This window comes from Arthrobacter sp. UYCu511 (genome assembly GCF_040547105.1).
In the GTDB taxonomy this organism is placed as follows: domain Bacteria; phylum Actinomycetota; class Actinomycetes; order Actinomycetales; family Micrococcaceae; genus Specibacter; species Specibacter psychrochitiniphilus.
This window is the reverse complement of sequence record NZ_JBEPPB010000016.1, coordinates 1-90,236: the sequence shown is the minus strand read 5'-3', so window position 1 is coordinate 90,236 and position 90,236 is coordinate 1. Positions and strand designations below refer to the sequence as shown.

General features: G+C 58.9%; 76 protein-coding genes, 2 tRNA genes and 2 pseudogenes. 45 read left to right on the top strand and 35 right to left on the bottom strand.

Annotated elements, in window-relative coordinates; translation table 11 throughout:
* Positions 1–183 precede the first annotated feature (183 nt).
* From ABIB48_RS17235 to ABIB48_RS17215, 5 genes are all read right to left on the bottom strand, one after another.
* Positions 184–257 (bottom strand) — tRNA-Gly (locus ABIB48_RS17235).
* A 117-nt stretch (positions 258–374) separates the two neighbouring features.
* Complete coding sequence (locus tag ABIB48_RS17230; RefSeq protein WP_354213737.1) at positions 375–1,325, bottom strand: Fpg/Nei family DNA glycosylase; 951 nt, start codon at positions 1,323–1,325, stop codon at positions 375–377.
* Positions 1,326–1,799 carry a ribose-5-phosphate isomerase gene (locus tag ABIB48_RS17225; RefSeq protein WP_315913624.1) on the bottom strand — a complete coding sequence of 158 codons (474 nt, stop codon included), beginning with the start codon at positions 1,797–1,799 and terminating at the stop codon, positions 1,326–1,328.
* 96 nt (positions 1,800–1,895) lie between these two features.
* Positions 1,896–2,891, bottom strand: a complete 996-nt coding sequence (locus ABIB48_RS17220; protein WP_354213736.1) for a hypothetical protein — start codon at positions 2,889–2,891, stop codon at positions 1,896–1,898.
* Between the two features lie 4 nt (positions 2,892–2,895).
* On the bottom strand, positions 2,896–3,936 hold the full coding sequence (locus ABIB48_RS17215) for a DUF1648 domain-containing protein (protein ID WP_354213735.1): 1,041 nt from the start codon (positions 3,934–3,936) through the stop codon (positions 2,896–2,898).
* A gap of 276 nt (positions 3,937–4,212) precedes the next feature.
* Between ABIB48_RS17215 and pepN the strand changes: the two genes are divergently transcribed.
* The 5 genes from pepN to ABIB48_RS17190 all read left to right on the top strand — a co-directional run bounded on the left by pepN (position 4,213) and on the right by ABIB48_RS17190 (position 9,762).
* Positions 4,213–6,762 carry an aminopeptidase N gene (pepN, locus tag ABIB48_RS17210; RefSeq protein WP_354213734.1) on the top strand — a complete coding sequence of 850 codons (2,550 nt, stop codon included), beginning with the start codon at positions 4,213–4,215 and terminating at the stop codon, positions 6,760–6,762.
* Positions 6,763–6,919: 157 nt separating this feature from the next.
* The gene (locus ABIB48_RS17205) at positions 6,920–7,756 is read left to right on the top strand and encodes an SGNH/GDSL hydrolase family protein (RefSeq protein WP_354213733.1); all 837 of its coding nucleotides are present in this window, start codon (positions 6,920–6,922) and stop codon (positions 7,754–7,756) included.
* Between the two features lie 79 nt (positions 7,757–7,835).
* Positions 7,836–8,318, top strand: a complete 483-nt coding sequence (locus tag ABIB48_RS17200) for an OsmC family protein (protein WP_110106501.1) — start codon at positions 7,836–7,838, stop codon at positions 8,316–8,318.
* A gap of 89 nt (positions 8,319–8,407) precedes the next feature.
* Positions 8,408–9,145: a mechanosensitive ion channel family protein gene (locus tag ABIB48_RS17195; RefSeq protein ID WP_354213732.1), complete on the top strand. Its 738-nt coding sequence runs from the start codon at positions 8,408–8,410 to the stop codon at positions 9,143–9,145.
* A 41-nt stretch (positions 9,146–9,186) separates the two neighbouring features.
* Entirely contained in the window at positions 9,187–9,762 is a 576-nt protein-coding gene (locus ABIB48_RS17190) for a globin (RefSeq protein WP_315913618.1), read from the top strand.
* Positions 9,763–9,843: 81 nt separating this feature from the next.
* On the opposite strand, the gene ABIB48_RS17185 is transcribed toward ABIB48_RS17190, so the two are convergent.
* Complete coding sequence (locus ABIB48_RS17185) at positions 9,844–10,512, bottom strand: DUF8185 domain-containing protein (RefSeq protein ID WP_354213731.1); 669 nt, start codon at positions 10,510–10,512, stop codon at positions 9,844–9,846.
* The gene (locus tag ABIB48_RS17180) at positions 10,512–11,000 is read right to left on the bottom strand and encodes an acyl-CoA thioesterase (protein ID WP_354213730.1); all 489 of its coding nucleotides are present in this window, start codon (positions 10,998–11,000) and stop codon (positions 10,512–10,514) included. Before ABIB48_RS17180 ends, ABIB48_RS17185 begins: the two co-directional genes overlap by 1 nt.
* A gap of 136 nt (positions 11,001–11,136) precedes the next feature.
* On the opposite strand from ABIB48_RS17180, the gene ABIB48_RS17175 reads away from it, so the two are divergent.
* Positions 11,137–12,042, top strand: coding sequence for an acyl-CoA thioesterase (locus ABIB48_RS17175; RefSeq protein WP_315913615.1), 906 nt, complete (start codon positions 11,137–11,139; stop codon positions 12,040–12,042).
* A 36-nt stretch (positions 12,043–12,078) separates the two neighbouring features.
* On the opposite strand, the gene ABIB48_RS17170 is transcribed toward ABIB48_RS17175, so the two are convergent.
* The 4 genes from ABIB48_RS17170 to ABIB48_RS17155 all read right to left on the bottom strand — a co-directional run bounded on the left by ABIB48_RS17170 (position 12,079) and on the right by ABIB48_RS17155 (position 17,062).
* Complete coding sequence (locus ABIB48_RS17170) at positions 12,079–13,881, bottom strand: BCCT family transporter (protein ID WP_354213729.1); 1,803 nt, start codon at positions 13,879–13,881, stop codon at positions 12,079–12,081.
* A 155-nt stretch (positions 13,882–14,036) separates the two neighbouring features.
* The gene (ettA, locus tag ABIB48_RS17165; protein ID WP_110106311.1) at positions 14,037–15,719 is read right to left on the bottom strand and encodes an energy-dependent translational throttle protein EttA; all 1,683 of its coding nucleotides are present in this window, start codon (positions 15,717–15,719) and stop codon (positions 14,037–14,039) included.
* A 95-nt stretch (positions 15,720–15,814) separates the two neighbouring features.
* Positions 15,815–16,348: a DUF6993 domain-containing protein gene (locus ABIB48_RS17160; protein ID WP_245932185.1), complete on the bottom strand. Its 534-nt coding sequence runs from the start codon at positions 16,346–16,348 to the stop codon at positions 15,815–15,817.
* 69 nt (positions 16,349–16,417) lie between these two features.
* A complete protein-coding gene (locus ABIB48_RS17155; RefSeq protein WP_110106310.1) occupies positions 16,418–17,062 on the bottom strand; it encodes a single-stranded DNA-binding protein in 645 nt (214 codons plus the stop codon).
* Positions 17,063–17,247: 185 nt separating this feature from the next.
* Here ABIB48_RS17155 and ABIB48_RS17150 point away from each other — a divergent pair.
* The 4 genes from ABIB48_RS17150 (at position 17,248) to ABIB48_RS17135 (ending at position 21,265) form a co-directional block, all read left to right on the top strand.
* Positions 17,248–17,323, top strand: a tRNA-Arg gene (locus ABIB48_RS17150).
* A 368-nt stretch (positions 17,324–17,691) separates the two neighbouring features.
* Positions 17,692–19,188, top strand: coding sequence for a type I restriction-modification system subunit M (locus ABIB48_RS17145; RefSeq protein ID WP_354213728.1), 1,497 nt, complete (start codon positions 17,692–17,694; stop codon positions 19,186–19,188).
* Positions 19,185–20,327 carry a restriction endonuclease subunit S gene (locus ABIB48_RS17140; RefSeq protein WP_354213727.1) on the top strand — a complete coding sequence of 381 codons (1,143 nt, stop codon included), beginning with the start codon at positions 19,185–19,187 and terminating at the stop codon, positions 20,325–20,327. Before ABIB48_RS17145 ends, ABIB48_RS17140 begins: the two co-directional genes overlap by 4 nt.
* 53 nt (positions 20,328–20,380) lie before the next feature.
* Entirely contained in the window at positions 20,381–21,265 is an 885-nt protein-coding gene (locus ABIB48_RS17135; RefSeq protein WP_354213739.1) for a restriction endonuclease, read from the top strand.
* Positions 21,266–21,348: 83 nt separating this feature from the next.
* Here ABIB48_RS17135 and ABIB48_RS17130 read toward each other — a convergent pair whose 3' ends face one another.
* Positions 21,349–22,071 (bottom strand): 8-oxoguanine DNA glycosylase OGG fold protein, encoded by a 723-nt coding sequence (locus ABIB48_RS17130; RefSeq protein WP_354213726.1) that lies wholly within the window; start codon positions 22,069–22,071, stop codon positions 21,349–21,351.
* A 534-nt stretch (positions 22,072–22,605) separates the two neighbouring features.
* Between ABIB48_RS17130 and ABIB48_RS17125 the strand changes: the two genes are divergently transcribed.
* Positions 22,606–26,013, top strand: coding sequence for a DEAD/DEAH box helicase family protein (locus ABIB48_RS17125; protein WP_354213725.1), 3,408 nt, complete (start codon positions 22,606–22,608; stop codon positions 26,011–26,013).
* Between the two features lie 595 nt (positions 26,014–26,608).
* Here ABIB48_RS17125 and ABIB48_RS17120 read toward each other — a convergent pair.
* Positions 26,609–27,388: a DUF6338 family protein gene (locus ABIB48_RS17120; RefSeq protein WP_354213724.1), complete on the bottom strand. Its 780-nt coding sequence runs from the start codon at positions 27,386–27,388 to the stop codon at positions 26,609–26,611.
* Positions 27,389–28,267: 879 nt separating this feature from the next.
* Here ABIB48_RS17120 and ABIB48_RS17115 point away from each other — a divergent pair.
* The 12 genes from ABIB48_RS17115 (at position 28,268) to ABIB48_RS17060 (ending at position 43,372) form a co-directional block, all read left to right on the top strand.
* A complete protein-coding gene (locus ABIB48_RS17115; RefSeq protein ID WP_354213723.1) occupies positions 28,268–28,690 on the top strand; it encodes a DUF4192 family protein in 423 nt (140 codons plus the stop codon).
* Between the two features lie 7 nt (positions 28,691–28,697).
* Positions 28,698–29,291 carry a DUF4192 family protein gene (locus ABIB48_RS17110; protein WP_354213722.1) on the top strand — a complete coding sequence of 198 codons (594 nt, stop codon included), beginning with the start codon at positions 28,698–28,700 and terminating at the stop codon, positions 29,289–29,291.
* 47 nt (positions 29,292–29,338) lie between these two features.
* Positions 29,339–29,575, top strand: a complete 237-nt coding sequence (locus tag ABIB48_RS17105) for a glutaredoxin family protein (protein ID WP_354213721.1) — start codon at positions 29,339–29,341, stop codon at positions 29,573–29,575.
* 264 nt (positions 29,576–29,839) lie between these two features.
* Positions 29,840–30,388 carry a hypothetical protein gene (locus tag ABIB48_RS17100; RefSeq protein WP_354213720.1) on the top strand — a complete coding sequence of 183 codons (549 nt, stop codon included), beginning with the start codon at positions 29,840–29,842 and terminating at the stop codon, positions 30,386–30,388.
* On the top strand, positions 30,385–33,963 hold the full coding sequence (gene mobF, locus ABIB48_RS17095) for a MobF family relaxase (protein ID WP_354213719.1): 3,579 nt from the start codon (positions 30,385–30,387) through the stop codon (positions 33,961–33,963). Before ABIB48_RS17100 ends, mobF begins: the two co-directional genes overlap by 4 nt.
* Positions 33,964–33,990: 27 nt before the next feature.
* Positions 33,991–34,575 (top strand): hypothetical protein, encoded by a 585-nt coding sequence (locus ABIB48_RS17090; RefSeq protein WP_354213718.1) that lies wholly within the window; start codon positions 33,991–33,993, stop codon positions 34,573–34,575.
* 1,196 nt (positions 34,576–35,771) lie between these two features.
* Positions 35,772–38,150, top strand: a complete 2,379-nt coding sequence (locus ABIB48_RS17085; RefSeq protein WP_354213717.1) for a DUF4062 domain-containing protein — start codon at positions 35,772–35,774, stop codon at positions 38,148–38,150.
* A 300-nt stretch (positions 38,151–38,450) separates the two neighbouring features.
* Entirely contained in the window at positions 38,451–39,056 is a 606-nt protein-coding gene (locus ABIB48_RS17080; protein WP_110106294.1) for a recombinase family protein, read from the top strand.
* A 511-nt stretch (positions 39,057–39,567) separates the two neighbouring features.
* The gene (locus ABIB48_RS17075) at positions 39,568–40,791 is read left to right on the top strand and encodes an IS110 family RNA-guided transposase (protein WP_354213716.1); all 1,224 of its coding nucleotides are present in this window, start codon (positions 39,568–39,570) and stop codon (positions 40,789–40,791) included.
* A 271-nt stretch (positions 40,792–41,062) separates the two neighbouring features.
* Positions 41,063–41,650 (top strand): RNA polymerase sigma factor, encoded by a 588-nt coding sequence (locus tag ABIB48_RS17070; protein WP_354213715.1) that lies wholly within the window; start codon positions 41,063–41,065, stop codon positions 41,648–41,650.
* Positions 41,625–42,659 carry a CU044_5270 family protein gene (locus tag ABIB48_RS17065; RefSeq protein ID WP_354213714.1) on the top strand — a complete coding sequence of 345 codons (1,035 nt, stop codon included), beginning with the start codon at positions 41,625–41,627 and terminating at the stop codon, positions 42,657–42,659. Before ABIB48_RS17070 ends, ABIB48_RS17065 begins: the two co-directional genes overlap by 26 nt.
* 377 nt (positions 42,660–43,036) lie before the next feature.
* Entirely contained in the window at positions 43,037–43,372 is a 336-nt protein-coding gene (locus ABIB48_RS17060) for a hypothetical protein (protein ID WP_354213713.1), read from the top strand.
* Positions 43,373–43,439: 67 nt separating this feature from the next.
* On the opposite strand, the gene ABIB48_RS17055 is transcribed toward ABIB48_RS17060, so the two are convergent.
* Positions 43,440–44,507: an ABC transporter permease gene (locus ABIB48_RS17055; protein ID WP_354213740.1), complete on the bottom strand. Its 1,068-nt coding sequence runs from the start codon at positions 44,505–44,507 to the stop codon at positions 43,440–43,442.
* Here ABIB48_RS17055 and ABIB48_RS17050 point away from each other — a divergent pair.
* Both ABIB48_RS17050 and ABIB48_RS17045 read left to right on the top strand, forming a co-directional pair.
* The gene (locus ABIB48_RS17050; protein WP_354213712.1) at positions 44,431–45,192 is read left to right on the top strand and encodes a TetR/AcrR family transcriptional regulator; all 762 of its coding nucleotides are present in this window, start codon (positions 44,431–44,433) and stop codon (positions 45,190–45,192) included. The two genes, ABIB48_RS17055 and ABIB48_RS17050, sit on opposite strands and share 77 nt — an antisense overlap.
* Before the next feature lie 436 nt (positions 45,193–45,628).
* Entirely contained in the window at positions 45,629–46,114 is a 486-nt protein-coding gene (locus tag ABIB48_RS17045; protein ID WP_354213711.1) for a hypothetical protein, read from the top strand.
* Between the two features lie 80 nt (positions 46,115–46,194).
* Here the strand turns inward: ABIB48_RS17045 and ABIB48_RS17040 are convergent, their stop codons facing one another.
* Positions 46,195–46,752, bottom strand: a complete 558-nt coding sequence (locus ABIB48_RS17040) for a hypothetical protein (RefSeq protein WP_110106292.1) — start codon at positions 46,750–46,752, stop codon at positions 46,195–46,197.
* A gap of 199 nt (positions 46,753–46,951) precedes the next feature.
* Here ABIB48_RS17040 and ABIB48_RS17035 point away from each other — a divergent pair, with 199 nt between their 5' ends.
* The 8 genes and pseudogenes from ABIB48_RS17035 (at position 46,952) to ABIB48_RS17000 (ending at position 52,449) form a co-directional block, all read left to right on the top strand.
* Complete coding sequence (locus ABIB48_RS17035) at positions 46,952–47,392, top strand: cytidine/deoxycytidylate deaminase family protein (protein WP_110106291.1); 441 nt, start codon at positions 46,952–46,954, stop codon at positions 47,390–47,392.
* 99 nt (positions 47,393–47,491) lie between these two features.
* On the top strand, positions 47,492–48,103 hold the full coding sequence (locus ABIB48_RS17030) for a GrpB family protein (RefSeq protein ID WP_354213710.1): 612 nt from the start codon (positions 47,492–47,494) through the stop codon (positions 48,101–48,103).
* A gap of 206 nt (positions 48,104–48,309) precedes the next feature.
* Entirely contained in the window at positions 48,310–48,537 is a 228-nt protein-coding gene (locus tag ABIB48_RS17025) for a hypothetical protein (RefSeq protein ID WP_110106290.1), read from the top strand.
* Between the two features lie 217 nt (positions 48,538–48,754).
* Positions 48,755–49,185 (top strand): annotated as a pseudogene (locus ABIB48_RS17020) (GNAT family N-acetyltransferase).
* 217 nt (positions 49,186–49,402) lie between these two features.
* On the top strand, positions 49,403–50,107 hold the full coding sequence (locus ABIB48_RS17015; protein WP_354213709.1) for a hypothetical protein: 705 nt from the start codon (positions 49,403–49,405) through the stop codon (positions 50,105–50,107).
* 64 nt (positions 50,108–50,171) lie between these two features.
* Positions 50,172–50,855 (top strand): hypothetical protein, encoded by a 684-nt coding sequence (locus ABIB48_RS17010; RefSeq protein WP_354213708.1) that lies wholly within the window; start codon positions 50,172–50,174, stop codon positions 50,853–50,855.
* 722 nt (positions 50,856–51,577) lie between these two features.
* Complete coding sequence (locus ABIB48_RS17005; protein WP_170120953.1) at positions 51,578–51,886, top strand: type II toxin-antitoxin system Phd/YefM family antitoxin; 309 nt, start codon at positions 51,578–51,580, stop codon at positions 51,884–51,886.
* Positions 51,883–52,449: a type II toxin-antitoxin system RelE family toxin gene (locus tag ABIB48_RS17000; RefSeq protein WP_110106287.1), complete on the top strand. Its 567-nt coding sequence runs from the start codon at positions 51,883–51,885 to the stop codon at positions 52,447–52,449. Before ABIB48_RS17005 ends, ABIB48_RS17000 begins: the two co-directional genes overlap by 4 nt.
* 974 nt (positions 52,450–53,423) lie before the next feature.
* On the opposite strand, the gene ABIB48_RS16995 is transcribed toward ABIB48_RS17000, so the two are convergent.
* Both ABIB48_RS16995 and ABIB48_RS16990 read right to left on the bottom strand, forming a co-directional pair.
* Positions 53,424–54,797: an aspartate aminotransferase family protein gene (locus ABIB48_RS16995; protein ID WP_354213707.1), complete on the bottom strand. Its 1,374-nt coding sequence runs from the start codon at positions 54,795–54,797 to the stop codon at positions 53,424–53,426.
* A 45-nt stretch (positions 54,798–54,842) separates the two neighbouring features.
* Positions 54,843–56,330: a CoA-acylating methylmalonate-semialdehyde dehydrogenase gene (locus ABIB48_RS16990; protein ID WP_354213706.1), complete on the bottom strand. Its 1,488-nt coding sequence runs from the start codon at positions 56,328–56,330 to the stop codon at positions 54,843–54,845.
* Between the two features lie 128 nt (positions 56,331–56,458).
* On the opposite strand from ABIB48_RS16990, the gene ABIB48_RS16985 reads away from it, so the two are divergent.
* On the top strand, positions 56,459–58,144 hold the full coding sequence (locus ABIB48_RS16985; RefSeq protein WP_354213705.1) for a PucR family transcriptional regulator: 1,686 nt from the start codon (positions 56,459–56,461) through the stop codon (positions 58,142–58,144).
* A 71-nt stretch (positions 58,145–58,215) separates the two neighbouring features.
* On the opposite strand, the gene ABIB48_RS16980 is transcribed toward ABIB48_RS16985, so the two are convergent.
* The 7 genes from ABIB48_RS16980 to ABIB48_RS16950 all read right to left on the bottom strand — a co-directional run bounded on the left by ABIB48_RS16980 (position 58,216) and on the right by ABIB48_RS16950 (position 66,963).
* Positions 58,216–58,563, bottom strand: coding sequence for a cupin domain-containing protein (locus ABIB48_RS16980; protein WP_315913508.1), 348 nt, complete (start codon positions 58,561–58,563; stop codon positions 58,216–58,218).
* A gap of 64 nt (positions 58,564–58,627) precedes the next feature.
* The gene (locus ABIB48_RS16975) at positions 58,628–60,055 is read right to left on the bottom strand and encodes an NAD(P)/FAD-dependent oxidoreductase (protein ID WP_354213704.1); all 1,428 of its coding nucleotides are present in this window, start codon (positions 60,053–60,055) and stop codon (positions 58,628–58,630) included.
* A 73-nt stretch (positions 60,056–60,128) separates the two neighbouring features.
* On the bottom strand, positions 60,129–61,733 hold the full coding sequence (locus ABIB48_RS16970) for a dipeptide ABC transporter ATP-binding protein (RefSeq protein WP_354213703.1): 1,605 nt from the start codon (positions 61,731–61,733) through the stop codon (positions 60,129–60,131).
* Entirely contained in the window at positions 61,730–62,590 is an 861-nt protein-coding gene (locus ABIB48_RS16965) for an ABC transporter permease (RefSeq protein ID WP_110106280.1), read from the bottom strand. The genes ABIB48_RS16970 and ABIB48_RS16965 overlap by 4 nt, the downstream gene beginning before the upstream one ends.
* Positions 62,587–63,606 (bottom strand): ABC transporter permease, encoded by a 1,020-nt coding sequence (locus ABIB48_RS16960; RefSeq protein ID WP_354213702.1) that lies wholly within the window; start codon positions 63,604–63,606, stop codon positions 62,587–62,589. Before ABIB48_RS16960 ends, ABIB48_RS16965 begins: the two co-directional genes overlap by 4 nt.
* Before the next feature lie 2 nt (positions 63,607–63,608).
* Positions 63,609–65,258: an ABC transporter substrate-binding protein gene (locus ABIB48_RS16955; RefSeq protein WP_354213701.1), complete on the bottom strand. Its 1,650-nt coding sequence runs from the start codon at positions 65,256–65,258 to the stop codon at positions 63,609–63,611.
* Between the two features lie 37 nt (positions 65,259–65,295).
* A complete protein-coding gene (locus tag ABIB48_RS16950) occupies positions 65,296–66,963 on the bottom strand; it encodes an amidohydrolase (protein ID WP_354213700.1) in 1,668 nt (555 codons plus the stop codon).
* 171 nt (positions 66,964–67,134) lie between these two features.
* On the opposite strand from ABIB48_RS16950, the gene ABIB48_RS16945 reads away from it, so the two are divergent.
* The 4 genes from ABIB48_RS16945 to ABIB48_RS16930 all read left to right on the top strand — a co-directional run bounded on the left by ABIB48_RS16945 (position 67,135) and on the right by ABIB48_RS16930 (position 71,718).
* The gene (locus tag ABIB48_RS16945; RefSeq protein ID WP_354213699.1) at positions 67,135–67,827 is read left to right on the top strand and encodes a TetR/AcrR family transcriptional regulator; all 693 of its coding nucleotides are present in this window, start codon (positions 67,135–67,137) and stop codon (positions 67,825–67,827) included.
* A gap of 61 nt (positions 67,828–67,888) precedes the next feature.
* A complete protein-coding gene (locus tag ABIB48_RS16940) occupies positions 67,889–69,367 on the top strand; it encodes a gamma-aminobutyraldehyde dehydrogenase (protein ID WP_354213738.1) in 1,479 nt (492 codons plus the stop codon).
* 625 nt (positions 69,368–69,992) lie between these two features.
* Positions 69,993–70,154, top strand: coding sequence for a hypothetical protein (locus tag ABIB48_RS16935; protein WP_170120955.1), 162 nt, complete (start codon positions 69,993–69,995; stop codon positions 70,152–70,154).
* Positions 70,155–70,254: 100 nt separating this feature from the next.
* The gene (locus tag ABIB48_RS16930; protein ID WP_110106494.1) at positions 70,255–71,718 is read left to right on the top strand and encodes an MGDG synthase family glycosyltransferase; all 1,464 of its coding nucleotides are present in this window, start codon (positions 70,255–70,257) and stop codon (positions 71,716–71,718) included.
* A 22-nt stretch (positions 71,719–71,740) separates the two neighbouring features.
* Here the strand turns inward: ABIB48_RS16930 and ABIB48_RS16925 are convergent, their stop codons facing one another.
* The 3 genes from ABIB48_RS16925 to ABIB48_RS16915 form a co-directional block, all read right to left on the bottom strand.
* Positions 71,741–73,936, bottom strand: a complete 2,196-nt coding sequence (locus tag ABIB48_RS16925; protein WP_257032513.1) for a beta-glucosidase family protein — start codon at positions 73,934–73,936, stop codon at positions 71,741–71,743.
* A gap of 572 nt (positions 73,937–74,508) precedes the next feature.
* Positions 74,509–75,495 (bottom strand): ornithine cyclodeaminase family protein, encoded by a 987-nt coding sequence (locus tag ABIB48_RS16920; RefSeq protein WP_110106493.1) that lies wholly within the window; start codon positions 75,493–75,495, stop codon positions 74,509–74,511.
* 211 nt (positions 75,496–75,706) lie between these two features.
* Entirely contained in the window at positions 75,707–76,375 is a 669-nt protein-coding gene (locus tag ABIB48_RS16915) for an aspartate/glutamate racemase family protein (protein WP_281268045.1), read from the bottom strand.
* Between the two features lie 374 nt (positions 76,376–76,749).
* Between ABIB48_RS16915 and ABIB48_RS16910 the strand changes: the two genes are divergently transcribed.
* The 4 genes and pseudogenes from ABIB48_RS16910 to ABIB48_RS16895 all read left to right on the top strand — a co-directional run.
* Entirely contained in the window at positions 76,750–77,280 is a 531-nt protein-coding gene (locus tag ABIB48_RS16910) for an NmrA family NAD(P)-binding protein (protein ID WP_110106272.1), read from the top strand.
* 113 nt (positions 77,281–77,393) lie between these two features.
* The gene (locus ABIB48_RS16905) at positions 77,394–78,173 is read left to right on the top strand and encodes a type 1 glutamine amidotransferase domain-containing protein (RefSeq protein WP_110106271.1); all 780 of its coding nucleotides are present in this window, start codon (positions 77,394–77,396) and stop codon (positions 78,171–78,173) included.
* Positions 78,174–78,443: 270 nt separating this feature from the next.
* Positions 78,444–79,277 carry a DUF1206 domain-containing protein gene (locus ABIB48_RS16900; RefSeq protein WP_110106270.1) on the top strand — a complete coding sequence of 278 codons (834 nt, stop codon included), beginning with the start codon at positions 78,444–78,446 and terminating at the stop codon, positions 79,275–79,277.
* A gap of 68 nt (positions 79,278–79,345) precedes the next feature.
* A pseudogene (locus ABIB48_RS16895) lies at positions 79,346–79,849 on the top strand (DUF488 domain-containing protein); the annotation flags it as partial.
* 226 nt (positions 79,850–80,075) lie between these two features.
* Here the strand turns inward: ABIB48_RS16895 and ABIB48_RS16890 are convergent.
* Positions 80,076–80,744: a response regulator transcription factor gene (locus tag ABIB48_RS16890; RefSeq protein ID WP_110106269.1), complete on the bottom strand. Its 669-nt coding sequence runs from the start codon at positions 80,742–80,744 to the stop codon at positions 80,076–80,078.
* 85 nt (positions 80,745–80,829) lie between these two features.
* Here ABIB48_RS16890 and ABIB48_RS16885 point away from each other — a divergent pair, with 85 nt between their 5' ends.
* Together ABIB48_RS16885 and ABIB48_RS16880 are read left to right on the top strand one after the other, a co-directional pair.
* On the top strand, positions 80,830–81,099 hold the full coding sequence (locus ABIB48_RS16885; protein ID WP_110106268.1) for a hypothetical protein: 270 nt from the start codon (positions 80,830–80,832) through the stop codon (positions 81,097–81,099).
* A gap of 325 nt (positions 81,100–81,424) precedes the next feature.
* A complete protein-coding gene (locus ABIB48_RS16880; protein WP_110106267.1) occupies positions 81,425–82,333 on the top strand; it encodes a sigma-70 family RNA polymerase sigma factor in 909 nt (302 codons plus the stop codon).
* Between the two features lie 78 nt (positions 82,334–82,411).
* Here ABIB48_RS16880 and ABIB48_RS16875 read toward each other — a convergent pair whose 3' ends face one another.
* From ABIB48_RS16875 to ABIB48_RS16850, 6 genes are all read right to left on the bottom strand, one after another.
* On the bottom strand, positions 82,412–82,672 hold the full coding sequence (locus ABIB48_RS16875) for a GlsB/YeaQ/YmgE family stress response membrane protein (protein ID WP_110106266.1): 261 nt from the start codon (positions 82,670–82,672) through the stop codon (positions 82,412–82,414).
* A gap of 78 nt (positions 82,673–82,750) precedes the next feature.
* Positions 82,751–82,936: a CsbD family protein gene (locus ABIB48_RS16870; protein WP_110106265.1), complete on the bottom strand. Its 186-nt coding sequence runs from the start codon at positions 82,934–82,936 to the stop codon at positions 82,751–82,753.
* Between the two features lie 194 nt (positions 82,937–83,130).
* Positions 83,131–84,435, bottom strand: coding sequence for a glycosyltransferase (locus tag ABIB48_RS16865; protein WP_110106264.1), 1,305 nt, complete (start codon positions 84,433–84,435; stop codon positions 83,131–83,133).
* Positions 84,432–86,642 (bottom strand): glycosyltransferase, encoded by a 2,211-nt coding sequence (locus tag ABIB48_RS16860; protein ID WP_354213698.1) that lies wholly within the window; start codon positions 86,640–86,642, stop codon positions 84,432–84,434. Before ABIB48_RS16860 ends, ABIB48_RS16865 begins: the two co-directional genes overlap by 4 nt.
* A 214-nt stretch (positions 86,643–86,856) precedes the next feature.
* Entirely contained in the window at positions 86,857–87,249 is a 393-nt protein-coding gene (locus tag ABIB48_RS16855) for a VOC family protein (RefSeq protein ID WP_110106262.1), read from the bottom strand.
* A 115-nt stretch (positions 87,250–87,364) separates the two neighbouring features.
* Positions 87,365–88,216 (bottom strand): SDR family oxidoreductase, encoded by an 852-nt coding sequence (locus ABIB48_RS16850; RefSeq protein WP_354213697.1) that lies wholly within the window; start codon positions 88,214–88,216, stop codon positions 87,365–87,367.
* Between the two features lie 207 nt (positions 88,217–88,423).
* Here ABIB48_RS16850 and ABIB48_RS16845 point away from each other — a divergent pair, with 207 nt between their 5' ends.
* Positions 88,424–89,080 (top strand): pyridoxine/pyridoxamine 5'-phosphate oxidase, encoded by a 657-nt coding sequence (locus ABIB48_RS16845; protein WP_110106260.1) that lies wholly within the window; start codon positions 88,424–88,426, stop codon positions 89,078–89,080.
* A 775-nt stretch (positions 89,081–89,855) separates the two neighbouring features.
* Here ABIB48_RS16845 and ABIB48_RS16840 read toward each other — a convergent pair.
* Positions 89,856–90,236, bottom strand: a 381-nt coding sequence (locus ABIB48_RS16840) for a 3-isopropylmalate dehydratase small subunit (RefSeq protein ID WP_502914149.1), incomplete at its 5' end; no start/stop codon positions are given.

The following is a 90,236-nucleotide window of genomic DNA, read 5'->3' as shown; positions in this document are numbered from 1 at the left end:
GCCCTTCGACTGAGCAACTACAAAACCAGCTCTGCCCGCCGCGTACCCCACAACAACGATCCCCGCCCCACCAAAGGAAAAAGCAACAAGCTCTCCACAGGCCTCCAAACATAACAACTACCTCCTCGGAGCAGCCGGGAACGCAAAAGTCCCCGGCCAGATGGCCAGGGACCCGTTACTGCATGGAGGGGGCGACGGGAATCGAACCCGCGTCATCAGTTTGGAAAACTGAGGCTTTACCATTAAGCTACGCCCCCGTATTTCGGGGCTGTTGTGGGCTTTCGCCGGAACAACTCCGTAACACTATCAACCACTTTGCCAGTCTCGCAAATCGGCGCTCGAAGGAACTCAAAAGTGCGTTGATTCTCCGGCATTTAGGCCTTTCCGCTCTGGCAGTGCGGGCACCAATAGAGCTTTCGGCCACCGAGCTCAGCCATGGCGATCACGGTCCCGCAATGCCGGCAGGGCTGACCAACACGTTTGTACACATAATGCGCGTCTTGCACCGGGACATCCTTATTGGGGCGGCTTCCGAGCAGAGCAGGATCAAGCCCGTGGCCCACAGCTGCGCCCAGCCCTGAAGGTCGGTCCCCCAATTCAGTGGTGATGATGCGCCCGTCACGGACGCCGTCGGCCATAATCTTGGCAATGTCCTCCCAGAGCGCCCGGGCCTCTTCCACTTGCAGACTCTTGCCTGGCCGCATCGGATCCAAGCCCAGACGGAACAGCACCTCCGCGCGGTATACATTTCCGACCCCGGCCAGCACCTCTTGCTTCATCAGTTGCAAGGCGATGGAAGTGAGGCTTTTGCGGATCCGCCGGCCAAATTCTTCACCGTCCCCGGGCAGGTTGTTCAGCGGATCCGGGCCCAGCTTTCGCCGCACCACAGCGGCCTCGGCAGGCGTGAGAACCTCGCAGGCGGTTGGCCCGCGAAGATCGGCCCAGCCGTGGGCGGAGACCAGCCGAACCCGCACGGCACCCTTGGGCTCCGGCGGTCCACCGTGGCCCCACCCGCCGGAGTCCCCAGCGACTTCCTGTTCTCCGATCCGCCGGGGCGCACCAATACTGGAGGCTCCCGTAAAGGTGGAGTCTCCGCCAAAGTCCCAGGCACCGTAGAGCCCAAGATGGACCCGCAGGATCAGCTCATGCGAGAAGGTGAGGAACATTTGTTTGCCGTGGGCCTCTGCGCGCTCCAGCGCCTGCCCGTCAATCAGCCGCGCGCCAGCCGCAAACTTGCCCTGCGGGCTGGATACGGCCAGCACTGAGCCAGCAAACACGTCGTTGAACTGCCGCGCCAGGCGGTGCACCGAATGTCCCTCAGGCATTTACTCGACAACGTCTCCGGTGGTCTCGTACGTGGCGATCTTGCCGATGCGGCGCACGTGGCGTTCGGCATCGCTGAAGGGCTCGGCTAGGAAGGCCTCAATGATTTCGGTGGCCTCCTCAACGCTGTGCTGGCGTCCGCCCACAGCCACAACATTGGCGTTGTTGTGCTCGCGGGCCAGCTGGGCGGTGGAGAGGTTCCAGGCCAGTGCTGCACGGACGCCCTTGACTTTGTTTGCCGCGATCTGCTCGCCATTGCCGGAGCCTCCCAGCACAATCCCCAGCGCGTCTACGCCTGCGGACTGGTCCGCCACCACGGCGAGGGCTGCGTTGATGCAGAAGGAGGGGTAGTCGTCCTCGGCGTCGTATGCCTGCGGGCCGTGGTCAACCATCTCGTAGCCCTTGGCTGCCAGAGCGGTGATGAGGTGGGCGCTGAGCTCCATGCCGGCGTGGTCGGTTGCGATGTGAACGCGCATGAGGATTCCTTCGTTTTGGGATTGAGTACCGCCACAAGCCTACCTATGGCCGGGGCATGCTTTGGCCGCTGCCACTTGCTACCCGCCCGGCCCTGCTCAGCGCTGTGTTGGCGGTTTTCCGGCCCGGCGGTTGAGGATTTCGGAGAGTTCATCGGCCGTGTCGAGGTTGGGGGCACTGACGGCAACCTTTGCGCCGTCGTTCATTCGAAGGACCACGGCGGCACCCGAGTAGCTCAAAAAGGTTGCGTTGCCGCTGTGCTTGCGCAGGCCCCAACCCCCGTAGTCTTTGGCAACAATGTCTAAAGAAACTGCTGCGGCAATCTCTTCGCAAGGTGCCACCAGAGCGGGGATGAAACCCAGAATCTTGACGGTGAGCCCCTGGCGGTCCACGTGAACGGTGGCACACAGCATGGCCACGAGCAGCAGGGCCGCCGCCAGCAGTCCTAGCAGTATCCACGGGGAAATCAGTGCCAGCAAAGAGCCGGGGAGCACCGCCAACAACAGGATCATCATGGTCACGGATCCGCGCGGATGGAGGAAGTAGGCCAGCTGATCGTGCGCCGCCGCGGGATCGTGGGCACTGTCAAGGATCCCTGCCAAGGCGGCATCATCGGCTCGGGTCCACTGCTCATCGGGTTTGAACGTCAAGGCCAGGACCACGCCCATGGCGGCTGCCAATCCGGAGCCCATGAGCATCACGTAGCCATCCACTCGCACCGCAGGCAGCGGGCCTTGACTGGATTGGCCCAACAGTGCCGCGGCAAACAAGGTGCAACTGGCCAGTTGAAGGGCCATGGCTGTGCCTAAGAGAACTCGGCGGCTGGTGCCTGGCAAGGTGGTGCGCGCTCCCCACCCGCCAATTCCGGCGCCCAGCACCAGTATTGTCCCCACTCCCACGCTCAGGAATACAGGCAGAGAAACCGCGCCCCCGCCCCACGGCAGTTCCACGCCGTCAGGAAGATCGCCACCCACCAGCAGCCCGCCAATCACCAGCCCTATAGCCAGTAATCCGGGAAAGATCAGGGCGAACCGCAGCGCCCGGGCGTCAAGGTGCCGGGCGCTGGGTACGTCATGGCTGCCGTCAAAGGTCATGATGCTAGTTTTTCACTTTCGTGTTGCGGACGTAAGCGTTAATGAGCGCGGCCGCCTCGGCAGCCTTGAGCGTGCTGGGCATGGAGATGAGAAACCTCTGGTGGAAGCCCGCCTCAATGACCACGGCGGGCCCGTTGGCCATTATGAAGCCCACAGCTCCGCCGCTCATCCGGTATCCCCAGCCACCGTAGTCCATGGCTTTGATGTCCTCCACTGTGGCGTTGTGGATTTCTTCCCATTTCAACGGCATGATCTTAAAGAATCCGGAGGCCAGGACCTTCACGCCCTCGGCGCTGATCACCGCGGTGCCGCGGGTGAACACCCAAATTAGGCCTCCCACCACAACGCCGAGCAGGGCCAAGACAGGGAAAATGAAATAGGTGCTCACTGCCACAACACCGCCAACGCCTGCGCTCAACAGCCACGCCCAGGGGCCCATGGAGACCTTGATAGCCATGGTTTCGCCTCTGGCCGCACGTTCCTTCGCCGCCGCAGCAAGGCTTGAGTCCCCTGCGGTGGCCTCCTTGTTGGCAACCAGCACCTCGGGGCTGGGGCTCCTGTCCATCTCACCGGGCTTGTACAGCCACATCACCAAGGCACCTCCTGCAGCTGCCAGCGCCAAGCCCGCGCCCATAACGGGATTCGAAATTTCAGCCTGCGAAGATTCCGAGAGCCCTATCTGGCCTGCCACCACGGCAACCATCAGTGCCCCCACACCCATCCCCAACCCCACAGCCACACCGGCACCAATCCGGGCAAGCAAGCCGTTCTGTCCGCGAGCGAGCACGGCAAGGGCTGCAATGATGCCACCCACTCCAGGCATGGTCAGGACCGTGGTGAGCGCCACGCCCCACAACGAGGACCACCCATCCACCTCGTTCTTGGAGTTCCAATGGATGGCCAGTTCCTGGGGCAGCCGTGCGGAAATGGTAAACATCCAGACCGCGGCCAGGATCCCCAGGAGCAGCATCCCACCGAGCAGTCCAATCAACCACCGCTTGTTGTACTGGCGTTCCGCCGCTGCACCGCGCACTTGCTCACCCACTTAAAACCCCGCTGCTCGTCCTTGTCAACTATTCTCCTCCAACCCTGCCCCACGCCACACTCCCGGGCAAACCGCTGCCGCGGGCCCCATTTGCGCCCTAGCGCGTCTCGGCTGGAACGTCCACTGCCAGCTGGGTGGCAACATGGCTATGAAAAATTCGTTCGGATGAAATCGGTGCGGGGTTAGGGTGGAAGAATCATTTCAATCGCTGGCGCTCCTCTGCGCTGGCAGCAATGTTCCATCCGCACCCGAACGGAAGGCATCACTTTGCCTGGCATGAACCTCACCCGCGCCGAAGCCATTGAGCGCACAGCCACTTTGACCGTCACAAGTTATGACGTGAGCCTTGACTTGACCACCTCGGAACGCACCTTCGCCTCCACCACCACGGTGAAATTCAATGCCACAGAGGGAGCGTCCTCGTTCATTGACGCGGTAACGGAAAGCGTCAGCCGTGTCACTTTGAACGGGCAGGACCTTGATCCGGCGCAGGTTTCCGACGGCGTCCGCATCCAGCTGCCACACCTCGCCGCCGAGAACGTGCTGAGAGTGGAGGCGCAGGCGTTCTTTATGAATACCGGTGAGGGCCTACACCGGTTCGTGGACCCCGTGGATGGCGAGGTGTACCTGTACAGCCAGTTCGAGGTGCCGGATTCGCGCCGCATGTTCGCCGTGTTTGAGCAGCCGGACCAGAAAGCCACCTTCACCTTCCACATCACGGCACCGGATCACTGGGACGTCATCTCCAACTCCCCCACCCCCGTGCCGGAAGCCGCTGGCGAGGGCAAATCCACCTGGCATTTTGAGCCAACCCTGACAATATCCAGCTACATTACGGCCCTGATTGCCGGGCCTTACGAGTGTGTGCGCAGCGAATTGACCAGCTCCAACGGCCGCATTGTGCCCCTGGGTGTGTTTGCCAGGAAATCCCTGATGGAGTACCTGGATGCGGAGAACGTTTTTGAGCTGACCCGCCAGGGCTTTGAATTCTTCGAGGCGCAGTTCGGCGTCCCCTACCCCTTCCCCAAGTATGATCAACTGTTCGTCCCCGAATTCAATGCCGGAGCCATGGAAAACGCTGGCGCCGTGACGTTCTTAGAGAGCTACGTATTCCGCTCCAAAGTGGCGGATGCCACTGTGGAACGCCGCGCCATCACCATTTTGCACGAGCTCGCCCACATGTGGTTCGGCGATCTGGTCACCATGCGCTGGTGGAATGACCTGTGGTTGAACGAATCCTTCGCGGAGTTCATGTCCACCCTGGCCGCCGCCGAAAACACCAAGTATGTGGATTCATGGACCACGTTCTCCTCGCTGGAAAAAAGCTGGGCGTACCGCCAGGACCAGTTGCCCTCCACCCACCCCATCAAGGCCGAGATCAACGATCTCGAAGACGTGCTGGTCAACTTTGACGGCATCACCTACGCCAAGGGCGCCTCCGTTTTGCGCCAACTCGTGGCCTGGGTGGGGCAGGAGGAGTTCATGGCCGGCGTGCGCGCCTACTTCGCCAAGCACGCCTGGGGGAACACGGAACTGGCGGACCTCATGGTGGAGTTGGAAGCTGCCAGCGGCCGGGACCTCTCGCTCTGGACACAAAAGTGGCTAGAGACGGCAGGGGTGAATACCTTCAAGCCAGCCCTGGAAGTGACAGACGGCGGCGTCATCACCTCATTCGCGATCCTCCAGTCCGCTGTGGCAGAGCACCCAACCCTGCGCCCGCACCGCGCGGCCATTGGCTTCTACAACCTGGCCGCCACCGGTGAGGACGCCGGCAAACTGGTCCGCACCCACCGGGTGGAACTAGACGTTGACGGTGCCGTGACGGAGGTTCCCGAGCTGGTGGGCCTGGAGCGCCCGGCACTGATCCTGCTCAATGACGACGACTTGGCATACGCCAAGATCCGCCTCGATCCGCACTCGCTGCAGACAGCCAAGGAGCACCTAAAGGACTTCCGGGATTCGCTGCCGCGCACCCTGGTGTCAGCCTCGGCCTGGGATGCCACGCGCGACGGCGAAACCCCCGCCCGCGAGTACGTTGACTTTGTGCTGGCCACCATTGGCTACGAAAGCGATTCAACAGTCATCATGGTGCTACTGCGCCAGCTAAGCACCGCCTTGAGCTTCTATGTTGCCCCCGAACACCAGCAGGCCACGGCCATTGCCGCCGCCGATTCTCTGTGGGAGCTGACACGCAATGCCGCAGCAGGAACTGATGCGCAATTGCAGTTTGTCAAAGCGTTCGCCGCCCTGGCCCAGTCCCCTGCCCAGCTGGATCGTGTGCAAGCACTCCTTGACGGTGAGAAGATGCTGAACAAGCTGGTCCTGGACACCGATATGAAGTGGGAGTTCCTGATTGCCCTCGCCGCCGGTGGCCGGGCGGATGCCGCTGCCATTGAGGCGGCCCTGGCGTTGGACAACACACAAAACGGTCAACTTGCGGCAGCCACCGCCCACGCAGCCATTCCCACAGCCGAGAACAAGGCTGAGACGTGGGAGTCCGTCGTCGTCCGCGGGGACGGGGCCAATGCAATCCAGCGCGCGGCGATTGACGGGTTTACGAAGGGTTGGGACACGGCACTGCTGGAGCCCTTTGTGGCCAAGTACTTCGGTGCGCTCCGGGAGGTGTGGGAGAGCAAGTCCTATGAGACGGCGTCCACCATCATCACCGGCTTGTACCCGGTCAAGCTGGTTTCACAGGCCACCCTTGATGCTACGGATGCGTTCCTGGCCACCTTGGGCACCGAGGTGCCGGCCTTGCGCCGCCTGCTCGTGGAAAGCCGCGATACCGTGGTGCGAGCACTGCGCGCCCAGGCCGCGGACCGCTAGGCACCCCGGCTGTGACATTGCCCGGGCTGCAGCATATTTTGTTGCAGCTCGGGCAATTTTCACTGTGTTTATCTACCCGCCGCGGGTGTGGCGGACTTTCCCTGAAGTATTGCTAAAAAGTCTAGTCCTCCCCGGCTTTTCGGAGTAGCTTCAGGGCATGTTCACACATCATTTGAAGTCAGTTGCTGCCCGCGTAGGAGCTGTTACGCTCCTTTCCGCCGGGATGATTGTGGGCTTCGCCGGAACACCGGCCCTGGCCCAGACACAAACCACCCACACCACTGGAACAAGCAGTATCTATACGGTTCTGGGAGACTCCTATTCGGCAGGCTCCGGTGGTGGCGGCGAGGTTGGCGCCTGTGGCCAGAGCCCCAACGGCTATGGCCCCTGGGTGGCCGCTAAACTTGGCACCCACCTGGAGAATCTGGCCTGCGCCGGTTTTACCACCGATCAAGTGCGCACCCTGGAAGTGCCGTATCTGCAATCGGGCACAAAGGTCATCACGTTGACGGCCGGTGGTAACGATGTTGCCTGGACCGCCGCCATCACGGCCTGCCTTGCGCCAACATCAACTGCCACCATGTGCCAAGGTGCCGTGGCGAACTCCATCCATCTCATGAGCAAGTTGCCAAAATCTGTAACCTCCATGCTCAAGGCAGTCAAGGCCAAGGCTCCGGGCGCAAAGGTTTTGTACCTGGGCTATCCGCGGCTCTTTGAACCGCAGAACATGGCCGCTCTGGGATACACCCCAACTCAGATCTCCGGAACCCGGGCCTTGAACGCCGCCGCTGATCTGCTCAATGGCACGCTCGCTTATAGCGCCCTGTCCAACCGGGTGGCATTTGTCCCGGTGGCTTATCTCTTTAGCGGACACGCCGTCCCCTCAGCCAACCCTTGGCTGAACTACCCGGGCGGGCCTAACCCGTACGCGTTCCATCCAAATGCTGCCGGCTACCAGTACGGGTACGCAGCAGCCCTGAAGTACTTCCTCTAAAGCACCTCCCACAAAGTGATTCTCACACCCCGGGGCAGGCAATATCCCAGGGGTGTGAGAATCCCCTATGCTTGGCTGCATGAGCCTGACTAAGCACTCTTATGAGATCAACGTCCACTGGACAGGTAACCGAGGGCCCGGCACATCCAGCTATAAATCGTATGGCCGCGATCATGCCATCACGGCGCAGGGCCTGCCGGCACTCCTGGGCTCAGCGGATAAGACCTTCCATGGGGACCGGGACCGGTGGAATCCGGAGCAGTTACTGTTGACAGCCCTGGCCCAGTGCCACATGCTTTCTTATCTGCATGTAGCCGTAAAACACGGGGTGGTAATCACCAAATATGAGGACACCGCCACGGCCACGCTGGTGCTTAACCCTGATGGCAGCGGACAATTTGAGTCAGCCACCCTGCACCCCAAAATTTATGTGGCAGATCCAGCCACCGAATCACTCGCCCTCTCCCTACATGCCGAAGCAGCGGCTGCGTGCTTCATTGCCCGCAGTGTGAACTTTCCCGTGCACCACCAGCCGGGTCTATTGGCTGCCACGCAGGACTGAGCACCCAGGACTAAACCGTGTCCACTGCGCGTTAGGGTTGTTAATGATCATCCCTGCCCCACTGGAACGGACTTTAAGGTAAATCGCGCGTGCAGCTAACCAACTTATTGGGTGAACCCACTGAAGGCTTCTTCGAGAACCTTGCCCAGGCCGGCATCACTGTGGCAGTGGGTCTGGTGGTGTGGCTGGTGCTGCACTACTTCATCCGCATAGTGGTCAAGCGCGCTAAGGCCGAGACTACGTTACTGGAGCACCGGAGCATGCGTTGGGCCGCGCCCATGCTGCGCACCATTGACCCTGTGGCGCGTGCTCTGGATAATGAACGCCGAGTCCAGCGGGCCCGTACCATCGGCACCTTATTGAACTCCGTCGTGACAATAGTGGTGGCTGTGGTGAGCGGGTTCTACGTTCTCATTGCCTTCAAGATAGACATTGCTCCGCTGCTGGCAAGCGTGGGCGTACTCGGTATTGCCATTGGTTTTGGCTGCCAACAACTGATCCGTGACTTTTTGGCCGGCATTTTTATTGCCATTGAGGACCAGTTCGGCATTGGTGACGTCATCCAAACCAGCGAGGTGATTGGCACGGTTGAATACGTCAGCTTGCGGATCACCCGGGTCCTTGGCGAAGACGGCACGCTCTGGTACCTGCGCAATGGCGAGATCCTGCGCCTGGGCAACCGTTCCAAGGGCAGCTACCATCCCCCAGCTGAAGCAGGCTCACCCACCTCAACTCAAACGCCGGTCACCTCAAGCACCCCGGCACCAGCCCCCGCACCGGCACCCGGGCAAGTCCCGGCGTCGGAGTTGAACGAGACCTCTGAGTAAAGAACATCAGAGTAAGAACACCAGAAAGCACTGAACAGACTATGAGTTCCCAGCACAATCCCACATCTCCCTTTGCGAACGGCCCCGCCGCTAACGATGCCGCGGAGGGGACCCCTATCCCGTCCCGCTTTGGCGAACCGCTGGCCACGCTCCTGCCAATTCCCACCGTGGGCAAACCGTTGCCGTCCACATCGGGGCTTACCCCGGATGAAGCAGAGGATTACTCGGACACGTTTTACGGCCAGGTGGGCGGGCATGAAACCTTCAAGAAAATGATTCATGTGTTCTACCAGGGCATCGCTGCTGATCCAGTGCTGCGCGCCATGTACGCCGAGGAAGATCTGGGCCCGGCTGAACACCGCATGCTGATGTTCATTGAGCAGTACTGGGGCGGGCCGCGCACCTATCTTGAAGAGCGCGGACACCCGCGGCTGCGCATGCGTCATATGCCATTCGCCGTGACCCCCGAGGCCCGTGACCGCTGGCTGGTGGCCATGCGCAAGGGAGTCGATTCCGTGGAGCTCTCCCCCATGCACGAGGCCACCCTGTGGGACTACATGGAACGGGCCGCGGCGTCGTTAGTGAACGCAGCGTCGGTTCCATCACAGGCACTCTAAAAGGCCAGCTGGGTGGGGTGGGCTCGGGCCGGTTTGCCCAGGCTGGGTATGCCCGGGCTGGGTTTGCCCGGGCGGCTCACGTTAAAGCAGCGACGCCGGCTTCACCAGAATGTGGCCCCGATTGGTGCTGATCCGCAGCCACCGGTGCGAAAGAAAAATAGTGGCAGTCTCGGTGGGTGCCACAAAGCCCAGCGCGTACGCTGCGAAGGCGGCACCGCCGGGGATCTGGCCCGGCACATCCGCCATGGTGCGCCCCCAGACGGAAGCCCTAACGTTATTGACTAAAAGAGCGCCGGGATTGACGGGGATAATCTGGCCAATTTCCTGCACGCCGGTTTTCGCCACCTCGATCAAAGTCTCCGCAGGAACCGTAGCAATTTCCTGCCATGCCGCGCGCGGGGCACCGATCCCGGCCCACGATTCGTGGACACTCATGGGAGGCACGGGCAGGCGGAGCTCGCCCTCACTCATACGGGCCAGACGGTCCGCCACCGCGGACAGGGACACCGTGACATCAAGATCAGCGGGTGCCGCCAGGGCCATGGTTCGTAGTCCCAGAATCGTGGGGGTACCTTCCCCCAGAAGCTTCCCGCGCATGACGCACACATATGCCGCGAGAACGTGACCGGCCCCCTGAAGCCGGATGGCGCCGTCGTCCGCGGTACGGGCACGGCTAACAAAGGTGCGCAGATCCGCAAGGGTTCCGGCATCCTCAAGTACCAATTCGTTGGTGTGGGTGGTGGTGTCCATCAGTGTGCTCCTTGTGCTGGGCTCAGAACGGGACGGGCGGGTGCGCGCCGGAAGGGCACCGGGTCGCCGTGCCATGGCTTCAAGGCGCTTTTCTGGGTCTCCGTGAGGCGGACAGGGCGCCCCGTGTCGCGTGAGACCACCACCATGGAGGTTGCCGCCTGGGCGTAAATAATGGAGGTGTCGGCTTCCGTGACGGTGTAGCCGAGTTCAAAGCTGGAACCGCCCACATGGGTGACCCAAGTATTCACATAGATGGGATCGGTCCGGAAGCTGATGGGGGCTAGATACTCAATCTCATGACGTCCCACAAGAGTGAAGAGTTCCGGGCCAAGCAGGCCGCGGAAAGTGCTGCCACCGGGCAGTTCGGCATAGAACAATTGGACTCGCGCGTCCTCAAGATACTGCAAATAAGCCACATTGTTGACGTGATTGTACGCATTAATGTCGCCGAAACGGATTTGTTGGGTGAGCTGAAAGCCAGGTGCCATGCCTTCATCATGTCAAAGCGGCGTTGGTGCCACCAATCAAAGTCCCCAACGTCACAGCAAAAGCCAGGCGTAGGGCCGGATTCATACCGGACTCCCCATTTGTCGCAGCCTCCTCTGGACACATAGAGTCACGTTTATGAATGTCACACCAACGGACTTTGACCCTATGGAATCCCTCCTACGCATCTTGGAGCTCTCCGATGCAGGAGGTGCTCAAACTGACGAGGATATTTTTGTAGGTCTCGGTGATGCAAAAGCGCCCCGAGCCCGGCTTTTTGGTGGCCAGGTTCTGGCACAGTCGCTGGTGGCGGCTGCTCGCACCGTGGGAGGGGACCATCTGGTGCACTCCATGCACGGCTATTTCCTGCGCCCAGGCGAGGCGGCCTCCTCCCTGACGTTTGGCGTGCAGCGCCTGCGCGATGGGCGTTCCTTCTCAGCGCGACGCACCCATGCCTACCAGGGCGGTGTACCCATCCTGTCCATGATTTCCTCATTCCAGAAACCTGACAGTGGGATTGAGCATCAAGAGCCCATGCCGCAGGGCATTCCTGCGCCAGAGACACTTCCCACGTCGGCCCAACTCCTGGGTGGGATCGATCACCCTGTGGCCCGGGCGTGGGCTTACGAACGCCCCTTTGACATTCGGCATGTAGAGAATGACATCTATTTTGATGTCAAGGGTGAGCATGTGGCGCACACGGCTGTGTGGCTGAAAACTTTGGGCCCCATGCCTGAGGACCAGAACTTGCACCGCGCGGCTCTGGCCTACGCCAGTGATTACACGTTGCTGGAGCCTTCACTGCGACGCCACGGCATCAGCTGGGCAACCCCCGGCATCAGTGTGGCCAGCCTTGACCATGCCATGTGGTGGCACCGGCCCCTGGCGGTGGATGATTGGCTACTGTACGTTGCCGAATCGCCCAGTGCTTCAGAGGCCCGCGGCCTGAACCTGGGCCGCTTCTACAACCGCGACGGCGTGCTGGTGGCCTCTGTGGCGCAAGAGGGCATGATGCGTATTCCAGACGGTACTGCTGCGGACTAAGCCTGCGGGCTAAGGCTGGGGCGTGACACGGCGCGGCTACGGTTCCGGTTTGTCGGTGGGCGCCTCAACCGGGGCGGAGGTGGCAGTCTCCGTAGTGCCGCCGGATTCGGGACCCGCGTTCGCGCCTTCAAGGAATCCTGATCCGGGGCGGGTGTGGCCGAATGGATCAATGCGTGGGCGCCGTGCTGGCGGAACTTGCCCCCGCAATCTAGCTGTGAGGAGCTTCAGGGTCACCAACGGAGAGATCTGCTGCGGACCATCCACCTCCAACCCGTAAAAGTCCCCAATATGGCCAACAAAGGCCTGACGTTTGGCCTTCTCATACGCACGAGTCTCACGGGCAAAAGCCTGGTACGTGGAAAAACAGATCAGGATCAACACCAGGCTAAAAGGCAGTGCGATGATGATGGCTGCCGTTTTCAGTGCTTCCAACCCGCCGGATAGCAACAGCGCGCTGGCCAACAATGATGTGGCTAGGGCGAAGAAGATACGGATCCAGTTTCGGGGTTCCACATCTCCCCCACTGGCAATCATTCCCATGACCAGCGCACCTGAATCTGCCGAGGTGACAAAGAAAATGACGATCATGATGATCGCTCCGATGGTCAGCACCCCGCCTGCGGGAATCTGAGCGAGTGTGGCAAAGAGTGCTCCGGCGGAATCCACTGTTCCATCCGTACCAACCAGCCCGCCCGGGCCGTAAAGCTCGGAATACAGTGCGGTACCACCGAGCACGCTGAACCACAGTATGGTGACCACGGTGGGGACTAGGATTACCCCTGCCACAAATTGGCGCACGGTGCGTCCTTTGGAAATCCGGGCAATGAAGATACCCACAAAGGGTGCCCAGGAGATCCACCAGCCCCAGTAGAAGGTGGTCCACGTTGACTGCCATACTTCGCCCTCCGCACCGGAGAAGGCACTGACGTTGAAAGCCATACCCACAAAACTCTGCAGATAGTTGCCGGTTGACTGCACAAAGTTACGCAGCAGGAACTGGGTGGGACCCACCACCAGCAAGAAGAGTACAAAAATGCCGGCCAGAATCAGGTTGGTGTTGGAGAGCCATTTCATGCCCTTGCCCACTCCAGAGAGCACGGAGAGCAACACCAGGCAGGTGACCACCACAATGATGACAAGATCTATGAACATTGAGGAGGTGATCAGCCCGGCGTGTTCCAGACCTGCACTGATCTGCAAAACACCTAGTCCCAGTGATGTGGCAACACCGAAAATGGTGCCAACTAAGGCCACCACGTCAATGAGGTTTCCCAGACCACCGCTCACCCTCTTCTTCCCCAGTAAGGGTTCCAGCGTCCACCGGATGGAAACAGGACGCCCGCGACGATGGATGGCGTAGGCCAGGGCCAATCCAATCACCACATAGATTGACCAGGCATGTACACCCCAGTGCAGGAATGTCTGAGAGAGCGCATGCTGGGCAAGTTCACCGGGATTACCAGTGGTGCCAGGCTTCGGGGACGCAAAGTGACTCAGTGGTTCGCTGACACCGTAGAACACCAAGCCAATGCCCATACCTGCGGCAAACAGTAGGGAAAACCATGAGCCCAGCGAGAATTCAGGCTCGTCGTCATCTTTGCCCAACTTGATATCGCCGAATTTACTGAACCCTACCCACAAGCTGAAGATCACCAAAGCGGTGGCCAGCAGCACGTAATACCAGTTGAAGTAGCCCACAATGGCGCCTTGAATACTGGAAAAGAGCGCCTCGGCAGTTTGCGGCGCAATCATGGCGAACGCTGCAAATACCAAAACTATGGAGGCCGCTGGCCAAAAAACCCAACGATGGACTGGAGGCTTGGATTGAGTCACTGACATGGCCCCAGCCTAGATCCATGAAGGGAGGAAAACGCGTGTTACGGGCATAAAAGTGACCGGTCCCTCAAAAGGAACCGGCCACTTTATGGGCCCACGTACCCGAAGGACCCAACAATCAAACGCGCCAGCGGTTGATTATTGGGAGGGCGTGGGGACTAGTCGCGGGTGAGGCGGCGGTGAGTCACGCGGTGCGGACGTGCTGCGTCTGCACCAAGGCGCTCAACCTTGTTTTCCTCGTAGGCGTCAAAGTTACCTTCAAACCAGTGCCAGTTGGCCGGGTTCTCATCGGTGCCTTCGTAGGCGAGGATGTGGGTGGCGATGCGGTCAAGGAACCAGCGATCGTGAGAGACCACAACGGCGCAGCCGGGGAATTCCAGCAAAGCGTTCTCGAGGCTACTGAGAGTTTCCACGTCAAGATCGTTAGTGGGCTCATCCAAGAGCAACAAGTTTCCACCCTGCTTAAGGGTCAAAGCCAGGTTCAGACGGTTGCGCTCACCACCGGAGAGCACACCTGCCTTCTTTTGCTGGTCCGGACCCTTGAAACCAAAGGCTGCCACATAGGCACGGGAAGGCATTTCAACCTGGCCCACCTGGATGAAGTCGAGTCCGTCGGAGACAACCTGCCAGAGGGTCTTATCGGGATCAATGCCACCGCGGCTCTGGTCGGCGTAGGAGATCTTGACCGAGTCACCTACCTTGAGCTGGCCGCCGTCGAGCTCTTCAAGACCAACAATGGTCTTGAAGAGGGTTGACTTACCAACACCGTTGGGCCCAATGACGCCAACAATGCCGTTGCGGGGCAGGGTGAAGGAGAGTCCGTCGATCAGGACACGGTCCCCATAGCCCTTCTTCAGCTTGTCGGCCTCGAGCACGATCCCACCAAGGCGCGGGCCTGGGGGAATCTGAATCTCTTCGAAGTCAAGCTTGCGCGTGCGGTCAGCCTCGGCAGCCATTTCCTCGTAGCGGGCCAAACGGGCCTTGGACTTGGTCTGGCGCCCTTTGGCATTGGAGCGAACCCATTCGAGTTCCTCGGTGAGGCGCTTGGCCTGCTTGGCGTCCTTCTTGCCCTGAACTTCCAGACGGGCGCGCTTCTTCTCTAGGTAAGTGGAGTAGTTACCTTCGTAGGGGTACAGGTGACCGCGGTCTACTTCTGCAATCCACTCGGCAACATGGTCAAGGAAGTACCTATCGTGGGTGACGGCCAGGACGGCGCCGGCGTAGCTCTTGAGATGCTGTTCCAACCAGTTTACGGACTCAGCGTCCAAGTGGTTAGTGGGCTCATCCAGGAGCAACAGGTCAGGCTTCTGCAGAAGGAGTTTGCACAAGGCAACACGGCGGCGTTCACCACCGGAGAGAAGCGTGACATCGGAATCTCCCGGGGGACACTGCAGTGCGTCCATTGCCTGCTCCAGCTGAGAGTCAATATCCCAAGCATCGGCAGTGTCAATAGCTTCCTGCAACTTGCCCATCTCTTCGAGAAGGGTGTCGAAGTCAGCGTCGGGGCTAGCCATTTCCTCGGAGATCTCGTTGTAGCGGGTGATCTTTGCGTAGATCTCCCCCACGCCTTCCTGGACGTTGCCCAGAACGGTTTTTTCCTCGTTCAGCGGCGGCTCCTGGAGCAAAATGCCCACAGTGTAGCCGGGGCTCAAACGAGCCTCACCGTTGGAGGGAGTGTCCAAGCCAGCCATGATCTTCAAAATGGTGGACTTACCGGCACCGTTAGGACCCACAACGCCAATTTTGGCGCCGGGGTAGAAAGACATACTTACGTTGTCAAGAATGAGTTTTTCTCCAACAGCCTTGCGGGCATTGGACATTGTATAAATAAATTCCGCCATACCCTCAAGGTTAGTGGGTGCAGGCATATATCTCACATTCGCGACGGTGTAAGTGAGCAACACGGCAGACTGTGGCCGGTCAGGGGCGCTGGCGCCTAGTGAACGTCTCCGACGAAGCAGCGCCCTGATGCCAAGACCGGAAGGGTGGTCACGGCAACGTTTCCGCCACGTACCTGACCGATGACGCATTCTTTTCCAACCAGCGTGGCAGATTCAATGGCATCCACGGCAAGTCCAGTAGGTGTGATGTCAATGGACACCTCCACCTTTTCCTTGACGGCGCCAGCTTCAAGCATGGCTGCCATCATTTGCTCCCTGTTGGGCGCCTTAGTGGTGGAGGCCAGTGTGGTGAGTGTGGCTTTCAGTTTCCCGGACATCTCTTCAGCAGCCGAAACCTTTTCAGCCTGCTTCTCTTCGGGGGCCTTTGATTCGGGGGTATTGGCACCATCCTTGACCGGGGCTTTCGAAGTAGCGGCCGGTGCAGCATCGGTAGCTGGCGCCTCGCCTGGTAGCAGCGAGCAACCGCTCAATGCCATGGAAGCCACTAACAGAACAGATACTCCAACAGCCCTGAGACTGAGCTTGCGCGGAGTGGGCTGGTGGCGAGATGTCATCTTTTCCAAAGTCACCCCGCCATTGTGCCATGCGTACCCGGTAATTGAGCTCCACCACGGCGAACCAAGAGCTTGGCCAACACCTCAGAAGGGGGCTGCCTCTGCCAGGATCTCCCCCGTCTCATGATCAGCGTGCTCATGCGGCTGGATCCCTTCAGCCTTTGCGGGGTCATACGCTGCTGCGGCCGCATCTAGGTCCTCATCGCCCTCGCTGCCATCAACATCGCCCCCGCCTTCGGTCCCTTCGTGTGGCTGATCTGCATTAGTTGGCTCATCATCGGGGATCTCTCCTTCCTCGACGTCTTGAGGCCCGCCCCAACCACCGGGATCATGACCAATTTCGCCGTCTCCGGGGCCGGCAAGGCGCGCGCTGGTCTTGCGGCGGTAGTTTGCCGTTCCAAACTGGAGGTCAGGACCAATGCTGTCTGCATCGATCTCAACGCCGGTTGCGTGACTTCCGTCCTTACGGAGGTAGGAGGTCACCTTCAGCTTGCCCACAATCAAGATCCGGTCCCCTTTGTGGATGCTGACCATGGTGTTGGAGGCAAGTGCCTTGAAAACATTGACCCGAAACCAGTTGGTGGGACCGTCCACCCACTTGTTAGTGATGGGATCGAGTCTGCGCATGTTGGAACCCATGCGGAACTTTCCGATGACCAAGCCACTGTCCGTGGTGTTCATGACGATCTCAGAACTGACAAATCCCCGGAGACTGATGTGATTTCCCATTGCCCTACCTTTCGATGGGCCGCAGCTGCGGCAGTGTTTGCTTGAGTTCCAGCCAACGCCTTTCCCGGGTCATCAACCAGTGGAAGAAGCCCAAATGTGAACCAAATCAAGCCCTAGTGGGCCTGTGGAGGAAGAGAAACATGAATAAACCTGATAATTTAGATGCGGCCCATGATTGGGTCAACGCCTCGGTAGCTCAGCGGATAGAGCAGGAGCCTTCTAATCTCTTGGTCGTGGGTTCAATTCCCGCCCGGGGCACCAAAAAGCGCCTCTGACCTGCGGTTATGTTCCGCAGGTCAGAGCCGTTTAAGGCCAAAAATGGCCCAACTCCCCCTTTACTCCCCCAATTCAGCAAAATTTTTTTCAAGAATCACTCCCCCTTTTCAGCACCTCAGTAGACTGTTTACCTCTCGGCCACGTCGTCTGGTGTCGGTCCCCGGATACCGTGGGGATGCTACGGAGCTAGGCATAGCGAGAGCACCGGATGCTGACTGCCGGACGTCGACGAGCACTCGTGTCATTCCGGCCCAGTTGGGCTCCAGCGATTTTCGACAACAGGAGTAGCTCACCAAACACGCGGCAGAATCGACCGGCCCAGCATGTAAGGTTTCCGGCGCTAAACTCGACTGGTGATCAAAGGTGAAATTAAGTCTCAGGTAGACAAGGTTTGGAACACGTTCTGGACCGGCGGAATCTCCAACCCCATCGAGATTATTGAACAGGTCACGTATCTACTCTTCTTGAAACGGCTGGACGAGGCACAGACCCGAGCCGAGAAGCAGGCGCTACGTACGGGGAAACAAGCCCACAACCTGCCGTTCCCGTTGGGCAATGACCATTTGGGCCGTCCGTGGAGTGATCTGCGCTGGAAAAATTTCCAGGACCTGTCCAAGGACCAGATGTTCAAACTGTTCACTGACCGCATGTTCACGTTCCTGCGCGAGGACCTGCACACGCAGTCCAACGGCGAGGCCTCCAGCTATGCCAAGCATCTTGAAGGCGCCCGCTTCACCATCCCCACCGCGAATGTACTCGGCACCGTGGTTGACGTCATTTCCGCCATGGACATGTCGGGCAAGGACACCAAGGGCGACCTCTACGAGTACATGCTCTCCAAGCTCTCCACGGCAGGCACCAATGGACAGTTCCGCACGCCTCGCCACATCATCGACCTAATGGTCCGCATGCAGGCGCCACAGCCGCTCGAGGTAATCTGTGACCCTGCATCCGGCACGTGCGGCTTCCTGGTCCAGGCCTCCGAGTACCTGCGCGATAACAACGAAACGCTGCTGACCAACTCGGAGACGGCAAAGTTCTACCACAACGAACAGTTTCACGCCTTCGACTTCGACAACACCATGCTCCGCATTGGCGCCATGAACCTTCTCCAGCACGGCGTGGAGAATCCCGAGGTCACCTATCGGGATTCCCTGGCCAACCTCCACGAAACAGAGGAAGAGAAATACGATCTCATCCTCGCCAATCCCCCGTTCGCTGGCAGCCTCGATTACGACAACGTCGCCAAAGACCTCCTCAGCATCGTCAAGACCAAGAAGACGGAGCTGCTGTTCCTGGCTCTGTTCTTGCGCCTGCTCAAGCCCGGCGGCCGCGCGGCGGTGATCGTCCCGGACGGCGTACTGTTCGGCTCCACCAACGCGCACAAGGAACTGCGCAAGCTGATCGTCGACGGCCACCGCCTCGATGCCGTCGTGAAGCTCCCCTCCGGCGTCTTCAAGCCCTATGCCGGAGTCTCAACCGCCATCCTGTTCTTCACCAAGACCAACGCCGGTGGCACGGAGAATGTCTGGTTCTACGACGTCAAGAGCGACGGTTTCTCCCTCGACGACAAGCGCACACCCCTCGCAACTTCCGACCTTGAGGATGTCTTCTCCCGTTGGATGACACGTTCGACGACGGAACTCACCCGGGCTCGAACCGACCAGTCCTTCTGCATCCCCCGCTCCGAGATCGAAGCCAACGACTACGACCTTTCCCTCAACCGCTACAAGGAAATCGAGTACGACGAGGTCGACCACAAGTCCCCCAAAGCAATCCTCGGCGCCCTCGACGAACTTGAGTCTGACATCATCGCGGGTATGTCGGAGTTGCGCGAGCTGCTGAAATGATGCTGGTTGATTCGTCAAAGACCACCGCACTGATCAAGCCTGTCGAGACCAAGCCTTTCCTCGAAGTATTCGCCGACAAGACTGGCGGCAACCCAAAGGTCCAGACGTCCGAGTATCTAGAATCCGGAAAGTTCCCTATCGTTGACCAAGGCCAAAAAGCCGTTGCTGGCTACTCCAACGACGAATCCTTACTCGCCGCAAATCATGGCCCAGTGATTATTTTTGGCGACCACACCCGTATCCTAAAATATGTTGAAGGCCCGTTCATTCTTGGAGCAGATGGAACGAAGGTTCTCGTTCCAAGGATTAGCGCCGACGTCCGATTCCTGTTTCACTACTTGCGATTCGTGGACATTCCGTCAGCCGGCTACAGCCGGCACTTCAAGTTCCTCAAAGAGATTCAGGTTCCCCTCCCACCCCTCCCTGAGCAGCGCCAGATCGCGGCAATCTTGGACAAGGCCGACCACCTCCGCACCCAGCGCCGCGAAGCCCTCGCCCACCTCGACGGGCTGACACAGTCCATCTTCAGCTCGATGTTTCACTCCCCGGGCCAGCGTCGAACCAGTCTAGGTGAGCTGCTCAACTTCGTTACAAGCGGCGGACGAGGATGGGCAAAGTACTACTCCGAATCCGGCAGCCGGTTCATCCGATCACTAGATGTTCAACGAAATGTCGTTAATGAAGACACTGCGATCTTCGTAGATGCCCCTGACAACGCTGAAGCTAGGAGAACCAAAGTACGGACCAACGACGTACTACTGACTATCACCGGGTCGTTAATTGGCCGTGCCGCTCCGGTCCTCTCGTCTTCGGCCGGCGCGTTCATTAGCCAGCACGTTGCTATACTTCGTCCCGTAACAGAAGAAATTCTTCCCGTGTATTTGTCATATTTTCTCAATCAAGAAAATGGCGGGCAAAGAATTATCAAAAACATGCAATACGGTCAGACCAAACCTGGACTCAACTTCGAGCAGATCCGAAAATTTGAGCTTCCGCTTCCCCCGCTCGAACTGCAGCAGACGTTCGCAAGGCGAGTAGCGGGTGTCGAACGTTTAAAGGAAAAACACCGCACACAGCTGGCGGAACTGGACGTTCTCTTCGCATCGCTACAGCACCGCGCTTTTAGAGGAGAATTGTGACTGCGACACCTTCAACTCCAATACCCGATGGCATTCCGCGGTGGCAGGACTTCATGGTTCCTATCCTGCGGGTGCTATGTGACGGAAAGCAGCATGCCAGGCGTGAGCTCGTGTCCGAAGTCTTGGACTTCGTGGGTTTGTCCGAGGGGCAGCGTTCGGTTCTCCTGAAGTCGGGCCAGCCGAAGGCAGAGAACAGGATTGGCTGGGCAATCTCTGACCTGACAATTGCAGAGGCTGCCGTCCGGCCGGCGAGGGCAATGTTTGAGATTACGGCGCTTGGGCACGCATTGCTGGAAAAGCATCCCCAGGGGCTCGATCAGAAAATTATGAACACGATTGATGCTTATGCCGCCCATTTTGCTAGTAAGGACGGCCCCGCAGAGGCCCAGAGTCAGGATGCGGTGATCGAGCCGGACTCCGAATTGTCTCCCCAGGAACAGATTGAAGCTGGAATCGCGCTGATCCATACTGACGTCAGCTCCCTCCTCATCGCACGGCTCCGAGCCAGCGATCCGGCGTTCTTTGAGCAGGCCGTTGTAGACCTGCTTTTGAAAATGGGTTACGGCGGCGCTGAACAGCGGGGAAAGCGAATCGGCGGCACCGGGGACGGCGGCGTCGACGGAGTCATAGATCAAGACCCACTGGGGTTGGACAAGGTCTACATCCAGGCCAAGCGCTACGCCGAAGGTAGCAATATCAGCCGAGAGACAGTGCAGGCATTTGTTGGCGCCCTTCAGGGGGTTGGGGCATCCAAGGGTGTGTTCATCACAACGAGTGCGTTCACGGTTCACGCCCTCTCCTACGCTGCGAATGTACCGTCACGCGTCATCTTAATTGACGGTGACCGCTTGGCCAGCCTGATGATCAAATACCGAGTGGGCGTCCAGGTGAAGGAGAGCTACGACGTGGTCGAACTCGACGAGGACTTCTTCGAGTAAGCCGAGGTCCGGAGAACCCGACGGGACTGGAATTTGCGAGCCGGTAGCCGCTTCATCTAGAGGTGGGGATTCAATCCACCGAATTACTTCGGAGCCCCACCTTGATCGAATGCCCAGCGCTCAACAAGTTCGGGTGTGCATAGATCAAGATCTGCGTTGCCGGTAGCGCAGGCAGCATCCGATATGTGTTCCATGGCTGCCGTCGCCTTGGTGTAGGTGTTGACACCATAGTTGTGACCAACATAGATGCCGTTGCCTGCCTCGGTGCGAGACAAGGTTCGAAGCACACGCAGGTCCACAATGAGGGGCTTGTGCTCTGGGGATCCGGCGCCGTAGAAGTACATTAGCTTGGTGAAGAACGCCGGCCCAAGATATTGGAAACGGTTTCTGCCCTTCGGCTTAAACGCGTTGAACGAGGCCAACGGATCGGATCTGGATATATCCAGGGCCCGTTTCAGGTCGGTTCCCGCATTACTAGCCACGATGGATTGGATCCGGGCGCGGTTGTTGCGGCGCGACTCACCGGACCCCCACAACAGCACGTTGAAGGCGAAATCCTCTACAAGCACCTCTCCATTATGGACACCGGCAGCCATACCAAACAGGTCACCACGGGAAATCTCAACACTGAGCGGGGCATCCACTGCCAACTTGCCCTGGGATTCCCAGTTGACGGAAGCAAGCTGTTCCTTCCACCACTTTGTCTTAAGCGTGAATCCGTGCGCCAGGATGGACTCCTCTCGCGAGTAACCTTTCAAGCCCTCCAACACATCTGACTCCGAAACGACTTGAGCACGGTTTTCCATGTCTTACCTTCCCTCGTTGGACTATCTGTTTATGACGTTCAAAGCGGCGTTGGCCGTTACCGGGATTCCCCAAACAATTGATGGACGATTATTGATTTCTCCATGAAGCTGCACAGGATCAAAGCAGTCGTCATCTTCGGCGGGGCTGGCAACCTGAGTGATCGTTGTTGGCCGGCGCTCATCGCCTGCTGAAAGATTTCTTCGAATGCTGAAACCGTAGCATCACGTTCGGACAACCGAACGTCAGCCTGTGATCCTTGACCGTGTTCATGGATGGACTGGCCCTCATGTCCACGAGTATGAAGTGGGAGCAACAAACAATTTTGGCGCAGGGACTGGCTACTAATTCCAACATTGTGTCGCTGCCCGCAGACGTGAGAATCCAGCGGCCGGCGCGGCATCCACGCTGGCCGGCCACCGTCATACGTCAACTTGGCAGACTAACTGGCGTCGAACATCCGCCAGCGAATCTCTTATGTCAGCCGTCCGTGGTTCAATGAATCAGAGAATTCTTGCCGCATCGAGGCGGTCGTCATGAACGGAGCAGTCTTGGGGGAAGTGCAAAGTAATTTCGTTTTCATGCGGGAGCAGTGGCCTGATCTGGCGCAGCGGGCTCGCAAAGCTGAGCAGTTTGCCTGGATAGATCCACGCGTGTCCATGATGTATGCCCGCCACACGGCCGAGCACATTGTGGACTGGATTTATGAGCATGAAACCGCCATCCCGTACCCGTATCAGCGGGACTTCAATGGCCTGCTGAACCAGCCCGAGTTCAAGGCTCTGGTGGGTGGCACCATCACCAGCAAACTCAACGCGATCCGCAAGGCCGGCAACAACGCCGTCCACGGCAAGTCTGATCCTTCGCCCCAAAACTCGCAGTTCGCCGTGGCTGAGCTCTTCCATGTTTGCTATTGGCTTGCCCGCACCTACACGATCGACGCCGCGAACCTGCCGGCAACCGGCATGGCGCTGGATCTCGAACTGCTCAAGCCGAAGCTGAAGACTCCGGCACCTGCTCGCTCGTCCATGGAAGCCGTGGCAAAGCTCGCTGATGAGCTGGCCGCCAAGGACAAGGAACTCGCTGAAGCCCGTGCCGCGTCCACGTCACTGGAACACCAGCTCGCGGAGGCCCTGGCCCAGATTGCGGCAGCCAAGCAGCGCAACCAGGCCACTCCGGACGTGCACAACTATGACGAGGCACTGACCCGCGCCTACCTCATTGACCAAGACCTGCACGACGCCGGATGGCCGCTGACGCAGGATGAGGACCGTGAGTATCCGGTCACCGGGATGCCCAGCGCCAGCGGGGTCGGCTACGTCGATTATGTGCTGTGGGGTGCCGACGGGCTGCCGCTGGCCCTGGTTGAGGCCAAGCGTTCCACCAAAGATCCGCTGGTGGGCAAGCAGCAGGCCAAGCTGTACGCCGACTGCCTCGAACAAAAATTCGGGCGCCGCCCCGTCATCTACTACAGCAACGGCTACAAGACATGGATCTGGGACGACGCCCTGTACGGCGACCGCCCCGTCCAGGGGTTCCACACCCGTGACCAGCTGGAACTGATGATCGCCCGGCGGACCACGCGCCGGCATCTGGCTGGCGAACCGATCGACAATTCGATTGTGGAACGCGGCTACCAGCACGGCGCCATCCGCGCCGTGTCGGAAAGCTTCGAAGCCTCGTCCCGAAAGGCACTTGTCGTGATGGCGACGGGAACCGGGAAGACGAGGACCGCCGTCGCACTTTCCAAGTTGCTCATGGATGCAAATTGGGCCAAGCGCATCCTGTTCCTTGCCGACCGGGTATCCCTGGTCCAGCAGGCGGCGAGGGCCTTCAAAACCCACCTTCCCGGCAGCGCACCGGCCATCCTGGGGCGCGACAACGACACCGACAGCCGCATCAACCTGGCCACATACCCGACCATCATGAACATGATTTCCGGCAGTGCGCGGGGCGCAGATGGTCAGCCGTCGTTCGGGATTGGACACTACGACCTGATCATTGTCGATGAGGCGCACCGCTCGATCTACCAAAAGTACCGGGCTATTTTCGACTACTTTGACTCGCTGCTGCTGGGCCTGACCGCCACGCCGCAGGCCGACGTGGACCGCAACACCTACTCAATGTTCGACATCGAGGACAACGTCCCCACCTACGCGTACGAGCTGGACGAGGCAATCGAGGCCGGCTATCTCGTGCCACCCCGTGTTGTGCCGGTGCCACTGAAGTTCCCCTACGAGGGCATCCGCTACGACGATCTGAGCGAAGCAGAGAAGGAGCAGTGGGACGAGCTGGAATGGGATGAGGAAGGTGAGATCCCCGATGCTGTGGACCCCGCCGTCGTTAACAGCTGGCTATTCAACACCGACACCGTGAACAAGGCGCTTGAAGTGCTGATGACGCGCGGGCACAAGGTTGCTGGCGGCGACAGGCTGGGCAAGACGATCATCTTCGCCAAGAATAACGATCACGCGAACTTCATTGCCCGGCAGTTCGACAAGAACTACCCGCACCTAAAGGGTCACTTTGCCCGCGTCATCACGTACCAGGAAACGTATGCGCAGAGTCTGATCGATTACTTTAGCCGCCCGGACGACAACCCGCACATTGCCGTCTCTGTAGACATGCTGGACACCGGCATTGACGTGCCGGAAGTTCTCAACCTGGTGTTCTTCAAGATGGTGCGCTCGAAGACGAAGTTCTGGCAGATGCTGGGGCGCGGCACGCGGTTGCGCCCTGACCTGTTCGGGCCCGGCCAGGACAAACAGGACTTCTTTATCTTTGACCTATGCCGCAATGCCGAGTACTTCAACGCGGGGCTTCCCGGGAACGAAGGTTCGGTAGGCAAGTCCCTGTCCGAGACGACGTTTGCCACGCGGGCCAAGCTGCTGGTTGCCTCCCGAGCGGCCGGATTGGGCTCCCTGTCGCTGGTGACGGACCTGGTGCATGGGCTGTCCGGCCAAGTTTCCGTACTGCCTTCCGGAAACTTTTTGGTGAAACCGCACCGACAGGCTGTCGAAAAATACTCGACGCCGGAGGGCTGGGCTGGCTTGTCCGATGAGGACGTGGCCGGACTGGAAACCGGTTTGGCCAAGGTTGCCGGACAGGGCGCCCCTGCCGAGAAGGAAGAAGCGAAACGCTTTGACCTGATCGTGCTCAATGCCCAGCTGGCATCCCTGGTGGATCCCGGCGCCGTGGACAGATACCGCAAGAAGATCCAAGACATCGCCGCTGCTCTGGCCGACCAGCCCAACAACCCAGCCATTTCACCGGTGCTGGTCCTGCTGGAACAAATAGCCGACGACAACGAGTGGCAGTCCGTCTCCCTGGAGTGGCTCGAATCGATCCGGCGAAAGTTGCGCGGGCTGGTCCACTTGATCGAGAAGAAGCGCCGCAACGTGGTCTACACCAACTTTGAAGACGAGCTGGGCGAACTGGTGGAGATCCAGCTCGATGGCGTCCACTCAGGCGTGAACAACTTTGACCGCTATCGCCAGAAAGCGCAGATGTACCTGCGCTCCCACCTGGACTTAGCCACACTGCAGCGCCTGCGCCGCAACAAACCACTGACTCCGCTGGACCTTTCCGAACTGGAACGCATCCTCGAGGAAAGCGGCGCCGGCACGCAGGAGGACCTCGCACGGGCCCGCACCGAGGGCCTGGCCCACTTCGTACGTTCCCTGGTGGGACTGGACCGCTCAGCCGTGGAGGAAGCCCTATCCGAGTTCATTGCAGGCGCCACCTTCAACGCTGCACAGCTGGACTTCTTAGCTGTGCTGACCACACAGTTGTCGGAGAACGGCTCTGTGGACATCGGCGCGCTCTATGACTCCCCTTACAGCGAGCTGGCACCCACAGGACCGGACGAGCTGTTTGGCGAGGAAAATTTCGACCGACTTGAGTTGGTGCTCCAGTCCTTCGACGAAGGGCTGAAAGTCGGCTAATCACGACACTTGCTGCTTGTGGGAAGCAACATTTGATGCGACGAGTCGCAAAACGAGAACGATAGAAGAATTGATCAAGAAACCATGGCTGTGCTGATGAAGGCCTGTTCAACAAAGTCCTGCGACAATATTGCCGCCTATCGGACGACGACGGAGCAGGCGTGGTGCATGGATTGTTTAGAGTCAATCCTTGATGACACGCGGATGGAATCTGTCACTCTGTTTCCCGGAACCAAGCATCGGTGGAGACCGTGGTGTCCCGACTGTGACACCGCCGTGATTATGTCTTGAATTAATTGCAGGAGCGTCCCTCACGTGGCGAGGCTGCTTGTCGCCGCTTCTGGAGGCGCTGGGTCAATAGGACATCAATCTCTGAAGACCAGTTCAGTCCCTTGGGTTCGCTAGATTTTTAGCGTGACGGGGCTCCCCTCCCGTGAATACGGTAATAGCCCTACCCACCGTTGCAGAGTTAAAGTCCATGGCCTTGACGAGCACGACTGGCGCCACACCCGCCATGGCGACGAATACGTCACTGCCATCATACGTATGTAGACGCCCCAGAAAATACGAATCAGATGAAGCGTCTAGATCCTCTTCATTTGTTGATCCGACGGCTAGCCCATGCGGCAAGTCTAGGGCCGACAGTTTTTACGTCTCCCAAAATCGAGCGGAATTCCGGTTCCGACGCCCCAAAATCCTCTGACGGAGATCTTGGTGGCAGATAGCCGACCTGGATCGATTTGATCTGGCTCTCAGGAAGAAGCACCGATTCCATCTTTTCTGTGATTCGTACAAACGCTGAATCATCTTTCCGTTTCCGGCTCATCGGGTGAGTCAGACTCAGCCATCGGTGGCTGTCGTCGGGATCAGAGTCGAAACCATTTACTGGACCCTTCCAAACTGTCCCGTCAACGAGTTCAACAATGATGATTGGATCGCTCCCCTTGCAGACAACATTGCCCGGTCCAGCCAAACTTGTTGGCCGTCGAGTTACGAAATGTCGGTGCCACAGCCGTATCCCTAGGATGGACCGTTTGGCAGGCCATCTATAGAGCGACACAAAGTAGACCAGTAGACAAGCTATGACAGAGGTAACAACAGCAGCAGCAACGTAAGGAACTGAAGAGACTGACGAGCTCAGGGGATCAACCCCGGAAGCTTCAGCTGCACGGTAGAGCGGCCACCAAAATCCCCAAAAAGTAAGTATTACAGCAATACCTGTCGCACACAGAGAGACCAGAGCAATCCTAGCAAGCTCTATGAGCGCTGACTCCTTCACACCAGGAACGAACTTTGACCGTTCCAGCTCCCAAATCGACCCCGGCGCTACCAACAACAGAAATGCCACAATTGCGCCAAGGCTATTTAGTATCAATCGTCTGCCGAGTCCACGATTTCTTCTGTGGATGAAATACTTACCCGCGCAGCACTTGGGTCAGAAGTCCACGACGATCCGACAAGCGATTCACGAATCTCCACTGGACGCTGGCTACGGTCTGGACCGTTACTTTGGTTATTTTTGTCGCTCATAGCTAGATCCTAACCTCAATTTTTCGTTGGGTGGAGTCGCTGGTAGATCAGGCCAGACCATCTGCCCAATTGCTCCAGTTTTAACCTATAGGTGTGACATCTCGGCGTGGGCCACAGCAGTGAGAAAATTGGTGCTGATATTTTTCACTGACAAAGGCCAGCGTCACCCGTTTCCCTACACCTACCTTTCAGACAATCCAACTAAGTATGTTCATAAATTCGCCTGAAGCGTTACCCCTTTGAGCCACCACCGGACAAAACACCAGCCCTCGGAGCAGCAGCACCCGTCCTTCTTCCACGGCTCGGCTCTCCTACACGTTTTGATCAATTGGGCACGGAATAGAAGATGGCTTGCTACATGGAAAAGGCGACAGCAAACTAACTGCCACAAAATCAACAGAATTCCATCGGTCAGCACAAACAGGCACCCCGGTCGATGGACTTCTATGAACACATGCCAAACGACGTTGCGCCTTCTGGTACCCCATCATCGCTGGGCGGGCCCTCCACGCAACCAGGGCGCTGCGCGCCGTCCACTCCCCCAAAAATTCTTCCTCGGCGCTCCTGCGTCGCTTATTTCCTCGAAAGAGTTTTTGCCCCGTGGCCGGTACCCCAAGTTGCCCTCCGGCCCTAAAACCCAGCGGTGATTCCTCTTACCAGAAGGCACCAACAGAGCAGGCGGCCGCGAACACCCAGCCGCCGTTCACACAGGAGGAGCAGGACAATGGAACCGATCAGAATCAGCAGCCCGGCCGACGCCATCAGCTACATGGGCCACAGCCTCGGCTACTGGCCGAAGGAAAGCCTCGTCTGCGTCGCCCTCGAAGGCAAGGCCCTCGGCCCCACCCTCTGTGTCAACCTGCCCAGCACCGACGACGTCGGCCACAGTTACACCGAGCGCGTCGCCCACGCCGTCGGCATCGACCACGACGCCACCGCCGTCCTCATCGCCCTGTTCACCCACCAGCCATGGGGCAAGGGACACCAAAAGCCATTCGCCAGCACGATCCAAGGGCTCAAGCGACGGCTCCTGGCTGCCGGGCTGCTCGTCCACGACGTGTGGATCGTCGGCCCCGAATCCTTCGCCACGTACGACGGCGCCAACCCCACCACGTGCGGCAAAGAGACCCCCCCTGACTGCCATTGAGTCCAGCATGCTCAATGCCGAACTCGTCTACCAAGGCAGCGCCGTCGCACAAAGCGACGCACCCGCCATCCCCGAATTATTCGCCGCCGTAGACCACGACGCCGTCGAGGCAGCGTTGCAGGACTTGACTACCAACCCCGACCAAGGCCTCCACGCGGCCTACCAGTTGTGGACGGAACTCATCGACCACGGTGGCGATCCCACCCACGGCCAACTGGCTGAAGTCCTGGCCGGGCTGCAGCACGTCGGGCTCAGGGACCAGATCCTGGCCGACATGCCCGGCATCAACCAGCCCATGGCAGCCACTCTCTTTGGAGCCACGAACGAAGCCCCGCAGTGGGACCGGATCGACAGCGCCGAAAAGCTGCTGCGCCAGCTGCTCACCATCGCAGCCCCGGGACATGTGGCAGCGCCGTTGACGATGCTCGGGCACATCTGCTGGTGGAAGGGCAAGGGAACGGCCGCCGGGAACTACATGCACGTCGCCCTCACGTTCGACCCCGACTACCACCTGGCCAGGCTGCTGGACCAGATGCTCGGCGCCGGCGTCGTGTCCGGCTGGGCGCAACACAAGACCACCGCGTACCGGAACCACCACTAGCAATCCCACAAGATTCAACGCCAGAAGCGGAGAGTGAGGCGAGAATAATGATCGTCACGGTCTACAGCAAGCCAGGCTGCCAGCAATGCAAATTCACTTGCCGCAGTCTGGACCATGCCGGCATCCCCTACGACGTCGTCGACCTGACCACCAACGCCGCTGCCCTCGAGTACGTTCAAGACCTCGGCTACTCCCAAGCCCCCGTCGTCGTCGTCAGCGACCACCACCACTGGTCAGGATTCAACCCCACCGAAATCGAAAAGCTGCGTCTCGCGATCCAATAATCACCCACCAGCTGGAGCCCCAGTGCCGTATGAAAACCTCATGTGGCACTCCCCTGCGTCGTCACCATCCCACGAATATTTCTCCCAACCCGCCACCGTCCACGTCCCTTCGTCTAGCCAGCTCGCACATCAATATCGCCCCTAAATTCCCGGCTGCTGCCACTACCAAAAAATCCTTCACACTGTTGGCACCGAGGTGGGCTGGCGTCACGTTCGGGTGACGGCTGGTCATGGTGAAATCGGGCCCGACTGCCATGGAGGAGTATGACTACGCGAATCTGCCCCGAATGCAACACCACTTTCACACCCTCGAGCACACGACAGCTCTTCTGCCGCCCCGCGTGCGCGCACCGCCAACGGCAACGAAACTACCGGCACACCACGCCAGCCGGATCACCAGCGGCAAGCAATCGAAATGATCAGTCCGCCGCCGACAACCGGGAGGCAATGGCGGCCCTCACCGCCCTCTACGAGGCTACGATCCGGAATCTGCGATCTACCCATCAACGCCAGCTGACCAGGATCACTCAGTCGTTTGAGAGCCAGCTGGCTGCGGCTCATGAAAAGCTCAATGTAAGTGCCCAAGCCGTGTCACGAACGCAGTCAAAGGCCGACGAGCTGCAGCGCTCGATGCAGCACCTGCACCTTGAGAATGAGCAGCGGCGCCTCAGCCAAATTCAGGCCGTGAAAGACATGCGACACCTCGCCGCCCAGGTCCTCGTGTTGCATTCGGACGCGAACACACGCCTCGACCAGTCGACGGCAGTACTCTTCGAACGCCGAGGCTGGAACACAGAAATGGGCAGGTCATGACCGTCTCCATAGCCCGCCTCTCCACCGACGCCGGCGTCTCCTACCTCCTCAAGACCACCAGCCATGCCGACATCGAAACCCGGGACCTCACCGGCTACTACACCACCGCCAGCAACCCGCCCGGGCAATGGCTCGGCAAAGGACTTCCCGGCATCGGCATGGAACCGCACTCCACGGTCACCGACGCTGCGGCGAAGGCCCTCTTTGAACGAGGCGAACACCCCACCACGGGTGCAGCCCTGGGCAGGACGCCTAACCAGGCGTCCACCGTCACCGGAAGGAACGGGCATCCCGTGCGCCGTGCGGCGGTGGCCGGCTTCGACATGACGTTCAGTGTGCCAAAGTCCATATCCGTGCTGTGGGCCCTGGGTGGTGACGAGTACAAAGACAAGGTCATGGCCGCCCACCATGCCGCCCTCGAAGCCACGTTGGCTTGGCTGGAGACGTCCGCCATCCACACCCGTGCCGGCCACGGCTGTGTCGCCCACGTAGGCGTCCACGGCGCCATCGCGGCCGCCTTCGACCATTGGGAGTCCCGCTCCGGGGACCCCCAGCTGCACACCCACGTCGTCATCGCCAACAGAGCCCAACGCGTCAGCGACGGCGCCTGGACCACCCTTGACTCCCGCACCCTCTACAAGGCCACCGTTGCCGCCAGCCAACACTACAACGGGCTCCTTTTCGATCAGCTTGGCCTGGATCTGGGAACCGAGGCTGAGGTTCGCACACCCACCAGCCCCATCCACAATTACAGTTTCGAACTGTCCGGCGTGGACGATGAACTCATCCGCGAGTTCTCCAGCCGGTCCCGGCTAATCGATATTGAAGCGGCCCGCCTCATCCACGACTGGTCTGAAACCCACGGGCGGGAACCCAGCAACGCCGTCAAACTCAAACTCCGGCAGCAAGCAACACTGTCCACACGCACCGCCAAGAACCACGACGTCGTCCCCCTCAACACCCGCACCCGCCAATGGCGCGAACGAGCCCAAGCCAGGGGCTTCGATCCCGAGGCCGTGCTGTCAGCAACCATCAACCGCTCCCACACCCGCCCACTTACTTCCTCCGACACCGACGCTGCCTGGATCACCAGCACCGCCGGACTGGTGAAGGACTTGGTCGCCCGGCGCCGAGCCACCTGGAACCGTTGGAATCTGATCGCCGAAGCGGAACGGGTGTGCCTGGAAATCCGCTGCGCCACACCCGCCGACCGTCTTAGCCTCATGGAGGCCATCGCCACCGCCGCCGAGGAACAATCCATCGCGCTCAACGAATTCCGCTACAGCATCCCCACCACTACCGCACCCGACCTGACCTTCAACGGCCGCAGCGTCTTTGATTTGGCCAGCGCCCACCTCTTCACTGATGTCTCCACACTGACGAATGAGGAAGCCATCATGAAAGCCCACACGAACGACGCCGGCCCACTCCTCGACCAAACAACGGTCCAGGAAGCCCTCCAACAGTTCATCAGCCGCCGTGGAGAAGCCTTGCAAGGCGAACAGCGAAGGACCGCCGAGGCGGTCCTGGCCAGCGGGCGGCGGCTGGACGCCGTCGTCGGTCCCGCCGGGACGGGCAAGACCACTACTATGAGCGCCGTCAAAGCCCTCTGGGAAGCCCACTTCGGGACAGGGACAGTCGTGGGGCTCGCCCCCGCTGCAGCGTCTGCCGACGTCCTCGGTCGCGAGCTCGAGCTGGCCACGGACAACGTGAGCAAATGGCTCTACGAATCCACAGGCCCGGGCGCCGCCATCCGGGCCGGACACTACGTAGAAGCCGCGGAAAGGTACCAGGCAGCCTGTCAATCCCCACGACGAGACAATCAGGCCCGAAAGGCCATGGAGCGCCTTGCGCAGCACCTGAGTGCCCTTACAGCGACCCAATCGAAGTGGCAGTTCCGGCCCAACCAGCTGGTCATCATCGATGAAGCATCCATGGTCTCCACCTACCAGCTCGCCGCCCTGCTCGATCAAGCCTCATCCGCCGGGGCCAAAGTCTTGCTCGTCGGTGATCCGGCTCAGCTAGACGCCATCGATGCCGGCGGAGTTCTTGGGTGGCTGGACAGGACGGGATGCGCACAACGGCTCACCACCGTTTGGCGCTTCACGAACGACTGGGAACGCACCGCCTCCCTGAAACTCCGCAAGGGCGACTTCGACGTCATCGCCGCCTACGAAGCCCACGAGCGCATCAGCAGCGGCACCTACGACACGATGGTCGATGACGCCTACAACCGCTGGGACGCCGACGTCCGCACCGGCAGGACCTCGATCCTGATCGCCCCCGACAACGACACCGTCGCCATGCTCAACGAACGAGCCCAGGCAGACCGTGTCGGCACCGGCGCCGTCGACGCGGAAGCCACCGTCGGTCTCAGTGACGGCCTCCACGCCGGCCAAGGTGACACGATCTTGGCTCGGCGCAACGACCGCCACATCATCGACGACACGGGAGACTTCATCCGCAACGGCACCCTCATCACCGTCTCCGGCTCGCCCAACCCCGATGGGTCCATCGATGGGATCCGACAGGATAACGGTGCAAGGATCCTCCTCAACGCCGGGTACCTTGCCGAGTCCGTGGAGCTCGGCTACGCCACCACCGCCCACCGCTCCCAAGGAATCACCGTGGACACCGGCCACACCCTCGTCAGCGAAGGCAGGCTCACCCGAGAACTCTTCTACGTCTCCATGACACGAGGAAAGGCCGGCAACCACGCCTACATCAGCGAACCCGACCCGCGCGACCATCATGGCGTGGACCCATCGGCCCTGCCTGACTGGCGGGAAATCCTGGGAGGCGTGCTCTCCGTCGAAGGCGCCGAACACGCCGCCCACGAAGTTCGCGAAGAACAACACAACCAGACCAACTCCCTGTCCCGCCTGCTCGCCGAGCACGACTACCTTGCACAAATTGCGGCATCCGACGACATCACCCACCTCATCAGCACCCACTCCCCCGAGCTCGTAACAGTGATGCGTGAATCGCCGTCCTGGAGCGCCATGGTCGCATCATGGGGCCGTGCCGCCGTCACTGACCGTGGACTTGCCGAACAAGCCCTGGCCGGCGGTCTCCGACCAGCAGACAGCACTCGTAACGTCGCCGCCGACGTGCAGTCCCGCCTGCAAGCACTCCAACGCCGGCGACCCTCCGAGGAAACACTGGGGACCGTGCCAGCATCGGTGCCCACAAACCGGGACGATCTCCAAGAACTGCTCAGCAATGTTCAACAGCGGATCACAAAAAGAGTGGCCGAGGTGGCCGTCCACGCCCTCGCCAACGAAGAACCATGGATGGGCGTGCTGCGCTCACAAACCGGCCTGCAGGCCAATGACGGAGCGTGGAAGCCGCTGGTGCGTGACGTCGCAGGGTTCCGAGACCGTTGGGATATTGACAACCCGGAGTTGCCCCTCGGATCAATGCCCGCCTCCGCTGACTGGAACCACTCCGACCAGCGGGCCAGGCTCGAGGCTCGCATCACCGCGGCCCACGACAGCACCCCCACGACGACGGCGTCACCCGAGCCGACAGCCCGACGGCAATCACCAGTGCCCGTTGTCGGACCCTCGCTGTAAAATCAGTACAAAGGCAGAGGTCGAGTCATGCGAACGAACCCGATGGTCAAACCCCAGGCCTCATCTGGCTGGGCAGTCACACTCGCCGTGATCGGCTGCGTGTGCCTCACCACCGCCTTTCGGCTGTTCTTAGCCCAGACGGCGGCCGCAGTGGTCGGTTTGGCCTTCGTGGCTGCGGCCGTAGTCTTGGCCGGCATTGCAGCAACCATCTGGGTCGTAAAAGTCCGCCGTTCGCGGGCGTGGATTACCCATGCCGTCCAACAATGGGACCACTTTTCCGCCGTCAAGAACCAGCTCGGAGTCACCACTGAAGTGAGCGTTCTGGATATTCATTCCACCGACCCAGTCGGAGCCTGGGTAACCATTCGGTGGGATCATTTTGGTCATATCCAGCGTGCCTGGATTGAAGCCCTTCCCGATGAAATATGGCGAAGTTCAGTGCTCCTCATCTCACCAGACCCCGCCCAGATTCAGGTTCATGGACCTTGGCCAGAGATCTACTATCTAATGGCTGCTGACTACCACACCTACGCATCCACGGCAGCCATCCCCTTCGTTACAGATCCAAAATACCGATCACGCGTCCAAGTCAACTCTTCCAAGGCCAGATAGGTTGCAGCCGACCAAGTAGCGCCGGACATTCAACAACTATGCCCAGCCGACGCGCGCCTGTATCTGTCAATTTGCACCGCCAGGTTTCAAACCCGGACCTACGCCGCCGTCAAGGACGGCAGACATCGCCTAGAGCGATTCCAGCGGCTCTCCCAACCGTTGTCCTGTCTCGTATCCCATGGGTATCGAGACATTGAGGTTGCGAGACAACTCACATCTGAATTGGATGGCAGTGTACGGGAGGTTTGGCGCGCAGCTCGCTATTTCATTTTAGGAAGAATCTCTACCTGTCACCCCCTGTCATATTCCCTCGAAGTAGCCTCTCGGTCTCAGTCGCCAGAGGAACTGCGCACGGGCGACCACTTCATACCAAATCTGAACCGTAGCCCCTTCGTACCTTCAGTTGCCGGTCATGGACCAAGCTGGCTTTCTGATGTACTCGAAAATCGTCATCACGAATCATCTGCAACGGATGGCGCCCGGAAGTTTTTCGAGAGTGTTCTAGCTTCTTTCAAGTAGCGTCTCGATAATGAGACCCTCACTTGAAATAGCAACATGACGACACTAGACACATGTCGCCGTAGTTGGCTGTAGATGCCGCTCGTGGCGGTGACCGTCATCCAGGGCTCCACCGTCTTGCAACTCCCAGTGTAGGAAACCGATGAAAAACTGCTTTGTGAGATGGACCCTCAGTAGGCATCCACCCGGAAGCTGGCGCTTTTTGCGCTGTCAGTTGGAGACATCGAGCATTTGATTGTTTCGACAACTAATCCAGATGTTGGGTGGCATATGCGCTCGTTTGCAGTCTTACAACGCTAGGGATACGAGACGTCTCACCGACCTAGCGACCGCCGCGGCAGTAAGGCCTCAATGTTCGCGGGTTCTTGTCATTTTCAAAACGCGGGTGCACAAACGTCAAGAGTCGTGTTCAATCGTCTGATTTGTCAGAAGTGCTCTGTACAGAATTTCAGGAAACGTCAGAACAGCTGGCTCTGTTCGTAGGGTGAACTCTTTATGACACGATCCACCGGCCAGAACTGCACGGGATGATGCAAACACCAATATCCGGCACGCTGTCCCTCACGCTGTTGTCCCTTCCAGATTAGGTACTACTTCTGGAGACCTGTGCCGATTCTGCCCTAGCAGAACGGTAACGGTACGCTTGCTGGAAAACGATAGTTCAAAGGTGAGAGTGGATGCAGAAGGACATAAGGGAACTGGTCGTCTTCATTGCCTCGCCAAGTGACTTAGCAGATGAACGACAGATTATCCGGTCAACAGGCGATGAGCTGAATCATGTATTGTCCGCATGCGGGATTCGGCTTCGTGTTGTGGGTTGGGAGCTTACTTTACCGGGTTACGGCAGGCCCCAAGAGCGCATTAATCCGATGGTACGTGAATGCGACGTGTTCATTGGACTTCTAAACAAGCGATGGGGGACGGCTACTGGCGAGCGTTCATCGGGCTTCGAGGAGGAATTCGAAATAGCCCTAGAGCGTCGAAAGAACGATGACGGCTCCCCTGCCATTGGCATGTTTTTTGCCAAAATTGACGACGAATCGCTATCAGATCCCGGACCTCAACTTAGTCAGGTCATCGAGTTCAGAACCAAAGTCAAAGCTGAACGTATCGCGCTCTACGGCGAATTCTCCAATGCCGATCAACTAGGCAAAATAGTTTCTAATTTCCTGCTCGAACAGGTTCTTCCCTTCGCCCTCGAGGCTGACTCGGGCCCTTCGGCATTGGAGGCCACGGGTACTTCCACTCCCAACAGAGGAGAGCTACAAGCCACCCCAAAAGACAGCGAAAGCGAGCAGCCGCCAAATGCCGCAGCTGAACAGCTTGCCGAAGTTTTGGGTGCCTTTACTTCCATAATGACTGGAAATAAAAATGAAGGGACAAAACTGGACCTCGACCGTCTAGCGCTATTCGCCCGCGCATGTGAACGCGAACTTGAACCGCTAGGGGCACATCTTGTCAATCGATTGTATGGTCGTCTGGACGATTTGCAACTCACCGAACTTGAAGGCAACATCTGGTTGCGGACATTCTTCACCGATATAGGTCGATCGACATCCTCGGAAGAACGAACGATACCTGGATGGGCACTCTTGGATTTCAAGGATGGGGATCGCCAAGACCGCGTGGAACGTAGATTGGTAGATTTCACTCGGATCGATGACGAACGCGCTGTTCGGGGTGCGCTTAAAGTTATGACTAGCCTCAACCTGAGGCCCGTGGCCCTTTGGCAACGTCCAGAGAATGCCATCGCTTCAACAGACCATGACGATGTCCAGACAGCATGGACGGAGATTTTCGCGGTACTCCCCGGGGTTGAATCAGCCTTCAACTATTTGGTTTCCCAATTTCGACCGGACGACATTTGGCTCGTACGATCCCTGTCACAACAAGAAACAATCGACGAATCCACCAAGGAGGCATTACGCGCTTTTGAGGAGGCCACAAACGGTGATTTTGCCAAATTGGCTTCGTTGGCCCCGTACAGCTTCGCCAAGAATGTGGACGCCATCTCTGAATATTTGGCCACTCACATCGATAGGTTGCCTTCGGAGCGCTTGGAATGGGTGGCCCGTTTTGCGGCCCCTCACTTGCGTAGGGCCGCTGTTAGTAAACTTCTCGCAGAAGGCAAGCTGAAGGATGAGTCTCTCCGACAAACGTTGGCTTGGAAGGATAGAGAGACTATTCAATTGTTGTCAACGGAGGCCGCGAGCGATCCGACTTTCGGAGAAGTGGCGTTGGAAATCGTCAGCAACAGCAGCAGTTCTCACAATTTCCCGCCAGAATTAGAACCGCGACTGCTGGCAGCTTTGAGGACGACTGAACAACTACAGGCTCTCGTCGAATCATCCCCCTTCAACTATGAGCATTGGCATGCACTCACCATCAAGGTGGGTGAGGACATGCTTGAGGAATCTCGGCAAATCCTAGACACAGACGCAGCGAGCTGGAGGGGCCGGCTTGCACCTTCCATGGGTGACAATCCGACGACCCTTGAATACGTTGCAGGGAAAATTCGCGCATACGCCAGTGAGTGCATAGGAAATAACGGAGAAGGTGGCGAAGACGCGCTGAGACTTGTCCGCGAACTGGATAGTGGTCAACTAGTCGGTCCCTCTCAAGCCTTGGTTGCTCTTTCAAAAATCGCTCGGCCGGAATTACTCTCAACAATCCAAGAAAAACTGCCGGCCTTGGATGCCTCTACTTTCATAGACGTTGCTGAGGTAGCCATGGCATCGGACCTCGCCCCCGCTTTGGCCCAGGTTTGGAATACCGCGGAGACTCGCAACCTCCGCGAAGCATCTCGGCAGTGGTTCCTTCGCCAGCCAGAACGAACCCACGAGGAGTTGAGGGAAGCACTTCATTTTGAGAGCCCAGGCGAAAGGATGACCGCTCTAGATGCCTTGGCGAAGAGATATTCTAACGATGAGCTCAGGACCCTGCTAGTCGAATACGTTTCTGCGAAGACGTATTGGTATAACGTGATTGCAGGCATCGACGAGCTCCTATATGGCGTGAAGGTAATCACAGATGAGGACAGCCGTTCAGATCCGTAGTGAAGAAGAACTTGAGAACGATCTGAAAGTGACTTTGGCCGCCGTGGGATCGTATTAGGCCATAACGAGCAATGGAACAGTATCCGGTGCTAAGGGTTCGTTAAGCCGGCACAAAATTTCAGGACTTGGACTGACCCTCCAATGGGGTTGTCTTGCAAGCCTAGGGATACAAGACAACTGATCGAGACACTGCACGATCCTTGAAAATTCAAAGGCGACCACGTCTTGCTACTATGTCTCATAAGCAAGGGCTGGGATTGCGGTAGGCAACCACTGTTGCGCGACACTTTGGAGAAGACAATGGGCAAGCTCATCGGGTACGCACGCGTATCGACCCGGGTACAGGACGCTGACCGACAAATCACTGACTTACTCGGTGCCGGTGTGCGCCACGATGACCTCTATACGGACCACGGAGTCAGTGGTGCCAGGACCAGCCGGCCAAGTTTCGATAATGCCGTCAAGGCCCTTCATGAAGGCGATACCCTCGTGATAACCACTTTGGACCGGCTCGGACGATCCACCGCCAATATGCTGGATCTCTCCCAAGGGCTGCGGGAGCGCAAAATCGGGCTGCGTGTGCTGAATCTAGGAGGCGGCGATGTGGACACGGGCACGCCCATGGGTTCAATGGTCTTCACCGTCATGGCAGCACTGGCGCAAATGGAACTGGACATCAAGCGGGAACGCATCACCGATTCAGTGTCCAAACGCCGAGCCGCCGGCAAAGACCTGGGCGGCCGTCGGCCACAGTTCACCAACAGCCAGATCGACAATGCCCGACGACTCATCGATGCCGGCCAATCCGCCACCCAAGTCGCCCGAGATCTAGGCATGTCCCGAGCGACCCTGTACCGTCGCATCGCAGAGATCGAAGCCCAGAACTGGATCACCACTCAAGACTGAATCTTGTCGGGGCAGGGACGGCAAAGGAAATACAGGGCCCTAACAACCATGATCATGCGCTTATCGCCAACCGCTGTACCTCTGGTCCCCTAAGAGCAAGACGGGCCAGACCACTCCCCCACCCAGATGAACCTTGCCCAAAGCCATTTGGCCTGTACCGTATGACGCTCCGTCACCGGACGGTTCACCGGACACCCTAAATGGACACTGCATGGCCCACCAATTGCAAGGCAGCAGGTCAGCCGCCGGTGCGTCAGCTGAAGGACCGGCTTACTGTGATGATGATAGTAAGTCATCAGTCCGGTGTGACTCCCCGGCTTACTGACGCCCCTGAGGGGCTGTCTTCGTCCCGATCCGTCCGCCGGCTGGTGGCCCGCACCAAACGTGCTGCCCAGCCGAGCATGACTTCATAGGAGCTTGTTCCAAAGGTCCCATCACAGTCTTGTCTGCCCGACTGGTCAACACGAGCCCACCCTGTTGCTTTACCGGTTTCAGAGGAGCTCCATCCATCATGACAAACGGACAGTTCAAAGTCATCGCGGGCATAGACACGCATGCCGACACACACCACGTGGCCCTGATTACCGACTACGGAAAACACCTCGGTGATCGCAAGTTCTTGGCCGTCGGTTCCGGGTACCGGGAGATCGCTGCCTACCTGACCAGCTTCGGCCCCGTCACCGCGGTTGGCGTCGAGGGTACAGGGTCCTACGGAGCCGAGCTCGCCCGTGTTCTGGCGGAACACGGCTTCAGCATCCGGGAGGTGAACCGTCCAAACCGAGCTGAGCGCCGCCTGCGTGGCAAATCGGATCCCTTGGACGCCTACCAAGCCGCCGAATCGGTGCTGGCCGACCGGGGCACGTCCACGCCCAAGGCACGTGATGGATACGTCGAGGCTTTGCGGGTGCTGCGCACCGCTCGCACCAGCGCTATGAAGGCACGCACGGCCTTACTGAACCAGATCAGCGGGGTACTCACTTCCGCACCGGACGAAGTCAGAGCCAAGTACCGGGGTATGACCAGCGAGGCCAGGGTCAAGGCCATGGTTGTCAGCCGTCCATCTGGTGATCCTGCGGACCCGGTCGTAGCGACCCTGATGACGCTTAAGCGGATGGGGGCTCGTCACCGGTTCCTGAGTGAGGAAATAGACGAGACCGATGCCGCGCTGGCAGCCATCGTTTCCACTTATGCCCCGGAGCTTTTGGACGTCAACGGTGTCGGCACCGTGGTCGCTTCCCAGTTGTTGGTGACCTTCGGTGACAACCCCGAAAGGATGGTCAGCGAGGGGGCCTTCGCAGCTTTGGCCGGGGTCGCGCCAGTGCCTGCTTCTTCCGGAAAAACACGCCGCCACAGGCTCTCCAGGGGCGGTGACAGGCAAGCGAACAGCTCGCTCTACCGGATCGTGGTGGTACGAATGTCCACGGATGCCAGGACACGTGCCTATGTCGCCAAACGTACCGAAGACGGCCTGAGCAAAAAGGACATCATCCGCTGCCTCAAGCGCTATGTTGCCCGCGAAATCTTCCACGTCATGCAGAACCCTCGACCTGCTCCGTTGACCAATGACTTGCGTACGCTGCGCCTGGAATTGGGTCTGACGCAAGTGATTGTGGCAGCCGCGTTGGGGACATGGCCTGCCACAATTTCACGGATTGAGCATGGCAAGTCCCGGGACCGCGAGGCCATTGCTCGATACCGAACTTGGGTTGAAGAACAGTCCCACGAAAGCAATTGACAAGAATAGGAGCATCGGGACGGTTTGGCTGCGCCTATATGTGACACGCTTGAGGAAGTTGCGACGCGGAAAACCGGCGATAGGCTGCGTGAAACGATGGAAAATGACGCCCTTGCTAGGGTTGACGTGCGACCCTGATCCGGTTTGGTGTAGGTCCAGTGCACACTCGACAGGCGCCAATTCGGTGGCTTCGCCGCCCGCTTTCTGGACAATATTCTGAAGGTTTCTATTTCTCCGTGAACTCTTTTCCTCCCAATGGGTAATACATAGTGTGACTACAGACGCCGACATCATTCGCAGATCCTGTGACAGCCCTCAGGCCTTCACCGAGCTCTACGATAAATACGCCCGCATGATCTACAGGTATGCCGCACGCCGCGCTGGTGAATCGGCAGCCGAGGACGTTATGTCAGAGACCTTTCTCGTTGCCTATGAGCGGCGAGACTCTTTCGACCAAACCTGGGACGATGCCAGGCCCTGGTTATTTGGCATTGCAACGAACCTGCTGGGAAAACACCACAGGGCCGAGGCGAAGATCCTCAAAGTCATGGCCAAGTCTTCTGGCCGTGACTCCTATGCCGACAGCACCGACAGGATTGCCGAGCAGCTTGATGCTGCGGCAGCCACGTCAGCCTTGGCCGGTGCGCTGCGCGCACTCTCTGCAGCTGATAGGGAATGCATCCTGCTCTACGCATGGGCGGAGCTGAGCTATGAGGGCATCGCCGAGGCTACCAAGGTGCCAATCGGCACTGTGAGGTCACGACTTAACCGGGCCCGGCGCATACTGAAGGACGCCACTGGACCTTTCCGCAATAACACCGAGGAGGTAGACCATGGACGAGCTCAAGCTACTGCATGAAATGCGTAACGACGTTCCGATCGTCAAGGATTCAGTGATTAACGGCGGCCGTGACCAGTTGCTGCGTCACATCACCCCGGGGGTCGTCACGAAGAGCAAACGGCGTCCCCGGAAGGCATTGCGCCTGACCTTGATGACAGCTGCAACCCTGGGACTTGTCACCGCCCTAGTGGGTGGAAACGTGATTGGCTTGGCTGGCTGGCGAGGAGCTGCCACCGCTCAAGCGGCCGAGGTCTTGAACAACGCTGCGGCGCTGACCATCAAAACCTCGGATCCGGTGCTCTTGCCCGGTCAATATTTAAAGATCGATAGCACCAACCTATGGCTGAGCATTTACGGTGTGCAGGATGCTTCGGGAATCGTCGGTTCCAACACCACAGTTGAGTGGCTCGACACCGAAAAGATGACCATGTACGTGCCAGCCAACCGAGACCAAGAATGGGTTTGGGACCGCTCAGGGCGCATACCCACAACATTTTTCAGCGAACAAGCCAAAGAAATTGCCATGGCGCAAGCAAAGGACATCGGGGACGCTTCCGAGCATCTCAGGGCAGCCAATGGCGCGTTCTACGATTCACCCAGCTCCTTTCCCAGCCAAAAGGAACTAGAGGGCTATTCCAGGGACCCGCGCATGCTGCTCAACGGCATCTACCTGAAAACCATCGGGTCCGGCCAGTCCGTTGATGGCGAAGCACTAGTCTGGATTGCTGACGTGCTACGCACGGGCCTAGTTCCGGCCGATCTGCGGGCGGCCCTCTACAAGGCAGCCGCACTCATCCCAGGGGTTTCGGTGACCGACAACCAGGCAACGTTGGACGGCCAAAGCGGAGTGGCAATCGGCAGGGTTGAAGGCGCATCAAACATTCGTCAGGACATCATCATCGACCCGGCCACAGGCCAGCTGATCGGGGAACGGCAAGTCGCTTTGGAAGCCACGGGGACGGTACCGGCCGGGGCAACGATCGGCTGGACAACGATCCGCACCACCGTAGCCGACTCAGCGCCCTGACCATCACGTGTGAACGCGGCACAAAAAAACTTGCCTGTGCGAGTGGTTCAACGAACGGGACCAATCGCACAGGCATGCTCATGTCTAGCCTTCTCCCTCGTGGACTGTCAGGGTGAAGTGCAGCAAAGTATTCATGTCCCGCAGAGCGTTCCATCAATGGCCTCATTCAGCACCGCATACGCTGTAGGTTCGGCGAACAAAATGACTGGAGTACTTTCTGAGAGCCTTCTTCGACTTTATTGGGATCACCCGGCCAAAAGGGCAACCATCATGGCTCACGCGCCTCGTGGCATGGTCTGGCCAGCGCAGCGCCCGCTGAAGGTTCGATATATGGGGGCATTTAGGAGCGGTCATTGCTCCTTGCGTAGAGTGGTGAGATGTCAATTGCTTTCTGGGTTTGTGCCGCTGTGACCGTGATCAGTTCACTCGTGAGTGGCGGATATGCGGTGATGGGTTTACAGTCAGCAACCGCAGAGTCGCGTATTCCCTCGATGTATGCTCTAGCGAGAAGTCTGGCGCTGGTCCTCGTGGCCATTGTCGGGCTGTTGAGTTCTTCGATCTCGTTCGTGGCCGCTGCCGCCTTGGCCATGATTGTCGTTCAGGGTATTGATGCCGTTATCGGAGCGCGTATCTCCGATCGACTGAAGACGATAGGCCCCGCGGTTATGTCTATGGTCAACGCAGCAGTCCTGGTGTGGATGCTTACCACTTAACCAACCCGAGGTCGGACTTCTGGTGTGAATCTCCCGGCGGGTATCGGCAGCCCCGTGCTTGCTGGGGCTAGGGGTTCGCTGTTAACAGCGCTGGTGTTGTTTCGGGGTCGAGGGAGTTTTCGATGTGGACGACTTCTTGGTTTCTGAAGTGCCCGATCATAGTGAATACCACCCCGGCGAGAGTCCACACGGTCAGGACCAGCCATGGCACAAGCGTGCTGGCGTCGGGGAAGTAGGACAGGTCTCGCAGCAGGGTTGTTGACGCGCCGGGCACGAAAAATTGGCCTATGACGCCGAAGGGGCCGGGCAGAAATTGAATGGGTGCAGTGGCGGAAGAGATTGGGTTGGCGATCAACATGGTTAGCACGGCGCCGATCGGAATCCCGGCTGTGCCGATCAATGCGTTCAAGCCGACAATGAAGGAGCTGGTCCCCAGTAGTGAGAGGGCCACGGCGGCGATGTTGAGCGCGATGTTGCCTTGAAAAACGCCATAGAGTCCTTGCATTACTAGGACAATGATCCCGCCCGACAGAACCGAGTAGAGCGCCAACGCGCCGAGCCGGCGCCGGTTCCCGACGACCACTAGCGAGACCAGGATGCCGCCGATCATTCCACCAAAGGCCAAAGGGAAGGCGGCCAAGGTCAGTCCGGTGCCCTTCGCATCGGTTTCCGCTAAGGGTACGACGTCGGTCACGATCACTTTGGGTGCCGTCGTCACCTGTTGACCAGCAGCGACTGTGTTCTGGCTGATCTGGAGTTGGAGTTGCTGGGCGACTCCGGTCAAGATCTGGCTCACGGCCGTGCCGTTAGCGGAGGCAGTGAGGACCTCGGTAGGTGCACCGAGTATCACCGCACCATAAACGCCACGGGTGCGGATCAGCGCCGTCGCCTGATCCATATCGGCCACTTCGGTGATCTCGAAGGTCCCGGAAGAGTTCTCCTCCAGTGCTTTTTCCAGCGCCTGGACCTGTGCAACAGGGCCAGTGACAGCTAAGGGGATGTTTTTGGCCGTGGAACCGACACCTGCCCAGGTGAAGGCGAGGAGGACCACCGCGACGATGGCAGCGGCTGCGACGGCGATGACGGCCACACGTGACCACTTGGTGTGCGGCTTAGCCGCAGTAACGATAGACACAGATCAGTCCCAACTAGTAAAAAGAATGCTTGTTCTTTATGATGAACTTAGTAGGAGATCTTGTCAAGAACGATCATTCTTTTTAGGGGGATGTGTGCCGAGGGTAACAGAGAGCTATCGTGAAGATCGCCGCAGGGAAATCGCCGCGGCAGCGTTGCGGTGTTTTGGACGCAAGGGGTTCCAGGGGACGTCAATGGCGGACATCATTGCTGAGTCCGGGCTCTCGGCCGGGGCTATCTATGGCAACTATAAGAACAAAGACGATCTCATTGACGTTTCCGTTCATGGTGTCCTAGACCGTCTCCTGCTAAGGGTCGACGCCCTAGGTTCGAGCGATCCGATACCAGAGCCGAATGAGTTCCTCACCGCGTTTCTTTTGAACATTCGCCAAGACCTTGTCACCGATGGGCTGCTCTTGCAGGTCTGGGCCGAGGCAGTGACTGACCCGGACCTACGCCCCATGGTCGTTGAGACACTGAACCAGATCAAAGCACTCTTCGCCAACTATCTCACCCACTGGTACACCCAGACACGCGGACTTCCACCTGCTGAAGCCTCCGAGAAGGCAGGGAAGCACGCCCCGGTATTGCTGGGCACCTGCCAGGGCTTCCTGATCCAATCCGCAATCGTCCCTAACTTCAATGCCGAGGAATACCTCTCCGGACTAAGCATCATCGCGCCCTAACAACCCCTTATCAGCTGTGTCATGACAGTTGACGCACCTGTCGCGCGGTCAGCTGAAATCAACTACCCAGCACACATCCTTACCCAACACTTGCGAGGTTACCTACACAGCAGGAGCGGTGTAAACGTTGCTCCAAAGAGTCCCCGAGACTGGTGCTCCCCGAATGCAGAGAAATCAAGGGGCGAGCTCGGACGTGACCACCTCAGCTCACTGCCCCGGTTAGCGGTTCCTATTTCGGCAATGGGTATGTTCAGGTCAAGGATGCTTTGGTTAGGACTGAACGTCTTAGCGTCAATTTTTAGTGCTCGTTACTCTCAGACCTCGACTTCAGGATGACTCGTCAGCCCTCCCAGGCCTGGAATATCCACCCTAGGCAGGAGATCATTTCATTCCGTACTCCGATGCCCACCAGCCATGAGAGAAATACGCTGGAACTATGAAAAAAATATCAACATCAATCGTTTTAGCACTCGGCACCGCATTGCTCTTGAGCGCCTGCAACACCGGTATCGACGGCAACGGAAACGACAAGCAAGAAACCAAGTCCTTTGCTACCGCTAAGGACGGTGCTGGAGTGCTGCCCAGCTGGATCCCAGAAAAGGCCACGGACATCAAAGAAGTGCTCCGCACCACCGGGTCAGAACGAATCATCACGATGAAGAACGCCACGCTTCCCAATAGTTGTAAAGCAATTCCAGCCGGCGAAAGACCGGCCCCCGCTGACGATGAAGAGAGTAAAATTAAGGCAGCTGACTACAGCAAAGGCGCGGCAACTCTGAAAGCTGACTGGTGGCCCGAAGGCGCCGAACAGAAGGCCAGCTCACTCTGTGGCAAATGGTGGATAACCATCATTGGAGAATCCACATACGCCTACTCACCCGAGCTGATAACCGTGATAAAAAATATCGAGAGTTCGAAGTAATACCACTTCCCGACATCAACACGCCCCAGTGACGGCGAACCCCTTGTCAGCGAACCTTGTCGGTCCCATAAGAGGTTCCACTACTGGGATGGGACGATCCTGTCTGAATCGCCGGTCTCGTGGGTTGCCTCCGCTTCTGCTGCAACAGCAAGCTCCCCGTCAGAAATGCTGAGCATCAACGAGCTCTCGCGCGTAGTGAAGAGATGTGTGACTATTTCTCGGTGGTTGACTTTCCAAATACTGGGCGGCACCTCTTGGTCCTCCCACGGCCTGCTCGGCGGGCCGTACAGATCGGTCAACATACCCGACACTGCGTCGTGGCCCAGGCGGGTCTCAGGGGCCCGCGCTTTGGGGAACGTGTATAGGTGGAAGTGAACGCTCATGAACCTGCCGTGAAACAAATTCCATGAAGCAAAGGAAATACCTGGCAGGTCAGTGAGGAGGGTATACGACGCCGCGGATGACGCGTCCGAGTCGTGGTCCAAGCGTTCTCCGGATTCGAAGAGGAGGTGCCTGAAGAGAGTCTCGCGTTCCTCATCGGTGCTCGGCCATGTTCCTTCCACCAGCTGCGCCACTAGGGCAGCAACTGTGGCTGGACCAGGAATCAGTTCGCTTCTCGGCTCTATGATCGCGGGCATATGGTGACACTACCTCCATGGCACGGCGAAAACACCCGCTCACCTCAATGACTCAAGAAAATGATGACTCGTGAGCGACGGGGTCGAGACCAAACAAGTGTGTTCAACTCTCACCGTCACGCGGCCACCAAGAGGATCCTGTCCCGCAGACCGTTCCACATACGGGCGATGCAGACGTTAGCCCTCTTACTATTGGTGTATGCCCAATTCACTTCCTGCTTCTGCGCTCCCCTTGTCAGAGATCGAGAAGTCTCTCATCGGCCTGGCACGCGAGACAATCAATGCAACCACTGATGCCGGACCTGGGAACGAAGGTGTGCACACAATGGGCGCTGCGGTTCGAGCAAAAGACGGACGGACCTTTTCAGGCGTGAATCTGTACCACTTCACAGGCGGTCCCTGCGCGGAGCTCGTCGCGCTCGGAGCAGCGCGCGCCGCAGGTGCGGCTGAATTAACTCACATTGTGGCCGTTGGAAATCATGACCGAGGCGTGAAAAGTCCTTGCGGGCGGGATCGGCAGATTCTTGTTGATTACTACCCAGGAATCCGCGTAATCCTCGATACTCCACATGGACTTGTGAGCGTTATTGCCAGCGACCTCTTGCCGTTCAGCTACGACTACCTTGCCGAGCAAGTCTGAATTAGGACGTCCGGTAAACGGTTCCGTTTATGGAGTCCCTTTGCCAACGTGAGAATGTTGCAGAGCTCAAAAGCGGTCAGGATCAGTGAGAATAGGCTCATGCCACACCCCAACGACATCGTGACGTTTCATGACCCGCCCATTCCCGAAGGGCATTCCGCCTATATTCCTGGCGCCGGACCCTCACTTAATTTCGACGTAGTCGATTGGAGTGACGCTTGGCCCGGGCAATTCCACGTGCTCGCCAAGGAGATCAAGGACGCCCTGGGCTGGCGCGCGCTAGTGATCGAACATGTTGGTTCGACGTCAGTTCCAGGCCTGCCCGCTAAGCCGATTATCGACATTGACCTGATCGTCGCCGACCCCAACGATGAGGAGTCATACGTTCCAGCACTTGAACGTGCCGGTTTCGAACTACGGGTTCGGGAGCCTTGGTGGTTCGGACACCGCGTCCTGCGCCACTTGGAGCCAGCTTGCCATCTTCACGTCTTTGGATATGACAGCCCCGAGGTAATCAAGCATCGAATCTTCCGAGACTGGCTTCGCGCCAATCCTGACGATCGTGTTCTCTACGCAGATACAAAACGTGAGGCGGCAGCTTTGTCACGGGCTGCCGGCGAACACTCCATGCAATACAACGCCCACAAGGAACTCGTAATCAAAGAAATTTACCGTAAAGCGTTCATCGCCACAGGCCTACTCAAGGCCTAGAAACCACCAGCAGGGGCGCACCGTCCCGGTGATGGTTCCCCTCTGGAACTGCGATGGAGCGACTTTTCAGCCCCAGCGCCCGCATGAATCCATGGGCCGGTGCCCGACCGGCTAACGAGACAGTTCGCCAATTTCTATACGGGACACCCGGCGCGGGACGCACTTCGCTGCTACCCAAATTCTTGCCGCCGTTCTAGGGTGGGGTCATGGTGGATTGGGAAGCAGCCAGCCGACAAAGCGACTTGCGATTGTGGCGAGCCATGTTCTGGATTCACATCGTACTTTTAGTGCTCGGAATCGTTAGTCTGCTTCTCGTTATTTTTGGGTCCGAGGGCAATCCCAACCCGTGGGCACTTGTGCCGGGCATCGCCATAGTGGTCATGGTGGCAATCTTGCTGCCCAACTCTTACAAGAAGTGGCAATCAAACAGATAGGCCAGAAACTCCATACGATCTGCGAAGGCGTGACCATGGGCAAATATTGTCCTGCGGACTAGGAGCCGGTCGGTCAAGGTTCGGCTACGGGACACGATAAGCGCCGCGCGGTCATGGGCAGCCGCGGTGGGATGCTTATTCTGTGGACCTGAAAACAAACACCAATGTGCCAGTAGTCGCCATTCGTCCGTACCGCCTCTCGGACGCTGCAGACACCATGGCGATCTTCCTTGGCGCAGTGACCGAAACAGCTGCCTCCGATTACTCGCCCGAGCAGATTGAGGCGTGGGCACGGCCAGAAGCGCGCGAACTGTCCGCCTGGCACGCCGCGATGAACGCGCGGAATAGTTACGTGGCGACCGTGGATGGAGAGCCAGCAGGCTTCTCCGACGTAGACCCGAAAGGGTATATAGACATGATGTTCGTGTCCCCGCGGTACCTACGACCGGGGTAGCACGCCTCCTGCTTGCCGACGTGGAGGCCCACGCACGCGCAGAGCGTCTGACAGAACTGACCGCCGATGTCAGCATCACGGCCCGACCGTTCTTCGAGCGCTACGGGTTCGTCGTCAAGGCAAAACAACATCCCGTGATGGTCGGCGTGCAGCTAACCAACTACGCAATGACGAAGAACCTGCTCGGCAACTGATCCGCACAGGGAATCAGACTTCTCCCAGCAGCAAGAGTCCCGTTCGAGGTTCTACGGGACAGTGGACGGCATTGATCAGGTGGGTTTGAGCCAAGATTATTCGAGGCAAGAATGGCTTTTGCGTGCGGCCGAGACTTCCTCGTGTCAGACTGGCTCAATGATCCCGCCGGCTGGGTCTTGCTCAGAGAATACATTCTCCTTTTGAAAGGCTTGTGGCGTGACGCTATTGAATGACCGTTATGTCCCCATTACCTCCGGTCTTGGCTTCCTCGAGGCGCCTTTAGGTGAGGTTGCGCAGGCCTTAGAACAATGGCGTGTGGCTATCCATGGTTCGGCTAGGCAAGAACGTTTTCTTGGTGGGTTTGAGGATAACGTGCTGAAACTTGAACCTCTGGTATCCGGGTGGACCTCAAGAGAACTACTGGTAGCCACGAGCAATCCGAACTGGACTGCCTTCTTCGACTGTGACGTTCTAGGGGGTGACCAAAAAACTCCTATTAGTTATCTAGCCAAGACTATGGGTTGTCATGGTCTATTTGTTTGTTCGGTCCCAGCATCAAAAGATGCCTCACGCGGGCCGTGGGGTGGGATTCAGTTCGAGCTATACGGGCCAGTGGGAACGCCATCGAATTATGTGCGTGCTATTTCTTTGAGTCAGGATGGGGCGCGCTGGTCCTTCTATGCCGATGACAAGCCGGTCCTAGATTTCGAGGAGGTTGAAGCGTATACGAGTAGGAAAGTTCGTGACCGGTTCACTCTGGACATGCTCAAACGGTATTGCGCAGCCCTGGGGCTGCATCCCTTTGATGCAGAGTTCTATCCGGGGCCGTCGATTCTGGTCACCAACGCCTCAGAAATGCAAACTCAGGAAACCTCGTTGACCCTCGCAGAGGTAAGAGAACGAATGGGCCTCAGCAACTAAGAACAGCGCCATCCCCACACCCCGCAGAGTAGATCGCTCAGACCAGAATGGACCCGGTAAACCGATGAACACTCAACACCCCTTGAGCGATGCGACCACGGACCTCGGTCTGGATACACCCCACATGGTGCTGGGCCCCTCGCGGGAGGAAGTCGCCGTGTGGGGTCCTGATATCACGGGTGAATCAGCCTGGAGTATCCAGAAAATTCTCAACGCCCAAGGTAGTAGTTGGCATGCCTTCGTTATCGGTGGCGATCTTCTAGACGCCGATGACCTCGCCTCTGAATGGGAAGCCCTCTCCGAGGATGATGACTGCTCAGCCCAGGAGCTAGATAGTCTTGGCGAGAATGATGCCAGAGCCGAATTTTCCTTACCCAGCAACGACACACCTGCACAAGCCCTTGTCACCTCTGGACTTGAGCTTCCCGATGAGAGCCCGATCTCTGATGTTGGTGGGACGCTGATCGCCATGCGATTGGCGTATCCAGGTGATGTTATTGCCCATCTTGAATGGGAAGGTGCCGATAACTGGGGAAGCAGGACAGCCCTGAGCGTTATCTTGCGCCGTTGGTACCTCGAAGCGGGGGCAGTTCCTTTACATCTCTCCGATACCGACGATGCAACCATGACCCTAGCCATCGCAGACCTACCAAAGATGATCGACGATGTTCAGGGGGCCTGTGATGAGTTCACCGTGCTCTCAACAACACCCTCAGGAACGACCATCGCCCAACTCTGGTGGGACTAACACGAGTGAATGTTTGCTAGGCAGCTTTGGTGAATCGTCCACAGTTAGCATCTCAAATCCGATTCAAGGGCTCCGGACTTCTGCCCACCATCTGCCATATTCCCCGGTGGGTATCTACTGGACCGTAGGCCGAACGATAATTGAGACAAGTTATCGCTTTGACAAGTGGTCGACCAGATATGCCGAGGCTTTTAGGGTGAGACGGGGTTGGGCAGTCCGCAGGCATCGTATTGCTGTGACGTTATGTTCTGCTGGATCTACTCCAGCTTCGTCAAGAACATTCTTTGCCCATTCGTGTGCGGCCGAGGCTGGTCCGGCTAAGTCTGACGAACCGCCAAAGATGCTCTGCAGTCGCTGTCGAGGATCTTCTTTGTCGCCGAAAACCTTTGCCGCTAGTTCGCTCTGCATAGTTCCATCCTGTCTATGTTGCCTTTTGGACAGTCTAAGCAAAGACCAAGCACGTTATCGAGCCTATCCCGCAAGCCGGTCGACCCCCGGCCCGTGGATTCATGCGCGCGCTGGAGCTGAAAAGTCGCTCCATGGCAGTTCCAGAGGGGAACCCAAGGCTCCCCATACGGGACATTTAAGCCGTTGTGAATCATTGACCATTACGGCCAACACGGAAAGCGGACATAATCCATTCCCGATCGGCGTTGACGCCACGGCGATCGCGGTGCACGCGACCGATTGAGAATCTACATAGAAATCTGTATAGTTCATATATGACCACCATGACGATCACAGAAGCATCACGTGCCGGCTTGTCCTCCTTAGTTGCCTCGGCTGAAGCGGGAAACGACGTGCCACTTTCCCGACATGGCCGGGTCGTCGCCGAAGTTGTTTCCGCTGAGGAAATCTCCAGCCTTCGGCGGGACCGTGACACTCTGCGCGATGCAGCTCTCGTCATGGCTCGTTTCGCCACCGACAGCGGCGTCCGCACCGATCTAGACCAGGCCATGGAATTCTTTGGATTCACCCGTGCTGAGCTGGAGGCCGAGATTGCTGCCGACATCGCCGCAGGGCGAGCGTGAGCCCACACCCGCAGCGCGTCTGCGTCGTTCGACTCACCGAAGATGCCGTTGCCGACCTTCACCGGCTCAGTAAGAAAGACCCTCAGATCGTCCGCACCGTCTTCAAGAAGATGCTGCTCTTGGAGCGCTCGACCAACGCAGGCGAACCCCTGTTGGGCGCCTTGATTGGTTTCCGCAAACTTGTTGTAGGGGACCGCGATTGGCGCATTGTCTGGAGAGTCACCGCAGACACAGATGGCACACCAATCCTTGACATCTCCGAAATATGGGCCGTGGGCGTTAGGTCGGACAGAGAAATCTACGAAGAACTCAAAGCACGAGTCGCACGGATAGGAGATGACCCCAAGCTTCAACCGCTAAAAGACGTCATCACCCAAATGGGACGTCTTTACGAATCCGTTGAAGCTGCCGCAGAACCCACCAGGGAATCCACTCTTCCGAGCTGGCTTCAGACCGCCCTCCGCGATCAACTCAACCTTGCCCCGGAAGAAATCTTCAACCTGACCGAACAGCAAGGTCAAGAGTTGTTGATGGAACACTGGTCCAACCAGCGCAAGGAATAGGCACTCAAGCCTCGCGAGCCAGACCAATTGATCGACAAGGAATTCCGGCAGTAGGCGACCATGTCATGCCAAAACAAATGGTGTCGGTTTGGTTGCCCAGATTTCGTCGACCCGTTGCCAATGTTCGCAACCAAGTCTCGACGAACCTACTATTACCTTGCACCGAGCCCCGGCGTAAGATAATCACCAATGACAGCGACCTCCAGGTGAGCGGGCACCTCACACATGGCACACTCTGCCCAGAAGTTGAACCTGAATCCGCACAGGGTCACCGGCCCATCCAGTGGCACTCCCCTTTTATTCCCCTTTTTCAACCAAGAACGACGGCAGTCCACGACACGCCATAGCCTTTGGAACCCATGAAGTAGCGCGGAAACACGCGGATTTTGGCAGTCAACGACAACAGGCAAATCCAGATGATGAGTTTCTCTTGGTCGTGGGTTCAATTCCCGCCCGGGGCACCAATGTGATGTCTCGGGCCATAGTTGCCACTATGTCGCGGGACACGGTTCCGCCTTGATGTGGGAACGCAAAGGGTTACACCTCGGACTTCGGACCGGAGCGTATCTTTTTTCTTTCCGCTCCTTATACCGGTCCCAGGGACCACGTTCTGGATCCCCATGCCGTGCTCCGCAAACTTTGATGCGCAGCTGCCCGTCTCCAGATGCCAGACCAGCATCTATAGCCGCCGCCACTCCGGTCAAAAGCACGCACTAGCGAGAAACACTGAACTCACCTGGAAACCTTGAGAAAGTGACTATCAGGAATTGGCCCTCCTGTCCCTGTACTTCCGGTGAGGCATGACATCGAAGCGAGCAGGATTTGCCTGTATGGCGGCAACCAGATTATCCTCGCCGATACTCAGATTCACTATCCACCCCGCCACGCCCAAAAACGAAACCGCTCCCACCGGACATAATCAAGCAGCGCTTTGAGGCAGGCCGGTGGATCAAGGTTTACCGGTGGATCACGGCTCAGGCGATCAATGCATCGGCGATCGCCAGGACGTCATCGAGAATCCCCAGGCCCAGGCTTGCATCCTCCACGCTGATGTTGCAAGGGGGCACTACGTGAATGCGGTTGAAGTTGGTGAAGGTAATTAGGCCCTTCTCCTTGGCTGCCGCCACGATCTGGCTCATTTCCGGCGATGAGCCACCGTAGGGCGCCAAGGGCTCACGTGTTTGGCGGTCCTTGACAAGTTCAATGGCCCAGAACACACCCATTCCACGGACCTCACCCACGGAGCGGTGACGCTCGGCGAAGCCGCGCAACGCTGGGCCGATGACGCTCTCACCCAAGGTGGCCGCGTGCCCCACTATGCCCTCATCCTCCATGGCATTGATGGTTGCGACGGCCGCCGCAGTTGCCAGCGGGTGGCCTGAGTATGTGAGGCCGCCCGGGTAGACGCGCGAGCCAAAAGTCGCCGCGATGGCCGGGCTGATGGCAACGCCGCCCAGCGGCACGTACCCGGAGTTCACCCCCTTGGCAAAGGTCAACAAATCGGGCACAACGTCAAAGTGGTCAACGGCAAACCACTTTCCGGTACGCCCAAAACCTGCCATGACTTCATCGGCAATGAACACGATCCCATACTTGGTGCACAGTTCACGCACGCCCTGCAGGTATCCGGGCGGCGGGACCTGAATGCCGGCGGTTCCCGGGATGCTCTCCAGGATCAGCGCGGCAATCGTGGCGGGCCCCTCAAGGGCGATCAGCTGATCGAGATGCTCCAACGCACGCTGACATTCCTCTTCCTCGGTGGTGGCGTGGAAGGCCGTGCGGTACAGGTACGGCGGGAAGAAATGCACGGTACCCGTGCTGGCGTTGTCGCTGGGCCACCTGCGGGGATCACCTGTCATGTTGATGGCAAGCTGAGTTCCACCGTGGTAGGAACGGTAGGCGGAAAGCACTTTGTGCTTGCCCGTGTGCAAGCGCGCCATCCGCACGGCGTGTTCGTTGGCGTCGGCCCCGCCGTTGGTGAAGAAGATTCGATCCAGCTCACCCGGTGTGCGCTCGGCAATCAGGCGGGCAGCCTCCGAACGGGCAGCATTGGCGTAGCTGGGGGCGATGGTGCACAAGGTAGTGGCCTGCGCCGCAATGGCCGCCACCACGGCGGGATGTTGGTGGCCAATGTTGGTGTTGACCAGCTGGGAGGAAAAGTCGAGGTACTTCTTCCCCTCCCCAGCCCACAGGTAGGAGCCTTGGGCGGCGGTGACAACCATGGGATTGATCGAATCCTGTGCCGACCACGAATGAAACACATGCTTGCGGTCAAGCTCCCAGGTGCGGTGGGCATCTTCGGTGATGCCGGTCTGAGGCCCGGTACCGCTTTCAATGATGGACGTCATTATTTTCTCCTTTAGTTCTCTGCGAATTTCTCTGCGGTTGGTCGGTTAGACGTTCTGGGGGAAGCCGAGGTCGATGCCACGGTTGCTCGGGTCCGACCAGCGGGTGGTGACGGCTTTGCCTCGGGTGAAGAAGTTCACACCCTCTGTTCCGTGCGCATGGGTGTCGCCAAAGAGGGAGTTCTTCCAGCCGCCGAAGGAATAGTAGGCCATCGGAACGGGGACGGGGATGTTGATGCCCACCATGCCCACCTGCACCTCATTTTCGAAGCGGCGGGCGGCACCGCCGTCGCTGGTGAAAATAGCGGTGCCGTTGCCGTAGGGACTGCCGTTGACCAGCGCCAGTGCTTCGTCAAAGCTGTCCACGCGCAGGACCGAGAGAACCGGGCCAAAGATTTCATCCGTGTAGATGCTCATGTCCGTGCTGACGTTGTCGAAGAGGGTGGGGCCTAGGAAGAATCCGCTGCCTTCGGCGTCGGGCGCCACGTTCCGGCCATCCACCACAAGGGTTGCCCCAGCGGCCTCTCCGGCATCAACATAGCCGGAAACTTTTTCCAGGTGGGCCGCTGAAACAAGCGGTCCCATGTCAGAACCGCGCAGCCCGTCGCCTGTGCGCAGCTCACCGGCGCGCTGGGCAATCTTTCCGACCAGTTCATCAGCTATGCCACCCACGGCAACCAAGGCAGAGATCGCCATGCAACGTTCGCCCGCCGAGCCGAAGCCGGCGTTGATGGCGGCATCGGCGGCTAGGTCCAGCTCCGCGTCGGGCAGGACGATCATGTGGTTCTTGGCCCCACCGAGCGCCTGGACCCGCTTGCCGTTGGCTGTTGCCGTCTTGTACACGTACTGGGCGATGGGAGTGGAACCAACAAAGGATACAGCCATAATGTCGGGGTGGGTCAACAACGAGTCAACGGCAACCTTGTCGCCCTGCACCACGTTGAACACGCCGTCAGGCAGGCCAGCCTCTTTCCATAATTCCGCCATCCAGATGGCTGCTGTGGGAACCTTTTCGCTGGGCTTGAGGATCACGGTATTGCCCGCGGCAATGGCCAGCGGGAAGAACCACATGGGCACCATGGCTGGGAAGTTGAAAGGGCTGATGATGGCGACCGGGCCCAGGGCCTGGCGGACGGAGTGGATGTCAACCTTGGTTGAGGCGTTCTCCGTGTAGGAGCCCTTGATCAGGTGCGCGATGCCACAGGCGAACTCAACCACTTCCTGGCCGCGGGAAACTTCCCCGAGTGCGTCATCGAGCACCTTGCCATGTTCGGCCGTGATGATCGCTGCCAATTCACCCTTGCGGGCGTTGAGCAGTTCACGGAATGCGAAGAGGACCTGGGTGCGGCGGGCAAGGGACGCATCACGCCATGCCGGGAAGGCGGCCTTGGCCGCAGCCACGGCTACATCAACATCTTCGGCGCGGGCCAACACCACGTTTCCTGTGACCTTACCCGTGGCTGGGTTGGTGACCTCTGAGGTGCGCTCGCCTGCCTTGACCGGGCTGCCGTTGATCCAATGCTCAATGGTGTTCACGTTATCTCCTGTTGATGAATTCCAATGCGAGGTGTTCTCCCCGGCGTTGACTCCAGTCTGCCGCGGTTCAAACACAGACGATAGGAGCCATGTGTAAAGAATTCAATGAGATCCATTACACTGTGTAAATGCTGCCAACATTGCGCTCTATCCTGAACCTGCCTGTGGTCCGCGCTGCCGATCCCGAAATCCTGGGCGGGGACGGCAGTTTGGGCGGGGACGGTGGCCTTGATACTCCCGTCCGGTGGGTCCACGTCAGTGAGTTGCTGGATTTGGCCGGGCTGCTCTCTGGTGGCGAGTTGGTCCTCACTACCGGCCTTGAGCTGGATAAGGACCCGGGCCGCACCGCTGCGTACATCCGCTCCCTTGAAACCGCGGGCGCAGCCGGGCTGATCATCGAGCGCACAGCACCGAGGGAAAGTACCACGGCGGCACTCAAGGATGCAGCCAAGGCGGCGGGAATGCCGATCGCCGTGGTGCACCGCCGTGTCAGGTTCGTTGAAATCACCGAGATCGTGCACAGGATGATCGTTGCCGAACAGCTGGAGAAAGTGGAACACGCAAGGGATGTCCATGAGGCGTTCACCGTCTTAAGCCTTGAAAGCGCCGGGACCGCGCAAGTGGTGGAACAGGCCGCGGCGATGATTGGGGCACCCGTGGTGCTTGAGGACCTCCAACATCATGCCCTGGCCTTTTCGGCGCAGGGCTTACCCGCCGCAGAATTGCTCCACGATTGGGAGCGGCGCTCCCGCACAACTCCTCCGGCCCGGCCCGCCGCCGATTCAACGGCAAGAGCTAACACCGTGGCTCGTAGCGGTCCGGAGGGCTGGCTGCAGGTTCCGGTTGGCATTAAAGCTCAGCTGTGGGGACGTTTGGTGGTGCCGCTGCCACCGGACAGCGTCCACGAGGACGAGGCGGCGGTTATGGTCCTTGAGCGCGCGGCCCAGACGCTTGCTATCAACCGGCTGGCCGAGAGGGATCAGCGCGGGCTCTCCGAACAAGCCCAAGCAGGCCTGCTCAGCGCCCTGCGCCAACCACGCGGACTGACCGAGGCCGAGGCGCTGGCTCGCGCCGGGTCCCTGGGCTTGAAACGCTCACCCTTCTACCTGCCCCTGGTCTTTCGCAGCCTGCATCAGGACTCATCCCCGGGCGATCCCCTAGCCAACCAGCAGCAAGAGCGGGCGCTGCTTGAACTCCTGGGCACGGCCTTGAAATCCACGGCGGGCAATGCGCTCACGGCCAGCATCGAGTCGGGTTCAGTGGGCATGCTCCTTGGCCTTGCGGCCAAGGAACTCGAAGACCACACCCTTCAGCGCCTGGCGGCTGCACTCTCCACCCAGGTGGGCCACGGCGAAGGTGACTTAGCCGCCCGCTGGATCATCGGCGTCGGACGCTACCGCTCAACGCTACTTGAGGCGGCCGCAGGCATTGACGAAGCCACGCACGTGGCAGACACAGCGGCAACGTTGCGCAAACAAGACAGGGCTTACTACCGGGCCACGGACATCAGGCTGGGCGGCCTGTTGGCCCTAATTCGCAACGATCCGCGCGTGCAGCAATTTGCCGAGTCCGAGCTGGAAACCGTCCTGGCGGCCGAGGCCGAAGGCGCACAGGGATACTTGGAGCTACTGGGCCGCTATCTCGACTCCGGAGGCAACAAGGCGGCCATGGCCCGCAGCGGATACCTGAGCCGGCCAACCCTGTATGCCCGCCTCGCCAAGTTGGAACAGCTCCTGGAGGTTGACCTAGACGACCCTGAATCGCGGACGTCACTGCACGTGGCACTGATGCTGCACAGGCTTCGCGGCCAGTAGCCTCCCCGCGCCTCAACCTGCCGGTGCCTGATCGGCGCGGTACCTCAACGGTCCGGCACCTCAACGGCGCGTTATTCGCTGGCGAAGTACACCTTGCGCAACGTCTCGGTGACGGTCCAGGCTGTGCGTTGGCCGGCGCGGAGGCGGACAACGTCCCCTGCGGCGATGTCCAGCGCGTGTCCTGTACCGAGGAATTCGATGCGGGCCCTGCCGGCGAGCACAACGAAGACCTCCTCGGCCTCGGTGTCGGTTGCGGTCCCGGGCGTCATTTCCCAAATGCCCACGCTGACGCCATCCAAGCCTTCAAGCTCGTGAATCGCGGTACTGGGGTTTCCCGCCAGCACGTCCTCGGCGGGGATCCGCTGGTGCTCCAGCTCAAGGCCGGGCGCCGAAAACCATTCGGCAGTCTTGACACTCATTGGTGTGTTCCTTTGTTGGAAAGTGGAGTGCGGGTGCCGCGGCTTATGCTGCACCCGCACAGGTTTAAGAGTCGAAACCAAGCCCGACGGCGTCGAGCGTCTTCAGGATCACGTTGCGTTTGCCCTCGTTGTGGTCCGCGCGGTCCATGGACCAGCGGGTCAGGTTGATGCCTATGGACGCGAGCGGCTCAGGCGGGAACGGCAACGGCCGTTTGCTGACCATCTCAAGACGGGTCCGCTCGGTGTCCTTGCCTGCGAGCAGGTCCAGCATGACATCGGCGGCAAACCTGGTTGCCCCCACCCCCAGCCCGGTGAATCCTGCCGCGTAGGCCACCCGCCCCTTGCGGGCCGTGCCGAAGAACGCGCAGAACTGGGTGCTTGAATCGATGCCACCACCCCACTTGTGGGAGAACTTCAGGCCTTCAAGCTGCGGGAAGGTGGTAAAAAAGTGGCTGGCCAGCTTCGCGAAGGACTCCTCCCGCAACTCATATTCTTCCTTGACCTTCCGGCCCGGATAATAAACGGCGTCATACCCTCCGAAGAGGATGCGGTTGTCCTTGCTCAGACGGTAGTAGTGGAATTGGTTGGCCATGTCCCCGATGCCGTGGCGGTTCTTCCAGCCAATCGAAGCGAGCTGCTCGGCCGAGAGCGGCTCGGTCATGAGTGCATAGTCGTAGACAGGGACAGTCATGAGGCTGTTGCGCTTGAGCAGTGAGGGGAACACGTTGGTGCCGAGGGCCACCTGCTTACCCGTAACACTGCTAGTGACACCACCCGAGACTGACTCAACGCGCACGCCATGAGCCTGATCCTCCAGGCTGGTAACAGGTGACTGCTCAAAGATGCGGACACCTAGCTCGCTCACAACACGTGCCAACTCGGCAACCAGCTTCGCGGGATGGACCATGGCTGTATCGTCCTTGAACCACCGCCCGGCAAGGTACGTCGGTGAGTTCACCAGCGAACGTACGCCGTCCTGGTCGAAGAACTCGCCACCTTCTTCATCGCCCTCCAGCCAGGGCACCTGATGCGGTTCCACTGCTACGTTCAGCTGCCCGGTCCGCTCGAATTCGCAGTCCATCGAGTAACGTTCGACTGTTTCGGCGATACCGTCAAGATTTTCCATGCCAAGGCGTTCCAGCTGCTCCAGTTCCTTGGGCCAGCGATTCTTACCGTTTTCATAGCCATGCGTGAGGCTTGCCTCGCAGAAGCCGCCGTTGCGCCCGGAAGCAGCCCAGCCAAGACGCTGCGCCTCAACCACGACGACGTCCAGGCTAGGGTTGCGCTCCTTGGCCCGCAATGCGGTCCACAGCCCGGTGTAGCCACCACCGACTATCACCAGATCGGCCTGCAACTTCCCCTCAAGGCGAGGGTAGCGAATCACGTCCGGCCCTAGATCATCGATCCAAAACGGACGGGGAACAGTTCCTGACAATGATGCTTCCACAACGGCTGAGCTGGGGAATTTCCGTTCAAATACGGTGGTATGCACTTAAATCTCTCCTACTTGGGCGGCCGTCCCGTCACCGGAAACCTTGGTGGCGTGACAGCCTTGAGTAACGAATTTAGACTGGCTGGTCCTGCCAGAGAAGTTGGGGACGGGAGTTGATGAGTGTCCGGGTGTACTCGCTGGCAGGGGCGCCCAGGATCTGCGCGGTTGAACCTTGTTCAACGATCACCCCGTCCCGCAACACCAACAGTTCCGAGCAAAGCCGTGAGACCACGGCAAGGTCATGGGTGACGAAGAGGATTGTCAGACCCAATTGATCCCTGAGTTCTTCCACGAGTTCCAGCACCTGGGCCTGGACCGAAACGTCCAGGGCGCTGGTGGCTTCATCCAGGACCAGCAGCTTGGGCCTGGCGGCCAAAGCCTTGGCGATGGCAACACGCTGGCGCTGACCACCTGAGAGCGCACGGGGCTTGGAATCGAACCGTTCCGGACCAATGCCCACCCGGTCAAGGAGTTCCCTTGCGCTTTGTAAGGCCGCGCTGCGAGTCTGCCCTTGATGGAGCCGGAAAACATCGGCAACGGCCTTGCCCACGGGAATCCGGGGATCAAGGGAGAGGTACGGATCCTGGAAAACGATCTGTACGTCCTTGGCCAAAAGCTTGCGCTCACCGGCCTTCAGAGCACGGTGAGCCCGGGGCCGGCCGCTAACTTCCAGCTCCCCGGCGTCGGGCGTTTCAAGGGCAACGATCATACGAGCCAGGGTGGATTTCCCCGAACCCGACTCACCCACAACACCCAGCGAACCGCCCTTGGCCAGCGTAAAGCTTGCATTGTTCAGCGCGTTGAGGATCTCCCCTCCGGGCAGCGTGTAGCGCCGGCACAGTCCCTCAACCCGCAATAGCGGGCTCTGATCGTCTTGGACAGGAACTGCAGGAACCTTGTCAATGTCGATGCTTGGTGTTGCCGCGATGAGCTGGCGCGTGTAGTCCGCCTGCGGGCTGGTGAAGACCTGGCGCGACCCGCCGTGCTCAACAACCTCGCCCTTGCGCAATACGTAGACCCTGTCACACAGCGAGCCTGCGAGGTTCAGGTCATGGGTAATAAAGAGCATGCCCATGCCGCGGGCCTGCTGCTGTTCGCGCAGCAGCGTGACAATCCCAGCCTGAGTGGTGACATCAAGGGCTGTTGTTGGCTCATCGCACAGCAACAACTCGGGCGAGTCAAGCAGCGCCGCCGCAATCATGACCCTTTGGAGCATGCCGCCGGAGAGCTGATGCGGGTACTGGCGCATCATTTCCTTGGCGCGGCGCAGGCCCACCTGCTCCAGCTGGGCCACGGCCTGGGCCTCGGCCTCTTGCCGGCTAAGTCCGCGCCAGCGCACCAGCGTCTCTGTGACAAAATCGCCTACGGTCCGCACCGGGTTGATGCCGGCGCGCGGGTCCTGGAAGATCATCGAGGCGCGGTTGCGGCGCAGCTCCAGCAGCTTGGTTCCGGAGGCTGTGGTGGTGTCAAGTCCGCGAACCTTCACCGAACCGCTCAGGCGTGAGGTCTCGGGGAAGAGGCCCAACGCCGCCCGTGTGGTCAGTGACTTTCCTGAACCAGACTCACCCACCAAGGCCACGGCCTCGCCTTCGTCCACGTGTAGGCTCACATCACTGAGCAGGTTCCCGCGGCCGGGAAAGGCCATGGAGAACTGTTCAATTTCAAGGAGTTTACTCATGAGAGGTTTCCGCCAATCCGATCGGAAAGTTCCTCACCGATCACGTTGATTGAGACAACAATAAGGACCACCACCAGTGCCGGCAGCAGGGCGGGCATGAGACTTCCGCTAAGCAAAGCCCCGCGGGCCTCCTCGATCATGGCTCCCCAGTCAGAAGTTGGTGGTTGAATGCCAAGGCCAATGAAGGACAGTGCGGCAAGATCGGCCAGGACGTAACCAAAATTCAGGGTGGACTGGGCGCCCACAGTGGGGACCAGGTTTGGCAGCACGCGGCCAAGCACCACCCAGGAGGTCCTGAAACCAAGCACGCGGTAGGCCTGAACGTAGGGCCGGGAGCGCTCAGATATGACCAGCTGCTGGGTCAAACGGGCAACGTAGGGAATGTAGCTGATGGTCATGGCGATGATCGGCGCCACGAGTCCCTTGCCGAACAGTGCAATCGCCAGCATGGAGAGTAGGAGTGCGGGGAAGGCAAAGACGAGGTCGAAGATACGGCTCAGCAGTGCGCTGATCCAGCCATCGCTCCACCCCGCAGCCAGGCCCAGCAGCAAACCAAAGATAGTAGATGCCACAACCACAATCAACGGACCAACCAGTGAGGTACGCCCGCCAAACATGAGCCGGCTCAGTAGGTCACGGCCCATGGCGTCAGTGCCAAGCCAGTGGGCCAGGCTGGGGCCGCTCAGAACATTCTCAAGGTCCACATAGTTCGGATCGTACGGTGCAATGAAGGGGGCCAGGACTGAGAGGAGGACAACGGTGAGCGCCACCACCACTGCTGCCCAGCCAACCGTTGAGAACATGCTTCCATAGCGGCGTTTTGATAGGCCGGGAAGAAGCGTTGCTGTGAGAGTCATCGGGACTCCGTTCCTGCTGCGATTCGAGGGTCAAGGAGGGGCTGGATCAGATCAACAATGGTGTTGGCCACAACGAAGGCGGTGACGACGATCATGACGATTGCCTGCACCACGGAGAAGTCGAGGCGGTCGATTGACTGCACCAGCAGCCCGCCAATTCCGGCTAGGCCGAAGGTTTGCTCCACGATGGCGCTTGAGACCAGAAGTCCGGCAATCAGAACGCCGCTCACGGTCAAGATGGGGGCCATGGCGTTGCGGAGAACGTGCCTGAAAACTACTGCGCTGGGTTTCAGACCGCGGCTGGTGGCCACCTCAACGTGTTCACGGGTCAGCTGCTCATTCATGGAGGACCGAGTAACCCTGGCCATGAAGGCAATGTAGGTGACGCCAAGGGCCAGTGACGGCAGGGTTAGATGCCAGAGCCTGTCCAATCCGCCGCTTCCACTGCCAAAGGAGGGGAACCAGCCGAGCTGGACGGAGAACAGTGCCGTCAGGGCAATCGCGGCAACGAAGGGCGGAATGGCGCCAGCGGCCGTGACTGAGATCAGGATGAAACGGTCCCAGCCACCCTTGTTCAAGCTGGCCAAGATTCCGGCCGCTAATCCAAGGACGGTAATGAAGACTGCGGCCAGTGCCACGAGTTCAAGTGTCACGGGAAGCCGGGCCAGCAGCACCTCGCTGACATCCTGGCGGTAGGCAAGGGAGCGGCCCCAATCTCCATGGAGAATTCCGCCCACCCAGGAAAGGTATTGCTCTACGGGCGGCTTGTCCAGACCATATTGCTTGGTGATAGCAGCCAGTGCCGCGGGGTTGGGGCTGCGGCCACGCAAGAGGAACCGTGCGGGGTCCCCCGGGAGGATGAATCGCGAGAAGAAGACGATCAGCGAGGCGAAGAACAAGGTGATGAGCAGGGTTGCCACCTTGCGAATCACAAAGATCACCGGCGATGCCTTCAGCTTCTTCTTTGTGCCACGCGTTGACGGGGCCGGAGCCGCCACTATGTCAGTTACAGCCATGGTTACCGGCCTCCGATCGTTGCTGCCCACGGGAAGTACATGTAGTTGATTGACGGGGCCACACCGGTAATGCGCTTGCCCAGCCACAAGGAGGTGACTGTTTCATAGAGCGGGGACCACACCACCTCATCGCTGGCGATCTTGGCGGCCTGCGCCGTCAGTTGGGCTTTGGCATCGGGATCCTTGGTTCCGATTGCCTCGTTGACCAGGTCATCGAACTCGGTGTTTGACCAGCCCCCATAATTGCTGAAGTCCCCTGTGCGTAGCACCGTGTACATTTCAAGCGGTTCGGCACTTGAGAGGTACCAGGACGTCTCAAAGATATCGATCCCCTTGCGGGCTTCCGGGTCCGAGAACAACGTGGTGTATTTGTCATTGGACATGGTCAGAATTTCGGGCTCCAGGCCAATTTCCTTGGCGGCCGAGGCGACGGCCCGGGAGGCGATGTCAAAGGCGGCCGTGATGGACGCCGTCGCGTAGACGAACTTCTTCCCCGTTGCGCCGGCATCCTTAACGAGGCGTTTGGCTTCTTCGAGATCGTAGTCAAGGGTTTGTAGCTCGCCGAAGGCTGCATCGACGGTAGCGGGTTTGGCCCCGATCCAGACGTTTTTGGTTGTCAGCCCATTAGTCACGCTCCCGTAGCCCTGTTCTGCGGCCCGCAGCAACGCCTCTCGATTGATCGCCATCATGAGGGCCTTGCGGACGCGGACATCAGCGAAGACCCCCTCAAGATTGGAGGTGACGAGGCTTTGCACCGAAGTGTCGGTACCGAAGTACATGTTCCCTGCGTCAGTATTTGCCTTCAGAATGTCAATGGCATTTGAGGGAACCTGCCAGCTTCCGTCGATCTCACCGGTCTGTAGGGCATTGGTGCGTGCGGTGGCATCGGGAAGGATTTGGAAGGACATCTCCTTCGCCTTGGCCTTGGCCTCCGGATCCCAATAGTTATCAAAGCGCTTCAGGCTGATGCTTTCCCCCGGTGCCCAGTTATCAAACATGAAGGGGCCCGTGCAGTTCACGCCGGTTGAAGAATTACCGTAATCGGTACCTGCCTCGGCGAGGGTCTTGGCCGATTCGATGACGCCCGGCGCACCCACAAGAGCTGAGTTCAGGCCGTAGTCCGGGGTTGTTGTGGTGATGGTGACCTCATAGTCGCCGGTCTTTTCAATGGAAGCTACACGATCAAAAGAGGAAGCCCAGAACGAGCCAACTTCTTCGCTCTGGTGGCGTTGGAGCGAGGCCACAACGTCGTCGGCGCTCATGAGTGAGCCATCATGGAAGTGCACGCCCTGACGGATGGTGTACACCCAGGTCAGGTCATCAAGTTGTTCAAACTTCGTGGCCAGTCCTGGAGATGTGGTGAGGTCCGCGTTCCAGCTAAAGAGGGACTCACACATGTTCGAGAGCACCAGGTTATCCGAATAATCGAAAGCATAGGCGTAGTCCAGTGAGAACGGCTCTGCGTAGAGCGCCCAGCTGAAACTATCGATTTCCTTGCTGGGATTGGGTGTTGTGGCGCTGAGCTCGAACTTAGGGGCGCCGTCGTCGTTGCCAATCGCGGCGGGTCCGCAGCCGGTGAGCATGAGGGCAACAGCCGAACAGCCGGCCACTCCAGGGCCAATCCGTCTCAGCCAGGTGCTAAATCGGGTCATGGGTTTCCTCCACAAATAGTGACTTGCGCTGGGGAAGTCACTGGCTCACGCCCCGGGCAAAGACAAGCTCGCCGGCAATCCAGGTTTGGTCCACTTGGACCGTGTGCAAATCCTGCGAGGGGATGTCAAAGAGGTTTTTATCAAGAATTGCCAGGTCGGCGAGGGCCCCGGGACGGATGGTGCCGGTGGCCGCATCGAGGTGATTGACCCATGCAGTGCCCTGAGTGTAGGCATCGAGGATCGCTTTAAGCGTGAGCTTGTGCTGCTTCGGTCCCAACGCGGGCAGCGAGCCACCCGGTTCCACCCTGTTCACCGCCACGTGAATGGCCAGAATCGGGTTGGGAGAAGAGACCGCCCAGTCACTGCCGGCGGCCAGATGGGCACCTGCGGCAGCAAGTTCACCGAAGGGATAGTGGCGCTGGACGGCGCCGTCCTCCATGAACGGTAAGGTCAGTTCGTCAAGCTGTTCTTCGTGGCACGCCCAGAGTGCTTGGATGTTGGCTGTTGCGCCGATGGCTGCGAAACGCGGCGCGTCCTCACTGCGCACCACCTGAAGGTGCGCCAGGTGGTGCCGGTTGCCGCTGGGACCATTGACGGTCAGGGCATGCTCGACGGCGTCAAGGGCGTCTGTGACTGCGCGGTCCCCCAAGGCATGAAAATGGACTTGCATGCCGTTGGCGTCCAGATCTGTGACGAACTGGCGCATCTGGCCGGGTTCAAAGAATTCAATCCCGTGGTTGTCAGTAGCGTGTCCGTGATTGTCACGGTAGGGGGCGTGCATAGCTGCGGTGAAGTTCTCGGCTACGCCGTCAACCATGACCTTTACCGTTCCCGCCGAAAGCCGCAGCGGGTCGCAGGAGGCCGCGATTTGATCGCGCCGTGCCAGGATTCCCTCGATCTGCTCAGGGCCAGCGGCCCGGTCCCACCACTGGGCTGCGCGGACGCGAACCTTCAGTTCGTTAGCCTCAAGCGCCTGGCGGTAGACCGCCAGGGTGTCACCGAAACCTTCCTCGGAGGCACCCACCCAGGCGTCTTGCCAGGCGGTAATTCCGTAGGAAACCATGAGCTCTTGGGCCCACAGCAACCCCTCACGGGCCTGACCGGGCGCAATGCCCGGGTGCACATGGTCAAAGAGCCCCATGGCGCCTTCATGAACGGTTCCGGCAGGATAGCCATCGGCCTCACGCTCAAGACGGCCGCTGGCGGGGTCATGGGTTGAGGCGTCAATACCGGCCACTTCAAAGGCCTTGGTGTTGGCCCAGGCTCCGTGATGGTCGCGGTTCTGAATCAAGACGGGGCGGTCCGAGACCACGGCGTCAAGCATCTGGCGTGTGGGCGTTCCGCCCGGAAACAGGTCCATGGCCCAGCCTGCGCCAATGATCCAGGGCTCATCCGGGTGGCTCTGTGCATAGTCACGAACAGCGGCAACTGCTTCATCTGCGGTGGTTGCCTCATTGAGATCGCACTGCAGGTGTTCAACGCCCGCCATGATGGGATGCACGTGCGCATCTTGAAAGCCCGGAATAAGGAGACGTCCACGCAGGTCAACATGGTGTGTATCCCTGGTTACAAAGGCTGAAAGCTCATCAAGGCTCCCAATGGCCAGCACGCGGCCTTCCCCGATGGCCACCGCTGCAGGGCGGGGGCCCTGCTCCAAACCTGTGTAGACCAAGCCATTGCCAAAAATCGTTGACGCGACTGTCATCGTGTACCCCTCGATAGAACGTTGTGTTGCACGTCACGTTATGCGGCAAAATTGAGAATGTCAATGACGTTGACAATGGCATTGACATTAGCGTTGACTGTGGTCAGCGATTCTCATGTAGCGTGGAATCAAAGAAGCAAATCAATCAATTTTTGGAAGAGACGGTGCTACATGGCTATCCCCAGCCCCGTTCTAGCGGATGAACTCCCCCCCGAACGGCGTGTGCGGCTCGATGCAGACACCATCATCGACGCCGTACTGGTACTTGCCCGCGACGAACCACAGTCGCGATTTACTTTCAAGAGCCTCGGCGAGGCTCTTGGTGCCAACCCAACCGCCATGTACCGCCACTTCCGCAATCGTGACGCAATCCTGCAGGCAGCGCTGGACAGATTGTTCACCATGGCGCTTGAGGAAGCCACGACGGCTCAGGCTCCTAAAGAATGGCGCCCTCGGCTTGAGTGCTACCTCAATGCCGTAGTCGATGTCTTCATCAAATACCCGTCCATTGGCTGCGACTCCTTCGCTACGGACACCTTTGGCCAGGGCGAGCTGCACGCCATCGAATTTGTCCTTTTGTGCCTCAAGGATGCCGGCCTGTCCGGTGAGCGCATAGTGCATTATTACGGCGCCCTGGAAAGCTTCACTCTGGGCCATGGCTCAGGACTGGCCCAAGAAGTATTGGCGAAACCAAACTCCGATGGCCACGAGCCCTGGTTGGAGGCAATTGCCGTGGCCTCAGTCACCGGTTTCCCGCTGATCCAGGAACATCGCCAGCGCCTTCTTGACCTCGACGGCATAAGCGTTTTCCAGGCAGGCCTGGGCGCCATTCTCGATTCGGTGGAGCGCGACGGTACCCGCTAGACCACGGGGCGCGGCAGGACGCCGCGCCACGGCCTTACCCCACCCATCCCAAGGGAGCATGATGTACCAGTTCATCAACGGCAGCATCCGGCAGGGCTCATCGGCCCAGACGCACGACGTCGTCAATCCGGCCACGGGCGCCATCGTCGCTACCGTGGACCTCGCCAACGAGGACGACGTCGACAGTGCCGTGGCCGCCGCCCGCGCCGCGTTCCCCGCGTGGGCGCGCACGCCACCTGGCGAGCGCTCGGCGATCCTGCACCGCCTTGGTGCAATCCTGAGCGAACGCGCGGAGGAATTCGCTCAGGTCGAGAGCAGCCAAACAGGCAAGCCGCTGCGGCTGACACGGAATTTTGACGTGCCGGGCACCATCGACAATGTGGAGTTCTTCGCCGGCGCCGCCCGCCACCTTGAAGGCAAGGCCACGGGCGAATATTCGCCCGAGCACACCTCAAGCATTCGCCGTGAGGCCATCGGTGTTATCGGCTCCATCGCGCCGTGGAACTATCCGCTGCAGATGGCCGGATGGAAAATCCTGCCAGCCATTGCTGCGGGTAACACGATTGTGCTCAAGCCGGCCGAGATCACTCCACTGACCTCGGTGATGTTCGCCCAGGCGCTCCATGATGCGGGGCTGCCGCCCGGCGTCGTCAATGTCTTGGTGGGCACTGGCACTGAGGTTGGCGCGGCACTTATGGCACACGGGGACGTGGACATGGTCTCCTTCACCGGATCCACGGCGGTGGGCCGCACTGTCATGGAGGCCGCGGCTGCAACCACGAAGCGGGTTCACCTTGAGCTAGGCGGCAAGGCGCCGTTCGTGGTGTTTGAGGATGCCGATGTTGACGCGGCAGTCCATGGCGCCGTTGCAGGAAGCCTGATCAATTCAGGTCAGGATTGCACCGCCGCAACCCGCGCGATTGTGCACCGCTCCGTCTACCAGGAGTTCACCGACAAGCTGGCTCAGCGCTTCAGGGACATCCGTCTGGGCATGCAGGAGGACGACGGCGCGGACATCGGATCGCTGGTTTCCTTCAAGCACCGCGACCACGTGGCCGGGATGGTCGAGCGGGCCCGATGCTATGCGAAGGTCATTGCCGGCGGGGACATCCCCACCGACGGAGCTCTCGCTCAGGGCGCTTTCTACCCGGCGACTCTCGTTATCGATGCGGCACCCGAGAGCGAGATCGTCAAGGACGAAGTTTTTGGGCCCGTGCTGGTTGTCCTGCCGTTCGACGACGACGACGAGGCCATCCGCCTTGCCAATGACACCGTCTACGGGCTGGCAGCATCGGCCTGGACAAGCAATCTGCAGAAGGCACTGCGCGCCACCCGCGAAATCCATGCCGGTTGTGTGTGGGTCAATGACCACATCCCCATCATCTCCGAGATGCCCCATGGCGGCTTCAAGCAATCGGGCTTCGGCAAGGACATGAGCGCGTACTCCCTCGAGGAATACACACAGGTCAAGCACGTCATGTTCGAACTGACCGGCGCCGCCGAGAAGGACTGGCACCGCACCATCTTCGCGCTGCGCTAAGGCAGGTGTCCTCACGGGGGTGTCTTCTCATGGGAGGTGTCTTCTCATGGGGTGCCTTCTCATGGGGCGCTCCAGATGAAAACTGCCTGCAGGACTGCTGCTGCGCGGTAGCTGAGTGCAAGTTTGTCCTAACTTTGTCCTAACGGGCGGCCAGTCCGCGCCGTGGGAGCGGCCAATCGCGTGATCAACAGGCTCAGTCAGCAGATTTCTGAGATTCTGCAGTTTCCATTGTGGGGCAGGCCACGTAGGCGCCGGTCAGCAAAGCCGTCAGTGCCGTATCCAGATCCCGTTCAGGCTTTGGCGGCGGTGGCGCGTCCCTCGCGGACTTGCCCGCCTTCTGGGGCCTGAACGGCGTACTCATAGCCCACTGGGCATCAGAAAAACGATGTAACGCGATTTCACCCAAAAATTATCTCAACCCCCTGATCACACCATGAGGAGATACGTCTCAACTCCCAACCATAAGCAGCACGGTTACTTGATGGGAATGTTCCTTGCCCATCCCGAATCCAGTATAAGAAACTCGATGGCCTTCAGCCGGTCGTTGAGTTCGGCCGCGCCCAGTCGAGGTCTTCGGCCCTGTGAACGCTCACGTCTGTGCCCTTGGGAAGGCATTCCCGGAGCAGTGGAGTACTTACCCAAGGGCATCGAGCTCAACAATCGCCCGCACTATCTGGACTCCATCACCGGCGAGCTCACCGCCCGCCCCCGGGCAGTCTTGGGATTCCTCACACCAAGGGAAGTATTCACCAAGCTACTCAACGAGGATGTTGCTAAGACGGCTTGACACCGCCAACCGTGGAGTTTGCCTTATTTGCAATACTCTAAATAGAGGCTGTTTTGGTTTTCGATGAGCAGTTGGGGGAATGAACATGAAAAATGTCTTCATGCGTGGGCCATCAGCGCGGAGCTCAAGCAGCGGCAGTGGGGAGCGCGTCATGATCCTCACTGCAGGAGTGGGATCGGGGCACAACAGCGCCGCGGCGGCGGTCCAACAGGCGTGCGCCGCGCGCACGGACATCGTCGAGGTGTTGGTGCTGGATGTGCTGCAGGTCAGTAGCGCACTCTACCGCGACGTGCTCGGGAAGGGTTACTTCGTCTTGGTCAGGGAGTTGCCGTGGCTGGTCGAGTGGGGCTATGACGCCAGTGATCCGCCGTTCGGACGCCGCGGTCCAATCGACCCCTGGACTCGGGTGAATGCGGTTCCGGTCATCCGTGCGATCAAACGATTCCGACCCACCGCTATCGTGTGCACGCACTTCTTGCCAGCCCAGCTGATGGCATCACTTCTTCTTCGCGGCGTGATCGAGGCTAGAACTGCTGTGGTCACCACCGACTACGACTTCCAGGGCCTGTGGCTTACGAGCGCATTCCACATGCTCTTCGTGGCCAGGGAGGAGGGGCACGTGGAGCTGACGGCGCTCGGTCTGCCTCCTGACCGCGTCGCGGCCACGGGGATCCCGATCGCGGCTATGCCGGATGTTGCCCCCGTGCGCGATGTCAGTGAGCCCCCGATGCTGTTGATCTCGGCAGGTGCGAAAGGAGGTGACTATGCCGTCGCGGTGGTGCGGCAGATGCTGCATATGCGCTCCCCCTTCACGGCCACAATTGTGTGTGGTTACAACGACGCGCTGAGGCAGCGCATCGAGGCGCTCGTAGCCTCCGCCGGTGACCGCTACCGTGTCCTCGGCTTCACAACGGAAATGCCGGCGCTGCTGCGCCGCGCAGACCTTTTCGTGGGAAAACCGGGCGGGTTGACGGCATCGGAGTGCATGGCTGCAGGGCTGCCCATGGTGCTGGTCAACCCCATCCCGGGGCAGGAGGTCCGCAACGGTGATTATCTGATGGAACAGGGGGCGGCTGTTCGCTGCAACAATACTGCCACCATCGGCTGGAAGATCGACGAGTTGCTGCGCGAGCCGGGCCGGTTGCAACGAATGCAAGCGGCAGCGCAGGGAATCGGCCGCCCTGACGCGGCGGCTGACGTACTGCACGGTTTGCTCGACGGGCCGTTCCGTCCTCTGGTGGTCACCCGTGCGGCGCAAAAAACGATCCTTACATCTAGCGGGGATCACTTCGTCGCGACTGACCTCACGGGTCCATCCTCGCTGGTCCGGCTGGTCGAGCAGGCCACAGGCAGTACGGTGGCGCTGCTGCGATCGGAGGAACTGGGCGATCTGCAGAAGCGGTATGCGGCTCCGGACGGGGGGCTGTTACTGCGGCGTGACGTTGCACCGCTCTCACTTCGGTGGGAAGCGCGGCGGTTGCTCCGCGCCATGCTCAAAGGCGACGACGTGCTCCCCGTCCGCGTTGAGGCACTGTCGGCACACCCTCGCACCTTCCCCGGGTGACCGGGCGCGACCCGTACCGACCTCAGGTCGGCTGACCGTCCACGACGCCGATTTTCTCGATCAAGGCCCCAGGGAACCGTAATCGGCGCGCGTGTTCCCAGCTGTTGGGGCTGTGCTGGGCAGCAAGCAAACCCCAGTCGCCGGCGCGGGGAGCCCAGCGCTGTGTCGCCGGATCGCGCTGCAGAGTGGGTCCCGCATCCAATGTGACCCGGACGGTCGACTCCGCCCCTGGCTGCAGCGTGACCTTCTGGAAGCCCAGCAGCTGCGCTACCGGCTTGGGGAGGGAGGTGTCCGCGGCGTAGACCTGCACGACGGTCGATCCCTCGCGATCACCGGTATTCGTCACGAGAACGTCAGCGCTGCCTCCCGTGTCGTCGAACTTGTGGTCGAGGAGCCGGTGCTCGATTGTCGTGTAGCCCAGGCCGAACCCGAACGGGAATGCTGGCGCGTGCCCATCACCGTCGAGCATGCGTTGACCCCACTTGTCGTCGTAGATGACGGACTTCGCAGCGCTGTCGAACGGCGGGAGATGTGCGGCGTCCGTCGGCAGCACAAACGGCAGCCGTCCACCGGGCTCCGCGGCGCCGGTGAGCACGCTCGCTAGCGCATGGCCGCCCTCCATCCCTCCGTACCAGGCGAGGAGGAGCGCCGGCACGCGGTCTCGCCATTTCTCCGTCAGGATCGCGCTGCCTCCGATCAGCACGACGACGGTCCGTGAATTTACTGCTGCGACTGCGCGAATAAGGCGCACATCGGAGGGGCGCAGATCGAGCGAGTCGCGGTCGCCGCCACGGACGAACCGTGACGCAAAGTGTGCCAGGGCAATGAGCGGCCCTTGGAGTCGACCCGAGCCAAATGCCCGGCCGAGCACGCCCACGTCCACACCAGCGGTGACGACCGACTCGCCCTCATCGTGCTGGTCCAGGCCGACGACGACGATGACCGTTTCCGCTGCGGCCGCCGCAGCGACTGCGGCACGTACGTTTTTGCCGGAGGTGCTCGTGATCCGTACTTGGGGAAGCGCGTCCCTTAGCCCCTGCAGCGGCGAGACCGTGGAGGGGGGCCGAACGCGTGAGGAACCGTGATCACCTAGGTTCGCCTGCCCCGCGAGGCGCCCGATCACCGCGAGGTGCCCGGTCGTGGGGGCCAATGGTAGCAACGGCGCAGTGCCGGTGATCTCGTTCTTCAGCAATACGATCGACTCTGCGGCTACCTGGTAGGCCAGCTTCCGATGCGCCGGCGAGGCAATGAGGGCCGGGCTCGGCACCGCCTCCTCGCGCGTCGCGGCATGCAGCACGCTGGTGCGCAGGATCCGGCGCGCTGAGCGCAGCACGGTCGTACGGGCCACCTCACCCCGGTGGAGCGCGGCCGGCAGATCGCGGGCTCGCACCAACCGCAGCGGCATCTCCACGTCCATCCCCGCCTGAAGGCTCAGGACCGCATCATGGGTACCGAACACCCAGTCGCTCGTCACGAACCCCGAGAAGCCCCACTCGTCCCGCAACACATCGGTGAGCAGTGGACGATTGACGTCCATATACTCGCCCCGCACCCTGTTGTAAGCACTCATCACGGAATCGACGCCCGCATCTACAACGGCCTTGAAGTGCGGCAGGTACACCTCGTGGAGGGCGTGCTCGCCGACCGAGACATCGACCTCGAAGCGCTCGTTCTCCACCGAGTTAAGCGCGAAGTGCTTCACACACGCCATCACGTTCACACGTACGCCTCGGGTCAGGGCCGACCCCATCCGGCCGGTGAGCACCGGATCCTCCCCGTAACACTCCTGCGCCCGGCCCCACGCGGGGTGGCGAAGCAGGTTGACACACACGGAGGCGGAGTAGTTGGCGCCCCGTGCCCTGGTCTCCAACCCGATAGCGTGACCTACCCGCTCCTCCAGAGACGGGTCCCACGTCGCGGCGCGCGCCATCGTCACAGGGAAGGCAGTGGAGGTGCCAATCACAACGCCGCGGGGGCCGTCGCTAAACCGGATTCCCGGGATGCCGAGCCGCGGGACCGCCCCGGCCACGAAAGGCCGCCGATCCAGCAGCACCGGGATGAGCGGCAGCAGCTGCTTGGGAGAGTCGCCGTCAAGCAGTCCAAGGAGCTCCCGATCAGTCATCCTGTCGATCAGCTGATCCGCAGCCTCATCCGCATCGAGCTCACCAGCCCGGACTGCGCTGACCGCCTTGCCATATGGGCTTACCTCAGACGTCAACACTTTCCTCGACCCGGATCGTGTACCCGCACTCCACCGCCTCACTGCTCCAGCACTCGCGCAACCCGACCCGCTCCAACCATCTCCATGCCCTAAATTATGCACCCTCTTGGCCTCAATCCGGTGCCCAGCAACCGGGGTGAGGCCACACCACGCGATCATTCTGATCCTATGGCCCGGAATCCGCCAACGCTTTCGCCGCTTGATTCCGCTGGCCGTGTCGATAGCCCGATAACAGTGAATACGACACGGCGGTGTCAAGCCGTCTTAGCAACAAGCCCCGGATCAGCGGAACTCAACTCATCCAACGAGCCTGAAACAGCAAAATCCTTGGTAAACACAAGAGGCTAGTGGCTTGCCGAACGATTACATCCCTCTCAGAATCCTCAACGCCTCACCCCGTTCCTAGGACCGGGTTTTTCTTTTTTTACTTGGTAGTCCTTGGCATCATCCAGGGGGAATTCGGCAATGATTTCCCCGGTTTCATGGTGAATGACGACACAGGCGCCGGTGATCACCAGGCCTACCCTGCCATGTTAATAGGTACGGCCAATGCCGAGGTGGAGGAGAAGTTAACTGCTAAGGTCCACTTCGAGGCCCACGGATTGCTGGAGCGCACGGTCATAGAGAATTCTTCCGATGGCGAGGTCTAGCATTCCGATTCCCACGGAGTTGAACAAGGTGATGTCATCTGAATCTGTACGCCCTGGCGTTTTCCCTGTGATGACGTCCCCAAGTTCGCCTTGGACCTGCTCCGCTGTCATGACCTTTTCGTTGATCGGAATCAGCAGGTCTCCGGACTTTGTGAGCGCTGTTGACAAGCTATCCACAAATACCCGGGAACGGATCATTCCTTCAGAATCTATTTCACGCTCGTCAGGCCGGGGCCTTGCACCTACAGCGTTGACATGCAGACCAGACTGAAACCATTTGCCAAAAACGAGCGGTTCAGAAGCCGGTGTGAGTGTGCACAGAATGTCCGCGGACTCCACAACAAATTGGGCAGACGGAGCAATAACCACGTTAAGCTCCAAATGTGCGATCTGACGCTGGAATGCTTCGATGGTTGAAGCTTTCCGGGACCAAACCACCACCGTCCGTATTGAAAGAACAGCAAGCATTGCCTCAACATGCGCCACAGCCAAAGCTCCAGCACCAACAAGCCCGAGAACGGAACTCTCAGCTCTCGCGAGGGCTTTGCTGGCCACAGCGCTGGCCGCTGCCGTGCGGACACGTGTGGGGATACGTCCGTCCAAGATAGCTAGAGTCTCCCCTGTAGTTTGGGAAACCAACAAAAGGGTTGAACGCTGTGTTGGCAAGCTGCGCTCCACGTTTCCGGGGATATCGGAAAGTAACTTCACTGAAGCTAGGCCGCTAGGGCCCGAAACCGCCGCCATCGGAAGGAACCGTGAGTCAGAAGCAGGCAGGTGAAGCGATCCCGGGGCTGGCTGGTGGGCTAACCCATCGGAAATCTCTGCGAATGCTCGTTCCACAGCCTCGATGGTGCGCGGCATATCAACTAAGGAATCGAGTTCGGAAGCTGTCAAAATTAGTGTCATCTCAGGGTCCTTGATGTCTACGGAGGAGAATTTGCTTGCGTCTGAAAAATTGTATGGAAAGGCAAATGAGCCTGCCTTCAGCAGTGACTCCAACGCCACTACTCCGGAGCAATTTTACTCTGCCAACACCGTGATATTCCGCCTAGGCACAGCAATGCATTACTCAGGGAATCACGTCCACACCACACCATTGTTGGACGAATAAGAAAGATCAGTCCGCTGTAAACAGATCAGTACCCAACCTCGTCAGAACAAGCCGGCAGGCGCTGGGGATGGGCTCAATGATGACCGCAATGTTTTCAGCAGAGAGCCTGCGGGCCGTTTCACTGAGCGGCCCACCAGCAATTATTACCGCCTGAGCGCCACTAGCAACCGATTCCCCTACAGCTTGACGCAGCTCCAGGAATTGCCGTTGCGGATCTGCAGCGAGTGCCAACGGTCCGCTGGTTGTCAGCTTGACCCCGCGGAAATACTCGGCTCGGTCATGATTCATGACCAGATGCCTCAGCGAGGGCACTAGCAACGGGGTACTGGTTGCCATACCGAAAGTTCTGCCGCCCTCAGACGCGGCCAAGATCGAGGCTTCACCTATTCCCACTACGGGGACCGTCACCTCGTCGCTAAGTTCTTGACGCCCAGGATCACCAATGGCAGCAACCATGATTGCCACTACATCCGGACCGTCAGGACCGGCCAAGTAGGTTCGTACCACGTCGAGAACATGGGTTGCTGCAGCCTCGAGACTTGCTGGATCGATGATCATTCTGGGCCCATGAAAAGCTGTAATGCCCACAGCTGCTAAGCCGCTACCGCGCAGTTCAAGCGTTGCTAAATCTTGCATCATTGCTGTAGTTTTTGGGTTCGTGTTGGGGTTGACCATCAGAATTACCCGACGCTTAGTGGACATAAACAGCCTGTTCCTCTTCTTCTAAAGCTTTGCCAAAAGGTCCGTAATGGTCGGCAACTACACACAGAATCAGGGGAAGAGCCCGCCAGCAAGTGAGCCGACGGCCAACATGATCGAGGTACCAAATCCCACAACTATGGCAATACTAGTATCAAGAAAAGCTATGCAATGTCCCCCAAGTACAGCCCCGAATGGCCGCTGCAGTGAGTGCCTTCTTGCGCGGCATTCAACTGGCAAGCTAAGTTGCCCTCGCCGCGCTGATTAGCGGACCCGGACTGCATGAGGAGCGTGAACCACCCTGAACAAATGCACCCATCCTGCGGGGCGTGTTTGAGTATGATCTGACTATGACAACTCATGTCCTCGTTGCCGGTGCTACCGGTGATCTTGGGAGCCGGATCATGCGCGAACTTCTGCTGAGGGATACCCACATCAGGGTTCTCACCCGTCCGGGCAGTGGAAAAGCACAAGCAATGTACGGCAATAACAACCGCATGGAGATCGTCGAGGTACATTACTCCGATCAGTCAGCCCTATCTACCGCCCATTTAGACGTTGAGACGGTGATCTCTTCGGCGACCGGGTCACTGCCCCCCGACATCGCCCGCACCATGTCCGATCTGAGCGGAACTCCGTACAATTTGCTGTGGGCTGGCACCACGAATGTGCTCCCAGCCATTAGCAAGGTTGCCCAACGCTTCTGGAAGGATCCGCTCGCCACGTTTCCCGCTTGGCAGGGAATGCAGTACTTCATGAGCACGTTCTCTGGCCAATCACAGTTGCGCCATGTTGAGAACAACCGCTATGGCAAACATCCTTGGACCACGGTGAAGGATGTTCTCGCCCAGCATGGCCTGGACAACGCAAACCAACACTGATCCCGGACCAGCTGAGGCCAAAAATAGCAGTGTCAAATCTGTCCTGACTCGGCATGGTCTATGCACTTCGTCCTCGATTCGCCTAGGGTGGGCAAGGACGAAAGGAACATTTCATGAAGAAAATCCTCATGGTACTGACCAGCGTTTCAGAGATTCCCGGTACGGGCGAGAAGACTGGCTACAACGTGGCCGAAGCCGCTCATCCTTGGAAGGTCTTCAAGGATTCCGGCCATTTCGTTGACTTCGCCTCTATCCAAGGAGGTCAGCCCCCGCAGAACGAGGTGGACACCGACGATCCCATCCAGGTGGCCTTCACCCAGGACGAGGCTACGCGCGCCGGCCTGTACAACACAGCCCGCGTCGACGTCGTAGATCCAGAGCAGTACGACGCCGTCTATCTGGTAGGCGGCCACGGAACCATGTGGGATTTCCCGGAAAGCAAGGGCCTTCAGCAACTGGTAGCCAGTGTTTACAACGCGGGCAACGTGGTGGGCGCGGTCTGCCACGGCCCAGCTGGCTTGGTGAACGTGGAGCTGGCGAACGGGATACACCTCGTCAATGGACGGAAGGTCGCTGCCTTCACCAATGACGAAGAGGTAGCCGCGGGCAAGGACAAAGTTATCCCCTTCTTCCTGGCGGACCGCCTGGAGGAGAAGGGTGCAACCCACGTCTTTGCCGACGTCTTCGAGGAAAAAGTTGTGGTTGATGACCGGCTGGTAACCGGACAGAACCCAGCCTCAGCCGCGGGGGTGGCAAAGGAGATGGAGAAGCTCTTTGCCGAGGTAATCCACCAAGAAAAAGCTGTGCTAGAGCAGGAAGCACAAGCTCTACGTGCAAAGAAGGACGCCGAGAAGGCGGCTGCTGCAGCTGCTGCGGCGGATACTGAGCACTAACGCTACAAGCACCTTCAGGCAACGGCCGTCCTTCCCTTGAAGGGCGGCCGTTGCCCGTTCAGTCCAAGGGTGGGTTACCCGCCACCAACAGGTACCGCATTAGCTACTCGCCCCTAGGGCCAGCGCGGCAACACCGCTTGAGTGATGCGGTCTGCGCTACGCTCAGCTGGCGTGAAAAGGCTCAGTATTCCCCTACCTGCCAGTGACTGCCAGTGACTGCCAGTGACAAAATAGGTAACATGACACAGCACGGTGTCATGTGGCCACTCGATGAAAGGCAACACCATTAAAAAAGATTTGAAGGACGCTGCAGGTGCCGCCGAGAACGCCGCGAACTCTCGGATCTTTGTCATCACCGCCCGAACAGGCTTTGCCGTCAGTGGTGCCTTGCATGTCTTGATCGGCTTGATCGCCATACAGTTAGCCTTCGGTAAAGCCGCGCAGGCAGACCAAGGTGGTGCCATGGCCCAACTTGCCCAGGGAACCGCCGGTGCGTTCCTGCTTTGGCTTGGTTTCACGGCCTGTGCGGCACTGGCCTTATGGCAACTCAGTGAAGTTGTTTTTGGGTATCGCGAACGTGAACCCAAATCAAAGCTGTGGAAAAAGCTTGCCGCAGCAGGGCAGGCGGTAGTTTTTTTGGCTATGGCCATAGCTTTTAGCTCGTTCGCTGTTGGTAACGGAAAAAATAGTGGACGGTCCACAAGCGACTCCACAGCCGAGATTATGAAGTTACCACTGGGACCGCTGCTGTTGATCTGCGTTGGTGTTGGCCTCATCGTGACAGGGGTGGTCTTCGCTGTCAGGGGTATCCGCACCTCTTTTAAGAAGAACCTTTCCTTACCCTCCTCAGCCGCTTTACGAGCAATCATCACCGGCCTAGGGCTCATTGGATACATCGCAAAAGGTATCGCGTTGTTTTTGGTGGGACTGCTCTTCATCATTGCCACCCTCCAGGCACGGCCCCAGGAGTCCACCGGATTAGATGGTGCGCTAAAAGCCGTGCGGGAGCAACCGTATGGGGTCTATCTCCTGACCCTCATTGGCGCAGGCCTAATCTGTTACGGGCTCTACCAAATTGCCAAGGCCAGATTCGTTAAAATGTGACACCACAGCACCACCGCGACCACAGGTAACTAGAACTGCACCACAGGCCTGACATAACTTAGTCCGTGATGGTAAAGACACTCCCCTGCGTTATCAAGGACATTTGCAACTTGGGTTTGCTGTGGCTGCGCCGAAGTTTGGAACCTCCAGCCTCCACCCGATACGGTGAGTTGATGGCGGACATCACACTCTTTACCATTGGACACTCCACCCACTCGATGGATGAATTCATTGCCCTCTTGAAGGCTCACGGGGTGAAGAAGGTTGTTGACGTACGCACCATACCCAAGTCCCGACACAACCCCCAGTTCATGGAGCATTCCCTAGCGGCCAGCCTGCGGGCGGCAGGGTTGACGTATCGACGGGTTGCTTCCTTGGGTGGTTTGCGCCATTTCAAGCCGGATAGTCCCAATGGTGGCTGGCGCAACAAGTCATTTCAAGGCTACGCCGACTACATGCAAACTGATGAGTTTCGTGAGGCCTTGGAGAATCTCATCCAACGCGCCCAGCACAACGATCTTGCCATCATGTGTGCTGAAGCGGTGCCGTGGCGTTGTCACCGGTCAATGATCGGTGATGCTCTTGTGGTCCGCGGCGTGAGAGTCCTTGACATTATGACCGAAAAGCGTGCAACAGAGCATGTGCTCCGCCCTTTTGCCCGCGTAGAACGAGAAAAAATCACCTATCCCCCTATGAAGAAAACGACGGCCCGGCAGAATAGTCTCCAGCGGTATCGGTCAGTAATGAGATTGCTAGAGACGGGATGTAGTGGAGCCAACCCGCTGGGCCTTGAACTAGCTAGTCCCCGGGCTTCTGTGCAGGTGACGGTCGTGGCCGGACGCGTTTGTGGTCTGGGAAGAATCCGTGCTCGAGTCCCCAAAGGATGGCGTTGGAGCGGTCCGTTACGCCGATACGGCGGTAACAGCTTCGGATGAAGGTCTTGACGGTATTGATGGATAACCTGGCTCTTTCGGCTATTTCCGCGTTACTGAGGCCTTGGGTGATAAGGGCAAGGACTTCAGCCTCCCGTTGAGTCAGGCCCTCTTCGCGGCCAGGCCAATCACCAAGGCTCGATTTCGACTGTCCACTGGGACCGTGGAAAACTTGGCTTTCACCACGGTGGATATCGTGGAGGGCGCTAACAAGACGGGCCGCCGGAAGGCCTTTGGATAAGTACCCGCTGGCGCCGTTGGCCAGTGCAGCGTTGATCCGTGTTTCATCAAGGTCCCACGAATAGACAACCACCTTGCCTGCCAGCGGATTGCTTGCCAACTCATGCACATCCACACCGTCTCCCGGCAAAGCCGCGAACGTATCATAAAGCGTGATATCGGCAGTCCTCGCCACATTTCGGTTGAGGTCCAGTTCAACCACCTCCACGGTATCCCCATAAGACCGAAGCATCATCTCCAGCCCTCGAAGCACGATTTCATAGTCATCTACCAGAGCGACGCGAAGGTTTACCATTCTTCCACTTTAGAGCAGGAGGGGGCGCAAGAGTCCACCCCTTAGGGTGAAGACGTTAACCCCATCCAAAAATTAGGATTTAGGGATGAATACAGCACAAACCCAGAACAAAACCGCGCCTGAGGACGACGATCTCGGCCAGGCGAGCGTTCGGGAACTTATTGTTCAATTGGCCCTAGCCGAGGATGAGCATCGAAACACCGCAAACCCCACGAAGATCGCTGCACTGACCCGGCGCGAACAAGCAATCATCGGGGCGTTACAAAGAGGTGGGCTGGGGACCACAACCCTGGCCAGCCCACACAAACTTGGTCCGTCAACAGGCTTCTCCTCTGAAAACCTCGTGGGTAAATAGTGTCAGCAGAGACCAAGACACGGCTAAGCCTTAGTCAGACGGAGTATCCGTATATTCGATCACCGAAAAACCTGCAAGCAACCGCCGTAAGGGTGGTGGTTAGGGATGCCGGCATCGAGATTCACGGATATGCGGTTGCACGCGAGGGGAACCACGTTTCTATTGTGTGGACTGTAGCATCCGGCCGGCACCGTCAGCGTACTTTCTCGGCCGATAACGTTTTCCTGTCAGGATTCGGCCACGGCTGGGACGGATACCCGATCCCTTTCGAGAACCTCGCTGCCCTACGTCCGGCAGCGCACTGACCGCGGCGGAAGTGTGCAGCATGCTGTTCTCGCAAACTCAGCGGTCCAGACTTCAAGAGAGCGTACGTCAGGAGCAGAGCATGCCCACTGTTTATCAACAAGTCAGCATTTCTCCCTTGTCCCCTGACTCCAAACCGGGAAATGCGTTGCAGGAGTCAGCCTCCCGAACTTTTTCACTAGGACCCTCGCCTCTTGACCTTCCCCTCTCCCCACACGCAGCGATTTCAAAGTCCGGCGCGGGCGCGGCTCAATTGGTGCTGCAGTTCATGGGTCTAGCCGATGCTCTCTCGCGCCGCTATAGTGCGCCCGGGTGTGAGGCCGAAGACTTGCAGCAGGTAGCCAGGCTTGGACTCGTAAAGGCTGCCAGAAGGTATCGCGAATCCGGAAATCATGGGTTCATGGCCTTTGCCGTGCCCACCATCACTGGGGAGCTCAAACGGTATCTCAGGGATCATTCTTGGGTGGTGCGGCCGCCTAGGCCCATCCAGGAAGCCAGGCTCAAAATCAGGCAGGTGCGCCCCGAGCTGACGCAGCATCTAGGCAAGGCTCCCTCAACTGCCGATCTGAGTGTGGCAGCTGGCTTATCAGTGGCGGAAACCACACTGGCCTTGTTAGCGGAGATGGCAATGGTGGCCCAGCCGATTGAACAAAATGACGCGCCAACAAGCTACGAGGGCCAAGTCCATGCCGCCCGTCTGGCGACGGAGGACCCCGGATATGAACGAGTTGAGCAAAAGCTAACGCTTGAAGCGGCTTTGCGGGACACGAGCGAGGAAGATAGGCGCCTACTTCATTTGCGCTTCGTGCTTGAGTTCTCGCAAGGGCAGATTGCTCAGGAATTCGGGGTCAGTCAAATGCAAATTTCCCGACGCCTCCAACGGTTACTCGACCGCCTCGGGCGCCGGCTGACCGATCCCGCGGATAAGTAGACGAAAACGCTGTAAATAGCTTGAAGTGAGCCTGTCCGCCATCCTCCCTAGAGGATGGCGGACAGGCTCACACTAATCTCAGGCCTTGCGCCCCACAATGGCGCCATAGATGCCCAAAACCACCAGTGAACCTACAATGGCGACCAGCCAGGTTTGCAGGCTCCAAAAATTCTCAAGCCCGACGCCGAAGATCGCACTACCGATCCATCCCCCGAGCAAGGCCCCCACCACTCCTAAGAGCATGGTGATCAGGATGCCGCCACTTTGGCGGCCGGGGAGGATAGCTTTTGCTATCGCACCAACAATGAGTCCCAGTATCAGGAACGCAATAAAACCCATGAAATAACTCCTTTTAGTTCAACTTCTCAGATCGAGGGGCGTGCCCATTGTGGGTTCACCCAGGTGACGGCGCAACCGTTAGCGGTCAGTGACGTCCTTGGCAGCATCTTTGATGTGCTCACCAGCCTGCTTGACACCGGCCTTGGCCTGGTCCGCTTGGCCCTCCGCTTCAAGGCCCTGATCATTCGTGGCTGAGCCGATGTGCTCCTTGGCCTTGCCCTTGAGCTCTTCGGCCTTATTCTCAAACTTGTCTGCGATACCCATGGTTGTCTCCTTCAGGGAACGAAAAGCATCAGAGGCCACCCGGCCGCTGCTTTTCGATCCGTTTCCCGGGCTCAGCGGCAATGGCGCCACGAGCCTCAACCATTACAATTCCCCCAACTGAGGAATCCAAACATTTTCGATGCCAAGTTCTCTGCTGCGTTAACCTCATAACGAGCCAAAGCAGGGGTCAGAAACTAGGCATTCCGAGCAGAACGTATCCGGTTCGGCCCATCTCCTTGGCGCAGTGTTTGCCCGAGCTCATGCAACGCCGTGCGCTTATCCATTGGCAGTGCCAACATGGTTTCAAGAGCACGTTTGATCTCTTCCACGGTGGCTGTGTTTGGTGCGAGGGCTGCACCAAAGCCGGTGGATTCAAGAGCAGCGGCGCCGGCGAACTGGTCAGTGGAGAAGGGTAGAACCACCAACGGCACACCAAACGTCATTGATTCAGTGACACTGTTGTTGCCCCCATGGGTAACACCTACGGCAGCAGACTCCAGCAAGGTAACTTGCGGCAGGAATTCACCCACCAACCAATGGTCCGGAATTTCACCGAGGGACTCCAATTCCGTAGAACCATAGGCGATAGCAGCTCTAATCCCAGATTCACGTAGTGCCGTGACAACTTTGATCAGGACGTCCGAACGCACGGAAAGAAAGCTGCCGAAGCTGACGTATACATAGGGTTCATTGGTGGAGGCAATCCACTGTGAGACGCGCGGATCGGTTGGCTCAGCACGCACGGAGGAGCCCAGGAACAAGTGTTGTTGCAGCAGCTCCTTCCTTTCCATTGGCACCAACTCCTCAGGGTAGTTAAAAACGAGTAGGTCCCCGTGCTCTGCGAAAGCGTCCGGTGAAGGTGGGAGGTGGGGAGCCAACACGGCCAACGCTTGGTTCCACTCGGTGGTGAATGATTCACTGACCTGCAAACACAAGTTCTTCAGCTCTTGCAGTTCGCTCTCGTCAGGAGAGAATGCAGCCGGCCATGCCGGAGGATACCCATAGACTTCCGCGGCCAGGGGCAAGGGCAATGCCGTGGGATGGCCCAGGACCACGTCGATGTGATGGACCCCTGCAGCAACCATGGCAAGACGCGCGCTGAACGCCAAATGATCCACAATGATTGTGTGTGGTTGGATCTCCTCAATGATGGCCTGCACCGCCCTAGCCGTGCTGACAGGCTCCCACATCAGATCGTTCATGCGGGCCTCAGCCTGGAAGGTCAGGGTGTCTATCATCCCGTTGCGCGTGGCTGAGAAGAAGCCCCGCAGTGCATCATCCTCACCTTGAGGCTGTTCCTCGGCACGGATAACACCTGGGTTTGAGCCACGGCTAAGTTGCAGGGGTGTGTGTTCAAAGCCAAAGGACTCCACGATGGATGCTGTGGCAGGCCCGGTCGCAACCACAACCCTCTCGCCAGCAGCCAACCAGCTAGTTCCCAAGGCCGCCAGAGGATAAAGGTGTGAGGCGTAGTCTGGGCTAATGATCAAAAGTGTCATGCGCTGGCCATCAATTCTCGTCGCAATTGAACATCGTTTTGGTGCACGTTGCTGTACACCTGGTTCAGTGTGTGGGCCATCGCCTCTATAGTGAAGCGATCTTGGACAACACTGCGGGAGTAGAGCGCCCGTGTGTCTGTTACTTCATTAGCCGCACACACCAGCGCATCATTAATGGCCCCAGCCAGCAACGCAGTGTCCCAAGTGGTGGTAAGAAATCCAGTCCGCCCTTGTTCCACATACGTCGCGGGGCCACCAGCATCCGGGGCAACCACCAGTAAGCCTGTTGCCATGGCCTCCAAAAGCGCAATGCCAAACTCTTCCTTTAGGCTCCCGCAAACATACACACCATTGGGACCGGCAAAACCAGGAATTCCAGTGCGGGTTGCTGCGATCCATCGGGCAACTGTGTCGTTCGGGCGATGACCGGCAATCAACAGCCCTTCCTGGCTTTGCACCTCAGGACTGAGAGTTCCGTTGATGAGCTGGAGCTGTTCGCGTTCATCCGCTGAAGGATCTTGGAGATTCCCGCCAATGATCAAAAGGTTGGTCCGGTGACGCAGATCAGAACCTGCCCAGGCTTCAACTATCGTTGACATCCCCTTGACCCGGTGCAACCGGCCCACACTTGTCAGTAGCGGCAGCGCGCGCCGTTCGGCGGGAAGAGCGTTGAGAAGGTCCCGAAGTTCCAGCAGCGCCGGGCTAGCTGGACCCCCGGAGACGAGGGACTCAGCTTCAAGAACAGCCTGGTCAATCACGCCCAGATCAATGCCCTCAGGAACAATGGTGTGCCGCTGTGGTTCCTTGCCAATATCAATTCCAATCAGCTCGTTGATGTCGTGCCGAAGATTAGGCCGGGGGAAAAAAACGGTATGGGCTGAATTGGCGGCGAGTCGTTGAACAAGGCGGGCGCGGAACCAAAAATGTTCAATCTCGTCAGTGGTTCCAAAGTTTTCCCGGTTGAGAGTGCCAGCAAGATCCATGGAGTTGATGACTGCGTGCGGATCCGGTGCCACCGTGAACACCACCGGGATATCGAGGGCCCGGGCAACGTCGAAGGCGGCAAGGCTGCCTACATCTGCCATTCGCAAGTGAAGCACGTCAACGTTCCCGGCAGCCCTGAGTAGGCGGCTGATGCCACGCCGGGCAGCGACCCAAAAAGTCCAGGGATTCGCTGATTGTTTGGGGTCCTGCAGCAACGGTATATGGCCGTAGACGTGGCCTTGCTCGATGTTGCCCAATGCTGCCATGCTCTGTGATGCAGCTTCCGCTTTTCCTCGAGAAAGGGTGAGCACACGGTCAACCTGCAGGTTACGGCCCCCGCCCACCTGAACGTCATCTGGATTGCGTTGCTGACCAGCCACGAGGGCGTCACCAAGACGCACCAACAACGTGGCAATGCCGCCATTGTCACCGCTTCCGGAATGGCTTAGGTGCGCATCGATATCAGCGTTCAGAAAAAGTTGGGCAACTGTCAGATTTGAACCTTGTTGCGGCATGTCCAGGTCAATATCTGGAACGTCGTGGACATCGAGGTCCATGAGAGAGAGTCTGGCAACCTCCGCCAGATGGCCCCCTCCCTCAACGAGAAGTGTCAGCAGTTCTACTACTTTAGGCTGTCCCCTTCTTTGCCCCAAGGCTGCAACAGCCGCACTGCGTACGGACATGTCCTCGCCAGGGTCATTGGCCAGGCGCAACAGCAGCGTCGTGGAGATGGCGTGTTGCACCAAACCCAGCGTCTCCACCAACCGGTAGCGGCTTTCAACTCTAGCTACACCCAGCAGTGCACTTTCCAGCGAAACGGAAACCATTTCAGGGACGGAAGTACCCCACGCTTCAAGAGTCCGCTGGGATAACATCCCCGCAAATCCGCCAGAAGCAACGAGCCCAACAAGCCTGCCCATGGATTCTAGATGGGGAGAGCGGGAACGGTGTGCCCACGCCGCATGCTCACGAATGAAACCGTGTTCGCTGGAGAGGAGGTCAGAAAGAACACTGTCGGCCTCCTCATCCACCATCTGTCCCAATGCATGCGTTGCTGCAATCGCAACAATCTGGTCCTTGGAACTGATGGCGTTGCGGAGGATGCGGATGTTTCGCACACCACCGTTTTGGCTCGCTTGTACTGCCAGATCGTCTGCTAGCCGCAAGGCATCAACGAGACGATCAGCATGCTTCAAGGCGTCAAGACAGTTCTGAACCCTCACGCGTTTACCTCTTCATGGATAGTTTCTCGCCAAGATAGCAACTTACCTACAACAATGATAATAATCACTGACAGGTCAAATATGCCAAACGGGGTGTCACAGTTTACCCACAAGATCACTGCACGCATTCGGCTGTTCTGCAATCCAAAAGTCGAATCTTGTCGCCACGTTTGAGGCAACGAGGGTGTGATGAGCTGCACCCTCGTGAATGCGGCTAGTCTGCCGCTAAGAAGAATTCCAGAGCTATTCCGTCCGGATCCTTGAAACTGAGGGCTGTCCCGTAGGATGCCTCAACCAACCCGCTGTGCTTGACACCAAGTTTTTCGAGATGGTCGCGCCACTCGAGCAACCCTGCTCTACCCTTCACTGCGAATCCGATGTGATCGAGGCCGGGATTTTTTTCATCGAAGTCCTTTGCCGAACTGATGGTGTGCTGGGTCAGCCCCAAGGTGAGTCCGCCGGCGAGCGTGAAGATGCGGCGTATGAACGGACCATCATCCATATACCCCGTAGGTTCGGTTTCCCATAGTCGAGAATAGAAGCTTGTACTGACGGTTATGTCCGTCACTGTCAGCGCCAGATGGTCAATATGCGGCAGGGCAGGCATGAGTGTCCTCGTGGTAGTTTTCGGCGGCAAACCTCTCCCCAAGATACCGCATCTCAAATCCCAGAACGTGATGTGACTGATACAACCTTCCGGACCCATCCGAGCACCGGATCCCTTAGGCGTGGCGGACTCCGGCCCCGTCAAGAACGGCCGTGTAGCCTTCCCGATATGAGGGGTAGGAAAACACGAATCCAGTTTCCCGTAGCTTGTTGTTGCGGCATCGTTTGCCGTGACTCCCCTGCCCGCTCGAGGAATTGTTGGTGACTTCCGGCGCGGGCAAATCAAGGCTGCGTGCCAAGAATTCAACAACTTCGCGACGATCAACCGGGTGATCGTCAACGCCGATATAGACACTCTCAGGCCAATCCTTGCGGGTCATGAGGTGGATGACTGCGGCTGCCGCATCGTCACGATGAATCCGACTGCTGAATTCTGGCTCAGAGGAGATAGTCGCGATCCCCTGACGTACACGATCAATTTCCCGAGTACGGCCTGGCCCGTAAATTCCTCCAAGGCGCAGGATAACCGCCTCGGGAATCAGCTTGAGCAAGGTCTCCTCTGCTTCTAGCAGCACCACTGCAGTAGGCGAGGTGGGTTGGGCCAGCGTTGTCTCGTCAACCCAAGATCCATCGTCAACGCCGTACACCGCTGTTGATGACACGTACAGCACGCGCGGTGGCGCAGCGCAGTCTTCACGGATTGCCTCGGCAACGCGCAGGACGCTTTCTACGTAGGCGGACCTGTAGCCCTCCACACTGCGCTCATCGGGGCTCATGGCAATCACCACGATCGTGGCCTCCGCTGGTAGCTTCGGCACCTCTGCGGACAGATCAACAGCCTGTCCCTCGATTTCGGCTGGCAGTTTCGCAGCCGAGCGCCGAAGCCCTATTACCCGGTGGCCCAGAGAAGCGAACCGGAGTCCAACTTCAGTTCCGAGGTCACCACAGCCGGCAATCACTACAGCCATTTCATACTCCTCAGATCACACAGTTTGTTTGGATTTTCTCGATGCCCGGTTGCCGGGCATCGAGGAATGCTACGAGCTTATCCAAGATTTCTCGATGCCTTCACCGCCGCTCACCGCCGGCATATCCAATCGCGAACAGCCGTAGGCCGCTCTGCCATCAGCCGCTTCGGGCTTTCCTAATGATGTGCTGTTGTGGAGAATGAGAGCATGCAGACACGTGGCGATGGGTTCGGAGCGGTTCCACCAACTGTTGGGCAGGAGCCAGGTTTCGCTGTGGCGTCAGCCCCGGACCTCCCTCATGAGCTCTTCCTGCGCTGGCGTCAGGACGCGATCCATGCCGGTTTGACTGAGGCGTACGCAGCGATACTTTCCACTGTCGATGCGGACGGGATGCCCGATGCCAGGGTGCTAACCGTCAAGGACGTGAACGGCGATTGTGGTTTCAGGATCGCAACAGGTGACGACTCGACAAAAGGGGCCCAACTATTGGCAAATCCAAAGTGCGCTCTGACGTTCTACTGGAGTACGCTCAACCGCGTTGTGCGAATCCGCGGAACCGCGCACCGGGCTACCGCAGCAGAATCAGCCGCTGACTTCTTGACACGCCACCCGCAAACCAGAGTCAATGCTTTGGCTGCTCCACAGAGCTCCACCTTTGCAACAGATGCCGCACGCGAGGAACTCATCAAACAAGCTCAAGCCGCCATGGAGCTCGATCCGGAGATTGTTTCTCCCCAGTGGGCGGCATGGACTGTTGTACCTAAATCCGTGGAATTTTGGCAGGGCGATCCTCACCGCAACCACCAACGCCTGCGCTATCTACGGACCGATTCTGCGTGGGAAAAGCAGCGCTTGTGGCCGTGAGGTAGTGCCCGGGCCCGCCACTGGAACGTCAGTACAGGGTCAGCAGAAACTGCAGTCAACGATTAATTTTGGTCTGACGCCTACTGATTAAATGCATGACAGAACACCATAATCGTGTGTCCGGAACCTGAGGGTGTGGTTCGAGCGTTGCTTCTTACTGCCGGCTTGGGCTCAACACTAAATCTGAATGAAGCCAATTTTTCCATTGTTCGGTTAAATTTTGATTGACACTATGTGCACGGAAATAGGCAGGCCTCTTCCCAAAAACCACGAGCACCCTGGCAGTCTTAGCTGGGGTGCTCTGACGAGTTCACGCTCCATCAAATCATGCTGCCGTTGTGTGGGCCGCGACCTCAATCAACCGTACGGAGTGTAAAGGCGAAACCTTGGCGAAAGCCACCACAACTCTCGCCATCGAACGTCGGAGGGCTGTACTTAGCCTCTTCGAAACCCAAAGCCTGAAAAGAATATTGTGCATTTTCAGATGCCGCAATAGGCTTCCAGTGTCTTATTTTTTTCGCGTGATCCCGAAATAGCTCAGGCTTCAGAGCGGCACTTCACGGGGCTCCGTGCGCGAGGTTATAGGGTGGTGCGTTGGGTTTGGGATGACTTGCGTGATGCACGCCGGCTGGTGGCACTGCTGGAGAGTAATGGCCTACCCGCTAAGGAGGGTGGCTACCAGTGAACCAGAAAGAGGCCGTTGTTAAGATGTGAGGCTGGTTCACAGGCCTCACATCTTAACAACGGCCTCTACTGAGTGGTAGGTGCCCCCGCTCTAGACCTTCACCGGCAGGGTTGTGGGTTTGATCGAGGGGCGCGTGGCCTCGAACGCGGTGATGTCGGGTTCGTTGCGCAGTGTCAGGCCAATGTCATCGAGGCCTTCGAGTAGGCGCCAGCGGGTGTAGTCATCAATCTGGAACGGGGCCACCACGGTGCCTGCCGTGACCATCTTGGCTACCAGGTCCACTGTGACCGCGGTGCCCGGAGCGTTCTCCAACACCTTCCAGATCAGCTCAATATCATCCTGGGCTAGCTCAGCAGCAACCAGGCCCTGCTTGCCGGAGTTGCCACGGAAAATATCGGCAAAGCGAGAAGACAGCACGGCCTTGAAACCGTAGTCCTTCAATGCCCACACCGCGTGTTCACGCGAGGAACC

Coding starts and splice junctions, on each gene's coding strand:
- ABIB48_RS16930 (WP_110106494.1), top strand. CDS start 70,255: ATGCGTGGGCCATCAGCGCGGAGCTCAAGCAGCGGCAGTGGGGAGCGC.
- ABIB48_RS16995 (WP_354213707.1), bottom strand. CDS start 54,797: ATGACGTCCATCATTGAAAGCGGTACCGGGCCTCAGACCGGCATCACC.
- ABIB48_RS16915 (WP_281268045.1), bottom strand. CDS start 76,375: ATGGTCAACCCCAACACGAACCCAAAAACTACAGCAATGATGCAAGAT.
- ABIB48_RS16865 (WP_110106264.1), bottom strand. CDS start 84,435: ATGACACTTTTGATCATTAGCCCAGACTACGCCTCACACCTTTATCCT.
- ABIB48_RS17050 (WP_354213712.1), top strand. CDS start 44,431: ATGGCAGCGGCTGCGACGGCGATGACGGCCACACGTGACCACTTGGTG.
- ABIB48_RS16920 (WP_110106493.1), bottom strand. CDS start 75,495: ATGACACTAATTTTGACAGCTTCCGAACTCGATTCCTTAGTTGATATG.
- ABIB48_RS17140 (WP_354213727.1), top strand. CDS start 19,185: ATGATGCTGGTTGATTCGTCAAAGACCACCGCACTGATCAAGCCTGTC.
- ABIB48_RS17180 (WP_354213730.1), bottom strand. CDS start 11,000: ATGGCACCTGGCTTTCAGCTCACCCAACAAATCCGTTTCGGCGACATT.
- ABIB48_RS16875 (WP_110106266.1), bottom strand. CDS start 82,672: ATGGGTTTTATTGCGTTCCTGATACTGGGACTCATTGTTGGTGCGATA.
- ABIB48_RS17230 (WP_354213737.1), bottom strand. CDS start 1,325: ATGCCTGAGGGACATTCGGTGCACCGCCTGGCGCGGCAGTTCAACGAC.
- ABIB48_RS16890 (WP_110106269.1), bottom strand. CDS start 80,744: ATGGTAAACCTTCGCGTCGCTCTGGTAGATGACTATGAAATCGTGCTT.
- ABIB48_RS16905 (WP_110106271.1), top strand. CDS start 77,394: ATGAAGAAAATCCTCATGGTACTGACCAGCGTTTCAGAGATTCCCGGT.
- ABIB48_RS17065 (WP_354213714.1), top strand. CDS start 41,625: ATGGACGAGCTCAAGCTACTGCATGAAATGCGTAACGACGTTCCGATC.
- ABIB48_RS16870 (WP_110106265.1), bottom strand. CDS start 82,936: ATGGGTATCGCAGACAAGTTTGAGAATAAGGCCGAAGAGCTCAAGGGC.
- ABIB48_RS17075 (WP_354213716.1), top strand. CDS start 39,568: ATGACAAACGGACAGTTCAAAGTCATCGCGGGCATAGACACGCATGCC.
- ABIB48_RS17010 (WP_354213708.1), top strand. CDS start 50,172: ATGAACACTCAACACCCCTTGAGCGATGCGACCACGGACCTCGGTCTG.
- ABIB48_RS17155 (WP_110106310.1), bottom strand. CDS start 17,062: ATGGGAAATCACATCAGTCTCCGGGGATTTGTCAGTTCTGAGATCGTC.
- ABIB48_RS16940 (WP_354213738.1), top strand. CDS start 67,889: ATGTACCAGTTCATCAACGGCAGCATCCGGCAGGGCTCATCGGCCCAG.
- ABIB48_RS17225 (WP_315913624.1), bottom strand. CDS start 1,799: ATGCGCGTTCACATCGCAACCGACCACGCCGGCATGGAGCTCAGCGCC.
- ABIB48_RS16960 (WP_354213702.1), bottom strand. CDS start 63,606: ATGGCTGTAACTGACATAGTGGCGGCTCCGGCCCCGTCAACGCGTGGC.
- ABIB48_RS17130 (WP_354213726.1), bottom strand. CDS start 22,071: ATGGAAAACCGTGCTCAAGTCGTTTCGGAGTCAGATGTGTTGGAGGGC.
- ABIB48_RS16910 (WP_110106272.1), top strand. CDS start 76,750: ATGACAACTCATGTCCTCGTTGCCGGTGCTACCGGTGATCTTGGGAGC.
- ABIB48_RS17125 (WP_354213725.1), top strand. CDS start 22,606: ATGAACGGAGCAGTCTTGGGGGAAGTGCAAAGTAATTTCGTTTTCATG.
- ABIB48_RS17060 (WP_354213713.1), top strand. CDS start 43,037: ATGTCAATTGCTTTCTGGGTTTGTGCCGCTGTGACCGTGATCAGTTCA.
- pepN (WP_354213734.1), top strand. CDS start 4,213: ATGAACCTCACCCGCGCCGAAGCCATTGAGCGCACAGCCACTTTGACC.
- ABIB48_RS16970 (WP_354213703.1), bottom strand. CDS start 61,733: ATGAGTAAACTCCTTGAAATTGAACAGTTCTCCATGGCCTTTCCCGGC.
- ABIB48_RS16985 (WP_354213705.1), top strand. CDS start 56,459: ATGCTGCCAACATTGCGCTCTATCCTGAACCTGCCTGTGGTCCGCGCT.
- ABIB48_RS17185 (WP_354213731.1), bottom strand. CDS start 10,512: ATGGACACCACCACCCACACCAACGAATTGGTACTTGAGGATGCCGGA.
- ABIB48_RS17170 (WP_354213729.1), bottom strand. CDS start 13,881: ATGTCAGTGACTCAATCCAAGCCTCCAGTCCATCGTTGGGTTTTTTGG.
- ABIB48_RS17110 (WP_354213722.1), top strand. CDS start 28,698: ATGCTCAATGCCGAACTCGTCTACCAAGGCAGCGCCGTCGCACAAAGC.
- ABIB48_RS17135 (WP_354213739.1), top strand. CDS start 20,381: ATGGTTCCTATCCTGCGGGTGCTATGTGACGGAAAGCAGCATGCCAGG.
- mobF (WP_354213719.1), top strand. CDS start 30,385: ATGACCGTCTCCATAGCCCGCCTCTCCACCGACGCCGGCGTCTCCTAC.
- ABIB48_RS16855 (WP_110106262.1), bottom strand. CDS start 87,249: ATGCCTGCCCTGCCGCATATTGACCATCTGGCGCTGACAGTGACGGAC.
- ABIB48_RS16900 (WP_110106270.1), top strand. CDS start 78,444: ATGAAAGGCAACACCATTAAAAAAGATTTGAAGGACGCTGCAGGTGCC.
- ABIB48_RS17105 (WP_354213721.1), top strand. CDS start 29,339: ATGATCGTCACGGTCTACAGCAAGCCAGGCTGCCAGCAATGCAAATTC.
- ABIB48_RS17040 (WP_110106292.1), bottom strand. CDS start 46,752: ATGCCCGCGATCATAGAGCCGAGAAGCGAACTGATTCCTGGTCCAGCC.
- ABIB48_RS16945 (WP_354213699.1), top strand. CDS start 67,135: ATGGCTATCCCCAGCCCCGTTCTAGCGGATGAACTCCCCCCCGAACGG.
- ABIB48_RS17190 (WP_315913618.1), top strand. CDS start 9,187: ATGAGTTCCCAGCACAATCCCACATCTCCCTTTGCGAACGGCCCCGCC.
- ABIB48_RS17025 (WP_110106290.1), top strand. CDS start 48,310: ATGGTGGATTGGGAAGCAGCCAGCCGACAAAGCGACTTGCGATTGTGG.
- ABIB48_RS16850 (WP_354213697.1), bottom strand. CDS start 88,216: ATGGCTGTAGTGATTGCCGGCTGTGGTGACCTCGGAACTGAAGTTGGA.
- ABIB48_RS17005 (WP_170120953.1), top strand. CDS start 51,578: ATGACCACCATGACGATCACAGAAGCATCACGTGCCGGCTTGTCCTCC.
- ABIB48_RS17045 (WP_354213711.1), top strand. CDS start 45,629: ATGAAAAAAATATCAACATCAATCGTTTTAGCACTCGGCACCGCATTG.
- ABIB48_RS17205 (WP_354213733.1), top strand. CDS start 6,920: ATGTTCACACATCATTTGAAGTCAGTTGCTGCCCGCGTAGGAGCTGTT.
- ABIB48_RS17100 (WP_354213720.1), top strand. CDS start 29,840: ATGACTACGCGAATCTGCCCCGAATGCAACACCACTTTCACACCCTCG.
- ABIB48_RS16845 (WP_110106260.1), top strand. CDS start 88,424: ATGCAGACACGTGGCGATGGGTTCGGAGCGGTTCCACCAACTGTTGGG.
- ABIB48_RS17115 (WP_354213723.1), top strand. CDS start 28,268: ATGGAACCGATCAGAATCAGCAGCCCGGCCGACGCCATCAGCTACATG.
- ABIB48_RS16880 (WP_110106267.1), top strand. CDS start 81,425: ATGCTGTTCTCGCAAACTCAGCGGTCCAGACTTCAAGAGAGCGTACGT.
- ABIB48_RS17175 (WP_315913615.1), top strand. CDS start 11,137: ATGAATGTCACACCAACGGACTTTGACCCTATGGAATCCCTCCTACGC.
- ABIB48_RS17200 (WP_110106501.1), top strand. CDS start 7,836: ATGAGCCTGACTAAGCACTCTTATGAGATCAACGTCCACTGGACAGGT.
- ABIB48_RS17090 (WP_354213718.1), top strand. CDS start 33,991: ATGCGAACGAACCCGATGGTCAAACCCCAGGCCTCATCTGGCTGGGCA.
- ABIB48_RS17220 (WP_354213736.1), bottom strand. CDS start 2,891: ATGACCTTTGACGGCAGCCATGACGTACCCAGCGCCCGGCACCTTGAC.
- ABIB48_RS16955 (WP_354213701.1), bottom strand. CDS start 65,258: ATGACCCGATTTAGCACCTGGCTGAGACGGATTGGCCCTGGAGTGGCC.
- ABIB48_RS17080 (WP_110106294.1), top strand. CDS start 38,451: ATGGGCAAGCTCATCGGGTACGCACGCGTATCGACCCGGGTACAGGAC.
- ABIB48_RS16965 (WP_110106280.1), bottom strand. CDS start 62,590: ATGACTCTCACAGCAACGCTTCTTCCCGGCCTATCAAAACGCCGCTAT.
- ABIB48_RS17085 (WP_354213717.1), top strand. CDS start 35,772: ATGCAGAAGGACATAAGGGAACTGGTCGTCTTCATTGCCTCGCCAAGT.
- ABIB48_RS16950 (WP_354213700.1), bottom strand. CDS start 66,963: ATGACAGTCGCGTCAACGATTTTTGGCAATGGCTTGGTCTACACAGGT.
- ABIB48_RS16885 (WP_110106268.1), top strand. CDS start 80,830: ATGAATACAGCACAAACCCAGAACAAAACCGCGCCTGAGGACGACGAT.
- ABIB48_RS17035 (WP_110106291.1), top strand. CDS start 46,952: ATGCCCAATTCACTTCCTGCTTCTGCGCTCCCCTTGTCAGAGATCGAG.
- ettA (WP_110106311.1), bottom strand. CDS start 15,719: ATGGCGGAATTTATTTATACAATGTCCAATGCCCGCAAGGCTGTTGGA.
- ABIB48_RS17030 (WP_354213710.1), top strand. CDS start 47,492: ATGCCACACCCCAACGACATCGTGACGTTTCATGACCCGCCCATTCCC.
- ABIB48_RS16980 (WP_315913508.1), bottom strand. CDS start 58,563: ATGAGTGTCAAGACTGCCGAATGGTTTTCGGCGCCCGGCCTTGAGCTG.